Origin of the sequence: Paraburkholderia sp. CNPSo 3281, from assembly GCF_024206515.1 — a bacterium.
GTDB classification, from domain to species: Bacteria; Pseudomonadota; Gammaproteobacteria; order Burkholderiales; family Burkholderiaceae; genus Paraburkholderia; species Paraburkholderia nodosa.
Genome location: NZ_JAMBPS010000015.1, coordinates 1 through 115,343, shown reverse-complemented (window position 1 = coordinate 115,343; position 115,343 = coordinate 1). Strand labels below are relative to the sequence as shown.

Sequence of the window (115,343 nt, the reverse complement as noted above, 5' to 3'; positions counted from 1 at the left end):
CAGCCGCGAAGAGTACGCGGGCAAACCGGTGATCGCCATCCTCAATACGTGGAGCGAGATCAACCCTTGCCATACGCACTTCAAGCAGCGCGTGGAAGAGGTCAAGCGCGGCATCTGGCAGGCAGGGGGTTTCCCGATCGAGCTGCCGGTGCAAACGCTTTCCGAGCCGTTCCAGAAGCCCACCACGATGCTCTATCGCAACTTCCTCGCCATGGAAGCGGAGGAGACGATCCGTTCGTACCCGGCCGACGGCGTCGTGCTGATGGGCGGCTGCGACAAGACCACGCCCGCGCTGCTGATGGGCGCGATCTCGATGGATCTGCCGACGATCTTCCTGCCCGCGGGTCCGATGCTCAACGGCAACTGGAACGGCGTGACGCTCGGTTCGGGCTCGGACACCTGGAAGTACTGGGCCGACCTGCGCGCGGGCAAGATCACCGATGAGGACTGGAAGGGCGTGGAAGGCGGCATCGCGCGCTCGCCGGGCCACTGCATGACGATGGGCACGGCATCGACGATGACGAGCGCCGCGGAAGCACTGGGCTTCACGCTGCCGGGTTTCGCCTCGATTCCCGCGCCGGACTCGCGCCACGCGCAGATGTCGGCAAAGACGGGCATGCGCATCGTCGAGATGGTGTGGGAAGACCTGAAGCCTTCGGACATCATCACGCGCAAGTCGGTCGACAACGCGGTGACCACGTGTCTCGCGCTCTCGGGCTCGACCAACGCGATCGTTCACATGATCGCGCTGGCGCGCCGCGCCGGTGTCGATCTCACGCTCGCGCAGTACGATGAAATCGCGCGCCACACGCCGGTGCTCGCGAACATCCGCCCGACCGGCAAGTACCTCATGGAGGACTTCTACTACGCCGGCGGCCTGCGCGCGATGCTCAAGGAACTCGGCGACCTGATCGACGGCACGCAGATGACCGTGAACGGCAAGACGCTCGGCGAAAACATCGCCGACGCCGAGATCTACAGCGAAGAGGTGATCTATCGCCGTGCGAAGCCGCTCATGCCGGATACGGGCCTCGCCGTGCTGCGCGGCAATCTCGCGCCCGACGGCGCCGTGATCAAGCCGGGCGCGGCGGAAAAGCACTTGCACGTGCACACGGGCAAGGCCGTAGTGTTCAAGGATTACAACGACATGGCTGCGCGCATCGACAGCGAAGAGCTCGACTGCGACGAGAACAGCGTGATCGTGCTCCAGCACGCAGGTCCGGTCGGCGCGCCCGGCATGCCCGAGTGGGGCCAGCTGCCGATTCCGCAAAAGATTCTGCAGAAGGGCGTGCGCGACATGTTGCGTATTTCCGACGCGCGCATGAGCGGTACGAGCTATGGCGCGTGCGTTTTGCACGTGGCGCCGGAATCGTTCATCGGCGGTCCGCTCGCCCTCGTGCAGGACGGCGATCTGATCGAGCTGAGCGTGCCGGAGCGCCGCCTGAATGTGCTGATTTCGGACGAGGAAATGGCGCGCCGCAAGGCCGCATGGGTCGCACCGGAACCGCGCTTCAGGCGCGGCTACGGCGCGATGTACCAGATGCACGTCATGCAGGCCAACAACGGCTGCGAGTTCGACTTCATGCAGCGTGACGGCGTGGGCGGCTCGTGCGCCAGCGCGGGCGGCGAACCCGAGATTCACTAATGAGACACATTCGGCAAGGAGCGCTTCAGGGGTGATGCGCTCCTTGCCGGACAGGAGGCAAGGTAGCAACCAGGGTTTTAACGAGTATCAAACCACAACGACTAAAGATAGGACTACCGATGAAAAAAACTATCCTCGCTTCGGCGCTTGGACTCGCCGCGCTGGGCGCACATGCGCAAAGCAGCGTCACGCTGTACGGTATCGTCGATGCCGGTATTGGTTATCAGAGCAGCTCGGCCAAGCTCGGCAGCAATGCCGGCGGCGCCTCTGTCGTCAAGATGGTGCAGGGCGTGTGGGCCGGCTCGCGTTTCGGCTTGAAGGGCAGCGAAGATCTGGGCGGCGGCACGCGCGCAATTTTCCAGTTGGAAGAAGGCTATAACTCGGCAACCGGCGCGCAATCGACTCCGAACCTGATGTTCAGCCGTGCCGCATGGGTTGGCGTTGCGAACGCGAACTATGGCACGCTGACGGCTGGCCGACAGTACGCGCCGTACTACACGCTGCTCTCGCCGTTCAGCCCGACCACGTGGCTGACCGGCGCATACGGCGCGCACCCGGGCGACATCGACTCGATGGACACGATCTATCGCATCAACAACTCGCTGGTCTATACGTCGCCGAACATCGCAGGCCTGACCTTGAGCGGCATGTACGCACTGGGCGGCGTGGCGGGCAGCACTGGCGCTGGCCAGACGTGGAGCGTGGCCGCGCAGTATCTGCATGGTCCGGCAGGCATTGCGGTGGGCTTCGAGCGCCTGAGCAACGCGGCGAACGGTGGCGGCCCATGGGATGCGAACTCGACGGCGAACAGCGCCGGCGAGCCGGGCGTTTCGGCGCTCACCAACGGCTTCCAGTGGGCGCAGACGCAACAGCGTCTCGCCGTGACGGCTGGCTACCAGTTCAGCTCACAGTGGGACATCTCGGTGGCCTACTCGAATGTCCAGTACATTCCGGGTGTGAACTCGCGCTTCGTCGACACGCAGATCTGGAACACGGGCGGCGTCGTGCTGCACTACAAGCCGCTCACCGTGCTCGACCTCGCGGCTGGCTTCTCCTATACGCGGGCGACCAAGGCCAACGGCATCCAGAGCTCGGCTTCGTACGCACAGTACAACCTGTCGCAGTACTACACGCTGTCGAAGCGCACGGGTATCTACTTCGTCGAAGCGTACCAGCGCGCGGGCGGCCAGACGCTGGGCACGCCTGGCGCGACCGGCGCGAGCAGCATCATCAACGCAACGGCCGACATCGGCGACGGCCAGAACAGCGCGCCGTCCTCGTCGCGCAGCCAGGTTGCGGGCGCGATCGGTATCGTTCACCGCTTCTAAGTCCATATCGAAGTCTTCACGCTCCGAAAGCAGTATGTTCGGCGGTGCCGGGTTGATAACCGGCGCCGCCGTTTTTTTTGCGGGCAGAGGTAGTAGAACCTCTAATCTTTGAATATCCGGCCGAATCGATAAGATCCTGCGATGCTTCAAGGAGAATCGGCATGACATTCACGACTTCCGCACTTCATCTCTCCAACGTCAGGCTGGCCGACGGCCAGCACGTTGGCGTCGCGCTCGCGGGTGGCCGCATCGAGGCAATCGGACCCCATGTCGCCGCACAGCCGGGCGTGGCGGTCGTGGACGGCGGCGCAGGGTTGCTGCTGCCCGGTTTCGTCGAAGGCCACACGCACCTCGACAAGAGCAACTGGGGCCGCCCGTGGTATCGCAACGAGGTTGGGCCGCGGCTCACCGACCGCATCGCCAACGAGCGCGAATGGCGCAGGACCTCGGGCCACGATGCCGCCGCCCAGTCGCTCGCGCTGGCGCGCGCATTCGTGCAGGCCGGTACGACGCGCATGCGGACCCACGTCGACATCGACACCGACGCGCAATTGCGCTACCTCGAAGGCGTGCTCGCCACGCGGCAGACGCTGCGCGATGTCCTGGACCTGCAGATCGTCGCGTTTCCGCAATCGGGCATGCTGATCCGGCCGGGTACGGTGGAACGGCTCGACGGCGCACTGGCGGCCGGCGCCGACGTGCTCGGTGCGCTCGACCCGGCGCTGATCGACGGCGATCCCGTGGCCTCGCTCAATGCCACGTTCGAACTGGCGGATCGCCATCGCAAGCCGATCGATATTCATCTGCACGAACCCGGCGAGGTTGGGGCGTTTACGCTGAAACTGCTGCTCGATCGCGTGCAGGCGCTTGGCATGCAAGGTCAGGTGGTCGTGAGTCACGCGTTTTGTCTGGGCGCGTTGCCGGAGCGCGAGCGCGACGCATTGATCGACCGGATCGCGCAACTGCGCGTGGCGCTGCTGACGAGCGCGCCGCCTTCGTGCCCGGTTCCGCCGCTCAAGGTCTGCCGCGAGAGGGGCGTGACGGTGTTCGGCGGCAACGACGGCATTCGTGACACGTGGTCGCCGTATGGCGTGCCCGACATGCTCGAGCGCGCCATGTTGATCGGCTTGCGCTACGACTTGCGGCGCGACGACGATATCGCGATCGCATTCGACTGCGTGAGCGATGCCGCCGCGCGTGGCTGCGGTTTTTCCGACTATGGCCTGCGCGTCGGGGCGCGTGCGGACCTCGTGGTCGTGGACGCGGAGAGCGTCGCGCATGCCGTCGTCGCGCGGCCCAGGCGCAAGCTGGTCGTCGCGAACGGACGCGTCGTCGTGCGTGACGGCGAGTTGACCGTGTGAATGTTCAGTAGGACATGCAGCACGTCGACGTGCTGGATCCTCAAAAAAGGCGCTTCGCGGATTGCCGGGGTAGGGCTCTGTTCGACCCGCAAGGGACGGTCGCCCACACGCAAAGCGGCCGTTCCGGGCGCCTGGTTAACGAAATGCCTGCCGGATTCCCAGCGCAATCATGAGCCCTCCACATGTGAGGTCGATCCATGCCTTCGCGCGACGATACGCCGTCGCAATCGCCGCGTGCGATAGAACGAGCGCGACTGCTCCGTACCAGCACGTCGCTGATACACCGACAGTAGCAAGCATCGCGAAGAACGTCGGCATGGAAACGTGGGTGGGCACCGCCGAGGAAAACACCGCCGCATAAAAGGCGATGGACTTCGGGTTCGCGATATTTGTCGCGACACCTTGCAGGAACGCGGCACGAAACAGAGGCGCCTTCGTTGGGTGACGTGCTCCTGAGGGGGTTGCCCGTGCCGACACAACGAGCCGTAGCCCGAACCAGATCAGATAGGCCGCGCCAGCAAGCCTGACGCCGACAGCAAGCCACGGGAAAATAGCGAACACCATTCCGATACCAAGGATGGCGCAAGTCGCCCAGAACAGATTCACCGTCACGATTCCGGCGACAAGCGCGAGCGCATCGGAGCGTCTGCCGGCTACCGCCTTCTGAGTGATTGCGACGAAGTTCGGCCCGGGTATGACGACACTTGCCGCATAGACAGAAAAGACTGTCGCAATAGCAGACGAATTAACCATTTGTAGCCTCAGTGAATTGTGGTTGTACAAAACGTGGCGTTGCTTCATCGGCCAGTATTCTGAAGCCATTCACGACTGACCGCTGTCGGCCGCACGGCGTCCCACGAACGGGCACGAATCCACCATCGTCGTCAGCAAGAGTCGACTGACCGTTCCTGGCCGAACGCGGAAAACCAATGAGGCGATGACCTGCCTTCGCGTTCACCAAGCCTGGTTTAGTAGACGCGAAAACGGTGCCTTCAAAAGTCCCTCAGTTCTGGATGTTTTCCTCGCAATCTTCCCAGTACCGCAGCGGGTCGAGATGCTGTGGATAGCGTAAGTTGAGCCATTCTGACAGCCTGGTCCAATCGGGATGGTTGGTACCGGTTTGAGCAGACCAGATCGACGACCGTTCAAGAATTTGACCGTTCCCGCGATCACGGACCAGCAAACTGCCTAGTCCGCTTGAACTGTTCGTCTGTGACTCAACCAGATACCTTGGCAAAATCCTGAGCTCAGCATCCTCGGCCCATCCGTATACGGCGCGGACCGTTCCGGAGGGATCCCGCAGCTCTATGGGGCCGCTTGCCGGGCGAACGGCCGTCCATCCTTCAGGGAACTCGGTGACAACCTGGTTTTTACCTTCCCTCACCCACCTCACGCGCCATGCCCGCGCCATCGACTCGCGCATGCGAGACAGCGACTCGTAGCCAGCAGGCAACTCGATTGCCATCGGGAGGGTAATGAGGTTGTCTTTCCAAAGTCTGGTTTCGTCGTCGACGCGCTTAACCTCGTCGAACATCGCTGCTTCAAATGGGTTCTCGGGCCGGCTCGATACTCTCACTTGCCCTTCAGGCAATCCCTCAAAAAGGCGCTCAGCATCATGCCGGGTAAGTTTCGTCTTTCCTTTTTTCATTTTGTCTCTCTACAGCAAGGTTGCCATTGACACCCGGGCCCTGACGACCGCAATCAGGCGCTACTTTCTCTCACGCGCTTGAACATGCCCGCGATCTTATTCTGCGCCATTCGGCTGTTAGCGGCTTGCGCCGGCAGTGGCGCGGCAAGCCGCCATCGTCTGGACCCGCTATCTTTCAGCTACGGGTTCGCCCGGAAACACGGCAACTACGGCACCAGCTTCGCCGTGTCGCCCGTTGCATTGCCTTCGCCGGACGGCGAATGAACGGGGGGAGCAGGATGGGCATCCGGAGATAATCGGTTACGCCCCTGTTAGAATTGTGATCTTTTTCCTGGGAACGGCAAATGTCCTGGTTCATCTATGAAGTGCCCGAATACAACGAAGACGGTGCGCGCATCGAACCCTTCAGCGACCTGCGTAGCCGCGTCCTGAAAGTAAGTGGGCAGGCAATGGCTGACGAACTGGAAAGCGTCCGTCAGAACGCCGCGACGACGGCGGACACGCCCACGCGCCCGCTGCGTGCTGCGGAAAATCCTCACGTCTTCCCGATCCCCTATGCCGACTCCATGATCCTGGTCGGGTTCATCTTCGAACTGAAACGCGAATTCCGGCATCTGGTGGTGTCACCCGTCGAAATGCCCTGGCTAAAAGACGCGTGAGACGCAAACTCCACGGTCGGCGGCGTCACGTCGGAAGCCGTTTCCATGCACCCTGGACGCCTGATTCCGATGCTTCAATTGTGCCACCGCTTGGCGAAGCACATCGTTGACGATTTTAAGGGAGGGCCGAACGGCCGAATGTGGCCATACCCCGGAAATCTGCAACAGCTCGGCGGACGGCCAGCTACATCGCGACGGCGAACTTCGTTACCCGACCCGAAGCCGCCAGTTCACTGGCTTGCAGAGCGGAGATCCGCTTTCGGCGTGGAAGTGTCATTCGCAACCACCACCAGCAGAAACCCCCTTTGAGTTGTGGAACAGCGTCGTCGATGCTCGGCGATTACTCACGACCAGAATCTTTGGGGTAGGTCGCACCAAAGCCGCCCGTTACAATCGGTAACTTCGCGAGTCGTCCACGTAACCCAATGATTGCGCCTGGACTGTATGGTCCACGGTTGATATCTTGAGCGAAAACATTCGCCATGAAGCAGTGACGAGCCGAAAGGTCGCGTGCCTGGCGTTTGACTTCGCTTTCCAAACTTCACCACCCATAGGGCACAATCTTTGAAACGCCTCGGCTTTGCGCTCATCGTGGCGTTGCTACGCACGCTTTCCATACTTCCTTACAAATTCGTCGCAAGGCTCGGGATGGTTGTCGGCACTGCGTTGTATGCGCTTCCGAGCCGCCGCAAGCATATCGTCCAGGTGAACTTGCGTCTTTGCTTCCCCGAGAAGACTAGCCGCGAACGTCAGAAGCTCGCAAGAGCTCACTTCCGCCATGTTGTTCGCAGCTATCTCGAGCGAGGCATCCAGTGGTTTGGCAGTGCGCAATCGATCCGGGATATCGTCCAGATCGAAAGCAAAATTAATCTCCATGACGATACAGCCCCGCCCACCATCTTTATGGGTTTTCACTTTGTGGGCATAGAGGTCGGCTGCATGCTCTACTCGACGCACCTCCCGGTCGCCTCACTGTACACACGTATGTCAAGCACAGCCCTATGCGACCTTGCCAGGCGGCAACGCGGCAGATTCGGCGCAGAGATGATCGAGCGCGCGACAAGTGCCAGAAAGATCGTGCAATTGTTGCGTTCCGGCAAACCGGTCATGCTCGCGGCGGATATGGACCAAGGCGTTGAAAACTCTGCCTTTGTCCCTTTCTTTGGCGTTCCCGCCTGCACGCTCACAGCCGTTTCGCGTCTCGCGAGACTGGGGCGCGCGCGGGTTGTTCCCTTCGTGACTGAGGTGCTTCCGAATTGTCAAGGGTATAAGTTGACGATTTTCGATCCGCTCACGGATTTCCCATCAGGGAGTGATGTAGCCGACGCGCGCCGCATGAATGCGTTCCTTGAGGAACAGGTCGTGAAATTTCCCGAGCAGTATTACTGGGTGCACCGACGTTTTAAGCACCGACCACCGGGTATGGAATCGGTATATTGAACGGTTCGCCTGGTCATGGTGCCTGCAGGCAACGTTTGCCGGAAGCAACGCGTTGTGTGTTTTCAAAGTTTCCGTAGCCAGACCTTTTCTTGCTCGCCAATTGCCCAGAGACCCCCACTACACCCGCGAAGAACCAAAAAAAAGCGCCCCAGGGGGCGCTAAAACGCAAACACCGGAAAAGCGGCGAACTAGGACCGCTTGCCGCGCTGCTCCACCGGCGTGAAATCGAAGCTGGCGAAACTGCCGCCCTGATACCGCTGCGCCGTCGCGTCGAGCGGGTTCTGCTGCGCCAGAATCTCGGCCGCCCAGTCTTCCGAATTCTGCTTCGGCTCATAGCCAAGCCGCTTCGCGTCGTCGTGCGCGCCTTCCTGAATCCAGTAGCTGCGCGTGTTGTTCGACACGCCCCACACCACGGCAAAGCCGATCTCATCGACATTGATCACGCGGTCGACGAGATGGAACAGGTCCTCGTGGCCGAACCACGTGCTCAATTGACGGAACTCGGTGGGCCTCGGCAGGCAACTGCCGATGCGCACGTTCACGGTTTCGATGCCGTGCTTGTCCCAGTACAGGCGCGCGAGCGATTCGCCCCATGCCTTGGAAAGGCCGTAGAAACCGTCTGGGCGAAACGCGCAGTCGAGCGTGAGCTTCTCTTCCACGGGGTACATGCCGATCGTGTGATTCGAGCTCGCGAACAGCATGCGCTTCGTGCCGTGGCGGCGCATGCCTTCGTAGACTTCGACGAGACCGCGCAGGTTGTTCTCGATGATCTCGGGCAAGGGGCGCTCGACGCTCGTGCCGGCCATGTGGATCAGCACGTCCACGCCGTCGAGCAGGCGGTCGACCACGGCGGGGTCGCGCAGGTCGCCGTGCATCACGTCTTCGCCCGCGACGAGCGGTTCGAGCGGCTTCGAGCCGGCCGCAGAACGCAGGTTCACGCCGCGTTCGAGCAGGCCCTTGCGCAACACGGTGCCGAGCTGGCCGGCCGCGCCGGTCAATGCAACTTTCTTCACTGTGATTGTCCTCACGTAGAAATGCCGAAAGCCGGCGCCCTCGCGGGCGCCGGCCGGTGAACAGGGCGATCAGGCCTTCACTTTATGCGAGGACTGAAGCGCGAGGTTCTCCGCGTTGTCCTGCTGCTCGTTCGAGATCAGTCGCCATGCCACGCAGGCGCCGATGATGTCGAACAGCATGAGGCATACGAACAACGGGTTATAACCGATGGTGCTGGCCACTACGCCGACGATGAGCGAGAACACCGTCGCGCCGAGGTAGCCGAACATGCCCGAGAGGCCGGTGGCCGTGGCGACTTCGTGCTGGCCGAACACGTCCGAAGCCAGCGTGAACAGCGCGCCCGAAATCGTCTGGTGTGCGAATGTGCCGACGCAGAAGAGGGCAATCGCGGCGTAGGGGCTCGCAACGAGGCCCACGCAGGCCGGACCGACCATCAGCAGCGCGCCGGTCGTGATGACGAGCTTGCGCGAGGTGATGAGCGAGCAGCCGAACCAGCGGATGAAAAGCGGCGCGAGGTAACCGCCCACCAGGCAGCCGAGGTCGGCGGCGAGGAACGGCATCCACGCGAACAGCGCGATTTCCTTCAGGTTCATGTGACGCACGGTGACCATGTACAGCGGAATCCACGCGCCGAAGGTTTGCCATGCGGGTTCCGCGAGCATGCGCGGAATGCCGATGCCCCAGAAGCGGCGCGTCTTGAGCAATGCCTTGAACGAGGCGTGGCGGCCGCGGGTTGACTTCTGCGCTTCGGTCTGGCCTTCGCGGATGTAGTCGGCCTCTTCCTGCGAGAGCCTCGGGTGTTCCGCGGGCATCTTGAAGAACACGAGCCACAGCGCCACCCAGATCAGCGCGCCCCCGCCGGTGATGACGAACGCGAACTGCCAGTTGAACTTGAGAATGCACCACACGACGAGCGGCGGAGCGAGCATCGCGCCAATCGAGGTGCCGGTGTTGAGCCAGCCGGTCGCGACCGAGCGCTCTTTGGCCGGGAACCATGCGCTGATGGACTTCATGCCGGCCGGGAAGATCGCGGCTTCGGTCAGGCCCAGCATGCCGCGGAAGGCCGCGAGCGCGGGCCAGCTGCCGGCGAGGCCGTGCAGCATGTTGGCGATGGCCCAGCCAAACGCAAAGATCGCGAAGCCGATCTTGATGCCTACGGAGTCGAGCACGAAACCGGCGACAGGCTGCGCGAGGGCATAGCAGGCCTGGAAGGCCGTGACCACGTACGAGTACTGCTGCGTGGTCATGTGAAGCGTTTCAGTCAGCGTGGGGGCGGCCACTGCGAGCGAGCTGCGCGCGAGGTAGTTGAAGATGGTGCCGATCATGATGAGGCCGATGATCCACCACCGCACCCCCTTGATTGTCTTGCGTTGCACTGCTCGTCTCCTGCTGTTGGCGGGCTGTGGCACGGAGCTGTGCCTGGCCGGGACGAAGGGTGGTGCCGGTGCGCGTCGGGCCCTTCATGTAAGACATCATTCTATTTGGACCAAAGTTGTAAAGCAAATCTTGAGGCGCTGGGGATTTCCCTGGTCCAGATCGGGGTCGGACGCCCGGCGCGGCTTCTGGGCGGGCATTTGTTGGACTTGCGTCGTATCTTTACCTGCGGCGCCAACCGAATTTTACGAGGCATCTCGCGCCCGTCCGAAGACTAGTCGTCATACATCCTGGGGTAGCCCGCCACGCAATGGCGGGTTGACAATTTTCGTGTTGTATTACAACAATGCAACCCATCCGCTCGACAGTTTTTCGAGCCGCCGCCCGCGCCACGCGCACCACGACACACGACAACGGACGAGACACGATGACTTCCCCAGCCATCCCTGTGAGCGATGCCGCGCTCGAACAACTGCGCCACGTTTCGAACGCCACGCTCACCACGCAACTTTTCAAGCGCGGCCTGCGCAACGTCTTCCTGCAGGGCGTGAAGCCGCTCGCCGCACCGGCGCCGGGCGCCCCCAACCTCGTCGGTCCGGCCTTCACGATGCGCAACATCCCGGCGCGCGAGGACCTCGACCAGCTGAGCGCGTTCCAGAATCCCGAGCATCCGCAGCGCAAGGGCGTCGAGACCGTGCCCGCGGGTGCGGTGCTCGTGCAGGACTGCCGTGGCGTGACCGACGCCGCCTCGATGGGTTCGATCCTCGCCACGCGCATGAAGGTGCGCGGCGTGGCGGGCATGGTCTCGGACGGCCCGGTGCGCGACAGCGCGACCATCGCGGCGCTCGGCATTCCGGTGTTCTGCGCGGGTGCTTCGGCGCCGCTCAATCTCTGCAAGCACCATACGGTCGACCTGAACGTGCCGATCGGCTGCGGCGGCGTGGCCGTGTTTCCGGGCGACATCATCGTCGGCGATGCGGACGGCGTGGTCGTGATTCCACGTCATCTGGCCGAGGAAGTCGCGCGCGACGCCACGGAGCAGGAAACGCTCGAGCGCTTCATCACCGAACGTATCGAGGCGGGCGCGGCGCTGCCGGGCACCTATCCGCCGAACGAGGCCACGCTTGCCGCGTACGAAGCCTGGAAGAAGGAGCAGCGTTGAGCACGCAGCACGAAGTGACGCTCGATGCTGTGTCGATGCCGCCGGTGAGGCCGCTCGAAACGCACGATGCGCGCCGCTCGTCGGTCGGCGAGTGCCCCGTGTGGCGCGCCGAGGAAAGCGCGCTGTACTGGGTCGATATTCCCGCTCAAACGCTCGTTCGCTATGCGGTCGATACCGCGCGCCGCACCGAGTGGGCGTTGCCGGAGCGCATCGGCTGCTTCGCGTTCGCGCGCGATGGCGGCGTGCTCGCGGCGCTGGAGACGGGCCTTTTCGCCGTGACGCTGCACGAACCGGCCGAGAACGCGCGGGCGGGCGAGGCGAGTGTGCGGCCGCTCGCGAGCGTGGCGCACGAGGCCGCGCGCATGCGTTTCAATGACGGCCGCTGCGATCGTCAGGGCCGTTTCTGGTCCGGCACGATGGTGCAGGACGCGGCGGCGCCCGACCCGGCGGGCAAGCTCTATCGCTATACGGCGCAAGACGGCTTGTCGGCGCCCGTGGTCGAGGGGTTGTGCACGCAGAACGGGCTCGCATGGTCGCCGGACGGCCGCACGATGTATCTCTCCGATTCGCACGCGTCGAGCCGCCTGATCTGGGCCTTCGACTACGACATCGACGACGGCGTGCCCACGAATCGCCGCGTGTTCGCCGATCTGCACGACTACGCGGGGCGCCCCGACGGCGCGGCCGTGGACGCCGACGGCTGCTACTGGATCTGCGCGAACGACGCGGGCCGCTTGCTGCGCTTCACGCCCGCAGGGCGGCTCGAACGCAGCGTCGCGGTGCCGGTGGCGAAGCCTTCGATGTGCGCGTTCGGCGGTGCGAACCTCAACGTGCTTTACCTCACGACGATCTGCCCGCCGCAACCCGGCGAGCAGGACGGCCTGGTGTTCGCTATCGACGCCGGTGTGCGTGGCCTGCCCGAGCCCGCTTTCGCGGGTTCGCTGCGCGCGCCTGACTGACCTTTGCCCTTTACGTGTTGCCGATATGCCGGAGTTTCAGAACCAGGACATCATCGAACTCGCGCGCGGCGCGTCGCGGCTGCTCGTCGCGCCGCAGGCCGGCGGGCGTCTGCTTTCATGGACGATCGGCGGCGCGCCCATCATCCATTGGCCCGACGCGCCGGACTGGAGCAAGCCGGGGCTGATCCGCGGCGGCAATCCGCTGCTGTTTCCGTTCATCGCGCGGCAGTGGGTGGATGGCCGCGCGGGCCGGTGGCGTGACGCACAGGGCGTGGTGCGGGACATTCCGCTGCACGGCTTCGCACGCGATCTGCCGTTCGCGGCGCAGATCGCGCCGCAAGGCGACGGCGTGCGCATGACGCTCACCGACAGCGCGTCGACGCGCGAGATGTACCCGTTCGGGTTTCGCTTCGAGGCGGCCTACCGCCTCGCCGACGAAACGACGCTCGACGTGGAACTGACCACGACGAACACGGGCGACGCGCGCCTGCCGTACTACGCGGGCCATCACTTCTATTTCGCGCTGCCGCACGCGCAGCGCGGCGAGGCGACGATCGCGCTGCCGCGCAGTGGCCATCGCCGGCAGTTGCCGGACGGCACGACGGCCGAGGCCGCGCCGGGCGAGACGCACTACCGCTTCGACGACGCGCAGATCATCGACCGCTTTCATTGCCTCGACGGCGAACCGGATGTGCCCGTGCGCATCGAAATGCCGTCGCAGCAGCGCGCGATCGAAATCGATCTGTGCCGGCCCGGTTCGGCGTCGTGGTATGCGGTCACGACCTGGACGCTCGCGCCCGATTCGGACTTCTACTGCGTCGAGCCGTGGCTAGGGCTGCCCGATGCGATTCACACCGGCCTCGGCCTGCGCTGGCTGGAGCCGGGAGAGACGCAGAAAGCGGAACTGCGCATCCGCGTGAGTGCGCTGCGGTAAGGCTGGCCAGCGCAAAAGCGCAAGCGGCTGTAAATTGGCCGCAAATTGGTAAAGCGGGACGGAAAGAGCGGAAACACCCGCAAAATGGGGGCTGGCCGGGGGCGGGTGGACGCTATCGGCCCGCCATATGACTTACAATTGACGACACTCCTGACAACCCAAGTGCACCGTCCGATCATGTCTGAGCAGAAAGCGCCGAATATGCCGGCGCGGATTTACAGCGACATCCTCAATCGCATCATCGAGGGCGAATACAAGGAAGGGGAGCGCCTGCCGACCGAGCACATGCTCGCGGAGCGCTTCGCGACCTCGCGCCCCACGGTGCGCGAGGCGCTTGCCCAGCTGCGCGCGGACGGCATCATCGCCACGCGCCACGGCTCGGGCACGACGGTCATGCGGCGTCCCGACCCGGACGTGCGCCGCTTCGCGCCGCTCGAGACGCTGTCGGACATTCGCCGCTGCTACGAATACCGCGTGGTGGTGGAAGCCGGGGCGGCCTCGCTGGCCGCGCAAAAGGCCGAAGACGAAGACATCGCGGCGATCCAGCGCGAGTGGGACAACCTGCAGACCATCGTCGAGACCTCGGGCATCGGCGCGAAAGACGACTTCGCGTTCCATATGGCCGTGGCGCGTGCCTCGAAGAACCAGTTCTTCATCACGGCGCTCTCGGGCATCCAGGAGCAGATGGTGTTCAGCATGAACCTGTCGCGCAACCTCTCGCTCGTGAAGTCGATCGAGCGGCAGCGGCTCGTGCAGCAGGAACACCTCGAAGTGCTCGAAGCGATCCAGGCGCGCGACGCCGAACGCGCATCGACCGCCATGCGCGCGCACCTCGAGCGCGCGGTGAACCGGATGTTCGGCTCGTGAGCAGGCGTTCGCGGCGCGTGCCTTCATGGGTTCAAACGCTCTGCGCCGGCTGGCTGTTGCGATCGGCCGCGTAACGCCGATATCTGCTTTCGCACCGCGCCAGACCGGCCAAAAGCAAACGGGCGTGGAACTCGCATTGCACGAGGTCCACGCCCGTCTTCAGTCCGGCTGGCGGCAGCGGTTGCTCCCGCCAGCGGAAAGTGACGCGTAACGCTTACGCAGCTTGCTTGGCGGCGCGCGCCGAAGCTTGCGCGACGGCCTTCGTCGCGGCCTTGCCGGCGGCGTCGAAGTTGCTTTCCGCGAATTCCACAGCCTGCTTCGCAGCCTTGTTCACCGACGCATACGCGTTGTTGGCGGCGTTCAGCGCCGACTTGATCGCGGCGACAGCGGCTTCCGAGCCGGCCGGGGCGTTCTTCACGGCGTTGTCGACGAGCGTTTCGAGCGCGCGCTGCTGCGTTTCGTACTGCGACTGGGCGGCCGTGACGAATTCGGCTTGCGTGGCCGAAACGATGCCGTAGACGCTGTGGCCATAGGCCAGTGCCTTTTCAGCGGCGGGCTGGGCGAAGCCGGCCTGCACGGCGAAGAAACCTTGCGGGTCCTTGGCCGAGAGTGCGCGCTGGGCTTGTTCCTGACCTTCGGCGAACGCCGAGCGAGCCGTTTCGATATTGAGTTCGGCGAGCTTGACCGCGCCTTCGAATGCCTTGCTCGTCAGGCCGAAGAGGGCCTCGAGAGCGGCTTTCTGGTTGGCGGCGAACTGTTCGGGGGTCGGCAGGTTCATGTCTCTTTCCTTTTGGGGGGACGCTACGCGTCGGTTTCGGTTGCGAAAATAAACTTTCGGGTCGATCACCGGTTCGCGCAGAGAAGGTTTTGTGCGATGCAGCAATCGAGTTCATGGTAACCGATCCATAAATCGTGTCAAGAAGTTTTTGTGCGTCGCAACAATTATGTAAACGCCTGATTTTGGGTGGAAATTTCCAACACGGGGACAGACGTCCCAATCGGCTGCGCAGCACGTGAACCGCTTGAGCGCAGCGCTTCGCGTCTGCGAGCAAAATGGCCGTTCCCTCGGGCGAGCGCTGGTGTCGAAGGTTGGCACCGCGCAGCCCGGGTTGGTCCCCCAAATCTAGCGGTGGCGGCCCCGGCTGCGGCGCGAACCTGCTTTCGCAGTCGAGCGGGCGCGGTGCGCGCAGCCGCCATGCGCGAATCCATCAGGAGAGCGGTAATGGGTGCATCGAACGACAAGTCTGCCGGTCATTCCACGACGAGCACGGGCGCGCCGGCTGTCAGCGACCGTAACTCGCTCACGATCGGCCCCGACGGTCCGATCGTGCTGCACGACGTGCACTTCCTCGAGCAGATGGCGCATTTCAACCGCGAGAAGGTGCCCGAGCGCCAGCCGCACGCGAAGGGCGCCGGTGCATTCGGCGAATTCAAGACCACCGAGGATGTGTCGCGCTACACGAAGGCCGCCTTGTTCCAGAAGGGCGCGGCCACGGAAATGCTGGCGCGCTTTTCGACCGTCGCGGGCGAAATGGGCAGCCCCGACACCTGGCGTGACGTGCGCGGCTTTTCGCTGAAGTTCTACACGACCGAGGGCAACTACGACCTCGTCGGCAACAACACGCCGGTTTTCTTCGTGCGCGACCCGATGAAGTTCCCGCACTTCATCCGCAGCCAGAAGCGTCTGCCCGACTCGGGCCTGCGCAATGGCCAGATGCAGTGGGACTTCTGGACCAACAATCCCGAGTCGGCGCATCAGGTCGCCTATCTGATGGGCGAGCGCGGCCTGCCGAAAACGTGGCGCCACATGAACGGCTACGGCTCGCACACCTATATGTGGGTGAACGCGAAGGGCGAGAAGTTCTGGGTCAAGTATCACTTCCACACGAACCAGGGCATGCAGTTCTTCACCAACGCCGAAGCCGCGGCGATGGCGGGCGAGGACGCCGACTTCCACCGGCGCGATCTGTTCGATGCGATCAAGCGCGGCGAATTTCCGTCGTGGACGCTTTCCGTGCAGATCATGCCGTATGCCCAGGCGAAGCAGTACCGCTTCAATCCGTTCGATCTCACGAAGACGTGGTCACACAAGGACTATCCGCTCATCAAGGTCGGCACGATGACGCTCAACCGCAACCCGGAGAACTTCTTCGCGCAGATCGAGCAGGCCGCGTTCTCGCCGGGCAACACGGTGCCGGGCATCGGCCTCTCGCCGGACAAGATGCTGCTGGGCCGCGCGTTCGCCTATAACGACGCGCAGCGCGCGCGTATCGGCACGAACTTCAACCAGCTGCCGGTGAATCGTCCGAAGGTGCCCGTGCAGACCTACATGTTCGACGGCAACATGACGTACGAACATAGCGGCAACGCGCCGACTTACGTGCCGAACAGCTTCGGCCGTCCGTGGGCGGATACGACGGGCGCGGCGGACGACGGCTGGGAAGCCGACGGCGACATGGTGCGCAGCGCCTACTCGCTGCATGCGGAAGACGACGATTTCGGCCAGGCGCACGATCTCGTTCGCAACGTCTACAACGACAAGCAGCGCGAGGCGCTGATCCAGCAGGTGGTGGCGAGCCTGAGCGGCGTGGGCAGCCCCGTGCGCGAGCGCGTGTTCGACTACTGGAAGCAGATCGACGCCGAAGTAGGCGCGCAGATCGAAAAGCAGGCGGGCAGCGGCAAGTAAGCCGTCGAAGCCGCCACAGAACCGGAACGGGTTGCACGACCCGTTCCGGTTTTTTCTTTTACGCGCGGCAGTTCGAGGGGCGCCGCATGACGGCCGGCCGCCGCCAAACTGGCAGAACCGCCATCTAGCGGATTCTGCAGCGTCAGGGACGAGGGGGCATAATGCGCGAGTCGCTGTGTGGGCAGCATTGCGCAATCCCGCCGGCGGACCACGCGCGGCGGGAATAAAAATGCCGCGCCGGGCGTTTTCCCTACTGATCCGCAACGGCCAAGCCCACGTGAAAACTTCCCTTTCCGCCGAAACCCCGTTTGTCGATGCCGCCGCCGGCGCGCAGAAGTACACGCGCGTTGCCGTGCTATTGCACTGGTTGATCGCGCTACTGATCCTCACGAACGTCGCGCTGGGCCTGACTGCCGCGCTGCTGCCCGACGGCGCGCTTTCGGACACCGCCATCCGCCTCGTAATCGATACGCACAAGTCGATCGGCATTACCGTGCTCGGGCTGGCGATCCTGCGCGTGCTGTGGCGTCTCACGCATCGCCCGCCGGCGCTGCCCGCCGAATTCCCGGGCTGGGAGCGCGCGTCGGCCCACGCCGCGCACGTCGCGCTCTACGTACTGATCTTCGCGATGCCGCTTTCCGGCTGGCTGCACGACTCCGCATGGGTCGCCGCCGCCTCGCATCCCATGTATCTCTTCGGCCTCGTGCAATGGCCGCGCATCGGCTTCATCATGAACCTCGATGCGGCCACGAAGGAACAGTTGCACAACCAGTTCGGCGCGCTGCACACGGCGTGCAGCTATGCGCTTTATGGCGTGCTCGCACTGCACATTGCGGGCGCGCTCAAGCATCAATGGATTGATCGTCATTCGGTGCTGCGCCGGATGATGCCGTGAGCAACACGTAAGGGTACGACTTGAAAAATACGCTTGAAGAGGCGCTCGCCCGCACGTCGCCGCGCTTCGTGCCGCCTCCCACGCCGTTCGCGAGCATCGCGATCCACCTGGGCGTCATGGCGCTCTGGTTCGTGCTGTTCGCGCGCGCGTTCTTCCTGCAAGGCGTGGTCGCGTGGTCCACGGGCATTGCCTATGTCGTCTACGACACGTTGCTGCTGCTGTTCGTCGCCTGGAAGGCGCGCGTGCTGCTTGCGCCTGCGGCAGCGCCCGCGGCTGCAGGCGCGGCGAAGCTGCCGACGCTCGGCGTGATCGTCGCCGCGCACAACGAAGCGGCCGTGCTGCCGATCACGCTCGACGCGCTGTTCGCGCAAAGCCGCGCGCCGCAGCAGATCGTCATTGCCGACGACGGCTCGACCGACGGCACGGCTGCCTTGCTCGCGCAGCGTTATGGCCTGGTCGATCCAGGCGTTGGGCAACTGAGCGCGCCTTCGACGCAGTATCCGAATCTGCGCTGGCTGAAGCTCGCGCATGGCGGCAAGGCGCGCGCGCTCAACGCGGCGTTGCTTGCGATCGCAACGGAAACGGTCATGACCGTGGACGCCGACACGCTGCTCGAACCCGACGCATGCGCCGCGATGGCGAGCGCGTTTGGCCGCGAGCCAGCACTGGTCGCGGCGGCGGGCCTGCTCACGCCGGTTTGCGACCATACGCTCAGTGGACGCTTTTTCCAGTGGTTCCAGACCTACGAGTACATCCGCAATTTCATCTCGCGCTTCGCGTGGATGCGCGCCGACAGCCTGCTGCTGATCTCGGGCGCGTTTGCGGGCTTTCGCCGCGACGCCGTGATGGCCGTGGGTGGCTTCGATGCGGATTGCCTCGTCGAGGACTACGAACTGATTCACCGGTTGCGACGTTATTCGGCGCGCAAGGGCTTAAGCTGGGACGTGCGCGTGCTCGGCACCGCCCGCGCGCGCACCGACGCGCCCGGCACGCTCACGACCTTCCTGCGTCAGCGCCGCCGCTGGTTCGCGGGCTTCCTGCAAACGCAGTATTGGTATCGCGACATGACGGGCAACCGCAAGTACGGCAAGCTCGGCCTCATGATGCTGCCCGTGAAGGCGTTCGACACCGTTCAGCCCATTTATGGACTGACGGCGTTCGCGTTGTTGATCGGCTTCTTGTTCGACGGCCGCTTTACGATCGTGCTGCCGGTGCTGGGCGTGATCGTCGGCAAGATCGCGATCGACCTCGCGTTTCATTTGTACTCCGTACATTTATACCGGCGCTGGAGCGGCGACCGCACGCACTCGAGTTTCGGCATGGCGTTCCTTGCCGCCGTCTTCGAGCCGTTTTCGTTCCAGTTGATGCGCCACAGCGGCGCGGCGCTCGGCTGGCTGCATTTCCTGCTCGGGCGGCGCAAGTGGGGCGTGCAAAGCCGCACCGGGCTGGCGGCGGCGCGCAGCCGCGAGAGCGCGGCGTCTCAATGATCTGATTGGGCCGTTGTCGTGCCGCAGTAGCCGAAGAGGCGCGGTGGCGCGGCAGCCACATCGGTTTCCAGCGAAGCGCGCAGATAGCGCTGAACGCCGGCAAGTCCGGCGACGTCCACCGGCACCTCCACGCTTGGCCACGCAGCGATTCCCGTAGAACGCTCGTTCACGCAGGTCGCATCCGTCATTGGATCTCAGGCCCATTCAGTTGCCTGCTGTTCCTGCCTTTACCGTGCCGCGCGAGCGCATTGCACCAGCTTGAAGCGCAAATGCGGCGCCGCATTGGCATGCCCCGATTCGATACCGCCGATCCTGCCTGAATTGCACCAATCCAGCGCATGAAACAAGGCTGAAGGCCGATGGCATACGCCTTGCTTTTTAGCCTGTACTGCAGTTGCACTCACGCGCGAGAACGAACCGATGCAAGTCCATGACGAAATGCGCGACGAGGGCGCGGTGCGCCCGCACTACGACCGCTTCCAGCAGTGGCTGGAGAGGCAGAGTGGCGAGACGATGGCGCGCAAGCGCGCCGAGGCGGACCTGTTGTTCAGACGGGTCGGCATCACGTTCGCGGTGAACGGCGACCTCTCCGGCACCGAGCGGCTCATTCCCTTCGACCTCATTCCACGCATCATTCCCGCAGACGAATGGGCGCTGCTCGAGCGCGGACTGCGCCAGCGCGTGCAGGCGCTCAATCTGTTCCTGCACGACGTCTATCACGAGCGCAACATCGTGCGCGCCGGCGTGATACCGGCCGAACAGGTCTACACCAATGCGCAGTACCGGCCGGAGATGCAGGGTATCGACCTGCCGCTGGGCGTGTATGCGCATATCGCGGGCATCGACATCGTGCGCGATGGGCGCGACGGCGCGTTCTACGTGCTCGAAGACAATCTGCGCGTGCCCTCCGGGGTCTCGTATATGCTCGAAAACCGCAAGATGATGATGCGGCTCTTTCCCGAGTTGTTCGTACAGCACAAGGTGGCGCCGGTCGCGCATTATCCCGACCTGCTGCTCGATACGCTGCGCTCGGTGGCGCCTGAAGGCGTGGACGATCCGACCGTCGTGCTGCTCACGCCCGGTATGTACAACTCCGCGTATTTCGAGCATACGTTCCTCGCGCAGCAAATGGGCATCGAGCTGGTGGAGGGCAAGGATCTCTTCGTAGAGGATAACTACGTATTCATGCGCACGACGCAGGGGCCGCGTCGCGTGGACGTGATCTATCGGCGTGTGGACGACGATTTTCTCGATCCCCTGGCGTTTCGCCCCGACTCCGCGCTCGGCGTGCCGGGGCTGCTCACGGCGTACCGCGCGGGCCGCGTCGTACTCGCCAATGCGATGGGCACGGGCGTGGCCGACGACAAGTCGATCTATCCGTATGTGCCCGACATGATCGAGTTCTATCTCGGCGAAAAGCCGATCCTGAAGAACGTGCCGACGTGGCAATGCCGCCGGCCTGACGATCTCGCCTGGACGCTCGAACATCTGCCGGATCTCGTCGTGAAAGAGGTGCACGGCGCGGGCGGCTACGGCATGCTCGTCGGTCCCGCTTCCACGCGCGAGGAAATCGAGGCGTTTCGCGCCCGGCTGCTCGCACGGCCAGGCAATTACATCGCGCAGCCCACGCTGTCGCTGTCGGCTTGCCCGACCTTCGTCGAAGCGGGCATCGCGCCGCGCCATATCGATTTGCGGCCCTTCGTGCTCTCCGGCAAGACGATCCAGATGGCGGCCGGCGGCCTCACGCGCGTGGCGCTGAAGGAAGGCTCGCTCGTCGTCAACTCGTCGCAGGGCGGCGGGACCAAGGATACGTGGGTGCTCGAATGATTTCACTGGCCTTACCAAACGCACACGAAGAGGTTCGACCATGCTGAGCCGCACCGCCGATCATCTGTTCTGGATGGCCCGCTACATGGAGCGCGCGGAAAATACCGCGCGCATGCTGGACATCAATCTGAAGGCGCTCCTGCTGCCCGGCAGCGCGGACGCCGAGGCGCGCACGCATCGTGCGATGCTGCGGATCTCGGAACTGGAGCCCGCCTTCGATGCGCGCCACGAGGAAACAACGAGCAGCAACGTGCTCAAGTTTCTCGTTGCGGACCCAACGAACCCGTCGAGCATCTACTCGTGCCTGCAGGCGACCCGCGAGAATGCACGCGCGGTGCGCGGCACGCTCACTACGGAATGGTGGGAAACGATCAACGACACGTGGCTGCAATTCGTCGAGCTGTTGCGCGGCAGTGAGCTGGAAGCGCGTCCCGATGCGCTGTTCGAGTGGGTGAAGTTCCGCTCGCATCTGTCGCGCGGCGTGCGCCTGGGCACGGCGTTGCAGGACGATGCGCTCTTCTTCACGCAACTCGGCACGTTCCTCGAACGCGCGGACAACACGGCGCGCATTCTCGACGTGCGTTTCGTCGACGTGGAAAACGCCGACTCGCGCTCGGCCGCGCGTCAGCTCGAGGACTTCTATTACTGGACCTCGATTCTCGGCTCGGTTTCCGCGCTCGAAATCTATCGCAAGGTTTATCGCGACGTGGTGACGCCCGCGCGCGTGGTTGAACTGCTCATACTCAACCAGCAAATGCCGCGCTCGCTGCTAGCGTCGCTGGACGGCGTCTGCACGAATCTCGCGATGCTGCGCACCGATAGCTCGCGAGAAGTCGAGCGCACGGCGGGCAAGCTGCGCGCCGAGCTGCTTTATGCGGACCTGCGGCAGATCTTTTCCATGGGCGTGCATACGTTCCTCACGCAGTTTCTCGCGCGCGTGTACGAGTTGGGCAACCAGGTTGCGCGCACCTATCTGATGTTGCCGGTTGGTTAGCGCGATCCCGCGCTCATCGATATCCCAATCGTCTCGACGGAGGATTAACCTCATGCAACTCGCGATCCGGCACGACACGGTTTACCGCTACGAAGCGCCCGTGCATTATTCGATTCAGCAGTTGCGGCTTTCGCCGCTCACCACGCCCACACAGATCGTCAAGCAATGGCACGTCGAGACGCCGGGCAAGCTCGACGCGTGCCGCGACGCCTACGGCAACGCGCTGATGACGCTGGTGCTCACGCGGCCGCATAGGGAAATTCGCCTGCGCGTGCGCGGTGAAGTCGAGACCGTGGCGCTGCCCGACGGCCGGCTGCCCGAAGGCGAAGGCATGGTGCCGATGCACCATTTCACTTCGCCGACGCGCCTCACCGAAGCCGACGAGGCACTCACGGAATTCGCGTTCAGCCTGCCGTCGCTGGACGACACCGCCGCCGTACTCGACGCGGCCTCGCGCATCACGGAGCGCGTGCGCTACGAGCCCGGTGTCACCGATGTGACGCACACCGCGGCGGACGCGCTGGCGCTAGGCCGTGGCGTGTGTCAGGATCACGCGCATGTGATGCTGGCGGTGTGCCGCGCGCGCGGCGTGCCGGCGCGCTACGTGAGCGGCTACCTCGACCCCGGCGACGTGCCGGAAATGGCGAGCCACGCATGGGTCGACGTGTGGCTCGACAACGGCTGGGTGACGGTGGACGTCACGCACGCGTGTTTCGCGAGCGAAAAATACTGCCGGATCGCGGTGGGGCGCGACTACGACGCGGCCGCGCCGGTTCGCGGCCGCCGCGTGGGCGGGGCCGGCGAAACGCTCGATGTCAGCGTGCACGTGAGCGCGCAGCAGTCGCAGCAATAGTTTTCCCGCTATAACAAAAAGAGCGGCAAGTCAGGGACGGGGAGGGAGGCGCATGACGTACTGTGTGGCAATGGCAGTGGACGAGGGGCTCGTGTTTCTCGCGGACACGCGCACGAATGCGGGTGTCGATCACATCAGCACGTCGCGCAAGATGGCCGTGTTCGAAGCGCCCGGCGAGCGCGTGCTCGTGCTGCTCGTCGCGGGCAATCTGGCCATCACGCAGGCCACGCTGCAGGTGCTGACCGAGCCGCAGGACGCGGGGCGCGCCACGCTCTGGAGCGCGCCGACGATGGTCGAGGCCGCGCGCGTGGTGGGCGAAGCCGTGCGCGAGGTGCACCGGCGCGACGCGCAAGCGCTCAAGACCTTCAACGTCGACTTCAACTGCAGTTTCATTCTCGGCGGCCAGATCGGCGGCCATGCCATGCGGCTGTTCCAGATCTACGCGGCCGGCAATTTCATCGAGACGTCGAGCGTCAATCCGTATTTCCAGATCGGCGAGTCGAAGTACGGCAAGCCGATCATCGACCGCGTGCTGACGCCGGGCACGCCGCTCGACGAGGCCGCGAAATGCGCGCTCATCTCCATGGACTCGACGCTGCGCTCGAACCTTTCGGTCGGTCTGCCACTCGACCTGCTCGTGTACGAGCGAGACGCGCTGCGTGTGACGCGATACGCATCGCTCGACCAGTCGAATGCCTATTTCCAGATGATCCATTCGACGTGGGGCGAGCGGCTGCGCCAGGTCTTCGGCGAGATTCCCGATCCGCTCTGGACCGACGAAGGCGATGTGCCGCGCCACGAGCGCACGACGTTGCCCGGTGCCCCGCGCGCCGCGCATGAGGGGCACGCGAGCGAACCGCGTCCCGCGCAAACGCTCGCGCAAGCCCAGCCGCACGGCGCTGCAAGCGCGCCGCGTATGCCGCGCGACGGCTAAAAGGGCTGCTTCAGTGCAGCGCTTGCGAGCTTCCTTTTTGCTTTGCCAACTGCGGAACCGGTATCCTGCTGCGTAATATTCGCGGTACGCCGCGCGCACTGCGCGTCCCCTCGACTCGCCCTTAGGGGCATGGCACCGGAGGCAGGCTGATGAAGCGGAACGACGAACCAAACAACGGGCGTCCCGAAGAACCTTCCATTCCCGTCGGTCCGGACGACCCCGCGCGCCGCCGCGTGCTCGGCGGGCTGGCGGCGGTTGGCGTGGGCCTCGCGCTCGGCGGCTGCGAGACGCCGGCGCAGAGCGCGGCGGGCGCGCCGCGCAGCGCAGCCGACGCGCGCGTCGATGCCGCGTTGCGCGACCAGGTGCGCCAGATCGTCGTGATCTACGCGGAGAATCGCAGCTTCGTCAATCTGTACGGCAACTATCCCGGCGTGCAAACCCCGCTCGCGAATGTGAGCGCGGAGCGCTACGCGCAGCTCGATCGCGACGGCAAGACGCCGTTGCCGCAGCTGCCGAAGATCTGGGGCGGCCTCGTGCCCCAGGCGCAGGAGCTGGATGGCAAGCGCTACATGATTGCGGAGCATCAGATCACGGGACTCTCCAACCGGCCGTTTCGTATCGTGGACGCGCACGGCCATCCGTTGCCGAACGGCATCATCACGCGCGACCTGATCCATCGCTTCTATCAGAACCAGATGCAGATCAACGCGGGGCGCAACAACCAGTTCGCCGCGTGGGGCGACTCGGGCGGCCTCGTCATGGGCTTCTACGAGAACTCCGCGCAGACGCTGCGGCTCTGGAATATCGCGCAGCAGTACACGCTCTGCGACAACTTCTTCATGGCCGCGTTTGGCGGCTCATGGCTCAACCACATCTTCCTGATCTCGGCGCAGGTGCCGCAATACGCCGACATCCAGACGAGCGCCGCCAAGCATCTCGCCTCCGTCGTGGAGGGCGACGATCCCACCGGCACGCGCCTGAAGGTTGCGCCGAACTCGCCGGCCTCGGCGCTCGACGGACCGCCGAAGTTCGTGAACGACGGCCTCTTCACGCCCGACGGCTACGCCGTCAACACGATGGCGCCGCCATATCAGCCGAGCAACGTGCGCCCGTCGGAAGACGGCAACCCGGCGCTCGCCGATCCGTCCAATCCACGCGTGCTGCGCCCGCAGACCTACGCGACGATCGGTGACCGGCTCTCTGCGAAGGGCGTCGACTGGGCCTGGTATAGCGGCGCCTGGCAGTTCGCGCTGGACCATCAGGACACGCGCGCAGTGCCCGACTTCCAGTATCACCACCAGCCGTTCAACTACTTTGCCAACTTCGCGCCGGGCACGGCCGCGCGTGCGCGTCACCTGCGCGATGCGGGTCTCGGCGACGATCCGTCGACCAACCGTCTGCTCGCGGACATCGACGCAGGGCGCTTGCCTGCCGTGACGTTTTACAAGCCGCAGGGCAACCTGAACATGCACGCCGGCTATGCGGACGTCGAGTCGGGCGACCGCCACATCGCGACCGTGATCGAGCGCATCCAGCGCGGCCCGCAATGGGCGAACACGATGATCGTGGTGACGCACGACGAGAACGGCGGCTGGTGGGACCCGGTCGCGCCGCCCTTGGGCGACCGCTGGGGTCCGGGTTCGCGCGTCCCCGCGCTCGTGATCGCGCCGTTCGCGAAGAAGGGCTACGTCGATCACACGTTCTACGACACGGTTTCGATCCTGCGCTTCATCAGCCGCGTGCATGGGCTCGCGCCGCTCGACGGCGTGGCTTCGCGTGATCAGACGTTCCTCTCGCGAGAGCAGACGCCACCGGGCGATCTCACGGCGGCACTCGATCTGGCCTGAGCGCTGCGCATGGAGGCATCGAAGGGCAGAGGGCGGTGGCCGTCGCGAAACGTTTGCGCCGCCGCCCCGGGTTGCCCATCCGGAACGCAAATTGATGCAAGCGCGACACAAGCGACGAACTCTCCATCCGATCAATGAGTTGGCGCGCTCGCCAGGCGGTTATCAACAGGTTTGTCACCAAAAACTGTGGACAACTTTGCTGCGCAAAAAACATGCATTTTCTATGTCGTTTGCGAGCTTCCCGTTTCCATTCAAGGACTTGATGCGGATGTCCAGAAGTTGCTAACAGGGCTCTCAACAAAATCTGTGGAAAACCCCCCGCACCTTTCCCGCGAGACGCCGTCGCTGCCACAATCGGCAACGCCGCCCACAATCCGAATCGCATCAAACACTTGGTGCAGTCGTCCCAGGGTTACGCACAAGGCTGTCCACCAAAGTTGTGGATAGCGCACCCAGATGTTGATCGCGGCCGGTTCAACCTTGCACAGTGTGGGAGTTCGGCCCGATAATCGCCGTCGATATGGCCGTCGCGTGAACGCGCGTGCACGGGCAACTCTCTTCTCGCCACTACCCGCCGCGCCGTGCTCAACAACTCGCGCTTTGCCGGTCTTCTGCGTATTCCTGGTTTCCTGCCACTCGCCGGCGCCACCCTGATGCTCGGCGTGGCGATGTCCTTCACCGCGCCTTACCTCTCGCTTTTCGGCGTCGAGCGCACCGGCATGACGCCGTTCCGGCTCGGCGTGTTCATGACCGCCATCGCCACCAGCGGCGTGATCGCGAGCACCGCAGCGGGTCGCTGGAGCGACGCCACCGGCAAGCACCGAACCCTGCTGCTCGTCTCGCTGTGCGCGGCCACGCTCGGCTATCTCTGCCTGTGCGTCGTGCGCGATTACCGGCTTCTGCTGCTCGTGGGCGTTGCGTTCATCGGCGCGGGCGGTTGCGCGCTCTCGCTCGTGTTCTCGTTCAGCCGCGCGGCGCTGCCCGCGAGCGACGACGCCGAGCGGACCTTTGCGAGCGCGACGCTGCGCACGATTCTCTCCGCCGCGTGGGTGTTCGGGCCCGCGGTTGGCGCGCTCGTGCTGGCCGCCACGAACTTCTACGGGCTGTTCCTGTTTGCGGCGGCGAGCTTCGCGGCTTGCGGCACGATCGTCTGGCGCATGCGCGAGCCGCGCCACGACGAACACACCACGCAGCATCTGATGGCGCGCCCCACCGCCGGCGAAGTCGCGCAGGAGATCGGTGCGGAAAGCGCGGCGCAGTACGAGGGCCAGCCGCTCACGCAGGCCGAAGTGCAGCCGGGTGCGCCTCGCGACCCCGCAACGCTTCCGCCGGCGGCAACGGCAAAAGCGAAGGCCAGGGCAGCGCGCGCGCCGGTGCCCGCCGCGGAGGGTTCGCAAAAAGACATCATGCGCGCGATCGTTGCGCTCACACTCATTGGACTGGCCGGCAACGCGACGATGATCGTGCTGCCGCTCTACATCGTGCATGGCCTGCAGGGCACGCGCATCGACGTGTCGATCATGCTCGGCCTCGGCGCGCTCATGGAGATACCGATGATGCTCGCGCTTGGCGCACGCGCCTCGGTGCTGAACAAGCCGTGGTGGCTGGCCGCCTGCGCCGCGGTGCATGCCGTCTACTTCGTCGCGATGTCGCTGGCGCCGGGCGTGCACGCGTTGATCCCGATGCAGATTCTCAACGCCTTCGTGGTGGCCGTTACGTCGTGTCTGGGCATGACCTTCGTGCAGGATCTGATGCCGTCGTCGCCGGGGCGGGCAACGGCGCTGTTCTTCAACGCGGCTCGGCTCGGCTCGATACTGTCGGGCGTGCTTTCCGGCCTGCTCGTGCAGGCGTTCGGTTATCGCGGCACGTTCCTTTTCTGCGGCGCGCTCGCGCTGTGCGCGCTCGTGTTGTTCGCCGTACCCGGAGAGCAGTATCCGAAGATGGCACGTGCTGTGCGGCGTTATCTGCGTGAGCGTTCAAGCAAGCGGGATTGATTCCCGGCATGACTTTGGATTGCCAGGCAATTTCATTCGAAGAAAAGGGCGATGCTGCTGCAAACGCACCGCCCTTCATCGACATTTACTGCACCGTTTCTGCGTCCCGCGCGGCGAGCGCTTGCGCGGGCGTTGCGGCGTCGAAGTCTTCCGCATCGACGTCATAGCCCGAAGGCTCCCAGCGAATCGAGAGCAACGCCGCGAGCCCCGCGAGCGGCGCGACCGCGATGATCCAGAACACGCGCGTGCTGAGCGCGGCGGCGAGCACCGGGAACAGGAACAGCGAGACTGTCGAGCTGGTGCGCATGAGCGTCTGGTTGAAGCCGACACCCACGCCGCGCAGCGAGGTCGGGTAGCCGAGCGAGGCGAACGTCATGCTGTGCGAACCGGGGCCGACGCCCTGGCCGAAGAGGAACGCGGCAAGCAGGGCGACCGCGCTGACGACTTCGGGTGCCGTCGCCGGCTTGCCGACGATCGCGAGGCCGACGAGCGCCACGAACTGGATCGCATAGCCCCACACGGTGAGCTTCCACGCACCGAAGCGCGGCACGATACGCACGGCGATCAGCCCGCCCACGAAGGCGAAGCCGAGATTGAGCACGAGCGAGGCGAGGATCGTCGTGAGCATGGACTGCGCGAGGAAGCTCGAGATGATCACGGGCAGGCCGAACGCGACCGCGTTGTACGCGAACGAAGAAGCCACGCCGATGACCGTGGCGAGCACCGTGCGCCGCGTGTAGACGCCGCGCAGCTGCGCCGTCGTTCTTCCACGACGCTACGCGCGCCGGCCTGGCCGCGGCGCTGGTCCGCGCGGCGCGCGCCCAAATCGTTTTTGGTTATGAGCTCATGCCGTGCGGGCCAGTCAGTGCCTGTGTCAGTGCATGTAGGTAACGCGGCGCGAGCGGTCGCTCAATCGCAATCCCGCGTCGAGCAGCGCGATGGCGAACCAGCGCGCGGTCTTGAGCATGCCGCTCACGCTCGGCATCGGCAGCCAGTCGTTGAGGAGCTGCACGGCGGCCTCGCTGCGAGTGGACTGCAGGAGCGCGATCACCTGCAGCAGCGAGCCTTCGTCCTTCGCGAGCTCGGAGGCGCAGCGGCAGCGCGTGTCGAGCGGGCGGCACGAGGCGCGGCACAGGGTGCCCATCAGCAGATCGAAATAGCCGCAGCCTTCCGCGCCGAGCCCCGCGTCGGTGAGCACGCCGCGCCAGCTTTCGGCTTTGGCGTAGGCGTCGCAGTGCGGGCGCAGCCAGGTGCGCACCGCGCGCAGGACGGTCTGCTCGGCGGTGTCGGGGTGATGGACGAAGATGTCGTCGATCAGCGTGTCATTTCTCGCGAAAGGGGCGGTGTAGTTCATGGAGCCTCCGGTCCCGCACAAATCATTCGGGTGGCGCCGGGTCGTCCGGCATGGGCGCTATTCTGGGACAAATTTTGCGCAAATGCAAATGATTCTCATTTGTAAAAGAGGCTGGCGGAGGGAGATGACCTGGCGCAACCGGGAAGGGACTGTTCCAGCCAACGCCCTTAATTACGGGGACACAAGTCGCTAAAGTGCCCGTCATGCGTGTTCCAGTGTTCTGGCGCAACGTGAGAGTTGGCCCCGCCCCCATGAAGGCCGGGGCTTTTTTTTGCACCGCGCAAGGGCGCGCGGGGCGGCCCTGGCACACGTTTTGGTGGCTGTCGGGGGCCATACTCCGCTGCATAAGTCATTGAACCGAAAGAAACAAGTAAGGTATTATTCGGGCCGCGCAGCGTGACAGCCTGCCGCGCGTCATGGCGCCCAGGAGGTCGAAAGCGTTGCTTTCGCGATCAAAAATGGGCTGAAACAGCCTGTTTGTTGTTTTTTCTCTTAGTACGTTTCTGAATAAAAACAATGACTTGTGTCAACCATCGATCCGGCCCGTGTTGTTGCGCTGCAAAACTTCCGTATTCCGTTTACCCTCGTTAACCCTTGAACGTGTGTTGCATTTCGCCTCGTCGCTGACAAATACATTACAGCCAGCCTGGTTCGATTTTCACCCCGCGTCAATCTTTCAAGTTGCTTGCGCACCTGATCGTGCGCCGTGGAAGCTATTTGCTCCGCATTTTTGAGGTCCCGTTGAAATGCAATCCGTTCCATTCCTGAGTCTGGCGATCTGGATTCCCATCCTCTTCGGCGTGGCCGTGCTGCGCCTCGGGTCGGATCGTCATCCGCAGCGTGCCCGCTGGCTGTCGCTCGTTGGCGCCGTCGTTGGTCTGCTGCTGACCCTCCCGCTCATCTCCGGCTTCGATAACCACGCGGCCGGCATGCAGTTCGTCGAATTCCGCGAATGGCTGCCTGAGTTCGGTGTGGCGTGGCGACTCGGGATCGATGGCATTTCGATGTGGCTCGTGGTGCTCACCGCGTTCACGACGCTCGTGATCGTGATCGCCTCGTGGGAATCGATCACGGTGCGCGTGGCCCAGTACTTCGGCGCGTTTCTGATTCTCTCGGGCCTGATGGTCGGCACCTTCGCCGCGACCGACGGGATGCTGTTCTTCGTGTTCTTCGAAGCCACGCTGATCCCGCTGTACCTGCTGATCGGCTCGTGGGGCAATGCCCGCCGCACCTACGCCGCGGTCAAGTTCTTCTTCTTCTCGCTCGCCGGCTCGCTGCTGATGCTGGTGTCGATGCTGTACCTCTACAGCCAGTCGCACACCTTCGACATGTCGGCGTGGCACAACCTCACGCTCGGCTTCATCCCGCAGATCCTGGTGTTCATCGGCTTCTTCGCGGCCTTCGCGGTGAAGGTCCCGATGTGGCCGTTCCACACCTGGCTGCCCGACGTCCACCTCGAAGCGCCGACCGGCGCGACCGTGATGCTGGCCATGCTCAAGCTTGGCGGCTACGGCTTCCTGCGCTTCACGCTGCCGATCACACCTGACGCCGCGCACTTCTTCGCGCCGGCGATCATCACGCTCTCGCTCGTGGCCGTGGTCTACTCGAGCCTGCTCGCGCTCGCGCAGACCGACATGACCAAGCTGCTCGCGTACTCGACGGTCGCCCACATGGGGCTCGTCACACTCGGCCTGTTCCTCTTCAACCAGATCGGCACCGAAGGCGCGATCGTGCAGATGATCTCGTACGGTTTCGTCTCGGGCGCCATGCTGCTCTCGATCGGCGTGCTGTTCGACCGCACGAAGACGCGCACGATCTCGGCTTACGGCGGCGTCGTCAACGTGATGCCGCGTTACGCCACCTTCATGATGCTGTTCTGCATGGCCAACCTCGGCCTGCCGGGCACGTCGGGCTTCGTGGGCGAGTTCATGGTCATCATGGGCGCGATCCGCGTGAACTTCTGGGTCGGCGCGATCGCCGCGACGACCGTCATCCTGAGCGCTGCGTACACCCTGTGGATGTACAAGCGCGTGATCTTTGGCGCTGTAGCGAACAAGGGCGTTGCGAAGCTGGCCGACATCGGCCGCCGCGAAACGCTGATCTTCGCTTCGCTTGCAGCGTTCGTGCTCGCAATCGGCCTCTACCCGAAGCCGATGACCGACGCGATCGAGCTCTCGGCGGCGAACCTCGTCACCCAGGCCGGTCGCAGCAAGCAACCCGTCGACGATGCAGCGCCTGCTGACGCAGTGCGTGCGGGCACGGACGTTCGTGCTGCGCACTCGCCGACGTGATCACTGAAGATTGACGGCGCAACCAACGCGCCGCATCGCCTCCAGGCGGTGCGGCGCGTTGCTGCGTCCAGGAGTTTTCGAATCTTGAGATTCGAAACATAGCCGCGGCGGCCCGCTGTCAAGGGCAGAGCAGGGCGCGACGTGCGTGTGTTTCCGAGGCGCGACAAACCTCGCGAACACATGCGACAAAGTGTCTCAATCTTCTTTTGACAAAGGTCATTTTCCACATTCATTGATTGCGAAATATCAAAGCGGCTGTATGATGCGGGCGCGCTTCCTTTGTCGGATGTCAGGGGACGCGTCCGGAACAATTCAATGAATGAAATTCAGGCAAACGTGATGAAAAGAACGACCTTTCAAAGGTTACTGCTTCCCGTAAGCGCCGGATTGGCCTTGTGTCTTTCCGGATGCAACATGGAGCTCCTTGACCCCAAGGGAAGTGTGGGCGTGGCGGAAAAGCAGCTGATCGCTACCTCCACATGGGCCATGCTGATCGTGGTGATCCCCGTGATCATCCTGACGCTCTGGTTCGCGTACCGCTACCGCGCGTCGAACCGTAGCGCCACCTACGCGCCGAAGTGGTCGCACTCGACGGCGATCGAAATCGTCGTCTGGACCATCCCGACGCTGATCATTCTTTTCCTCGGCGTGCTCACGTGGAACACCACGCACGAGCTCGACCCCTACAAGCCGCTCGAATCGAACGTCAAGCCGATCAACGTCGAAGTTGTGGCGCTCGACTGGAAGTGGTTGTTCATCTACCCGGATCTCGGTATCGCGACGGTGAACCAGCTGGCCGTGCCCGTCGGCACGCCGGTGAACTTCAGCATCACGTCGGATTCGGTGATGAACTCGTTCTTCATCCCGCAGCTTGGCACCCAGGTTTATGCGATGGCTGGCATGCAGACGCGTCTGCACCTGATCGCCGACCACGCTGGCGACTACGCCGGCCTCTCGGCGAATTTCAGCGGCAAGGGCTTCTCGGACATGAAGTTCCGCACGCTCGCGACGAGCCAGCAAGACTTCGACGCGTGGGTCCAGAAGGTGAAGGCGTCGCAGACGCAGCTTTCCATGGATCAATACGCAACGGTCGCACAGCCGAGCGAGAAGGCTCCGGTTGAGTACTTCTCGACGGTCGACCCGAAGCTCTTCAACAACATCATCGCGAAGTACAACAACGGCCACGTCACGAATTTCAGTGACCCGTCGTGCGTGACCAAGGGGTAAGCCAAGCATGTTCGGAAAACTTACACTGGATGCCATTCCGTATCACGAGCCGATTATCGTCGGCACGATGATCGGCATGGCGCTCATCGGCGCATTGGTGCTCGGCACCGTCACTTACTTCGGTAAGTGGAAATATCTGTGGACGGAGTGGCTGACGAGCGTCGACCACAAGCGTCTGGGCGTGATGTACATCGTCCTCGCCCTCATCATGCTGCTGCGCGGCTTCGCCGACGCAATCATGATGCGTACCCAGCTCGCGCTCGCGTACAACGCGCCGGGCTACCTGCCGCCGCACCACTACGACCAGATCTTCACGGCGCACGGCGTGATCATGATCTTCTTCATGGCGATGGCCTTCATGGTCGGCCTGATGAACATCATCGTGCCGCTGCAGATCGGCGCACGCGACGTCGCGTTCCCGTTCCTGAACTCGCTGTCGTTCTGGATGACCGCAGTCGGCGCCATCCTGCTGATGATCTCGCTCGTCGTGGGTGAGTTCGCGCAGACCGGCTGGCTCGCGTATCCGCCGCTTTCGGAGCTTGCGTACAGTCCTGGGGTAGGGGTCGATTACTACCTGTGGGCGCTGCAGATCTCGGGTGTCGGCACGCTGCTGACCGGCGTGAACTTCTTCGTCACCATCATCAAGATGCGTGCCCCCGGCATGACGATGATGAAGATGCCGGTGTTCACGTGGACGGCGCTGTGCACGAACGTGCTGATCATGGCCGCGTTCCCGATCCTGACCGTGACGCTCGCGCTGCTCGGCCTCGACCGCTACATCGGCACGCACTTCTTCACGAATGACGGCGGCGGCAACGCCATGCTGTACCTGAACCTGATCTGGGCCTGGGGTCACCCCGAGGTGTACATCCTGATCCTGCCGGCGTTCGGTATTTTCTCGGAAGTCGTTGCGACCTACGCGAAGAAGCCGCTGTTCGGCTACAAGACCATGGTCTACGCGACCTGCTCGATCATGGTGCTCTCGTTCCTCGTGTGGCTGCACCACTTCTTCACGATGGGTTCGGGCGCGAACGTCAATGCGTTCTTCGGCATCATGACGATGATCATCGCGATCCCGACGGGCGTGAAGATCTTCAACTGGCTGTTTACGATCTACCGCGGCCGCCTCGAGTTCACCTCGCCGGTGCTCTGGACGATCGGCTTCATGGTCACCTTCACCATCGGCGGCATGACCGGCGTGATGATGGCGATCCCGGGCGCGGACTTCGTGCTGCACAACTCGCTGTTCCTGATTGCTCACTTCCACAACGTGATCATCGGCGGCGTGCTGTTCGGCTACCTCGCCGGCTTCAACTACTGGTTCCCGAAGGCGTTCGGCTTCAAGCTCAACGAAAAGCTCGGCAAGCGCGCGTTCTGGTTCTGGCTCTCGGGCTTCTACGTTGCCTTTACGCCGCTGTACGTGCTGGGCTTCATGGGCGCAACCCGCCGTCTGAATCACTACGACAATCCGGCATGGCAGCCGTGGATGATCATCGCGTGGGTTGGCGCCGTGCTCGTGGCAATCGGCATCGCGCACCAGCTGCTGCAGCTGTACGTGTCGATCCGCGACCGCAACCTGCCGGAAAACCGCGACCTGACGGGCGATCCGTGGGGTGGCCGTACGCTGGAGTGGGCGATGTCGTCGCCGCCGCCGTCGTATAACTTCGCGATCATTCCGCACGTGAGCGAACTCGACGAGTTTGCGCACCTGAAGGAAACCGGCCGCGAAACCGTGGATGTCGCGAACACGAAGTACACCGACATCCACATGCCCTCGAACACGAGCGCGGGTGTGTTCATCGGTTTCTTCAGCCTGGTGCTCGGCTTTGCTGGCATCTGGCACATCTGGTGGCTCATGATCGTTGGCTTCGTCGGCATTGTCGGCACGGCCATCGCGTACAGCTTCCAGAAGAACGAAGGCTATTACATCCCGGCCGCCAAGGTCCGGGCAGACGAAGAAATGCGCAGCCGCGCACTGGTCAAGGCGTTCGAAGACAAGCAACGCCGTGGCAAGGTTGAAGCAGCACTGGAGGCCAACTGATGTTGACGAAAACTAGTGCGGCCGCACTCGCGGAGCACGATCACCACGATCACCCGCCGTCACACTCGGTGTTCGGCTTCTGGCTGTACCTGATGACGGACTGTATTCTGTTCGGCTCGCTGTTCGCAGTGTTCGCCGTGATGCAGAACCAGTTCGCAGGCGGCCCGACGGGCAAGGACCTGTTCGACATTCCGGGCGTGGCCATGGAAACGGCAGTGCTGCTGCTGTCGTCCATCACGTACGGTTTCGCGATGATTGCGGCGTACAAGAAGCGCACCGGCCAGGTTCTGTTGTGGCTGGCCATCACGTTCGCGCTGGGCGCGACCTTCCTGTACTTCGAACTGCATGAATTCGCGCACCTGATCGAAGAAGGCGCGGGCCCGAGCCGCAGCGCGTTCCTCTCGTCGTTCTTCACGCTGGTCGCCACGCACGGTATCCACGTGACGATGGGCATGATCTGGATGATCGTCCTGATGGTTCAGGTCGCGAAGGCCCCGACGCTGGGCGAGCGCGAACTGCGCCGCCTCACGTGCCTGAGCCTCTTCTGGCACTTTCTGGACATCGTCTGGATCTGCGTGTTCTCCTTTGTTTATCTTGCGAGCGTGATCTAAATGAGTGCTCATTCCATCCATGAAGAAGAAAGCCATGGCAGCGTAGGCAGCTACCTGGCAGGTTTCGTCCTGGCGGTGGTGCTCACGGCCGCTTCGTTCTGGCTCGTGCTGCATGGCGGCTTCCCGCGCGAGACGGCGCTGCTCGGCCTCGCCGCGCTGGCTGCGGTGCAGATCGTGGTTCACCTCGTGTTCTTCCTGCATATGAACACGTCGTCGGGCCAGCGCTGGAACGTGACGGCATTCGGCTTCACGGTGTTGACGGTCCTGATTGTGGTCGTCGGTACGCTGTGGGTCATGCACAACGTCAGCATGAACATGATGTCGCGTTAAGCGCTCATCGTTGCTTGATTTGCGCTTCGCTCGCTTCGGGTGAAGCGCAAATGGAAACGCCGCCGGGCCTTCAGTCCGGCGGCGTTTTTCTTTTTGCGGCCTGCCAGGCGCTTATGCGCCGAAGCGCTGACGCACGACTTCCGCGACGGCCTTGCCGAGCCGGTGGTGTTGCGAGGCTTCGTAGTGAATGCCATCAGTAGGGCTGACGGTGGCGAATTCGCCGGCGTCGAGAAACGCCGAGCCGTACTTCACGGCGACGCGCTCGTAAAGCGGCGCAAGCAGGCGCGACCTGGCTGCGCCGCCTGTGAAGATATCGCCGAGGAAGCCAATCTCTTCGATCGGTGCCGGCGACATGAGCAGCACGTGCGGCGTCGAGCCGCCCGGACCCGCGCGACACGCGACGAGCGTTTCGAGCAGCACGTCCACCGAGTTCGCAATGTCGGTGGGCGTGACGGAAAAGCGTGTCTTGAGGTCGTTGGTGCCGAGCATCAGCGCGACCACGTCGATCGGCAACTGGCTTTCGAGGCATGGGCGCAGGTAGGCGTGCCCGTTCTTGTGTCGCCCTTCGATCGGATCGTCGTGAACCGTGGTGCGCGCGGGCAGGCCTTCCTCGATGATCGTCCAGCCTGGCCCGAGCGCCTCACGCAGTACGCCGGGCCAGCGGTCGGCGGGGCCGAATCGCTCGGAGACGCCGGGCACGGTCAGCGGCTTCGTGCCGTGCGTATTGGAATCGCCGTAACAGAGCAGGGTGCGTGACGTCATGGGTTGCCTCTTCCTGGTTACCTGGTTGCGGGGCGCGATGCAATGCCACTACTCATCATGGGAGATTACTAGACGACTGGTCTAATCGCTCTGTAACATGTCGCCTCATGAATGCAGCGGCAGCCGTTGAAGTGCGGCAACACATCCTCGATACCGCCATGCCCATACTGCTGGGCAAGGGCTTTTCCGCAGTCGGACTCAATGAGATCCTCGCGGCCGCCGGTGTGCCTAAAGGGTCGTTCTATCACTATTTCGGCTCGAAGGAAGCGTTCGGCGAAGCGTTGCTCACGTCATATTTCGCCGAGTATGCGGAGCGTCTCGACGATCTGCTCGTGCGCGCGCCGGGCACGGCAGCCGAGAAGCTGATGCGCTACTGGGACGACTGGCGGCTGATCCAATGCGCCGACGATCCGGTGGGCAAATGTCTCGCGGTGAAACTGGGTGCGGAGGTCAGCGACCTGTCCGAGGCGATGCGCGAGGCGCTGCGTCTCGGCACCGACGCGACGATCTCGCGCATTGCCGCATGTCTCGAGGCAGGCCGCGCGGATGGCTCGCTCGTGGGCGTGAACGACGCCGCGACCATGGCGGTGACGCTCTACGAACTGTGGCTCGGCGCGACTCTGCTCGAGAAGATCCACCGCGACCGCAAGCCGCTCGACGCCGCCATGGCGACCACGCGCATCCTGTTGAACCTGCCTCCGAGCGACTAATCGAACGCGAAGCCGCGGCAGCGCGTGAGGTGCGCGCGATTGTCGCGCATTGTGCGCAATATCTAGACGACCGGTCTAATAGTGTATGAAGAGACCGGTTTCCGAAGGGCGTGCGAGCGCCCGAACCCAACCCAGAAAGGAAGGCCGATGAAGGTACTGATCGTTTTGACCTCGCACGAGGACCTCGGCAACACGGGCAAGAAGACGGGCTTCTGGCTCGAGGAATTCGCCGCGCCGTACTACGCGCTGCGCGACGCTGGCGCTGCACTCACGCTCGCATCGCCCAAGGGCGGCCAGCCGCCGCTCGATCCGAAGAGCAGCGATCCCTCCGCGCAGACCGATGCGACGCGGCGTTTCGCGTCCGATACCGAGGCGCAAGCGGCGCTTGCCAATACGAAACGTCTCGCCGATATCGACGCAAGCGCGTTCGACGCCGTGTTCTACCCTGGCGGCCACGGCCCGCTCTGGGACCTGGCCGAAGATCCCGTTTCGATCGCGCTGATCGAAAAGACGATCGCCGCGGGCAAGCCTGTCGCCGCTGTCTGCCATGCGCCGGGCGTGCTGCGTCACGTAAAGGGGGCGGACGGCCGGCCGCTCGTGGCCGGCAAGTCGGTCACCGGTTTTTCGAATGACGAAGAGGCCGCCGTGCAATTGACGGACGTCGTGCCGTTCCTCGTCGAGGACATGCTCAAGGCCAACGGCGGCCAGTACTCGAAGGCCGCCGACTGGCAAGCGCACGTCGCAACCGACGGCCTGCTCATCACGGGCCAGAATCCGGCTTCGTCGGAGCCGGTTGCCGAAGCCTTGCTCGCGGCGCTGCGCCGCGCTTGATGTTGCGCGAACGCGCTCGTCTTTGGCGAGCGCGTTCGCTTCCCTCGATTTCCTTTCGGCAACGCTGCGAGGCGCGCTCGCAGCGCGTGTCCGACTGCGCGTTGCCGCAAGGAAATCCCGTTTTTGCCAACCGGCGCAGGTGCCGCGCGACGCGCGACCGGTGCCAAGAAAGGAGCTGTAGATGTCCGCATTGTTCGAACCGTTCAAGCTCAAGGGCGTGTCCCTGCGCAACCGCATCGCCGTGCCGCCGATGTGCCAGTACATGGCTGTCGATGGCGTGATCAACGACTGGCACCACGTCCACTACGCGCAGATCGCGCGCGGCGGCGCGGGCCTCGTGATCGTCGAGGCGACGGCGGTTTCGCCCGAAGGCCGCATCACGCCGGCTTGCACGGGCCTGTGGAACGACGCGCAGATGGAGGCGTTCAAGCCTACCGTCGCGGCGATCAAGGCGGCGGGCGCGGTGCCCGGCATCCAGATTGCGCACGCGGGCCGCAAGGCGAGCGCGAACCGCCCGTGGGAAGGCGACGACCACATCGCCGAAGGCGACGCACGCGGCTGGCAGACCATCGCGCCCTCGGCAACAGCGTTTGGCGCGCATCTGCCGAAGGTGCCGAAGGCGATGACGATCGACGACATCGCGCGCGTGCGCGAGGATTTCGTGGCCGCGGCGAAGCGTGCGCTCGAAGCCGGCTTCGAATGGCTCGAACTGCACTTTGCGCACGGCTACCTCGGCCAGAGCTTTTTCTCGACGCATTCGAACCAGCGCGACGATATCTATGGCGGCAGCCTCGAAAACCGCAGCCGTTTCCTGCTGGAAACGCTGGCCGCCGTGCGCAAGGTCTGGCCGGAGCATCTGCCGCTGACGGCGCGCTTTGGCGTGATCGAGTACGATGGCCGCGACGAGGAAACGCTGGCCGAATCGATCGAACTGGCCAAGGGCTTCAAGCACGAAGGCCTCGACATGCTGGGCGTGAGCGTCGGTTTCTCGACGCCCGCCGCGCAGATTCCGTGGGCGCCCGCGTTCCTCGCGCCGATCGCACAAAAGGTGCGTCGCGCAGCCGGTCTGCCGGTGTCGTCGGCATGGGGTATCGGGACGCCGGAACTGGCCGAGCGCTCGGTGGCGAAGGAGCAACTCGACGTCGTGATGGTCGGGCGCGCGCATCTTGCGAATCCGCACTGGCCGTATTTCGCGGCCCTGGAACTGGGCGTCGAACGCGCCGCGTGGACCTTGCCCGCGCCGTACGCGCACTGGCTCGAGCGCTACAAGGTTGGCTGAATGTTGCCGACCGGTACAACCGTTGACGATGAGGGAATGCCGATGACCGTCTATCTATTCGCGAGCATCACGCCGAAGTCCGAGCACGTCGCCGACGTGGAGGCGCTGATGCGTGACATGGTTTCGCACACGCGCAAGGAACCGGGCAACTTGCGCTACGATCTGCTGCGCCGCGCCGATGGCGCGCCGGGTTTTTACCTTTACGAGACCTATGTCGACGAAGTCGCAGTGCAGGCGCATCGCGAAAGCGCGCACTTCGTGGCGTACCGCGCGAAGATCGGTGCGTGGGTGACAGAACCGCCTGAGGTGAAGCTATTGAAGGGTGTGGACGTCGCGGACTGAGGCCGCGCATCTTGCCGCAATCGTTGCGGCGATCCATTCACGCGCCGGACATCGCTTTGCAGCGGTGTCCGGCGCGTTTTTCATCGAGCGGCCGTGCGCTGCCTAGCCCGCCATATCGAGCACGACGCGGCCTTCGATCGCGCCGCGCTCCATGCGCGCGAACACGTCGTTGATGTTCTCCAGCTTGTCGGTGGAGACGGTCGCTCTGACCTTGCCTTCCTGCGCGAACATCAGCGACTCTTCGAGATCGAGACGCGTGCCGACGATCGAGCCGCGCACTGTCACGCCGCCCAGCACCATGTCGAAGATCGGCAGCGGAAAGTCGCCGGGCGGCAGGCCGTTCAGCGACACCGTGCCGCCCCGGCGCACCATGCCGAGCGCCTGCGAAAACGCGATGGGCGAGACCGCGGTAACGAGCACGCCGTGCGCGCCGCCAATTTCCTTCTTTAGATACGCAGCGGGATCGGTGGTTTTCGCGTTGACCGTCACGGTTGCGCCGAGGCGTTTCGCCAGTTCGAGCTTGGTATCGTCGACATCGACGGCGGCGACGTTGAGCCCCATCGCGCGCGCGTATTGCACGGCCATGTGGCCGAGGCCGCCCACGCCGGAAATCACGACCCAGTTGCCGGGGCGCGTGTCGGTGACTTTCAGGCCCTTGTAGACCGTCACGCCGGCGCAGAGCACGGGTGCGATTTCGATGAAGTCGATATTTTTCGGCAGCAGGCCAACGTAATTCGCGTCGGCCTTGGCGTACTGCGCGAAGCCGCCATTGACCGAATAGCCGGTGTTCTGCTGCTGCTCGCAAAGCGTTTCCCAACCGCCGAGGCAATGTTCGCAATGGCCGCATGCCGAATAGAGCCACGGAATGCCGACGCGATCGCCTTCCTTCACGTGCGTGACGCCCGCGCCCACACCCACGACATAGCCCACGCCCTCGTGACCGGGAATGAACGGCGGCTGCGGCTTCACGGGCCAGTCGCCGTGCGCGGCGTGCAGGTCCGTATGGCACACGCCGCACGCCTCGATTTTCACGAGCAGCTCGCCGGGTCCTGGGGTGGGGACGGCCACTTCTTCCAGCACGAGGGGTTTGCCAAATGCGCGGACTACCGCGGCTTGCATCGTCTTGCTCATCGTCGGGCTCCTGTCGAAGCTAAGTGGCGGGCGCGGCCGGATGCGTTGCGCATCGCGGTGCCGCCGCACGTCCGCCTGCCTTTCAAGTTTGAAGGAAAGGTATTTCGTCTGCGATGAACATGCTCAATAGTTAGTAATAAAGCGGGGTGAGAAGTTTTTGAAAGAAACTGCCGTTAATATTGGGAAAGGTTTGGTAACGACTCCGTTGCACGAATTCAGTGGGCCCGATGCAGAACGACTCCCTTTTCGAACGCGCCAGTGAGAGCCATTTCGCCGGCGACCTGCCGCGCGCGCGTCAGTTGTACACGCAACTGCTCGAAGCCGATGCAGCGCACGCGGGCGCGATGTTTCGCCTCGGCGTGATCGGCTTGCAGGAAGGCGCGCCGGCCGATGCGATCGGCTGGCTGCAGCGCGCGCTCGCCGTCGAGCCCGGTCAGCGGCGCTACTGCGAAGCGTTGGGGCAGGCCTATGCCATGGCCGCGCGCCATGCCGAAGCGGCGCAGATCTATCGCGCTCTGCTGGCGGACGACGCGTCGTCCGCCGATCTCTGGTGCGGGCTCGGCGCGGCACTGCAGGCGCAGGGTGCGCTGGCGGAAGCGGTGGCGGCGTGGCGGGCCGCGCTCGAGCGCGAGGCGAACCGGGCCGACGCCTGGAACAACCTCGGCAATGGCCTGCGTCTGCTGGGCGATTCCGGCGAGGCCCAGACCGCGTATCGCCGCGCACTCGCCTTGCAACCGGGCGATGCCAACGCATTGACGAACCTCGGCACGCTGCTGCAGGAAGCGGGGCAGGACGAGGAGGCGCTCGAAAGCTTGCGCGCTGCGCTGGCGGCCGCGCCGGACACGGCCGTCGCGATGATCAACCTCGGCGTGCTGCTGACGCGCCTCGAGCGTCTGGACGAGGCGTTGCCCCTGCTCGAACGCGCGCTGGCCATCGAACCTCCTATCGCGCATGCGGCCTACAACTACGGCGTCGCGCTGCAGGCGCGCGGCCGTCTGCGCGACGCCGAAGCGCAGTATCGCCGCGCGCTCGCGCTCGACCCGGCGCATGCGGAAGCGGCCAACAACCTTGGGAATGTCTGCCGCGATCTCGGTGATTATCAGGCTGCACGCGTAGCGTACGAAACGGCCATCCGCGCCCGGCCGGATTTCGTCGACGCGTTCAACAACGCCGCCAACCTGATGCGCACGCTCGGCAGCCTCGACGAGGCGCAAGCGCTGTTGCGCCAGGCCCTCGACTTCGATCCATCCCGCTCGGCCACGCTCAACAATCTCGGCAACGTGCTCAAGGACTGCGGGGACCTGGACGGAGGCATCGAATGCTTTCGCCGGGCCGTGGCGAGCGAGCCCGGCAACCTCATCGCGCATAGCAACCTTCTGTACGCATTGTCGTTCCAGGCCGTAGATCCGCAGGTGATTCTCGACGAGGCGAGACGGTGGTCCGCGCAGCACGAAGCGCCGCTCGGCGTGCAACGCACGCACGCGCCTGTCGAAGCCGCGGCGGGAAGGCGCTTGCGCATCGGCTACGTATCGGGCGATTTTCGTGAGCATTGCCAGGCATTGTTCATGGCGCCGCTCTTCGCCCAACACGACCGCACGCGCTTCGAGATTCACGCGTATTCGATCGTGGTAAGGCCCGATGCGACGACCGCGCGTCTCGCCGCGCACGTCGACGAGTGGCACGACGTGCGCACATTGAGCGACGCGGCGCTGGCGGACCAGATCCGTGCGGACGGCATCGATATCCTCGTCGATCTTACGATGCACATGTCCAATGGCCGGCCTCTGCTGTTCGCGCGCAAACCGGCGCCGGTGCAGGTCGCGTGGCTTGCTTATCCCGGTACGACCGGAATCGGCGCGATGGACTGGCGGCTGACCGATCCGTGGCTCGATCCGCCTGCGCACGATAGCCACTACAGCGAAAAGTCGTGGCGTTTGCCGCACACGTTCTGGTGCTATGACCCACTTGCTTCGGAACCCAAAGTGAATGCGCCGCCGGCATCGAGCGTGGGATACGTCACGTTCGGCTCCCTGAACAACCCGTGCAAGCTCACCGATACGACGCTGAATCTGTGGGCCCGTGTATTCGCCCGCTTGCCTGCGGCGCGCCTCGTGCTCATGGCCGCCGAGGGCGAAGCGAGGCGCCGCCTCGCGCAGCGGCTCGCGCGGGCCGGCATTGACCCGGCGCGCGTGCGCTTTTTGCCGTTCCGGCCGCGCGCCGATTATCTGCGCAGCTATCACGAGGTCGATCTCGGGCTCGACACGTTGCCGTACAACGGCCATACCACCTCGCTCGACGCGCTGTGGATGGGGGTGCCCGTCGTCACGCGCATCGGGCCGACCGTGGCGGGGCGCGCGGGCTTGAGCCAACTCGCGAACCTCGGCCTTACCGAATTGGCCGCCGATTCCGACGATGCCTTCGTGGAGACGGCGGCGAGTCTCGCGAACGACCTGCCGCGCCTCGCGAATCTGCGCGCGACGCTGCGCGAACGCATGGCGAATTCGCCGCTGATGGACGGCGAACGCTTCGCGCGTGGCGTCGAGGCGGCGTACGAAGGCATGTGGCGCGCCGCGGCGCAATAGGACGATCTGGCGCGCAAATACGGGCAACCGGCGGCCGGGACTCAGCCGAACGGCCCTTCAGCGTGCTGTATAAATATACAGTAGAATCCTAGCCTGACAGCCAGGGCCGCGCGCCGATTTCCCGCGCGCGCCGCGCTGCAAGTTGCCGGGCCGCGCCGCGTATTCGCCCCATTTCGCGCGCCGTCCGGCCCCACGCGTGTGATCCAGCCGGAATGCCAGCGCAAGTGAGCGAAAACCGATCCATCCGAATCCGTGGTGCCCGCCAGCACAATCTCAAGAACCTCGACCTCGACCTGCACACCGGCGAAATGACGGTCGTCACCGGGCCTTCGGGCTCGGGTAAGTCGAGCCTCGTCTTCGACACGCTTTACGCAGAAGGCCAGCGCCGTTACGTCGAAACGTTCAGCGCTTACGCGCGTCAGTTCCTCGACCGCATGGACCGGCCGCAGGTCGATCGCGTGGACGGCGTGCCGCCCGCCATCGCCATCGACCAGACCAACCCGGTGCGCAGTTCGCGCTCCACGGTCGGCACGATGACGGAACTGAACGACCACCTGAAGCTGCTGTACGCGCGCGCAGCGAATCTGTTCGACCGTGTCACGGCGCAGCCTGTGCGCCACGACACGCCGGAGACGATTTACGCCGAACTGATGGCGCGTACGGCCGCGGGCGACCCGCGTCTCGTGGTCACGTTTCCAGTCGAGTTGCCCGATACGACCACCGAGGAGGAAGTCGCGCAGTGGCTCTCCGCGAGCGGCTATACGCGCGTCCAGGCGCAGCGCGAGGTGAAGACCGCCGAAGGCACACGCAAGCTGCTCGACGTGGTCGCCGACCGCTTGCGCATGCAGAACGTGGAGAAGAGCCGCGCGATCGAGGCGATCGAAGCCTCCCTCAAGCGCGGCAGCGGGCGTGTCAACATTTACGTGCTCGAGAGCGGCGACGCCGAAGCCGCGGCCGAGCCGCAGATCTGGCGCTTCTCGACGGGGCTGCATTGCCCGGACAGCGATCTGCGCTACGCCGATCCGCAGCCCGCGTTGTTCTCGTTCAACTCGGCCTACGGCGCCTGCGACGCGTGCCGCGGGTTTGGCCGCGTGATCGGCGTGGATTGGGGCCTCGTGATCCCCGACGAGCGCAAGACGCTGCGCGGTGGCGCGATCAAGCCGCTGCAAACGCCGGCGTGGAAGGAATGCCAGGACGACCTGATGCGCTACGCCGCGAAGGCCGGCATTCCGCGCGATACCGCATGGTCGGAACTGACGCAGGCGCAGCGCGACTGGGTCATCAACGGCGCGCCGGACTGGAAGGGCAGCTGGCAAACGCAGTGGTACGGCGTGAAGCGCTTCTTCCAGTATCTGGAGTCGAAGGCGTACAAGATGCACATTCGCGTGCTGTTGTCGAAGTACCGCAGCTACACGCCGTGCGAAACCTGCGGCGGCGCACGCCTGAAAACCGAGGCTCTGCAATGGCGCCTCGGCACGCAGCAGAATGCGGACGACGTGCTCGCGCCTTCGGGGCGTTTCCTGCCGCACGGCGTGGACTGGACGCGCGCGCAACTCGAAGCGTTGCCGGGCCTCACCGTGCACGACGTGATGCTGCTGCCGATCGAGCGCATTCGCCGCTTCTTCGACAATCTTTCGCTTTCCTCAGCATTGCTGGATGATGCGCTGAAGCTGCTGCTCGAGGAAGTGCGCACGCGCCTGAAGTATCTCTGCGACGTGGGCCTCGGCTATCTCACGCTCGACCGCCAGAGCCGCACGCTCTCGGGCGGCGAAGTGCAGCGTATCAACCTGACCACGGCGCTCGGCACGTCGCTCACGAAAACCCTGTTCGTGCTCGACGAGCCGAGTATCGGGCTGCATCCGCGCGACCTCAATCGTATCGTCGAAGCGATGCATCGCCTGCGCGATGCGGGTAACACGCTCGTCGTGGTCGAGCACGATCCTTCCGTGATGCTCGCGGCCGACCGCCTCATCGACATGGGCCCCGGCCCTGGCGAGCGCGGCGGCACGATCGTCTACGACGGCACGCCGAACGATATCCGCTCCTCGGGCACCCTGACGGGCGAGTACCTGGGCGGCCACCGCGCCGTCGCCGACGCTTCGCACTGGGAGCGGCGCCCGGTTGACGCGTCCACGCCGAACCTTCTGCTCGAAGGCGCGAGCGAGCACAACCTGCGCGACGTGACCGTGCAGATTCCGCTGCAGCGCCTCGTTTGCGTGACGGGCGTTTCGGGTTCGGGTAAATCGACGTTGGTGCAGGACGTGCTCTATCCCGCGCTTGCGCGGCATCTGGGCAAAGCGACGGAAGCGCCGGGCACGTTCCGCAAGCTGAGCGGCGCGGAGCAGATCAGCGACGCCGTGTTCGTCGACCAGTCGCCGATCGGCAAGACGGCGCGCTCGAATCCGGCCAGCTATGTCGGCGCGTTCGACGAGATCCGCAAGCTGTTCGCCAAGGCGACGCTCGCGAAACAGCGCGGCTATACGGCGGGCATGTTCAGCTTCAACTCGGGCGAAGGCCGCTGCCCGACCTGTGGCGGCTCGGGCTTCGAGCACATCGAAATGCAGTTCCTGAGCGATGTGTACCTGCGTTGCCCCGATTGCGACGGCAGCCGCTATCGCGCGGAAGTGCTCGAAGTGAAGATCGAGCGCGCTGGCCGTACGCTTTCGGTGGCGGACGTGCTCGACCTCACGGTGAGCGAAGCGGTGCAATGCTTCGCTGAGGATGCCGAAGTGTTGCGCGTGCTCCAGCCTATCGTGGACGTGGGCCTCGAATACGTGAAGCTTGGCCAGCCGGTGCCGACGCTCTCGGGCGGCGAGGCGCAGCGCCTGAAGCTCGCGGGCTATCTCGCCGAAACTGCGCAGTCGCGCGGCAAGGAAGCGGGCGGCCGTCTCTTCATGTTCGACGAACCGACCACGGGTCTGCATTTCGACGACATCGCCAAGCTGATGCGCGCCTTTGGCAAGCTGCTCGCGGGCGGTCATTCGCTGCTGGTAATCGAACATAACCTCGACGTGATCCGCGCCGCCGACTGGCTGATCGATCTCGGTCCCGAAGGCGGCGACGCCGGCGGCGAAGTGGTGTGCGTCGGCACGCCCGAAGACGTGATCGCATGCCCGCGTTCGCATACGGGCGCGGCGCTCGAGCGCTATGAGGCCGCACTTGGCAGCAGCGTCGAACTGCTCGCCGAAGAAGAGGGCGTGGCGCTGCAAACCGCATTGCGTGCCGCGCAGGCGCGCCGCGAGGTGCAGGGCGAGGATGTGATGCGTATCGTGAATGCGCGCGAGCACAACCTCAAGGCGCTCGATGTCGATATTCCGCACGGCCGCTTCAACGTCATCACGGGCGTGTCGGGCTCGGGCAAGTCCACGCTCGCGTTCGACATCCTCTTTCACGAAGGCCAGCGGCGCTACCTCGAATCGCTCAATGCGTATGCGCGTTCGATCGTGCAGCCTGCGGGCCGTCCCGAAGTCGATGCCGTGTATGGCATTCCGCCGACCGTCGCGATCGAGCAGCGCCTTTCGCGCGGCGGACGCAAGAGCACGGTCGCCACGACCTCCGAGGTGTGGCACTTCCTGCGTCTGCTATACGTGAAGCTAGGCGTGCAGCACTGCGTGCATGACGGCACGCCTGTCACGTCGCAGAGCGTCGATGCGATCGTCGCGCAGCTGCTGCGCGAACATCGCGGCCAGCATGTCGGTTTGCTCGCGCCACTCGTCGTCAATCGCAAGGGTGTCTACACCGATCTCGCGAAGTGGGCGAAGGCGCGCGGCAACACACATCTGCGCGTGGATGGCGAATTCGTGTCCGTCGCGCCGTGGCCCAAGCTCGACCGCTTCCGCGAGCATACGATCGAGTTGCCCGTGGGCGACCTCGTGATCGAGCCTGAAAACGAGGCGCAATTGCGTACGATGCTCGGCGCGACTCTCGAAGCGGGCAAGGGCATCGTGCACTTGCTCGCGCCGCTCGACGGCCTCGATCATGTGCTTGGCAATGGCGGTTCGACGGTGAGCATCGGTGAGGTGAAGGTGCTTTCGACGCGGCGCGCCTGCCCGGTGTGCGGCACGAGCTATCCCGAACTCGATCCGCGCATGTTTTCGTACAACAGCAAGCACGGCTGGTGCACGACCTGCGTGGGCACGGGCCTCGCGCTCACGCGCGAACAGCGCGCCGCCTACGACGACACGATCGTCGCCGAAGACGGCCGTGGCCGCGAGCAAACCTTGCCTTCGGAAGAGCAGGAACCCGACGGCATGGTCGACGAGCCGTGCCACGATTGCGGCGGCACGCGCCTGAATCCGGTGGCGCGCGCCGTGACGTTCGACGCGCATCCGATCGTCGACGTCGCGCAGTGGACCGTGGCGGAGACGCGCGGCTGGATCGATACGCTGAAGCTCAATGGCCGCGACGCGCAGATCGCGCGCGACGTGGTCAGCGAAATCCGCAGCCGGCTGCAGTTCCTGGAAGAAGTGGGGCTCGGCTATCTGAGCCTCGATCGCGCCGCGCCGAGCCTTTCGGGTGGCGAGGCGCAGCGCATTCGTCTCGCCGCGCAACTGGGCAGTAACTTGCAGGGCGTGTGCTACGTGCTCGACGAACCGACCATCGGCCTGCATCCGCGCGACAACCAGATCCTGCTCGACGCGCTGCGCAGCCTCGGCGAGAAGGGCAACACGCTCGTCGTGGTCGAGCACGACGAGGACACGATCCGGCGCGCCGATCACATCATCGACATCGGTCCGAGCGCGGGCAAGCGCGGCGGCCGCGTGGTCGCGCAGGGCAGCGTGGCCGATCTCGCGGCGCAGCCCGATTCGCTCACGGGCCGCTATCTCGCGCAGCCGATCCAGCACCCGCTGCAGCCGCGCCGCGAAGTGCGTCCTGCGCGCGCGGGACGCGAGGCGGTGCCGGGCCAATGGCTCACCGTGCACGGCGGCAAGCTGCACAACCTGCGCAACGTGACCGCGCAGATCCCGCTCGGCCGTCTCGTGGCGATTACGGGCGTGAGCGGCTCCGGCAAGTCCACGCTCGCGCGCGACGTGCTGCTTTCCAATCTGCTCGACGCCGTGGGGCGTTCGGTGCTGTCTTCGCCTGCCGAGCGCCGCGCGCGCAAGGCGGTGAAGGAGAAAGCGCCGAGCGCGGCGGAACGACGTTCGAGCGTGCTCGCGCGCACGAGCACGAAGCCGAAGCTCGAGGTTTCGCATACGTGGCAGGGCTGCGATTCGATTAGCGGGTGGGAAAGCATCGACCGAGTGCTCGAAGTCGACCAGACGCCGATCGGCAAAACGCCGCGCTCGTGCCCCGCGACCTATATCGGCGTGTGGGACGCGATCCGCCGCCTTTTCGCCGATACGCTCGAGGCGCGCGCCCGCGGCTATAGCGCGTCGCGTTTCTCGTTCAATACCGGCGACGGACGCTGTCCCGCGTGCGAAGGCCAGGGCGTGCGCACCATCGGCATGAGCTTCCTGCCCGACGTGAAGGTGCCGTGCGACGTGTGCCACGGCCAGCGCTTCAATCCGGAAACGCTGGCCGTGACGTGGCGCGGCCGGAACATCGGCGAAGTGCTGACGATGGAAATCGATGAGGCGGTGGAGTTCTTCGGCTCGATCACGAGTATTTCGCACCCGTTGCAGCTCATGAAGGACGTGGGGCTCGGCTACCTCACGCTCGGCCAGCCTTCTCCCACGCTCTCGGGCGGCGAGGCGCAGCGCATCAAGCTCGTGACCGAGCTCTCGAAGGTGCGCGACGACATCACGCGCCGCGGCCAGAAGGCGCCGCACACGCTCTACGTGCTCGACGAGCCCACGGTGGGCCTGCATATGGCCGACGTGGCGCGCCTCATCAGCGTGCTGCACCGGCTCGCGGATGCGGGGCATAGCGTCGTCGTGATCGAGCATGACCTCGACGTGATCGCCGAAGCCGACTGGATCATCGATCTCGGGCCCGAAGGTGGCGTGGGCGGCGGCACGATCGTCGCCGCGGCCGATCCCGAAGCGCTCGCGAAGGTGCGGGCGAGCCATACCGGTGCGGCGCTCGCGCCCGTCCTGGCGCGCGGCCAGGGCGACGTGAACGTTGCCGAAAGGAAACCTGCACCAGAGCGGCGCGCGACCGGCGCAGCGGCTTCGCGCTAAAGGAACGGAGCGGGCCGCAAAGGCCCGCTCCGCCTTGAAACCGCTTGATCTGTGCCGCGAGCGCAAGGTATCATGGGTTCCGCTTGCAGCAAACGTTCGCTCACCTGTAGCGGCGTCAACTGAGAGCGGAGCAGCGGACTGCAGATCCCCTCCGAACCGGTCGCGGGCTCCACGCCCAGGCCACTTCATCAGTGCAGCAAGGCTTCGCAGTTCGTTCGCGAAGCCTTTGTCTTTTCAGGGAAGACGATTCTCTGCCGATCGTTGTATCGGTGCCTTGCCCTTGACGAAGCGAGAGGAATTAATCGATGTTCGACCTCGATGGAGAGGCGCGCGAACGGCTCATCGTGTGGATTCGACGCCGTATGGAAGAGTACGGCATTACGTTCGAAGAGCTTGAAGCGTCTATTGCCGAAAGCGAAAAACTACCCAAGTACCGCGACGCATACGGGAATACGTGGAATGGCGAGGGCGATATGCCGCCCTGGCTGTTGCGCTATAAGCACGCGGGACAGGATATCGAGCATTTTCGCTGCTAGGCATGACGGTGCGTGAAGGCGCGCCGGTGTTGCCCTTTCGACCGCCAGACCGTTCGCGGCGCATGCCGCAAAGCCCGCGCAATGGCGCGGCGCCCAGTATTATTCAGCATAATTTTAAAATGCCTTTCGGCGCGAGCCGGGATTTAATTGCGCCTCCTAATGTGCCGCGCCGGCTAAGGCGCGCAATGAATTACGCATTCTTTTTTGCTGGCATTTGCGTGCGTAATTAGTCAGCTTTTTTGAAAACTCCGGTTGGCTGCGCGATCAAGCTGCGCGACAATCTCGCCCATTGCGTTCTTGCTGCGGCAGGGAGGTAGTCATGGCGATACTCGTGCTGGGCCTCGTGATTTTCATTGGTGTCCATTCGATCCGCATCGTGGCAGGGCCCTGGCGCGCCGCGCAGATCGAGCGCCTGGGTCCGCGTGCCTGGCGAGGCGCGTTCGCGTTGCTTTCCATTCTGGGCTTCGTCCTGATCGTCTATGGTTACGGTCTATCACGCCGCTATCCCGTGCCGATCTGGCTGCCGCCGTTCTGGATGGCGCATGTCACGGCACTCCTCACCGCCATTGCCTTCATCTTGCTCGTCGCGGCCTATGTGCCGGGTAATCACTTCAAGCGCGCGGTCGGCCAGCCGTTCGTGAGCGGTGTCGCGCTTTGGGCGTTCGCGCATCTGCTCGCAAACGGCACGCTCAACGACATCATTCTCTTCGGGGTTTTCCTCGTCTGGGCGTTGTTCGAGCTGCGGGGCGAGAACCGGCGCGACCGCGAAGCCGGGGTGGTCTATCCGCCGGGACGAGTTTCGCGCGATGCGATCGTCGTCGTGGTCGGACTCGTGGTCTGGGCCGTGTTCGCCTTCTGGCTGCATGGCGTGCTGATCGGTGTGCGGCCGCTCGGCTGAGCGCGCGGCGGGCCGCAGGCGCACGGCAAAAAAAGAAGCCTGCGCATGGCAGGCTTCACAAGGTACAGCTCGGAGTTCCGCGATCAGATCGCAGCGGCACGATCATAGGGCCGGTTCATGAAAGCCACGTGAAAGTCCGCACGATCTGGCTCGCGTATCCGTCGATGCATTAAAGATCGAAGAACACCGTCTCCTGTTCGCCCTGCATGCGGATGTCGAACGTGTAGACGATGCTGCCGGCCTGCTCGCTGCGGCGCGCGATGAGCGTGTCGCGGCGCGCGGCGGGCACGCCTGAGAGCACCGGGTCCGCGGCGTTGGCGGCGGCTTCGTCTTCGAAATAGATGCGCGTGAAGGTGTGCGTGAGCATCCCGCGCATCATCACGATCACGTTCAGATGCGGCGCTTCGCCGGCGTTCTCGACGCCCGGCTTCACGGTATGCACGATGAAGCGGTGCTGCGCATCCGTGCCCGTGCCCACGCGTGCAAAACCGCGGAAGCCGTCTCTGGCGATTGCCTCGCGCGAAGCCGGATAACGGCCGTTTGCATCGACCTGCGAAAACTCGAGCATTGCGTCGAACACGGCCTTGCCGTCGCCGTCGATCACGCGGCCGATCAGCGTGATGTGCTCGCCCGGCGTTTCAGGCCCGACCACGTTGGCCGTGAAGAGACTCTTGAAATCGAAGTCGTATTGCTGCGGACACAGGCCGTAAGCGAAGTACGGGCCGACCGTTTGCGAAGGCGTTTCCTTGAGTGCCATGGTTCAACGCTCCGTGGGGGTTTGGTTCGGGCCGCGCAGCACGATGTCGAATTCGTAGCCGAGCGCGTAGCCTTCTTCGGTGGTGTCGAGCGAGAAGCGCGAAATCATGCGCTCGCGTGCGTCTTCGGGCGTGCCCTGGTAGATCGGGTCGAACGCGAGCAGCGGGTCGCCGGGGAAATACATCTGCGTGACGAGACGCGAGCCGAAATAATCGCCGAACAGCGAGAAGTGGATGTGATTCGGACGCCAGGCGTTCGGGTGATTGCCCCAGGGATACGCGCCCGGCTTGATCGTGAGGAAGCGATAGCGGCCGTCGTTATCGGTGATCGCGCGGCCAGCGCCGAGGAAGTTGGGATCGAGCGGCGCGTCGTGCTGGTCCTGCTTGTGGACATAGCGGCCGGCGGCGTTGGCCTGCCAGATTTCGACGAGCGTGTTGCGCACCGGCTTGCCGCCTTCGTCGAGCACGCGGCCAGCGACGATGATGCGCTCGCCGAGCGGCGCGCCGTTCCTGGCCGCGTTGCGCGTGAGGTCGTGATCGAGCGCGCCGAGGTCGTCGGTGCCGTACACGGGCGCGTGCTGGTTGCGCAGCTTTTCCTTCAGAGGGATGAGCGGGAGCGTGGGGCCGCGTTTGACCGACGAACGGTACGGCGGATAAACGTACGCGGGGTGCGAGTCGAAGTCGCGCGGCGACAGGATGGACTCGGCCATGGGGTGTCTCCTGAGTGGATTATTGGGGGAATGGCCTGGCGCCGGCAGCGGTTGGCGGTGCGAGCCGATGCAGCCACTTTATCCAAAGCGAAAAGTTATGCAAAATGATGTTTTTTCGCACCTCGTATAACGAATCGTTATGCAAAACCGGCTCGCGGACGGACGCGTCAAATTCCGCCATCTTCAGTGTTTCCTTGCCGTGGCGCAGATGGGCAGCGTGCAGCAGGCCGCCGAGAGCCTTTCGGTCACCCAGCCTGCCGTGTCGAAGACGATTGCCGAGCTGGAGCTGGTGCTGGGCGTGAAGCTGTTCGAGCGCGGGCGGCACGGCGCGGTGCCCACGCGCGAAGGGCAGCTTTTCATGCCGCACGCGAGCGCCTGCGTGAGCGCGCTGCGCCAGGGCGTGGCCTTGCTAGCGCGCGACGAAGGCGCGGTGACCGCGACGCTCGATATCGGCGTGCTGCCTACTGTGGCGACGGCGTTGCTGCCCGGCGCGTTGCGTCACTTCGGCGAGGCATGGCCGCGCGTGAGCGTGCGGCTGATGACGGGGGCCAACACCGAGCTGCTCGATCGGCTGAAGACAGGGGCGATCAGCTTGGCGGTGGGCCGTCTGGCCGACCCTGAGCGCATGGTGGGCCTGAGCTTCGAGCAGTTGTACAACGAGCCGCTCGCCGTGGTGGTCCGCGCGGGGCATCCGCTCGCGCAGGGGGCGGGGTTGCCTGCGCAACTCGCATCGTTTCCGCTTGTGCTGCCGCCGTTCGGCACGTTGATCCGCCAGGCGGCGGACAGTCTGCTCGCCGCCTGGGGCGCGGCGCCGCTGTCGGCGTTCGTCGAGTTGCTGTCGGTTTCGGTGGGGCGCGCGCTGGCGCTCCAGAATGACGCGGTGTGGTTCGTGCCCGCCGGTGCCGTTGAGTACGACCTTCGGCGAGGGACGCTAGTGCGGTTGCCACTGCCTTCCGCGGGCGGCGAAGAGCCGGTGGGGGTGATTCAGCGTACCGATACGCAGCCCACGCTGGCCGGTCGCGCGCTGATCGAGGCCGTGAGGCGTGCGGCGCGCGAGCGCGAAGTGCGACCGGATGGCTCCGCCGCGCCCCGGACGCGGCGCGCGCGTGCTGCAAACACTTCCGCTGGCAAGCGTTCGCCCGGCGCCAAGGGTTGAGGCTTCACGGTCCTGCAGACCCAAAGCCGCGCGCTATATTCAGCCGGCCGTGAGCTTCGCCTTGGCGCGCGACTTCGACGTTGCCGGCGCTTCCGGCGCGACGCCGGGCAGGCGCGCGCTCGTGGCCATCCACAGCACTTCGGCGTCTTCCTCGCTCGTCGAAATGGCTGCGTGGCCGGTGCGGCTGTCGAAGTAGAGGCTGTCGCCGGTTTCCAGACAGGTGGGCGCGTAAAGCTCCGAATACAGGCACACGCTGCCGCTGATCACGTAGAGAAACTCTTCGCCTTCGTGACGGCCCCAGTCGTCGAACGCGTCGAGCGAATGCGCGGTGATGCGGATGCGAAACGGGAGCATGGCCTTGTGCGCGAGATCGGTGGCGAGCAACTCCATCTGATAGCCGTGATAGGCGTGGCGCTGACCCGCGCCGTTGCGCGTGAGCGCGCGGCGGCCGCCGGCATTGAGCCTGGGCGGGGTGCCGAACAGCTCGGCCAGGTCTATTCTGAGCCCGCCGACGATCTTTTGGAGCACGTCGAAGGTTGGCGACATGAGGCCGTTTTCAACTTTCGACAGGGTCGAGCGGGAGACGCCGCACAGGCGGCTGGCCGTATCGAGCGTCAGGTCCTGGGCGACGCGCGCGGCGCGCACGCGGCGGCCGAGTTCGGTGGTCGCCGTGCTGGCGGATGGGGTGAGCGTGGAGTCCATGGGCTACGTTCGAATGCTGACAAAAAGCCCTGGTTGGGCCCCGCGATGTCTTACCGATCATATCAAACGGTTGCCCGCGCGAAACCCTGACCTCGCCTGGCCGGGTAGGGCCGCGACGTCCGCTCGGCGGCATGGGGCAGGCCGCTATGCATTGACGCCCCGTTTAATTGCGAATTAAAACGATTCGATTTAATGATTTTTAAAGATTGATCGGCTGCTGATTTAACAAACTTTAAAGGTTTTTTGGGGTTGATATTAGAGTGACGCTTCAATATGCGTCCATGCGTCGCGGCTCACACGGATTTTGATATTTATCATTGTAATCAGATGATGTGGATCAAGTGGAGAGCGCAAAATGCATGACGAACGACTCGAATTATTGCTGGCAATCTCGCGAAGAACGCTCGGGATCGAGAGCTTCGAACTGACCGGGAAGCCGACCGCCGACGCGCACCTCGTGAGCGCGGAGGATATTGGCCGCGCGCTGGAGTCGGCGTATGACGCCGGGTTGATCGTGGGCTACCGCATGGGCCGCGCCGAGTGCGAGCAGAACGCCTGAATACCGCATGACGCGATTTAGGAGCGGCGTCCTTTAAAGGGGCGCCGTTTTTATTTTGGCTTTTATTAACACGATAATAAACATTACCCATGATTAATGGGCGGTGCGGTGCCCGATCCAGCCCAGACGATTGTTATTCAACGCTTCATCAGCTGCACGACGCCCGGTGCGCCTGCACCGGCGCCCGTACCAGGAAACCTGATCAGTCAGACGAGCCGACGCAACGGCGCGAGCGACCAGTCGTGCGGGACGCCATGCACGGCGAAAAACCACGCGGCCACCCATGACGCGGCGACGACGATCAGGTCGCAACGTCCGCTGCGCCACCAGTTCAGCGAGTGCCGTTGAAAGATCCACGGCACACCGAGTGGATTGGGCCAGTCGGCGAACAGGTGGATCACGCCTCCGCAAGCGAAGCCGAACGCGGGCGCCGCGAGCGGCAGGTGCCCGAGTTTGTGATACGACCACACGAGCAACGCGATCCAGCCGATGCCCCAGTGCGTGAACGTGCGATGCGTGATCCAGAGGCGCCGCTTCTTGCGCCACCATGCGACCTCCAGCCAGTCGGGCGCCGATCCGCCCGCGACACCCGCCGCGAACGCGAGCGCGGCGTAGAGATGCCAGGCGCTATCGGCGCCCTGATGCGTGACGATTGCGGCGGCGATGACGCCGGCGGCCCAACCCGTGGCGTGATGTGCGGTGCCTGATGCCATGAAGCGGTGTGTTGCGAAGTCGAAGGGGGCGCAATCTTCGCAGATGTGTCGCCGTTATGACAGGGGTGACAGGCCGGCGACATGCGGCACGTCGTGTGGCGCGCGCGGTGCCCGCGCCAGTCGTTCGCGCGTCAGGTCGTGCAGCGCGCCACGTCGAAGCGCAGTTCTTCTTCAGGCGGATCGTTCGACGCCGAAGCGCCGTGCGTGACGCGAATGACCGAGCCGTGGCCGTTCGGTGTGAGCGTGACGAAGTACGACGCGTCCGAACGCGAGCCCACGCTCAGCTCGGTCGTATTGCCGTCACGCGAAGTGTGCACGCGCGGCAGGCGGTCTTCGAGGCAACTCGCGACCGACGATGCCGACCGCGCCGACGAAGCGTAGATCATCGGTTCGCCGTTCGAAGCGGTGCCGGACGGCGGTGTCGATCCACAAGCGGCGATGAGCGCGAGCGGAGTCGCAGCGAGGATTCGTTGCGTGAGCGTTTTCATAGGCGGCGTGACAGTATCGAAGCAGCGGATTATGCCAATGAGTATACGCACCCTGATCTGGATCAAGGCCCACGCAGACGTAAAAAGATGCAACAGGTAACACGAAAAAACGCACATGCGCTTGTGGCGCATGTGCGTTTCGCAAAGGCAAGGCAGCGTGGCGGGTCGCGCCGGGTTTGCCCAACCCCGAGCGATCAGAAGCGGTGACGCAGACCGACTGTCGCGGCCACCTGATTGTTCGTTGAAGAAGGCGAGAGCGTATTGATCGCAGCGACGTTCGCGATGCCCGAGCCGTCGGCGTTATAGCCGAGCGAGCCCGAAGCGTGCTGGTAGACGCCGGCGAGATAGACGTCCGTGCGCTTGCTCAGCGAGTAGTCGGTGCCGACCACCACGGTATGCCACTTCGGGCTGTTGTTGCTGCCGTTGCCCGTGACCGTGCCGTCGGTGAACGTGTAGGAGCCGACGAACGCGAGGGCAGGCGTCAGATGGTAAGCGCCGTTGATCTCATAGTTGTCGACGTGCAGGTTCAGGCCCGAGAGGCCCGGCAGCGGCGCGCTGCCGCCACTTGAGAGACCCTGCATGCCGTCGATCTGCGAGTGAGTCCATACGAAGCCGACCTGTGCCGGGCCGAAGGTGTAGTTCACGCCCGCGCCGAACGAGCGCTGCAGCCGTGCCGAGATGTTCTGGTCGGCCGAAGCCGCGCTGTTCGCGGCGCCGAGGCTGCCGGAGTTGTTCTGTTGCGAGTAGGCGGCGGCGAAGTTCAGCGGGCCGTTGCCGTACGATGCGCCCACGCTCCACGCGCGGCCATTGGCGAAGCCACTCGCGTCGTTGCTGAAGCCGTACAGGCCGCCGAACTGGAAGCCTGCGTAGTTCGCGCTGGCGTACTTGACCGAGTTCTTGATCGAATAGCTTTGCGCGAGGTTGTCGTTGTCGAACGGGTGGCCCGCGAGATTGTTGCCGAAGCCCGCGCCGGCTTCCGAGAGCGGCGAGAGGTAATCGACCATCGAGTCATACTGCCGGCCGAGCGTGAGCGTGCCGAACCGATCGCTCTGCAGGCCGACCCAGGCCTGGCGGTTGAAACCGCTGTCGCCGTTCTTGTAGCCGCCGTTGTTGAGATTGAAGCCGCTCTCGAGGGTGAAGATCGCCTTCAGGCCGCCGCCCAGGTCTTCGGCGCCGCGAAAGCCGAAGTAGTTGTTCGAGAGAGCGCCGCTACCCTGAGCCCACAGGCTGTGGCCGCCGACGTTGTTCGCGTAGACGATGCCGGCGTCGAGCGAGCCGTAAAGGGTGACGCTGCTTTGCGCATGGGCGCTTATGGCAAATGCACTGAGGACGCCTGCAGCAATGACTGCTTTTTTCATGTTTTCTCCGGTCAGAACTTGGGGAATCCCGGGTCGAATATTCTGAAAATCGATTTCGTGCCCGGCTGATTCGCAACGAAGTGTAGGCCCGGGATTCAGTGTATTTACACGGATTGACGCAATAATGCGTTCATCTCATTTTGTGATCCGCATTAATCATCGTAAGTGCGTGCATATAAAGAGTTTTTTTATTTTATTATCTGGTGCGGCAAAATGATCCATATGGATAATCTGTTGTGCATCCGCGACGATGCGGCAAAGCCGCGCGGGGGCTGGCTTAGCGCGAATTCAACGTTTTTGCAAGCGTGATTCTTGTCGTTTGGTGAAAGGTACTGTTCCAGATCATGGACTGAACACATGGTCAGTGCGGCGCTACAATTTCTCCAGCCCTCGACCAAGGGTGGTCTTTTTTCATCTGTTTTTACGCGGCTCTCGGGCCGCGTTTTTTTTTGCCTGCGGAAAGTCATTTTAAATTAATGCGCGAGGCGGAATGGTGCATTGCGGAAAACGCAATGATTAAAGCCGCTGTCAGATATTCCGGTTTGGTGGCGGGATAATCCGAATCAACCGGATAGCAAGACGACGCGCCCGACGCGCGACGCGATCCGGGTAGAATCTTGCCCTTGCCCCGCGACGGGCAAGTCCCGCGCAGAACCCGATGAAAACCCCGCCATGACCGATTCCTCACCCGCAACCGATCCCGATTTCCCCGCCGATGACCCCGCAGCCGAAGCCGAGGTGATCCAGGAAGCGCGCCTGTGGCGCAAGGACGGCTGGACCGCGCGCGTGATCAAGAACGAGGACGACGACGGCTGGGCCGTCCAAATGATCAAGGACGGCGAGCCGGAGCCTGCACTCGTCGGCCCGTGGACCATGGGCCGTGACAAGAAGAATCCCAAGCCGCTCGATACGTCGGCGTTCAACACGCTCGTAAAAACCGCTTCGGAGGTGCTGCGCCGGCACGAGCAGCAATTGCGCGCGCTGCTGCACAAGCGCGTGAGCGTGCAGACCGCAGAGGGCGATGTGGACGTGACGCTCGACATCGTTCCCGACGAGTACGAGCCCTACGCGCTCGTCAGCGCGATCGATGCGTTTGGCGAGCAACTCGCTCAAGCGCGCGTCGGGCCGAACTTCAAGCTCACGAAAGCGCGCGCCGAGGCCTGGGCCGAAGGCGGTTTCGGGCGTATCGAGTAAATATCAGAACCCGCCCGCTGACTCCTGCTTGCAGAAGATCGCAGTCAATAGCGGTCCGGCATGGTGGACGATGGCGTTATTGCCTGCCGCCGTGAGTGCCGCCTGCACCCTGGCCTGGGTGCCGACCACGACGGCCCCGTAGGCGGAAGGGGCGATGGGCGTGCCGTCGCCGGTCTTGAAGAGCGGGTCGTCCTTCTGGAAACCCACGATGGCGAACACGCTGAAGCCATAGGCGGTCATGCGCTGGCCGCGCGCGGGCCAGAACGCGTTGATCGAATTGCTTTCGACCTTCATGGGCTTCGGATCGATCAGGTTTTGCATGATCAGCCCCGAGATGAAGTCGTGCGCGGACTCGCTGCAGGTCAGCGAGTCGTCGATGGCGGCGGCGCGGGCATTGCCGGCGAGAAGCGTCAGGAAAGCGAGAAAAAGGGCGACAAAGGTAAAGCGTTTCATTAAATGAGTGGCGAAAGTGCGTACGCCCAGGCCGGAATGCGGTGGGCGCACAACGCCCAGGCTGGCGCGAAGGGTTGCACTCTACGCGTGTTCGGGCGATTTCGCTTGCGGCGCTGCGGGAGCCGATCTGGCGCTTTGCCTTACAAAACCACAAGCTGAAGTAGTGCGAACGTCGGAACACCTGCAAGTTTTCTGGAAGGCGTATATATTTCGCGGTTATGACCGAAAAAAACAAACCTGTAAAAACGGCTCCACGGACGGTGCCGCAGCCACGCACCTGGGACGCTCGCGCGGCGCGCTGGCTTGTCACCCCGCTTGTACCCACGCGCGTTACCCCGAATCATCTGACCACGCTGCGACTCCTGATTGGCGTTGCCGGCGGCTTTTATCTGGCGCGCGGAGATTTTCTGCACGTCAATATCGGCGCATTTCTGATCGTACTGTCGAATTTTGTTGACCATACCGACGGTGAGCTGGCGCGCATCAGCGGCAAAACCAGCCGAATCGGGCATTTGTACGATCTCGCGGCAGACGCTCTCGTTACCGTTCTGCTGTTCTTTGGCATGGGCTACGGCCTCGGCGTCGTGGCCGCCCACGCCGGCGCCGAATGGCGTGTGCCGCCTGCCGTGCTCGGCGGCATCGCGGGCGTCGCGGTCGCCGTGATTTTTTTCCTGCGCATGCGCGTCGAGGAAATGGCTGGCAAGGCGGGCACCCAACAGGCGTTCGCCGGCGGCTTTGAGACTGAGGACGTGTTGTATCTGCTACCCCTTGTCACGCTGACAGGCGTCGTGTCGCCGTTCATTATCGCGGCCTCGATCGGGGCGCCGTTGTTCGCCATCTGGGTGGTGCTCGACTATGTGCGCGTGACGCGCCGCTTGCGCCCCGCCAAGGAAACCAGTCAGGCGTGGAGCAGCAGATGAGCGTGCAAGCAGAACAAGAACAGGTCGTAGCGCCTCCCGTCCCCGCACCGGCCCGCGCCGCGCGCGCGGCGGCCGGCGAGCCGGACGGCGCGATCGGCCGCACGCTTCAACCGTTGAACATCGCGCGCCTGCGCGACGACTACCAGAGCCAGGGCTCGTTCCTGTATCTCTCCGATTTTCTGCCCGCCGACGCCACGCAACAGTTGATCGACGCGGCCAACGCGCTGCTTCCCGAAGTCAACCGCAACTATCTGCCGGGCCACAAGGCGGGCGGCAGCGTGAGCCGTCACACCATCGACCGCCTCGCGCCGTACATCGCCGAGCTTTACCGCTCGCCGCAACTGATTGCGTGGCTCGAAAAGATCACGGGCGACCGCCTGCAGTTGTCGCCCGAAGACGACCCGCACGCTTACGCGCTCTATTACTACACACGCGCCGGCGATCATATCGGCTGGCATTACGACACGTCGTATTACGACGGCCGCCGCTATACGGTGCTGCTCGGCGTGATCGACGAGTCGTCGTGCAAGCTCGACTACGAGCTGCACACGAAAGACCCGAACAAGACGGATGAACCGGGCTCGGTGCAGTACCCGCCGGGCGCGCTCATCGTGTTCGACGGCGACAAGCTTCGCCATCGCGTCACGCCGAGCCTCGAGGGCGAAGTGCGCGTTTCGCTGACGCTCGAATACGTGACGAACCCGAACATGCGCCCGTGGCGGCGTTTCATTTCGAACATGAAGGACGCCATTGCGTACTTCGGTTTCCGTCAGGTGTTCCGCAAGGCGTTTGGAGGCAAGGTGTGAGCCGTGCTGCCATCCTGCTGCTGTCGATCGGCACGGCACTCTTCATTGCGCTGCTCGCCTGGCAGGGACTCGGGTCGGTAACGGGCGCGCTCGCGGCCGCCGGCTGGGGGCTGGTGCTCGTCGCGGCGTTCCACGTCGTGCCGCTCGCACTGGACGCGGGTGCGATCGCCGTGCTCTTTGGCAAAGGCGAGCGTGTCGATCAACGTGATGCACTGCTCGCGCGGTGGAGCGGCGAGTCGGTCAACAGCCTGTTGCCCGCGGGCCAGATCGGCGGCCCCGTGGCGATGGTGCGCCAGCTCGCGCAACGCGGCATGTCGATGCGCAACGCGGCTGCGGCCATCACCGTGAGCACGACGCTGCAAGCCGTCGCGCAGATCGTCTTCGCCGTATTCGGCATCGCGCTTTTTTCGGCCTACGCCGCCAATGGCGCGCCGCGCGATCTCGGCGTCGCCGCGCTGATCGCGACCGCCGTGCTCGGCGGCCTGATCGCGCTGTTCTATGTCGCGCAGCGCCGCGGTCTGTTCGGGCGCCTGCTGCGTCTCGCTTCGAAAGTGTTCGGCAAGCGCGACTGGTCAACGCTTGCCACGCGCGCTGACGCCATCGACGAGGCCGTGAAGTCACTTTATGCCCGCCGTGGCCGCGTGGCGGCCAGCTTCGCGCTGAGCCTCGCGGGCTGGCTCGTGGGCACGGTGGAAGTGTGGCTCGCGCTGCGCTTTCTCGGCCATCCCGTAGGCTGGATCGATGCGCTGCTGCTCGAAAGCATCGGCCAGGCGATTCGCGGCGCGGCCTTTGCCATTCCTGGCTCGCTGGGCGTGCAAGAGGGCGGTTATCTGCTGCTCGCGCCGCTCGTCGGCCTGCCGCCCGAGGCGGCACTCGCGCTCTCGCTTGCCAAGCGTGCGCGAGAAATCCTGCTCGGCTTGCCGGGCCTTCTGTATCTGCATTTCAGCGAACGTAGCTGGCTACGCCGCCGCGCCTCGCGCGTCTGCGCTGTCGAAGTCGCCGATTGACCCTTTTTTCTCCCAAGGAACGTTTGCGCATGCGCGCCATCATTCTCGCGGCAGGCCTCGGCCTGCGCCTTCAGCAACACGCTGGAGAACAGTTTCCGAAATGTCTGCTGCAGTTCGAGGGCGTGACGCTGCTCGAACGCCATCTGCAATTGCTGGAAGAGGCGGGCGTGACGGAAGTCGTGCTCGCGCTCGGCTTCCAGCCTGAGCTGGTCGAGGCCGAACTCAAGCGCATCAGCTGGCCGCACAAGGTCGAGGTCGTGATGAATCCGCGCTTCGACCTGGGCAGCGTGCTCACGGTGCATCGCACGGCAGAAGCGCTCACGCGCGGCGGCGACGTGCTGCTCATGGACGCCGACGTGCTCTACGACGAGCGCGTGTTCGCGCCGCTCGTGGCGGGTGCGGGGCCGGCCAACCGTCTCTTGATCGACCGCGACTTCGAAGCCGGTGACGAGCCCGTGAAGCTGTGCCTGCGCAATGGCGTGCCCGTCGAACTGCGCAAGCAGCTGGCGGTCGGTCTGCAATACGACACGATCGGCGAGTCGGTGGGCTTCTTTCGCCTGAACGAAGCGACGGCGCGCCGTTTTGCGCAGATCGTCGAAGGCTACGTCGATACGGGCCGCGCGAACCTGCCGCACGAAGAAGCGCTGCGCGACCTGCTGCTCGAACGCGGCAGCGAATTCGAAACCGCGGACGTGACCGGCGCGCCGTGGATCGAGATCGACTTCCCCAATGACGTCAGGCGCGCCGCAGAGCAGGTGCTGCCGCAACTGCGTCCCGTGCTGAGCCGCGTGAAGCAGACGGCTCTGTGAAGCGCATCTGCGCGGATTGCCCAACGCTGATTGCTTGAATCTGGCCGCGAGGTCTGCCTCCGCTTGAAAGCGGAGGCGGGCTTCGCGGCTTTTGCTTTTGCGGGCGCTTTCGCTTCATGCCGCACACACGAGGCGCGCCGCTTCATCTGTTGCCGGGTTCCCGTTTTCCGCAACAAGGGCCATAATGGCAGCTTTACGCCATCAGCCACGCTGATCGTCGTTCCTGCCCATGCCATTAGCCCTCGGCACATTCATCGTTCCGCTCATTGTCGCGTGCTCGATGTTCATGGAGAACGTGGACGGGACGGTCATCGTCACCGCGCTCCCCGCGCTGGCCCGCGATCTCGGGCAGGACCCCATCACACTCAAGCTGGCCGTCACGAGCTACGTGATCGGCCTTGGCGTGTTCATCCCGATCTGCGGCTGGGTGGCCGATCGCTTCGGCTCGCGCAATGTGTTTCGCACGGCCATCGGCATCTTCATGGCGGGGTCGCTGTTGTGCGCGGCTTCGAGGTCGCTCGAGATGTTCGTGGCCGCGCGCTTCGTGCAGGGCATCGGCGGCGCTATGATGGTGCCGGTGGGCCGGATCATCATCTTCCGCTCGCTGCCCAAATCGGACTTCATTCGCGCGGTCAACTATCTCACGGTGCCCGCGTTGCTCGGGCCGGTCGTGGGGCCGCCGCTCGGCGGGTTCATCACCACGTATCTGCACTGGCGGCTGATTTTCTTCATCAACATTCCGATTGGCGTGCTCGGCATCTGGCTCGCGAACCGGCATATCGAGAACATGCATGAGGAGCATCCGGGGCGGCTCGACTGGGCCGGCTTCGTGCTTTCGGCGGGTGGGGCGTCGCTGTTCATGCTCGGCCTCTCGCTCGTGGGCGGCGAGCTCGTCGCCACTGGCACTGCGGTGACGATGTGCGTGATCGGCGCGTTGCTGCTGGTGGCCTATTGGTTGTATGCGCAACGTATCGAGCGGCCCGTGCTCGATCTGAAATTTCTGCGCATACCGACGTTCAATGCGAGCGTAGCGGGCGGGTCGCTGTTTCGCATCGGGCTTGGTGCGGTGCCTTTCTTGTTACCGCTCACGCTGCAGGAAGGGCTCGGCATGACGGCGTTCGCTTCAGGCGCCATCACTTGCGCTTCGGCGTTCGGCTCGATCTTCATGAAGGCGATCGTCTCGCGCGTGCTCGGGCGCTTTGGCTTTCGCCGCACGCTGATGGTCAACGCGGTGCTCGCGGGTACGGCCATCGCGATATGCGGCTCGTTTTCGCCTGGCATGCCCGTGTGGCTCATCTGGCTCATCGTGCTCGCGGGCGGGATCTTTCCTTCGCTGCAGTTCACCGGCCTCAATTCGCTCGCCTACGCCGATATTCCGACGCGCGACATCGGCCGCGCCACGAGCGTAGCAAGCGTGATCCAGCAGGTGTCGCTCGGTCTCGGCGTGACGATCGCGGGCCTCGTGCTGCAGATCTCGCATCGCGTGCAAGGGCATTCTGCCATCGTCTGGTCCGATTTCTGGCCGGCGTTTCTCGTGGTCGGGCTCTTTTCGGTGGCGTCGATTCCGGTGACGATGCGTTTGCCCGCGAATGCGGGCGAAGAAATTGCGCGCGGCCGGCGCGGCAACGCCTGATCCAGTCCAGGACGGGACGTCGTCTTGCACGGCGGCGGAATCAGCGGATCGCCGGATCGCAATCGTTTTCCCGGCATGCTATAAGGCCAAGGCAGGTTTCCGGTAGGCCAACAAACCGAATCATGGGGTGAACTCAATGAAGCTGGTTGAAAAAACGAAAATTTCCGCTGCCGCTCTCGCACTGCTTTCGCTATCCGCCTTGTCCACGGGCTTCCTCGAAGCCACGCCGGCCTTTGCTAAGGATACGCAGCAACGCCCCGCGGTCCTGAATGCATCGGCGGTGGCCGTTGCCGACAAGTATGCGGCCGACGCCGCCGAGCAGATCCTCAAGGAGGGCGGCAACGCCGTCGATGCGGCGGTCGCCATCGCCTTCTCGCTCGCCGTGACGTACCCCGAAGCCGGCAACATCGGCGGCGGTGGGTTCATGACGCTCTACGTGAACGGCAAGCCGTACTTCCTCGACTATCGCGAGCGCGCGCCGCTCGCCGCCACGCGCACGATGTACCTCGACGACAAGGGCAACGTGATCCCGGGCAAGAGCCTGTTCGGCTATGACGCCGTGGGCGTGCCGGGGACGGTCGAGGGCATGTGGGAAGCGCAGAAGCGCTTCGGCAGGCTGCAATGGAAGCAGGTGCTCGCGCCGGCGATCAAATACGCGCGCGACGGCTTCGTCGTGGACGAGCAACTCGCAAAGCGCCGTGAGGCCGCAGAAAAGGACTTCGCCGGCAAGACCAATTTCGACGACTACTTCGGCAACCTGAAGGAGGGCGTGACGTTCAAGCAGCCCGATCTCGCCAACGTGCTCACGCGCATTGCGAACCAGGGCGCGAAGGACTTCTACGACGGCAAGACCGCGGACCTGATCGCCGCCTCGATGAAGGGCCACGGCCTCATCACGAAGCGCGACCTGCAGGAGTACAAGGCAGTGTGGCGCCAGCCGGTGGAGGCGAAGTGGAACGGCTACGAGATCATCACCGCGCCGCCCCCGAGTTCGGGTGGCGTGGGCCTCGTGCAGCTGCTCAAGATGAAGGCAATGCTGGCGCCGCAATTCAAGGACGTGCCGCTCAATTCGCCGCAGTACATCCATCTGATCGCGGAGATCGAGAAACGCGTGTTCGCGGATCGTGCGCAATATCTCGGCGACCCCGACTTCTACAAGGTGCCGGTCGCGCAGCTCACCGACGACGCCTACCTCGCGAAGCGCGCCGCCGAAGTCGATCCCGACAAGCCTTCCGACACCAAGAGCGTGCAGCCGGGCCTCGGCACCTCGATGCCTGAGAAGGCGGAAACGACGCACTTCTCGGTGGTCGACAAGTGGGGCAACGCCGTTTCGAACACGTACACGGTCAATGGCTATTTCGGATCGGGCGTGGTCGTGCCGGGCGCCGGCATCGTGCTCAACGACGAGATGGACGATTTCGCGTCCAAGCCCGGCGTGCCGAACATGTTCGGCGTGGTGGGCAGCGATGCGAACGCGATTGCGCCGAAGAAGCGTCCGCTTTCGTCGATGACGCCGACCATCCTCACGAAGGACGGCAAGGTGGCGCTCGTGATCGGTACGCCGGGCGGGTCGCGCATCTTCACGTCGGTGTTCCAGGTCATCAACAACAACTACGACTTCGACATGCCGTTGAAGGACTCGGTGGCGGCGATGCGCTTCCACCACCAGTTGCTGCCGCCCAACACGATTTTCTGGGAGCCGTACCAGCCGATCGACGGCGAACTCGCCAAGCAGGTCGAGGCGAAGGGCTACGTGCTGAAAGGGCAGGACTTCAACGGTGACATTCAGGCGATCCGTATCAACGGCGATACGCCCGACGCGGTTTCCGATCCGCGCGGCCGTGGCGTGTCGCGCCTGATCCAGTAAAACCACGACGCCGATGCGAAACGATGCGCCCCGCATGAAAGCAAACCATCTCGCATCGGCAAGCTGGCATTAGGCGGCAAAAGTTTGCATGACATGAGCGTTTGTCCTCAAATTTGGGGATGCCGCTCCGTTATTCATCGCGTACTATGCAACCTCCGGCGGAAGACAGCCCTTTGCCGGCGTGTGTTTTTCTTGGGGCGGCATTTGCCGCCCCATTTTCTTTTCGGCATGTCCGCTGCACGCTTCACAGTCGCACTGCATATTGAATCCGTCAGGCGAGGTCACTAAGCTCTGACGTTTGCGCCGCCACGTAAGTGAGGCGCGCGCCCACTTCTCATCGCACCCGAGCATGGACCTGACGAGCCGCGAACTCGCGTTGATCGCCGACGTCTTCAAGCTGCTGGCCGACCATATCTTGCCCGAGGGCGCCTTGCGTCTCGAGGTGGGGCGCCGCCTGCTCGAACTGCTGCACGCCGACGGCCTGCATGCGGGCGCCGACCTGTTCGTCTGGTCGGGCGAAGAGAATCTCGATCATCTGCGCATTCGGCGCGGCAAGCGGCGCGAGCATTTTTCCGAACGGGAACGGGTGCTGTTCGATCTGGTGCGCCCGGCTTTCATCGCTGCGCTGGCGCGCTCGCACGCGCAGACGGGGCACGTTCAGCCGCCAACCGACATCTCCATTGCGGATAACGCAGCGATCAGCCGCCTGACGCGGCGCGAGCGCGACGTGGTCGCGCTCGTGGTGGAAGGGCTGCTCGACAAGGAGATTGCCGAGCGGCTAGGCATTTCCTACACGACCGTGCGCACCCACCTCGATCGTTCGTTTCAGAAACTCGGCGTCAGCAACCGCTCGCGCCTCGCGCGGCTCGTTCAGGCGACGCCGCGCTGAGGCGCGCCGCGTCTCCCCTTATTCCGGCACGGCTGCCGAAACGTTCTTGCCTGCGGCGTCGATCAAGCCGAGGCAGGTTTGTGCGTTGCCGATCCGCTCGATCGCGAGCAGCGCGAAGCGCGCGAGAAAGAGCGGGCCGTTGGCTTCGCCCAGATTGGTCATGGTCTTGCACAACTGCGTGTAGACGGTGTCGAGTTCGCTGTCGGTCATGGCTTTCTCCATCTGTCGTTGTTTTCGCCCATGCTCAGGCGCACAGCGCGTGGTCGAGGGCGGCGAGCGCCTGCGCGGCGACGGTGCCGGCTTCGCCGTGCCAGCGGCCGAGCACGTGGCCGTCCGGGCGCACGAGGTAGAGCGCGCCGGGCTGGGCGCCATACATCGGGAACAGGCGTCCCGTTCGATCCCAGCCGCTGCGGCGCGATGCGTCGGCGGGCTGGCGCTGCGCCAGCGGCACCAGCGCGAACGGCAGTGCGCGCGCGGCCAGCGTCGTGTCTAGCGCGGCCAGCGGGGCGGGCGTTGCGCCATCCTCGCTGAAGTAGAACGCCGTGAAGCCTGGCGCGAGCAGGTCGGTCACGTGGCCTTCGCGCGAGCCTGCCTGATCGACGATCGTGAGCGGGCATTCGGGCAGCACCGTGCCCGGCGCCGGGCCGTTCGCGAATGCGTCGCTGGCCGCGTTGAGCGGCGAGGCCGTGTAGGCGATGGCCGAAGTCTGGCGCGGATTGATCAGCGAGCGCACGGCGGCGTGCTCGCGCGCGAGGCTCAGCACGGCGGTGCGCATCAGATCGAAGGCGAACGACGGCGGCGCCATGAACTCCGTGCTCTTGGTCCCGTAGCTCAAGTTTTCGTGTGCCGCGTAGACGCGCTCGTCGGAGTAGCTGTCGAGCAGCGCGTCGCTCGCGAGACCCTTCACGACATACGCGAGTTTCCACGCGAGGTTGTCGGCGTCGTCGATGCCCGAGTTCGCGCCGCGCACGCCGAAGATCGGCACGAGGTGCGCCGCGTCGCCCGCGAACAGCACACGGCCGTGGCGATAGCGCTCGAGTGTGAGCGCGTTGGCCTTGTAGATCGTGATCCAGACCGGCGACCACGATGCTGTCTCGCCCATCATGTCGAGCAGGCTCTGCACGCGCGGCATGACGTTTTCGGGTTTGATCGCTTCGTCGGCGTCCTCGCCGTCGCGCAGCTGATAGTCGATGCGCCACACGTTGTCGGGCTGCTTGTGGACGAGTACGGTCGAGCCGGGATTCGACGCCGGGTCGAAATACGCGAGCCGCTCCGTGGGCCGCGCACTGTCGAGCAGGATGTCGACGATCACATAACGGCCCTCATAGCTCGTGCCCTGAAGCTTCAGGCCGAGCGACTCGCGTACCGTGCTGCGGCCGCCGTCGGCGGCGATGAGCCAGTCGGTCTGCGCGATGTAGTCGCCTGCGGGCGTGGAGAGCGAGAGCGTGGCGCCATACGCGTCGTGCTGCAGAGCCGTCACTTTCGTGCGCCAGCGAATGTCGATGAGATCGGCGTGCCGCTCCGCGGCGTCGAGCAGGAACTGCTCGATGTGGTACTGCGCGAGGTTGACCATCGGCGGTAGCTTCTGGTTCTCGTCCTGCGGCATCGTGAAGTGCAGCACTTCGTCGTTGCGATAGAAACTGCGCCCGCCGGTCCACGGCAGGCCTTTGGCGAGGAAGCCGTCGAGCGCGCTGAGGCGCTCGACGATTTCAAGGCTGCGGCGCGAGATGCAGATCGCGCGGCTGCCGTAGCAGACCGATTCGTCGGCTTCGATCAGCACCGAGCGCACGCCGTGCTTCGCGAGGCCGAGCGCGATGGCGAGGCCCACTGGACCGCCGCCGACGATCGTCACGGCGTGGCGTTGGGCTTCACGGCCGTCGTCTAGTTCGGGCAGGCGGGCGGCGTACTGCTTCGCCTCGAACGGATAGGGTTTGAATTCGGCGCTCATGGGGAATGCGTCTCCGATACGTAAGTCTTCTTGCCGGCTTGCCCCGAGGGGGCGCTGGCGATAAAGGCAGTATGGAGTGCGAGGCGCGGCCCGCTGTCCTCAATTTGGGTACAGGGGGCTTACGGGGGGAGATGAGCGGGTGTTGCGCACGCCTACTTCTTCGCGCGCTTGCAGCGGGTGTTTAGCCCTGATCCGTCGCCAGACAAAGCGCAAAAAGCTGCCGCTGGCTCGAAATGCCCAGCCGCTGATACGCCCGTTTCTGATACGTCACCACACTGCTGGGCTTCACGCCCATGCACTCGGCGATTTCAACCGCGCTGCGTCCTTCGAGCACGCCGCGCAGGGCGTCGAGTTCGCGTTTGGAAAGCGTGGGGCAGAGTCCGCGCAGGCGCGCGAGCATCATCTGAGGAATGCCGAGCTGGCTCTGGCCGCGAATCGTGTAGTGATGCCGCGCCGACTCGCCGATCAACGGCGCGAGCGATTCGACCAGCTCCACTTCGCCCGGCTGAAAATTGCCGGCGTCGCTTTCGCGGTACAGGTTCACGGAGAGCCAGATATCGGCGGCCGGTTGCAGCAGCAGCGAGAGCCGGTCGGACACGTTGGGCGTGGCGTAACACGCGGTGCGGTAACCGTCGTGCGCGATGTCCGCGCTGCTTTGCCAGTGCAGCACGAGCGACGAGCCGGGCTTGTCGGCCGAGCCGCCGCTGACGATCTGCTGGTTGCCGTCGAGCGCGTAGAAAAGGCGCGCGTAGGTATCGGCGACGTCGCGCAGAAAGCGCCCGCCGCGATGATCGGCCACGGAAACCGTGCGTGGCCGGTTGCCGAATTCGTAGGCGAACACGGTGCACTGCGTGACCGAAGTCGCCGGGCCGAGCATGTTCAGCACTTCGGCGGCGAGCGCATTGGCGTCGTCGCGGCCGATGGCCGAAACGAGGCTGGTGACGCGCGAGAGGTCGAATTGACCTCCCTGCCTCGGTCGATCGAGATGCCAGTAACGCATGTTTCTTAACGGAAAACGGCTGGAAAAAGCAACTTTTACGAGATTAGCACCGTTTCGCACCAGCGCGAAAGCGCCAGCAGCGGGGCCGGATCGCCGCGCGATGCCGCCGCGAAGGCTGCGTCAACGAGAGCAAGGAATGGCACGTTGGGGTAATCTCCACCCTCGGCCGGCGCGGTATTCGCGCCATGTTTCCTTACCTGAACATCCCCGCGCGCAGGTTATCTCGAAATGTTGACGCTCCCCACCGCGATTCCACCCGATTTCGGCGCCGGAGCGGTCTTTCTCAGCGTACTCGTCACGCAACTGGGCGTGCCCCTGCCGGCCGCGCCGGTGTTGATTCTCGCGGGCACGATGGCGGCCAGCGGCGAGACATCCTACGGGAGCCTACTGGCGGCGGCCGTGATCGCCACGCTGCTCGCGGATTCGCTGTGGTTCGCCGCGGGCCGCAAGCGCGGGCGGCGTCTGCTCAACGGGCTCGTGCGCTTTTCGCTGTCGCTGGACACGACGATCCGCATCGCGCGCAACGTATTCGAGCGCTACGGCGCGCCGATTCTCGCGGTGGCGAAGTTCGTGCCGGGGCTCGGCCTGATTTCCGCGCCCCTGCTCGGCACGACGACGGTGGCGGTGCACGTCTTCCTGCTGTGGGACACGGTTGGCGCAGCGTTGTGGGCGGGCACCTGGCTGCTCGGCGGCGCGGCGCTGCATGCGGAAATCGTGCGGTTCGCGGCGTTCGTGCGCGCGAACGGCATGACGATCTTCGACGTGCTTGCCGTGGCGGGCGTGCTGTTCCTCGCCTGGCGCTGGCTGCGGCGCATGCAGTTCCGCCACTGGCTGGCGACGCACCGCATTTCGCCCGATCAACTCGACGAGATGATGAGGTCGAGCGCGCCGCCCATCGTGCTCGACGCGCGTCCGCAAACCGTGCGCGAGAAGGAGGCCTACCGGATTCCCGGCGCGCGGCCGCTGAATCTCGAATCGAGCGAAGAACTCTCGCCCGAACTGATTGGGCGTCCAATCGTCGTGTACTGCGTGTGCCCGAACGAGGCGACGGCCAAGCGCATCGTCGATCAACTGCGCAACAAGCACATCTATCACGCGCACGCGCTCAAGGGCGGGCTCGACGCCTGGGAGCGCCACGGTTATCCGGTCGAGCCGCTGTCCAATGAGTTCCACGCGGCGCATGCCCATGCCGATGAACTCGAAGCGGGCGAGGAAGCGGAATACACCGTGCGGGCAAGCCTTTCCAAATAACGGTAGTTTTGCCGCGCGTCGCCAGGCGCGCGGCGTTGCCTACGCGCGCTGCCGGCGCGAGCCGCCGCCCACGTTCTGTCCCGCGTCGCGCGCCATCTGCGCATAACCCCACACCGAAATCAGCGTGAGCACGCCGGCCCCGAGAAAGGCGAGCCGGAAGTCGTCGAGCGTGAACACATGGCCCGTGGTTTCGCCGTTCACGTTCGCGGCCACGCGCAGTGCGAGCGCGCCGAATGCAATGCCAAGGCCAATGGTCATCTGCGCCGCGGCGCTCCAGAGCGTGCTGGCCGCGCTCATCTGCGGCTGCGCGACGTCGGCGTAGGCCAGCGTGGCGAGGGTGGAAAACTGCATCGAGCGCGCCATGCCGTAGACGAACACGACGATCAACACGATGGCGAGTGGCGTGCCGGGCGTGAGCAGGCCACACGCGATCAACGACACACCCGCGACGCTGACGTCGACGACGGAAACGAGCCGGAAGCCCCAGCGTTCGAGAATGCGCGTCGTGAGCGCCTTCATGCCGAGATTGCCGAGCGCGCTCACGAGCAGCAGCAGGCCGGACTTGAACGCCGAGAGACCGAAGCCGATCTGGAACATCAGCGGCATCAGATACGGCGCCGCGCCGATGCCGATGCGCGTGATCGAGCCGGTCACGATCGTGACGGAAAACGTCGGAATTTTCAGCGTGGAAACATCGACGAGCGGGTGCGGATGCCGTTTCGCATGGACGAACGCGACGACCCCGATCGCGACGCCCGCCGCCACGAGCGCCACCGCGCGCCACGGATTCTGGCCGGCCTGGCTCGCGAGTTCCGCGCCGTAAAGGATGGCGGTGAGCGCGGCGCCGCTCAGCACGAGGCCCGCCACGTCGAGCGGCCGGCGCTGTTCGCCGCGCAGGTTCGGCACGATGGCGGCGATGGCCGCGAGCACGGCAATGCCGAACGGCACGTTCAGCAGAAAGATCCAGCGCCACGACGCATACGTCGTGATGAAACCGCCGATGGGCGGTCCCACCACGGGCGCGGCGATGGCGGGCCAGGTGATCGTCGAGATTGCCTGCATGAGCTTGCTTTTCTCGGTGCTGCGCACGACGACCATGCGCCCGACCGGCACCATCATCGCGCCGCCAATGCCTTGCAGAATGCGCGCGGCCACGAACTCGTCGACGTTCTGCGAGATGCCGCACAGCACCGACGCCACCGTGAACGTGACCACGGCGCTGAAGAACACGGTGCGCGCGCCGCAGCGGTCCGCCACCCAGCCGCTGGCCGGAATGAAGATGGCGAGCGCGAGCATATAGGCGGTCACGCCAAGACTCAGGCTATTCGGGCCGATGCCGAACGAGCGCGCCATTTGCGGCAGCGCTGTGGCGATCACGGTCGTGTCGAGGTACTCCATGAAGAATGTGGCGGCGACGAGGTACGGCAGCCAGCCGACGCCGGAGGAGCGTTGCGCAGGAGCGGTCATTGCGCCTCCACGCGGTAGAGAGGAATCAATGTGATCTTGGTATGGAGCATGGGCGGGCAGCGGAGTTATTGCCGATCGGAGCATTGCGGACCGGATAGTGAAGCAGAAAGCCCGCGGCGAAAGGCGACAGTTTCCAATACGCAAAAGCATCTGTACAGCCGCGCGGCGGTCGGCGGCGCCGTGAGACCTTCGCGGCAAGCCCGAATCGAAGCGCGTAGACTCGTCCGCTGTCGGCATCTCATCGTCAACCCCTTGATTAGTGGAGGATCGGAAATGGAATACCGTTTTCTGGGTGCGTCCGGAATGAAGGTGCCGGTGCTGAGCTTCGGCACCGGCACGTTCGGCGGCAAAGGCGAGTTCTTCGAGGCCTGGGGCGCAACCGATGTCGCCGAAGCGCGCAAGCTCATCGACATTTGCCTCGACGCCGGTGTGACGATGTTCGACACGGCCGACATCTATTCGAGCGGCGCGTCGGAGTCGGTGCTCGGCGAAGCGCTCAAGGGGCGCCGCGACAAGGCGATCATCTCGACCAAGGCGACCTTCCGCTTCGACGACGAACCCAATAACGTGGGCTCGTCGCGCTTCCACCTGAAGCGCGCGGTGGACGCGGCGCTCAAGCGTCTGCAGACCGACCATATCGACCTGTTCCAGTTGCATGGTTTCGATGCGCACACACCGGCCGAAGAGGTGCTGTCCACGCTCGACGAACTCGTGCGCGCAGGCAAGATTCTCTACACGGGCGTGTCGAACTTCTCGGGCTGGCACCTGATGAAATCGCTGGCCGTGGCCGATCGCTACGGCTATCCGCGTTACGTCGCGAACCAGACGTACTACTCGCTGATCGGCCGCGACTACGAGTGGGAGCTGATGCCGCTCGGGCTCGACCAGGGCGTGGGCGCGGTGGTGTGGAGTCCGCTCGGCTGGGGGCGTTTGACGGGCAAGATCCGGCGCGGCCAGCCGCTGCCGGAGAAGAGCCGTCTGCACAAGACGGCAGAGCAGGGTCCGCCGGTGCCGGACGAGTCCCTCTTTCGCGTGCTCGACGCTATCGATGAGATCGCGAAGGAAACCGGCAAGACCGTGCCGCAGATCGCGCTGAACTGGCTGCTGCAACGGCCGACGGTCGCGACGGTGCTGATCGGCGCGCGCGACGAGGCGCAGTTGCGCCAGAACCTGGGCGCGGTCGGCTGGAACCTCACGCCCGGGCAGGTGGCGAAACTCGACGCCGCGAGCGCGGTGCGGCCTGTGTACCCCTACTGGCATCAGGAGGGGTTCGCCGAGCTCAACCCGTCGCCGGTGTGACAGGTTTCGTCGCTCGGTGATGCTCGATCAAGCCGCTTCGGTCTGGCGCAGGATCTGGGTCGCGCCCAGATGCAGCGCCAGCGCGAAGAACTCGCGCTCCGCGAGATTGAGGGTCTTCGCGGCGGCCATTGCGCGGTAATGATCTTCCGGGTGCAGGAACAACTTCACTTCGACTTTCGACTGACGGTTCTGCGCGGACTCCATGGATGCTTCTCCTTCGGTAACCGGGCGCTCGGCCCGTGACGGGTGCGAAGCCCATTACCGGGCGTCCATACGCGCAAGGGCGCGCGCCGTTTGCCGCGATGCGAGCGGCGGCATGAAAACGGCGATGACGCGGAGTGGGCCTTTCAAGTTCGCCTGCAGCGGCGCGTGCGCGGCGGCAGGACACGCGCGCTGAACTAGCGAAGCGTGGGACGACGCAATGCGCCGGTAGTGCGGTTGAAGCCGGAATGAGACAGGTGATGCGACGGCGGGGCAACTTGCTGCATAGCGACCAACCTCCGGATTTTTCCTTCTTGTGCGGCAGGGCGCCGCATGTAGTACGGGCCAGAGTGTAGTCGGGTTTTGGTCTAGGGTAAACCCCTAATTCGAGAAGAATTATTGCATAGATTGAGAAAATCGCGCGGCAAGGCCCGAAATGCGGCGTGGACGCACTTCAAATTATGCGGAATGAATGGGAAATGGGGCGGCGTGAATCGCCGCCCCGGCGCTGGCCTGCAAGCCAGCGTGAAGGCGTGAGCGCGTCAGCGCCCGGCCATTATTCCTCGACGCGCTTGCGCAGGCGCGCGCGCGCTTCGCCGAGCGAGAGGAACTTGCCGTGTGCTTCGTCCAGCACGGTGACTTTGCCGTGGCCGATGTCATAGACCCAGCCCTGCAGTTCGAGCTGGCCCTGGGCCACGCGCGCCGCCACGGCGGGGTGCGTGCGCAGGTGCGTGAGTTGCAGGCGGACGTTTTCTTCCACGAGCGCCTGAACGACCTGGTCGTCGTCCAGACCGCGGGTCTTGACCACGCTGCGCGCGGCTTCCGCGTTGCGCAGCCATGCCTGCACGGTGGGCATGTCGGCAGTGGCTTCCGCGCCCGAGGCGAGCCCCTTCATCGCGCCGCAATCGGTGTGGCCGCACAGCACGATCTGCTTCACATTGAGCGCGAGCACCGCGAATTCCACGACGGCTGAAACGCCGCCGAGCATTTCGCCATACGCCGGCACGATATTGCCGATGTTGCGGCAAACGAACAGATCACCGGGTTTGGCCTGCGTGATCATTTCCGGCGAAACGCGCGAGTCGGCGCAGGTGATGAAGAGCGTGTGCGGCGCCTGGCTGTGGGCGAGGCTGTGGAACAGCTCCTTGTTGCCCGGGAAAACGTGATGAGTGAATTCGTCCACGCCGTCGAGCAGGTGTAACAGGTCGCAGCCGCACGAATCGGAGTGACCGTCGTGCGAGTGGGTGTTGTCTGGCATGGATGTTTCTCTCTTTATCATGAATCGACACTATCGAATGGCAACAGCGGGAGTTTACGCTGAGCCGACCCCTTGCGGCTCGGAAAACTTCGCGCCACCTTGCGAAGGACAGCTGTTTTCCCGGTACTCAATCGTCCAACCGGCGGGATATGTCGATAAACCGGCCGAAAAGACAGCTAAGTACGGGAAAGCGGGCTGCGGCGAGGGCGCTGACGTGTCGCGCGTTTTCGTTCGAAAACAGATTTTCTCACGCCGAGCGTCGTTGGCCCATCCGGGGTGTCGCCGGTGGTGTCGGGATCATGAGGAGGGATGAGACGCGACTGACCAGTCGGTCGATGCGCTTACCACGCCATGCGCCATTGACCTGAAGGTTGGGCGAGGGTGTCGGTATCGGGTAACAGCGTGTCGCCGGGCGGTGTCGCTGCGTCTGAGAAGTCGGAGAGAATCTCGTCGCGCAGTCGCACGAAGCGCGGATCCGTGCGTTCGCGCGGGCGCGGCGATGCCACGTCGACGATGCGACGGATGCGGCCGGGTCGCGGGGCCATCGTCACGACGCGGTCGCCCAGGTAGATCGCCTCGTCGACATCGTGCGTGACGAGGATCATCGTGATGCGTTCGCGTTCCCAGATGCGCAGCAATTCGTCTTGCAGACGGCCGCGCGTGAGGGCGTCGAGCGCGCCAAAGGGTTCGTCCAGCAGCAGCACGCGCGGGCGATTGACGAGGCCGCGCGCGATCGCCACGCGCTGCGCCATGCCGCCCGAGAGCTGATGCGGATACGCTCGCTCGAAGCCCGCTAGGCCCACGAGTGCGATGTGCTCAGCCACCGCCGCGTGCTTGTCGCGTGCCGACAGCGGGGCGTTGCGCAGTGCCGCCAGGATGTTCTGTTCGGTGGTGAGCCAGGGAAACAGCCGATGATCCTGGAACACGATGCCGCGCTCGAGCGAAGTGTCGCCAATACGTTCGCCGCGCATCATGATTGCGCCGTTGTAGCCCGCGTCGAGGCCGGCGATCAGACGCAACAGCGTGGATTTGCCGCATCCGCTCGCGCCGAGCACGCTCACGAATTCGCCGGGGCGTACATGCAGCGTCACGTCGTCGAGCACGACGAGCGCGGACTCGCCCGCGCCGTAACGCTTGCTCACGTGCAGAATGTCGAGTCCCGCGGGTTCAGTGACGCTCATCGGCTTTTCTCCCAGGTTCTGTTGATTGGTAGTCCGGATCATTGGATGTTGATGTGCAACCGCGCCAGCACCGTTCGCTCCACTCGCCGTGCGAGCGCATTGAGCGCCCAGCCGATCGCGCCCACGACGATGATGCCGAACAGCACGAGGTCCATGCGGAACTGCTCGCTGCCGTCGATCAGAAGATTGCCGATGCCGCTGCCCGCAACGAGCAGATACTCCGCACCGAGCGTGGCGAGCCATGAATAGATGAGCGCGAGATAAAGGCCCGTAAAAATGGAGGGCAGCGCGGCCGGCAACAGGACATGGCGGATAAGCTGCAGGCGCGAATAGCGCAACGCCTGCGCGAGTTCGACGTATTTACGCGGCACGGCGTGAATGCCGTCACACGTATGGGCGGCAACCGGGAGCAGCGCCGCGAGCGAAAGGAAGACGACCTTGGCGGCGTCGCCGAGACCGAACCACACGGAGATAAGCGGAATCCACGCGAACAGCGAGATCTGCTTGAACGTGTCGAAGCTCGGCCCCACGACGCGTGCCGCGATGCGCGAGAGGCCCAGCGCGCCGCCCAGCAGGAACCCCGCCGTTGCGCCAATGGCGAAACCACAGGCTTCGCGTACCAGCGACGCCGAAAGCGCGCGGACCAACGCACCGCTCTCGATCTGTTCGTAAGCGGCGCGCATCACATCGCCGGGACTCACGAGCAGGCCGCTCTTCACGAGATGCGAGGCGCTCAAGGCCCACCACAGCGCGATGGCCACGAGGGGCAGGGCGGCGCCACGTAAATCGACACTTCGTCGCGGCCTGGCTTTGGTGGCCGCTTCACAGGCGCAATCGGAACGCGCGGACTCTCGTGCAAGCGATATTTTCATGGCGAATTGTCCTCTGTCGTGAATGGCGGCAATCAAGCATCATCAGCCGCGAAACGCCGAAGGCGTGCCGCGGCGCAAACGCCGCTCCAACACATCGAGCAGACGATTGATGACGAGGCCGACCGCACCCACCACGACCACTGACGCCATCACGAGATCGAGCTGAAAGAGCTGGCGGCCATACACGATCAGATAGCCGAGCCCTTCCGACGACGCCACGAGCTCGACTACGACGAGCGCGAGCCACGCCTTCGTGAAGGCGAGGCGCACGCCGGTTGCGAGCGTCGGAACCGCGGCGGGCAGCACGAGCCACACGATACGTTGCCAGCGGGTATAGGCGAATACGCGCGCGACTTCGTCGAGCGCGGCGGGTGTTTGCCGAAAGCCCTGCATGGTGCTGAGCGTGACGGGCACGAGCGCCGCGTGAGCGATGAGCAAATATTTGAGCGGCTCGCCCACCCCGACGAGCAACAGCAGAAACGGTAGCCAGCCAAGCACGGGGATCTGCACGATCGCGTTGAAGCTGGGCAGCACCCACGCTTCGAGCGTGCGAGAGAGCCCGAGCGCGCCGCCGGTCAGCAGGCCGAGCACGGTGCCGCCTGCAAAACCCAGCAGCACGCGTTGCAGGCTGATCAGCGTATTGCGCGCCAGCTCGCCGCTTTGGGCGAGATCGACGAAGGTTTCATAAACGCGCTGCGGCGCAGGCAGGATTTGCGGGGCGATCCAGCCACGCGCGCAGCCCACGCTCCACAGCAGAAAAAGCACGGCAGGCAGCAGCCAGGGCGCGAGATGCCACGCCCAGCTGCGCAGTACGCTGCGCCAGCGCACGCGCGCGCTTGTCGCGTCGATACGTGGTGCTGTTGCACGCGGCGTGTCCGAAGCAATCGTGATCGCGGTTTCCGTCATGATGCGGCTCCTCTCGCGTGCTCAGCCAAGCGGCTTGCCGGCAGCGTCGTAGCGGGTCCAGTAGTGTTCGAGCTTTTGCTCGCGCAGCGCGTTGTCGAGATAGCGCGGCTCGAACCACGATTCGACCTCCACGGGCTGGCGAATCAGCTTCAGGCGCAGCGCGTCCTGCGCGACGGCTTTGTAGCGCGCCACGATGAACGGATCGATCAGCGGCGAATTGCGGTACTTGAGCGGCTGCTCGCCGAATTCGGCTTGCCAGGACGAATAGCTCACACCGCTCTTCGCCCAAAGCTTGAAGAGCGCGTCGCGGTTCGCTTCGTCGGACGACCATTGCGCCGCTTGCACGAAGACATTGACCACGCGCTGCACGATGTCGGGGTGCGCCTTCTCGAAGCCGTCGAGCACGAGCAGATGCGCCTGGCGCGTCAATTGCGGGCCATCATGCTGCGATTCGTAGACGATGCGAACGAGCCCCTGATCGCGCAGCCGGTATAGGTGATAGTCGTTTACCGAGGCGTCGATGCCTTTCGATGCGAGGGCCGCGAGCGAGCTTGCGGTGTCGAGGTTGATCACCCGTAGCGCGTGCTCGTCGAGCTGGTTCTCGGCGAGCGCATTGTCGGCCACGAGTTGCAGGTTCGTGCCGCGAAAAATGGCGACGCGCCGGTCCTTGAGATCCTTGATCGATTTGATGTCCGAATCGGAAGGTACACCCACCTTCACACCGGAACGCACGCCCGACTCCAGCAGGATGCGGGTCTTGAGACCGTTGGCGCGCGCGAGCACCGAGGGCAAGTCGCCTTGATACGCGAAGTCGAGTGCATTGTTGGCAATGGCCTCGTTCACCGCCGGGCCCGCGCCCTTGAAGAAGAGCCACTCGACCTTGATGCCGTCGGCGGCGAATTCCTTTTCGAGCAACTGCTGGCCGCGCACCGTGGCAGCGGTCGAACCGCCGAAAGTGGGCGGGTCGCCCGCGCCTTGCTGGGCGACGCCGATGCGGATCACGGCGGGCTTTTCCGCTGCGGCATGCAGGGAGATGAATGAAAGCGCTGCATAAATCAGAAACTGCGGCAGGCACTGCAGAACGCGATGTGAACGCATGGGCAGGTCGGATTTGGGTGACGAAACGGGGTGCGCGGACTGGCGAGCTTGCGTCGCTGTCGTTGCCGTTGGGTCATTCTTTTCCGGGTACGCCGATCAGGACAACCAATGATTCGAGATTTGCATTTCTCGACAAAGGCGCTGCGTTTTATGGGGAAAGTGAACGGCAGGGCGCATTCATGATAGTGGAGCTGCGCCCGTGCCGAAGGAAGAATTCGTGCTATCGATGTGAGCAGACGCGCAAAGCCGCACCGTGCGCCGGGCACGGTGCGCGAATGCGGGCCTTATTGTGTTTCGACCGCGTGGCGCGGCGCAACGGCACGCCGCGACGGCATGAAGTACCACACGGCGCAGAGCACTTGCAGCCCGACGAGAACAGCCCAGACGGTCTGATGCGCGACCGCTGGATAGTGGCCGTCGAGTGCCGGCCAGTGCGCGAGCGCGGCGCCGATCGCGATCTGCAGCAAGAAGATGCCGATGAAGATGACGAGCGTGAAAGTGGTGTTCACGCGGCCGATCAGGCGCGGGGGGAAATATTCGGCGAGCACGGCATATGTGAGGATGCCGGTGCCGCCGAACGCCCCGTAAGCGGCCCAAAGCAAGGACGCGGGAAGCGGCACGCGCGCGGCGAGCAAGGCTTGCACGAGCACGAAAACAAGCATCGTGACGCCGGAAAAGAGCTGGACGCCCACGCCGCGCCGCTCGAAGCTGCGTGCAAGCGCGCCAAAGCCGATGTTGCCGACAATGAATGCGCCGCCCAGCACGGAAACGAGCGAGGCCGCACGCGCACCGACGTCGGTGGTGCCGGCCGGCACGACGTCGCGCAGGAACGCCCCGACCCACAGCGACTGCATGGCGTAGAACACGGCCTGGGTGAGGCCCGAGAACGTCGCGGTCTTCCAGAACGCGTGGCTGCACAGGATGTGCGCGGTGCCCTTGAACTGCTCGAGGACGTTCGCCTGGTGGTGGGTGTCGCGCGTGCGCGGCCCGCCGATCCAGATGATGGCGGCCACGAGCACCGTGAGCGCCGCGAGCCCGAGGCTCACCGCACGCCAGGGCGCGATCGAGAGCAGCCACGAGAGCGGGGCGCCCACGGTCACGCCGCCCAGGCCGCCCACGGCCATCACGAGGCCATTCACGAGCGTGAGCTGCGCGACGGGAAAGTGCTGCGCCGTGGCCTTGAACGCGCCGCCCAGGCAAACCGATACGCCCACGCCGATCAGCAGCCGGCCCACCATCATCGCGGCGATGTTCTGCGAGACGCCGAAGACAAACGCGCCCGCTGCTGCCACGAGCATCACGCACGCGGTGACGCGGCGCGGGCCGTAATGGTCGAGCAGCACGCCGCCCGGAATTTGCGCGCCGGCGAAGCCGAGGAAATAGAGGCTCGTGAGCGTGCCGAGATCGGTCGCGGTGAAGCCCATTTCATGCGAGAGAAACGGCGCGAAGCCGAGATTGACCCCGCGAAACAGGTACGAAATGAAGTAGCCGAGCGCGAATACGGCGAATACGCGCAGTCTGAGTGAGGTCATGTTGAGGAGAAAGCGGATTGAATGCCTGGCTGTCGATTATTGGGGATTGCCGTGTGTGAGGCCAGAGAGAGATTTCAAACGGCATTGTGAGTAGAATTTGACGTCATGGCCCGATCTCTCCCCCCTTTGCAGGCGCTGCGCGCCCTTGAAGCCGCTGCGCGGCGGCGCAGTTTCAGCCGCGCGGCGGAAGAATTGCATTTGACGCACAGTGCGGTGAGCCATCACCTGCGCGCGCTCGAAACTGAATTGGGCGTCGAGCTGTTCCGCCGCGCGGGCAGCCGCATGATCCCCACGGCGGCGGGCGCACAGTTGGCCGAGCGCGTGCGCCGCAGTCTCGACGACCTGCGCGACGCGCTCGACGCCACGCGCCCCGGCGTGATCGGCGTCACGCGTCTGGAACTGAGCGTGATGTCCGATTTCGCGTCGGTCTGGCTGATTCCGCGCCTGGGCGACTTCTACGACCGCCATCCCATGGTCGACCTCTCGCTGCGCATGCACGCCGACGTGACGCCGCCCGACCCCTATCCCTTCGACATCGGCATCTGGCATCGGCGGGTCGACGAGCCCGGCTTCCAGATCCGCAAGCTGCTGGACGACCAGGTCGTTGCGGTATGCAGTCCGGCCTTGCTCGCACGCCATCCCGACTTTCGCATGGAAGATCTCGCGAGCATGCCGCTGCTGCGTTTTTCGCGCCGTTCCTGGCGCGACTTCTTCGAAGCCGCGGGCGTGGCCGGCGACGAACCGGAGCGCGGACCGGTGTTCGACGACGCAGGCCTGCTGCTGCAGGCGACAGTGGCCGGGCAAGGGGCGGCGACGGCACGCCTGCAGCTCGCGCGCGGATTCATCGAGCGCGGCGAGCTGGTGCAGTTGGGGCAGGTCCGCATTCCGGCCTCGCTCGACTATTACTTCACGTGGCGCGAGGGGCATCCGCGCGAGGCGGCGATCCAGCAGTTCTATCGATGGATAAAGGCGCAATTGGCCAATTGATGCCGGCCGGCCTCTCGTATTGCGCAATGGGTATTCGGGTTAACCGCTGTCCGTATTGTCAACGCTACTTGTGTGATGCGCGTTGCTGTTTGAATAAAGCGGCTCAATCCCGCTCTGGATTACGCGATTAGTCATTGTATTCATATCGCATGCACCAGGGCGGATCATGGCTGAAGGCATCGCGCCGGGCGTTTAAAAGCGGCAATGAAACGCCGGTAAATGGGCCGCAGAGTGGGCGCGTGAAGCGATTTAATTGCGTTCTTGCGCGATGGCTTCACTATTTGGACAATCAACTGTATTCGTCTGCGGAAAGCGGCAGGAAGTGTGGCGTGGAATCACATGTTGGGTACGCTTCGTGTCAAGAATGAAATAGTTGCGGTATTGTTACTCCCCATCGCCGTTAGGCGCGTGAATGTTTTGTAGTCAATGGTGTAGTTAACGGCCCATTCCTGGGCCAGCAATAAGACTGACAACAGGAGAAACTGCATGAAGGCTATTCAGATGTTCAAGCTTGCCGCAGCCACGGCACTCGTTGCGGCCTCGTTCCAGGTCTACGCGCAGGACGCTTCGGCACCGGCAGCCGCAGAAGCCCCTACCAGCGGTCCGACGGCCTCAGCCCAGCACAACGTCAATCAATCGAAGGCAGCATTGCGCCAGGCACGCGCTGCGAACCGTGCGCTCGGCCGTAAGGTCCGTGCGGCGCTCGCACGCGACCGGAACATCAGTGTGTCCAACATCACCGTGCGTGCGAAAGACGGCGCCGTCATCCTGCAAGGCTCCGTGCCCGAGCAGGCGCAGATCCAGCGCGCTGGCGATGTTGCCAAGGGCGTCGAAGGCGTGACGTCGGTGCGCAACGCGCTGACCATCCGCCCGGTTGGGACCTGAGCATCGGCTAGCCGGCGCGCGCCCATCGCCCTTCGAGGTGCGGGCGGCGATGCCGGAGCGGGTGTCTTTCTTCCTGAAGGCCGCACATGCAGTCCCATTCATGGACTGCATGTGCGGCTTTTTTATGGCTTGGCGAAACTGTGAAGCGCCATGCGGTAAAGCGCGTTGCGCTCACGGCTCGACGTAATGCATTTCCGGCGATTCGCCCATCATCAGCGGGCGATTGGCGTCGGCGGCCGCGCGCAGATAATCCCAGAGCGACGTGATGCGCCGCAGCTTGCGCAGGTCCTCGCGGCTGCACAGCCAGAAGCGTCGCGTCACCACGACTTCGTCGGGCAGGATCGGCACGAGGCGCGGGTCGGGCTCGGCCATGAAGCAAGGCAGGATAGCGAGCGCGCTGCCTTGCAGCGCAGCATGGTATTGCGCGATCACGCTGGTGCTGCACAGGTTCGCGGCCACGTTCGGCGCCGTGCGTTCGAGGTAGAGCAGTTCGTGGCTGAACGCCAGATCGGCGACATAGCTGATGAAGGCGTGATTGCGCAGGTCGGCGGGCGTGCGAATGCGTGGGTGGCGCTCGAGATAGGCCGGCGTGCCGTACAGGCGCAACCGGTAGTCGCATAGCTTCGTGTAGACATACTGTCCGCGCTCGGGGCGCTCAAGCATGATCGCGAGGTCGGCCTCGCGCTTTGAAAGGCTCACGAAATGCGGCACCGGCAACAGGTCGATCGACATGTCGGGATGCTGGCCCGTGAAGCGCGCCAACTGCGGTGCAAGAAAGAAGCAGCCGAAGCCCTCCGTCGAACCGACGCGCACATGGCCCGAGAGCGACTGCGCGCCGATCGCGAACTGCTCGCTGGCCGATTGCACCGTGGTTTCCACGGCATCCGCGTAGGCCAGCAGGCGCTGGCCTTCGGTCGTCAGCACGAAGCCGCCCGAGCGCGATTTGTCGAACAGGACAGTGCCTAGCGCTGCCTCCAGCTCGCGCACGCGGCGCGCAACCGTGGTGTGGTCGACGCCCAGGCGCTTCGCGGCGCCGCTCGCACGCTGCGTGCGCGCGACTTCCAGGAAGTAGCGCAGATCGTCCCAGTTCAGTGTCTCCATGCTGCTCGTTGTGTTTTTTTGCATATCGGATGGGCTTTTTCATCTCTATGCCGTGGATATTCGAATAACTATACTCGTTGAGGAACGCGACTGAAACAGACACGGTCGCACGACAACAAGGATGGAGACAGACGATGCCAATGCAGTCGTTCCCCGCGCGGGCGCCGCAGGTATGCACGCCGGCGCGCCGGTGTTCAGCGGGCCTCTCCTTTACCTCGCCCAGCTCCATTCCCCGCACGCTCGCCATGACTGTACGCGTTCGCACAGCGTGCTTGCGCGCGTGCTGCGATTGAGGATGTCGCTGGTTCCGCACCTTTTGCTATATCCGGCCACGGCCGGCCCGTTCGAATCCATCAGGGAGAGTTCACGATGAACGCAGTGACCCAGGCATCCAACGCGCAAGTTTCGACCGTCAAGCTGCTCATCGACGGCGAGTTCGTCGAATCGCAAACGAAGGAATGGCGCGACGTCGTCAATCCGGCCACGCAGGAAGTGCTCGCGCGCGTGCCGTTCGCGACCGTCGAGGAAGTGGACCAGGCCGTGAAGGCCGCACACGCCGCATTCGCCACGTGGAAGAACACGCCGCTCGGCGCGCGTTTGCGCATCATGCTCAAACTACAGGCGTTGATTCGCGAGCATATGCCGCGCATCGCGCAGACGCTCACCGCCGAGCAGGGCAAGACGCTGCCCGACGCCGAGGGCGACATTTTCCGCGGCCTCGAAGTGGTCGAGCATGCCTGCTCGATCGGCACGCTGCAGCAAGGCGGTTTCGCCGAGAACGTGGCGGGCGGCGTGGACACCTATACGCTGCAGCAGCCGCTAGGCGTGTGCGCCGGCATTACGCCGTTCAACTTCCCCGCGATGATTCCGCTGTGGATGTTCCCGATGGCGATCGTTTGCGGCAATACGTTCGTGCTCAAGCCTTCGGAGCTGGACCCGCTCTCGACCATGCAACTCGTCGAACTCGCCATCGAGGCGGGCATTCCGAAAGGCGTGCTCAACGTCGTGCACGGCGGCAAGGAAGTCGTCGATGCGATCTGCACGCACGAACTCGTGAAGGCGATTTCGTTCGTCGGCTCGACCGCCGTGGGTACGCACGTTTATCGTCTGGGCAGCGAGCACGGCAAGCGCGTGCAGTCGATGATGGGCGCGAAGAATCACGCTGTCGTGCTGCCCGATGCGAATCGCGAGCAGGCGCTCAATGCGCTGGTCGGCGCGGCGTTCGGCGCGGCCGGCCAGCGCTGCATGGCGACTTCGGTGGCCGTGTTCGTGGGCGCGGCGCAGCAATGGGTGGATGAACTGGTGGAAAAGGCGAAGACGCTCAAGGTCAATGCGGGCCATGAGGCCCGGACCGACGTTGGGCCGGTCGTTTCGCGTGTCGCGAAAACGCGTATCCTCGGCCTGATCGACTCGGGCGTGAAGCAGGGTGCAACGCTCGCACTGGATGGCCGCGACGTGAAGGTGCCGGGCTATGAGAACGGCAACTTCGTCGGCCCCACGGTGTTCACGAACGTAAAGACCGACATGGACATCTACACGAACGAGATCTTCGGGCCGGTGCTCGTGGTGCTCACGGCGAAGACGCTCGATGAAGCGATCGCCATTGTCAACGCGAATCCGTTCGGCAACGGCGTGGGCCTCTTCACGCAGAGCGGCGCGGCGGCGCGCAAGTTCCAGAGCGAGATCGACATTGGCCAGGTCGGCATCAACATTCCGATTCCGGTGCCGGTGCCGTATTTCAGCTTCACGGGTTCGCGCGGTTCGAAGCTCGGCGACCTGGGCCCGTACGGCAAGCAGGTCGTGCAGTTCTACACGCAGACCAAGACGGTCACCGCGCGCTGGTTCGACGATGCGACCGTGAGCGACGGCGTGAACACGACGATCAGCCTGCGCTGATGCGCGGCCCGGAATCAACATGGAGTCCTGAACAATAACGGAGAACGGCTCATGAAAATCGGATTTGTCGGGCTGGGCCACATGGGCGCGCCGATGGCGCTCAACCTGCTCAAGGCGGGACATACGGTGGCGGTGTTCGACTTGAGCGCGAGCGCGATGCAAACGCTCGCCGAGGCCGGCGCGCAGAAGGCCGCATCGGCGAAGGCGGCGGCAAGCGGCGCGGAGTGTGTCATCACGATGCTGCCCGCCGCTGCGCACGTGCGCAGCGTGCTCACTGCCGAAGACGGCGTGCTGGCGGGCATCGCGAAGGGCGTGACGATCATCGATTCGAGCACGATCGATCCCGCGAGCGTCAGGGAGTTCGCGAAGCTGGCCGAGGCGCAGGGGAATGCGTTCGTCGATGCGCCGGTGTCGGGCGGCACGGGCGGCGCGGCGGCGGGCACGCTCACCTTCATGGTGGGCGGCAGCGCCGCGCACTACGAGAGCGTGAAGCCGGTGCTCTCGGGCATGGGCAAGAATATCGTCCATTGCGGCGAGACGGGCACGGGGCAGGTGGCGAAGATCTGCAACAACCTCGTACTGGGCATCACGATGGCCGGCGTGGCCGAAGCGATGTCGCTGGGCGAGGCGCTCGGCATCGACCCGAAAGTGCTGGGCGGCATCATGAACACGTCCACGGGCCGCTGCTGGAGTTCGGATACCTACAACCCGTATCCTGGCGTGATCGAGGCGGCGCCTTCTTCACGCGGCTACACGGGCGGCTTCGGCACGGACCTCATGCTCAAGGACCTGGGTCTCGCCACCGACGCTGCCAAAGGCGCGCATCAGCCCGCGTACATGGGGGCGCTTGCGCAGCAGCTCTATCAGGCTATGAGCAGCCAGGGCGACGGCAAGCTCGACTTCTCGGCGATCATCAAGCTGTATCGCGCCGGGAAAGGTTGAGGCGCCTGGTTTCGAGTCGCGAAAGGCGCGCTGCGAAGCGCGCTTTTTTTCGACCGTATTTTTTAGCCCTTGATGCGAGCCTCGACGCGTACGAAGAGCCGCTTGAACCAGACGCCGAGTAGCGCATTCGAAGGCGCGAGCGCGGTGGAGCAGGCAAGAATGCGATAGACATCGTTGCGCGTGACCTTCGAGGTCTTCGCGGGATCGAGCCAGTCGTCGTTGTCGACGAGGCGTTCGAGCGTTTCGAGGCCGATGAGAATGGGCCACAGGCAGGCGAGCCGCAGGCGCACCGAAAGGCGCGGCAGCGCGAACGTATAGTCGATGGCCGCGCGGAAATGATCGAGCGCGATGCGCACGAGTTCGAGCATGATCGGCCGTGCGCGCGCCGAGGCGCCGGGCTGCAGCAGGTCCTGCGCGGTGAGCCCCGCCTGGGCCAGCATCGAAGCGGGCAGATAGCAGCGGCCAATGCGCAGATCCTTGCCGCAGTCCCGCAGCACGTTCACCATCTGCAAGGCCTTGCCGAAGCGGATGCCGCGCACGTACATGGTTTGTTCCAGCGAGGGCGCGAGCGTGCCGGGCGAGTGCATGTAGGTCATCTTCGTCCAGAACTCGCCGACGCAGCCCGCCACGAGATACGTGTAGCGGTCGAGTTCGTCCCATGTGTTGAGCGCGGCCACCTGGCCCGAACGCTCGTCGGGGAACGTGCGTAGATCGAACTCCATGCCTTCGGTGAGCGTCGTGACGATCTCGCGCACGGCCTGGCGGTCGGCCTCTTCGAGTTGCGCGAGCACGTCGAGCGCGCCGCCCAGCGATTCGAGCAGCAGCTTCTCGTCCGATTGCGTCTGCTGGCCCGCGACCTCGCCCGCGAGATCGGCGAGCAGCGTGTCATGGTTCGTCGCGCCGTTCACGCGCTCGCGCAGCGCGAGCAGCAGGGCGAGGCGCCGCTCGGGCGGAATCAGCGCGGTGTCGGCAATGGTGTCGGCGGCGCGCGCGAGCAGATAGGCTTCGCCCACGGGGTCGCGCATGCCGGCGGGCAGCACGCGCATCGTGAGGTAGAACGAACGGGAAACGCCTTTGAGCAACGGGCCCAACAGGTGGGCCCGGGTAGAATTCTGCATGTCGGATAGGGGCAGCGGGGGGGACGGATCGGACGCAGCCGCATTGTATCGTGGACGAGGGAGACGAGGCCCGTTGAGACCCGAACGCGCGTTTTACGACCTCCAGGTGCGTTTCGCGCGCACGGCGGCGCGGCTGGCGGACATGCCGCTCGCGGCGGCGTTGCTCGACTGCACGAATCTGTATGTGCGCTTCGGCGCGGGGCGCACCTTCGATCGCACGAACCCACTCTGGGCCGCCTATGTAGAGGGTTTCGATGAGCGCGCAAGCGTTGCGGAGCAGTGCGAGTGGACGTGGCGTTACATGCAGCGCTGCCCGACCCATCAGGCGGCGCCTGCGGTTGCCGTCACGGTTGGCTGCTTCTCGTACGCGCAGGAACCGCATGGCGGCGTGCGTCTGCATTTCAATGCTCAAACCGACAACGGCATGTCTCCGCTCGATACCCGGCAACTTGCCGAGCGGCAAGGCGAGTTGCGGACGTTAATCGACCAGTTGCGCTGGCAACTGCGCGAAAGCGGTCGTGCGGCGAGCGACGTGCTCGTCCACGGCACGTCCTGGCTCTACAACGTGCCCGCTTACCGGCGGATCTTTCCAGCGGCCTATATTGCGAGCGCGCAGCCGGTCGCCCGCCTGCGTGCGCTCTCGCTTTGGGGCCAATTTCTCGACCGAAACGGCTGCGTGCGCAACGAGGCGGCCGCGATGCTGCTCGCGCGCATCGAACGCGCAAGTGCCTTCACCGATCTTTTGTCTTGCTTTCCCTTACAGGCGCTAGCGGTACAGGCGAGCGTCGAGGTGTTTGCCGATAGAAAGCGAACGTAACCGATACGGTTACCAAAAATTCTTTCAAGGTAACCGTGACAGCGTGCAAGAGAGAGGAGATTGAAAGCCGCTGCATGCACGCGGGGCATTGGCCTGGCGCGCAAATGGATGCGCGCGAAACGACCGAACCCGGCCCTTGCGCAATATTGATGAAAGTAATCCCTGTAATGCAGGGGTAACGCGCACATCGCGCCCAGCGCACTAGACTCCGCCGATGCTTTTGTCACGGAGCGCCGCTCATGCCCTCGTCCCCGGCTCTTGCCATTCATTCCCTGCGCGATTTCGAACTGACTGCGGACGGCCAGTACCTGATGGTGAACGGCAATCAGCCGGACAGCGTCGCGCTGCATTGCTCGGTGATGCATGAACTGCTCGCTGCGCTTTCCAACGCGATTGGCCGCTCCGAGCGCATCCGCCACAAGACCGCGAGCGTGAAGTTCACCATGCCCTGCGAGGCCTGGGAGGTCGGCCGCGAGTCGGGCGACGTGCAGCATCTCGTGATGAGTTTTCGTCTGCCCGGCGGCGCTGAATTGTCGTTCCGTCTGCAGCCTGCGCAAGCCGTGCACATGACCGAGGTGCTCTCGCTCGCAACGGGGCTCGCCAGGATGCGCCTGCCTGGCTGCGCGAGCATGCAATAGGCGTGGCGCGCCGGCTTCGCCTGGCGCATCCGTTGTACACCCCGCATCCGTGGATGCCGGCCGCGCGCGTCTCGCGCCGGTCATGGCGCATTCGGCACTTTCACGGCTCTTTCGTTGGTTTCACATTCGACCTCCCGCATGACGGCATCAACTACCACGGCGCGCTATGCACGCGCACTGACTCTCGCCGGCTTCGGCATCGGCGTGACCGCTGCGGCGCACGCCACCGAGCCCTTCGTGGTCCAGGACATCCGCATCGACGGGCTGACGCGCATCGAGCCGGGCACCGTGTTCGCCTATCTGCCGATCAAGCAGGGCGAGACCTTCACGGACGACAAGGCTTCCGATGCCATTCGCGCGCTCTACGCGACGAGCCTGTTCAGCGACGTGCGCATTTCCACGCAAGGCCGCACGGTGGTCGTGCAGGTGCAGGAGCGGCCCGCCATCGGCGCGATCGACTTCGCGGGCATCAAGGAATTTGATAAGGATAACTTGACGAAGGCGCTCAAGTCGGTCGGTCTCTCGCCGGGCCAGAGCTACGACAAGGCGCTCGTCGACAAGGCGGAGCAGGAACTCAAGCGACAGTACCTCACGCGAGGCTACTACGCGGCAGAAGTCACGACCACGGTCACGCCGATCGACCGCAATCGTGTCGGGCTGCTGTTCTCCGTGGTGGAAGGGCCGAGCGCGAAGATTCGCCAGATCAATTTCATCGGCAACAACACGTTCAGCGACGGCACGCTGCTCGATGAAATGCAGCTCTCCACGCCGAACTGGTTCTCGTGGTACACGAAGAACGATCTGTACTCGAAGGAAAAGCTCACGGGCGACCTTGACAACGTGCGCTCGTATTATCTCGACCGCGGCTATCTGGAGTTCAATATCGATTCGACGCAGGTTTCGCTGTCGCCCGACAAGAAGGACATGTATCTGACGATCGGGATTCACGAAGGCGAGCCCTATACGATCTCGAGCGTGAAGATGGCCGGTAATCTGCTCGACCGCGAGGCGGAGTTGAAGAAACTCGTGGGCATCAAGCCGGGGCAGCGTTTTTCGGCGCAAAAGCTCAAGGACACGACCAAGGCGATCGTGGACAAGCTCGGCGAATACGGCTACGCATTCGCGACCGTGAACGCGCTGCCGGAAATCGACCAGAACGACCACACGGTTGCGCTTACGCTACAGGTCGATCCGAGCCGACGCGTGTATGTGCGGCGCGTGAATGTCACCGGCAATACACGCACGCGCGACGAAGTCGTGCGCCGCGAAATGCGCCAGCTCGAAAGCTCGTGGTTCGATTCGAACCGTCTCGCGCTTTCGAAGGACCGCATCAACCGCCTTGGCTACTTCACCGACGTGGACGTGACCACGGTGCCGGTGGAAGGCACGCCGGACGAGGTGGACGTGAACGTGAAAGTGACCGAGAAGCCCACCGGCACGCTTTCGCTGGGCCTCGGCTACGGTTCGGGCGAAGGGCCGATCATCTCGGCGGGCATTTCGCAGGACAACGTGTTCGGCTCCGGCAACAGCCTCTCGCTGAACGTGAATACGGCCACGACGTACCGCACGCTCTCGGTCACGCAGGTTGATCCGTATTTCACGGTGGACGGCATCAAGCGCATTACCGACGTCTACTACCGCACGACCGAGCCGCTTTACTACTCGAGCACGAACGACACGAGCTTTCGCATCATTTCGTATGGCGCTGACATGAAGTTCGGCATTCCGTTTTCCGAGACCGACATGGTGTATTTCGGCCTCGGCATCGAGCAGGACCGCCTCGACGTCGATTCCAGCACGCCGCAGACCTATATTGACTACGTGAACGAGTTCGGGCGCGTCTCGAACACGGTGCCGCTCACCGTGGGCTGGTCGCGCGACAACCGCGACAGCGCGCTGGTGCCGAGCCGCGGCTACTATGCGCAGGCCAACGCCGAATACGGCACGCCGGCTGGCACGCAGTACTACAAGGGCGATGCGCAAATGCAGTATTACTACTCATTCGCGCGTGGCTTCGTGCTGGGGCTGAACTTCCAGGGCGGCTACGGCAACGGTCTGGGCGGCAAGCCGTATCCGATCTTCAAGAACTACTATGCGGGCGGTATTGGGTCGGTGCGGGGCTATGAGTCGGGCTCGCTCGGGCCACGCGACACCACGACGAACGACCCGATCGGCGGCTCGAAGATGGTGGTCGGCAATATCGAGTTGACGTTCCCGCTGCCCGGCACGGGTTATGACCGCACGCTGCGCGTTTTCACGTTTGTGGATGGCGGTAATGTGTGGGGCACGGAAGGCAGCAGCACTGGGGCGAATGGCTTGCGTTACAGCTATGGCGCGGGCCTCGAATGGATCTCGCCGATCGGGCCGCTCAAGCTTGATCTGGGCTTCCCGATCGTCAAGCACGCGGGTGATCAGTATCAGAAGTTCCAGTTTCAGATTGGGACTTCGTTTTGAGCTTTTTTTGCGGTTCTTTTGTGGGGTTGTCCTTTTCTTTTATTCGCGTCGGTATGCAGGCGTTGCCCCTGTGCGGGGCGGCACCTACTTTTCTTTGCCAGCGGCAAAGAAAAGTAGGCAAAAGAAAGCCGCTTAAACCGCTAGCGCCTGCCACGGTTCACCTCGCACCATTAATGGTGAATGGCTCCGGAGCGTCTGTCACCTCGCACCTTCAAGGTTAGTGACAAGGCAGTCATTCATCCCGCTGCTCGCTACGCGCGCTGTGGTCGGGTCTGCATGGGAAACCAAGGGGCGTTGCCAGGCTTCGCGAGAATGCACGCGCACCAATGGTTTTTGGTTATGCCCTTCGGCGCGCGGAGCGCCGCCGGAAGGATGAGCGCCTTGTCACTCCGTTTGAGGGCGAGTGGCGACAGACGCTCCGGAGCCATTCACTATCTACGGCGAGATGTGAACGGTGGCAGGCGCTAGCGGTTTGAGCGGCTTTCTTTTGCCTACTTTTCTTTGCCGCTGGCAAAGAAAAGTAGGTGCCGCCCCGCACAGGGGCAACGCCTGCATACCAACACGAATACAAGGAAAGGCCAAAACAGCCAGAACAACAAAAAAAAGCAACCAATCAAATCAGCAACTCAAGCGAGTGATAAAGCCGCCTGCGCTCAGGATTAGCAGAAGCCTCACCAGCATGAATCGCCTCCTTGAGGCATTCCAGAAAGCATTCGGCCGCAGCGGAAAGCGGCACACCGCGCCGGGCAACCACGCTCACCACCGTGCGATCCACTTCCTCCTGAAGCGCGAGCGCACGCAAATTGTCGCGCGCAAACCGCGTTTCCACCAGCGGCCACGGGAAGATACTCACCATATCCGTGTTCATGATGAGCCCCATCGCCACCACGAACGAGTGCGCCAGATGCACGTTATTCGGCATCGGCAGGCCGTGACGCAGGAAGACGTCGTCGGCGATCATCTCCTTGCTGGCCGGGTCCCAGTTGAGCAACCATTCGCAATCCTGAAGTTCTTTCAGCGATTGCGCGTGCGAGAGCGGATGGTCCTTGCGCACCACCACGGCCGACTCCGTGGCGAAGATCGGCGTCTGCGTGAATTCTGCATGCAGCGAAGCGGGCCCGGGCTTGCCTAGCGAGAAGTCGAGCGAGCCGTCGCGCAGCCGCGGCATCACGATATTGAGCAGGCCTTCGTAGAACTCCAGCTGCATGCCGGGCATGCGCTCCCGAAACAGTGTGACGGCGTCGGGCAGAAAGGAGAGGGCGAGCCACGGCGTCACGCCGATCGCGAGCTTGCCGCCACCTCGCCCGCGCCGCGCATCGAGTTCGTCCTGGGCGCGCGACATCTGGTGCACGACCAGCCGCGCATGAACGAGCAGCGCCTGGCCCGCCTCCGTGAACGCGATGCCGTTTGCGTTGCGCGTGACGAGTGCGATTTGCTGCTCGGCTTCGAGCTCGCGCACCGCTTTCGTTGCCGCCGCTGGCGAGATGCCGAGCGCACGCGCGGCCGCGCGGATGCTGCCGGTATCGGCCATGGCGACGAGCGCGCGGAACTGGTGGAACTTCATAAGGGATAACCCGAGTGCGCACTTCTGGTTGGCGGGCCAACTATTTTAGGGCTGTCGGTGCCGAACAGACGTCATTATTCTCAAGCGAATTCGTCGTCCCCTCTGGAGAGAATTCGTATGAACACGATGGCTATCCCGGCCGCAATCGCCGCGATCGAAGGAGAGATGATCGCACTGCGCCACGAGATCCACGCGCATCCCGAACTGGGCTTCGAAGAATTCGTCACGAGCGACCTCGTCGCGCAGCGCCTTACCGAGTGGGGCTACGAGGTGCACCGCGGGCTAGGCGGCACGGGTGTCGTGGGCACGCTCAAGGTGGGCGATGGCAAGCAACGCCTCGGTCTGCGCGCCGACATGGACGCGCTCCCCATCCACGAAAACACCGGCCTCGACTACGCGAGCCGCATTCCCGGCAAGATGCACGCGTGCGGCCACGATGGCCACACGGCCATGCTGCTCGCAGCGGCGAAGCATCTCGCGCAGTCGCGCAACTTCAGCGGCACGCTGCACCTCATTTTCCAGCCCGCAGAAGAAGGCCTGGGCGGCGCGAAGCGCATGCTCGACGAGGGCCTTTTCGAGCGCTTTCCCTGCGACGCCGTGTTCGCCATGCACAACATGCCGGGCTTCCCCACGGGCAAGCTCGGCTTTCGCGCGGGGCCGTTCATGGCTTCGTCGGACACGGTCATCATCGACATCGACGGGCGCGGCGGCCATGGCGCGGTGCCGCATAAGGCGATCGACCCGGTGGTGGTGTGCGCCAACGTCGTCCTCGCGCTGCAGACCATCGTGTCGCGCAACGTGCCGCCGCTCGACATGGCGATCGTTACCGTGGGCGCGATCCATTCGGGCGACGCCCCCAACGTGATTCCACAAACCGCGCAAATGCGCCTCTCGGTGCGCGCGCTGCGCCCCGAAGTGCGCGACTTGCTGCAGGAGCGCATCACGGCGCTCGTGCACGCGCAGGCGAGCGCGTATGGCGCGACGGCGCGCATCGACTACCAGCGCCGCTACCCGGTGCTCGTGAACGACGTGGCGATGACGGAGTTCGCGCAGGACGTGGCGCGCGACTGGCTCGGCGAAGGTGGGCTCATTCACGACATGGCGCCGCTCACCGGCAGCGAGGACTTCTCGTTCCTGCTCGAACGCTGCGCGGGCAGCTACCTCATCATTGGCAACGGCGACGGGGAAGGCGGCTGCATGGTCCACAACCCCGGATACGACTTCAACGACGACTGCCTCGCCACCGGCGCGGCATACTGGGTGCAGCTCGCCGAGCGCTTCCTGCGCGGCTGAAGCCCGCAGCCAGCGGGCAATCGCACCACGATACAAGACACGAGACACACGAGGAGACACCCGATGAACGCCACGTCGATTCAGGCGCCGGCCGCTGCCGCCCAGGCTTGCACGCGCCGCTCGCGCGCGAAGGCCATCTTCGCGATCACGCTCGGCAACGGGCTCGAGTTCTTCGACTTCACGGTCTACAGCTTCTTTGCCTCGATCATCGGCTCGCTGTACTTCCCGGTGCATGGCTCGCTGAACCAGTTGATGCTCGCCGTGGGCAGCTTCGGCGTGGGTTTCGTCGTGCGTCCGATCGGCGGCATCGTGATCGGTGCGTTTGCGGACCGCGTGGGGCGCAAGGCCGCCATGACGCTCACGCTGTGGCTCATGGCGCTCGGCTCGGCGCTGATCGCCTTCGCGCCCACCTATGCGCAGATCGGGCTCGCGGCGCCCGCGCTGATCCTGCTCGCGCGTCTCGTGCAAGGCTTCGCGGTGGGCGGCGAAGTGGGCGCCTCGACATCGCTCCTGCTCGAATACGCCGACGACCGTTCGCGCGGCTTTTACGGCAGCTGGCAGTTCGTGAGCCAAGGCCTGAACACGGTGTGCGGCGCGCTCATCGGCGTGGCGCTTTCCACCACGCTCTCGCAGGCCGCGCTCGAAAGCTGGGGCTGGCGCGTGCCGTTCGTGATCGGCATGCTGGTCGTGCCGGTAGGCGTGTACATCCGCCGCCATCTCGACGAAACGCTCGTGAACGCCGTCGAAGTCGAAGACGCCGAACCCGTGGCCGACATGGCGCGGCCGCTGCGCGAGATTTTCGGGCGTCATCGCACGGCGCTCGTGGCCGGCATCGTCACGACTATCGGCGGCACGGCGGCGAACTATATCGTGCTGTTCTACATGTCGACCTATGCGATCAAGATTCTCGGTCTGCCGATGTCGGTCGGCATGAGCGCGGCGCTCGTCGCGGCGCTCGTCACGGCCATCTGCTCGCCGTTCGCCGGCTCGCTTTCCGACCGCCTGGGCCGCAAGTGGGTGATGGGTGTCTCGCGCGTGCTGCTGATCGCAGTGATCTATCCGGCCTTCATGATCATTCACGCCATGCCGACCATCGCGACCGTGCTCGCGGTCGTGGCCGTGCTGGGCGCGATCGTTGCGTTTACGGCGGTCCCCAACATCGTGATGCTGCCCGAACTCTTTCCTCAGTCGATTCGCGTGACGGGCATGTCCGTGGTCTATTGCGTGGGCGTGTCGATCTTCGGCGGCTTCGCGCAGTTCTTCGCGACCTGGCTCATCAAGCTGCTCGACAATCCGCTCGCGCCCGCGTGGTATCTGATCGGCTGCGGGGCCGTCTCGCTGCTCGCACTGCCGCTCATTCGCGAGCCGGCGGGCCGTCCGCTCGATTAAGGCTTCTCTTCGGCCGCTACGCACTTTTAGCGGCCGTGCAGTGTTTATTTACCAGACGTTTACGCGGCGCTGCCTAGAATCGGTTCGTGTTCAACTCAAGCGCGCCGCCCCAAACGGCGGCGTGCGCACAACACGTATGCCGTCCATCGTCTCGCAGGGCCCGATTTCCCGAGGTGCCCGCTCCGCCGCCACGCCGCGGCCCGTTCTCTCGCTGCGCGACTCGCGCAAGCCCCTTCACCCGGCAACCCATCGCACAACGGTGCAACTGGTCGTGCGCGTGCCCACGAGCGAAGCGCAACTCGCGCGATGCACGCTGCATGGTCTGGTTGGCAGCGCACTCGGCGTGCATACGATCGATATCGATCGCCGCAGCGATCTCGCTTGCCTGCACGTCGAACTCGATCGCCGCCGCGTGGTCGAGGCCATGGCGCTGCTGATGCGCACGCTTTCGTGTGCGGAATTCGGCGCGGTGCGCGGGCTCGATCGCGCCGCCTGATTCGCAACGCGTGGCGCAACCGCCGCTGCGAGGGTTGTGCTACGCCTGAATGTTCTCCCGCCCGCCCTTCACGCGACGCACGTTCCGTGCGTCCGCAATCTCCGCTTCCCGCGCTCTCCCTTTGTCCCTACGCAAGCGTTGCGCATATTCATGTGAACGTTAGCGAACGGTTCAAGTATCTTCATTTCGGATTTCGAAACGAACTCGGTCACTATTGCTCCGTGAGTGCCGGTCTCGTCATCGCGTGCGACTTTTTGGCCGTCCTGATTCTGCGTTCTCCCGAAAAACAGTAGTATTCGCTCGAGCACCAAAGTCAGTTTGGCGATTTGATTCGACTCGATCGCCCGCGCGCGCCTGATTTGGGGTTCGTCGGTCCAGCGCAGATCGTCGATAACAACGGAGAACAGCATGACTCACGGATTTCGGGTGGCCAGCTTGTGCCTGTCGCTGGGATTGCTGGTAAGCGTCGTTGCATGTCATGACAACAAACCTGCTGCTGAAACACGACCTGCCGCAAACGTCGACGTGATCAATGTTGCGCTGCGCGACGTGCCGGTGGTCTTCGAATACGTAGGGCAGACAGAAAGCTCACAGCAGGTCGAAATTCGCGCGCGCGTGAACGGCTTCCTTGAAAAGCGCGTGTATACCGAAGGCTCGCTGGTCCATGCGGGCGACGTGATGTTCGTCATGGACCGCAAACCCTTCGAGGCCGCGCTCGATGCTGCGCAGGCCGAGCTTGCGCAGCAGAAGGCGCGGCTCGTCACCGCGCAGGCCAACCTCAACCGCGTACGTCCGCTCGCCGCGAAGAACGCGTTGAGCCAGAAGGATCTCGACGACTCAGTCGGCCAGGAGCAGGCGGCCGCCGCCGCGGTCGAAGGTGCGCGGGCGAATGTCATTAGCGCGACGCTCAATCTCGGCTATACGACGATCGTTGCGCCCGTGACCGGTCTTTCGAGCTTTGCGAAGAAGCAGGACGGTTCGTATATCGATGCGACCAACAGCCTGCTCACCTACGTGGCGAAGCTCGATCCCATGTGGATCAACTTCTCGCTCTCCGAGAACGAGATGCTCAATCTGCGCACGCAAACGCAGAACGGTACGCTCAAGCTGCCGCCCGTCGGCAAGCTCGAAGCGGTGATCGTGCTCGCGGACGGCAGCATCTATCCGGAACGCGGCCACATCGCGTTTACCGACGCCTCGCTCAGCTCGGAAACCGGCACCTACCTGATTCGCGCCGCCATGCCGAATCCCACGGGGTCGCTGCGGCCCGGTCAGTTCGTGCGCATCAAGCTGCTGGGCGCGCTGCGTAGTTCTGCGGTGGCCGTGCCGCAGTCGGCGGTGCAGCAGGGGCCGCGCGGCGCGTATGTATGGACCGTCGACAAGGACGGCAAGGCGCAGCAGCGCGTGGTGGAAACGGGCGAATGGAATGGCAACGACTGGGTGATCAAGTCGGGTTTGCATCCGGGCGATCATGTCGTGATCGACAATACGCTGCGGCTCATGCCAGGTGCGCCGGTCAAGGCGAATCTCGTGGCCACGCCGCCCGCGACCGTCAATATTGGCGGGCCCGACGCCGGTGCAGGCGGCGGGGCGCAGGCGGGTGCGGCCGGGGCTTCCGGCCCGGCGGCTGAGAACGCGAACGCCAACGCCAAAGCTCAGGCCAGCGCGGGCACGAGCGCCGCTCAACCGGGCGCTGCCTCCAGCGCCGCCGACGTGCTGGGCGAACACACCGCGCTCTACTTCGCGTCGGGCAGTTCGAGCCTCGACGCCCAGTCGGCCGACGCGCTCGCGGGCGTGGCGCGCCGTCTCGTCGCGGAACCGGGCATGCGCGTGGTGATTTCCGGCTACACCGATGCGAGCGGCTCGCAAGCCGCGAACCAGCGTCTCGCGGCTGCCCGCGCAGGCACGGTGCGCGCGGCGCTGGTCGTGGCCGGCGTGAAAACGGAGCGCATCGAGATGCGCAAACCGGCGCAGATCGTCGCCAACGATCCGCCGGACAAATCCCGCCGCGTGGACGTCACGTTCTCGCCCGCCGCGGGAGGCTGAACGATGAAGTTCTCCCACTTTTTTATTGACCGGCCAATTTTCGCGTCGGTCCTCTCGATCGTGCTCGTCGTCGCGGGTCTGGTGTCGATGTTCAACCTGCCGATCGCGCAGTTTCCGGACATCGCGCCGCCTACCATCACGGTGAGCGCCACGTATCCGGGCGCGAGCGCCGATATCGTCGCGCAGAACGTGGCCGCGCCGATCGAACAGCAGGTGAACGGCGCGGACAACATGATGTACATGAACTCGTCGAGTTCCTCGACGGGCAACATGACGCTCACGGTGTACTTCAATATCGGCACCGATCCGTCGCTCGCCCAGGTGGACGTGCAGAACCGCGTGAACCTCGCGCTGCCTTTCCTGCCCGATTCGGTGACGGCCCAGGGCGTGTCGGTGCAGAAGCGCTCGTCGGCGTTCATGATGGTGATCGCGATCTATTCGCCCGATAACGCCTACGATGCGTCCTATGTGGCGAACTACGCGAACGTCTACGTGCTCGACGCGCTCAAGCGCATTCCGGGCGCGAACCAGGCGTCGATCTTCGGTTCTGCTGACTATGCGATGCGCGTGTGGCTCAAGCCCGACCGCATGGCAAAGCTCGGCATTACCGTGTCGGACGTGCAGAATGCGATTGCGCAACAGAACCAGCAGTTCTCCGCGGGCCGACTCGGCCAGGCGCCGACCGACAAGCCCGTGAACCAGACCTTCCCGGTGACGACGAAAGGCCGCCTCACTGAGCCCGCCGATTTCGACAACATCATCCTGCGCGCGGCGTCGGGCGATGCGGCGATCGTGCGCCTCAAGGACATCGGCCACGCGGATCTGGGCGCCAAGGACTATTCGCTGCGCGGCCGCTACAACGGCAAGACGGCCACGCTGCTCGCCGTCTATCAGCAGCCGGGCGCGAATGCACTGCAAGTGGCCAAGCAGGTGCGCCAGACACTCGAGCAGTTGAACAAGAGCTTTCCGCCTGGCCTCAAGTATGAAGTCGCGCTCGATACGACCGAGTTCGTGCACGAGTCGATCAACGAGGTGGTTCATACGCTGCGTGATGCGGTGATTCTCGTGATCATCGTGGTGTACATCTTCCTGCAAAGTTTCCGGGCGACGCTCGTGCCGCTGCTCGCAGTGCCCGTGTCGATCATCGGCGCGTTCATCGGCATGGAGGCGTTCGGCTTCTCGATCAACATGCTCACGTTGTTCGGCATGGTGCTAGCCATCGGTATCGTGGTGGACGACGCGATTGTGGTGATCGAAAACGTCGAGCGCAACATGACCGAATTCAAGCTGCCACCAAAGGAAGCGGCCAAACGCGCGATGGACGAAGTGAGCGGACCGGTGGTGGCGATCGTGCTGGTGCTGCTCGCGGTGTTTATCCCGGTGGCGTTTCTCTCGGGCATCACGGGGCAGCTCTACAAGCAGTTCGCGGTGACGATCGCGGTCTCGGTGGTGCTTTCGGGTATCGTCGCGCTCACGCTTTCGCCCGCGCTTGCAGCCATCCTGCTCAAACCGGGCGAGCACAAGAAGAACCGCTTTTTCCGCTGGTTCAACGAGAAGTTCGATCGCCTGACCGAGGGCTATGGCAGCTGGGTGCAGACCGCGATACGCCGCGTGATCCTCTCCATCGGCCTGATCGTCGTGATGCTGATCGCAACCGTCGGCCTGTTCAAACATATTCCATCGTCGTTCCTGCCCGTGGAGGATCAGGGCTATCTGTTCGGCGCGGTCGTGATGCCCGACGCGGCGAGTCTGGACCGCACCGGCGACCTCTCGAAGAAAGCGGAGGACTGGTTCGCGAAACAGCCTGCCGTGAGTTCGGTGGCGGCGCCGATCGGCTACAGCCTGATCGACTCGCAGTACAAGTCGAATGCGGGCACGCTGTTCGTGACGCTCAAGGGCTTCAAGGATCGCGGCGAAAACGGCTCCGCGCAGGACTTGATCCGCGATGCCACCAAGGCGTTCTCCACGTTCAAGGACGGCGTGGTCGTGCCGCTCAATCCACCGTCGATTCCAGGCCTCGGCACAACGGGCGGCTTCGAGTTCTGGCTGCAGAGCACCGGCGACGGCAGCTATCAGCAGCTCGAGGAAAAGGTGCGCCAGGTGATTGCGAAGGCGCGCCAGAACCCGGCGCTGCGTGGCGTGAATTCGACCATCAACACGAATTCGCGTCAGTTGCTCGTGGAAGTGGATCGGGAGCGGGCGGAAACGCTCGGCGTTCCGGTTCAGGACATCTATTCTGCACTCCAGACGATGTTCGGTTCCTTGTACGTGAGCCAGTTCCCGAAGGGCAGCCGTCTCTTCCAGGTCATCATTCAGGCCGAGCCGCAATACCGCTTGAGCCCGGACGATATCCAGCAGCTTTATGTGCGCAACCGCAACAACGACATGGTGCCGATCAAGGCCGTGACGACTTCGCGTTTCGTGCCTGGACCCGACATCGTCAACCGCTTCAACAATTTTCCGGCGGCGAAGATCACCGGCGACGCGGCGCCGGGCCACAGCTCGGGCGAGGCGATCGCGGCGATGGAGCAGATCGCCAACGAAGTGCTGGGCGACGGCTACAGCTACGAATGGAGCGGCCAGGCGTACGAAGAGAAGAAGGCCGGTTCGACGGCGGCGCTCGTGTTCGGCTTCGCACTGCTGATGGTGTTCCTCATTCTGGCGGCGCAGTACGAGAAGTGGTCGCTGCCAGTTGGCGTGCTGCTGGCCGTGCCGTTCGCGATTTTCGGGGCGCTGGTGGGCATCCTGTTGCGCGGCATGGAAAACGACGTGTACTTCCAGATCGGCTTGACCGTGCTGATCGCGCTCGCGGCGAAGAACGCCATTCTGATCTTCGAGTTCGCCGTTGAAATGCGCGAGAAGGAGAACATGTCGCCGTACGAGGCCGCGCTGCACGCCGCCAAGCTGCGTCTGCGGCCGATCATCATGACCTCGCTCGCGTTCATCCTTGGCTGCGTGCCGCTCGCCATCGCCAGCGGCGCGTCGGCTGCGAGCCGGCGCTCGCTCGGCACCGGCGTCATCGCGGGCATGCTCGGCGCCACGGTGATCGCGCTGTTCTTCATTCCGATGTTCTTCTGGGGACTGGAAACGCTCTCGTCGCGCAAGAAAGCGGACGCCACGCCGCATGCCGGCACGCCCCCTGTGGCGCCGCCTTCGCAGGAGGGCTGAGCGATGAAGACACGTTCGAATCTGACGAATCGCGCGCTGTGTCCTCTCGCACTGGTCGTCGCGACGGTTTGGCTTGGCGCCTGCGCGGTCGGGCCCGACTATCACCGTCCGGCGGTCGAGACGCCGTCGACGTTTCGCTACGCCGCGCCGCAGGCGGAAGCCGTCGACACCTCGCTCGACTGGTGGACGCAGTTCAACGACCCGGTGCTCAACGACCTCGTCGCGAAGGCGCTTGCGCAGAACAAGGACCTCCTGATTGCGGCGGCGCGCGTCGAGGAGTTCTACGGGCGCTACGTCGTGACGCGCGCGGGCCTGTTCCCGCAGGTTTCGGCGAACTTCGGCGCGTCGCGCAGCCGTGGCGTTCCGGCGCCGGGCTTCCCGCCCGTGGTCGGCAACCAGGTGGAGCTGAACGGCGCGGTGTCCTGGGAGCTCGATTTGTTCGGCCACTTGCGCAGGCTCACTGAAGCCGCGCGCGCCGATTATCTGAGCACGCAGTCCGCCCAGCAGGCCACGCGCATCGCCATCATCGCGAACGTGGCCACGTCGTATCTGCAACTGCGCGACTTCGACAATCAACTCGTCATCGCGCAGGACACGCTCGAAAGCCGCAAGGGCGCGCTCGATCTCTTCAACGAGCGCTATTCGGGCGGTGTCGTTTCGAGGCTGCAGGTGAGCCAGGCGCAGTCGGAGTACCAATCGGCGCAGACCTCCGTGTACTCGATCCAGCAGCAGATCGCGACGCAGGAAGACGCCATTTCGCTGCTCCTGGGCCAGAACCCAGGGCCGATTCCGCGCGGCAAGTCGATCACCGAGCTCACCGCGCCCGCCATTCCCGCCGGTCTGCCGTCGACGCTACTCGAGCGCCGGCCCGATATTCTGCAGGCCGAACAAACGCTCATTTCGGCGAATGCGTCGATCGGCGCGGCGCGCGCGCTGTATTTCCCGCAGATTTCGCTCACGGGACTGTTCGGTGCCGCGAGTACGGCGCTTTCGGGTCTCTGGACCGGCCCCGCGCGCGTATGGTCGTTCGCGGGCGCGGTCACGCAGCCGATTTTCGAGGGCGGTGCGATCGCGGGTGGCGTGCATCAGGCCGAAGCCGTGCAGCAGGAAGCGCTGTTCAGCTACGAGCAGACGATCCAGCAGGCGTTCGCCGATGTCGAGAATGCGCTCGTGGGCGTGGCGCGCACGCGCGATCAGCTGGATTCGACGACGCGCCAGGTGGCGGCGCTCACGGAATACACGTCAGTCGCGCGCGATCTGTACGAAGGCGGCTACACGAGCTATCTGGAAGTGCTCGACGCCGAGCGCAGTCTCTTCAATGCGCAGTTGCAGCAGTCGTCGCTGCAGGACCAGGAACTCGCGCAGATCGTGAGCCTGTACAAGGCGCTCGGTTATGGCTGGACGCCGGCAGCGCCGCCGCCGGCGGCAGACAGCGCGAAGCCGTCGCAGTCTTAAGCCGCGACGGCTGCGCTTCGAGGCGGGGTGGCGAAAGGCGAACCTGGCGCGGGCGCGCCGGTTCGTTTCATGGAGTTTCCGACATCAGCCAGCGCAGCGATTGCGGCGCGGGCCTGGTGGCTTTCGCGGTTGGCTGGGCTTTGGGCGCCGGCTTCGCGACTTTTTGCAGCTGGATGGGCCGGGCGGCGTTGAGGGCGGTTGCATGGCCGCCGGTTTGCGCGAGCGCAGCGGGGCTCGCCGATGCCAACGCGAGCAGCGCGGCGGCGAACGTCAGGGCGAGGGGGCGAGTCATCTGGGTTCTCCCGCGTGGGCGAGCGGCCGGCGATGGGGAAAAGGGGCCGGCGCTGCAAGCGGAAGTATGTTCTGAGGATAACCGCCACGCGTCCATCATTTGATGGAGAAACGCGTGGCCTGTGTGGGGAACCCCGCTTATCGGGTTCCGGTTTAGTCGGCGGGGCGGCGGTCGGCGAGCGCGCGTTCGCAGTCCTTGAGCACCTGCAGGACGAGCTTGGCCTGGTAGTTCAGGTCGTCGGTGTCGAGAATTTCCTCGACGGCGTCGCGCGCCCAGACCGCGTCCACGAACCACGCGTGCTGCTGCGCGATGTCCTGTGCCATGGCCGCGAGGCGCGCGATCGCGAGCCAGTCGGCCTCGCGCGCGTGACGGTCGAGCCACTTGTGCGCCGCCTGGACGTGAAAGGCCGCGTTGGGCCAGGATTCGTTGAGATAGTAGGCCCCGAGGCTCCCGCAGGTGAGCCAGCAGAGCAGCTCCACGCGATCGCGCGGACTCAGATGGTGGCGTACATCACTCATGGCGACGCTCGCGAAAGTAACAGAGTTCGATTGACGGGTGCGTGCAGACTTCGAATCCGATGACAAAACGATATCACGGCTCGTGGAAAATCGCCTGCCCCGCACTGGCGCTGCACGCACGGGTGTTACATGGATAGCGTCGCCTGGCGGCGCGTTGTATGCAAACCAGGAGTGACACCAGGAAGGGGCGTACAGCTATGCGGTTTGCAGCGTTTCGCGTGCCTGCCCATCGAACCCTTGATCTACGCGCTTTTGCCGCCTGCTTTCCCGGCGAGCTGGGCGGCCGTGTCCACCGCGCCCATCGCGTTCGCCACGTCGAGTGCGGTGTTGCCCGCGGCGTCGTGCGCCGCCGGGTTCGCGCCGCGAGCCAGCAGCAGGTCGACGATATCGGAGCGGTTGAACATCGCGGCGATCATCAGCGCCGTGCGGCCGTCGGGAGAGGCGCCTTCCACGTCGGCACCGTTTTCCAGCAGGGCGCTGACCACGTCGGCGTAGCCCTTGAAGGCCGCGCCCGCGATCGGCGTTTGGCCGTTGTCGTTACGCAGGTTGGGGTCGGCGCCGCGCTGCACGAGCGCGCGCACGGCGGCGGCGTGGCCGTGATAGCTCGCGAGCATCACGAGGCTGTCGCCTTTTTCGTTGCGCAGGTTCGGCGGCAGGCCCTGGTCGATAAGTGTGGCGAGCGTGGCCGCCGCGCCGCGGCGCGCGGTGTCGAACACCTGGCGCGCGAACTCGACGAAACGCGGATCGAGCTCGCCGCCGTCTTCGCCGGAGCCCGACGAAGACGATGAGGGTGGGGAGGGCGGCGGGCTGGCGGTCATGGCGGTCTCCTGGTTCGGATCGCATTTCGATTCGGGGCGGTGTGCCGCCGTCGAGGCTTGCCCATTGTCGCCGATCTTCGCGAGGCGCGAGGCCAGCGCGGCTTGCGCGCGCCCTAATGAAAAAGGCGCTGCCCGAACCGCTGAACAGCGGCCGGCGCAGCGCCTTCCTTCGCGGCGGAACCGCTTGACGCTCAGGGCACGAGCCAGAGCGCGACGGCGTAGATCACGAGCGACACGGCGAACGTCACGGCGGTATAGCCCATCACGCGCTGGATGCGGATGCCCGCGATAGCGACGATCGGCACGGCCCAGAACGGCTGCAGCATGTTCGAGACGTTCTCGGCCATCGCCACGCCCATGGCGGTGCGCGGCACCGAGGCGTGCAGGCTCAGCGCGGCGGGCAGCACGAACGGCCCTTGCACGGCCCAGTGGCCGCCCGCACTCGGCACGAGCAGCGTGATGATGAGCGAGCTGAGATAGCTCCAGAGCGGCAGCGAAAGCGGCGTGGCGATCGTGACGAAGGCCTTGGCGATCATCGAGGCGAGGCCCGTGCCCTTCATCACGCCCATGATGCCGCCGTACACGGGGTACTGAAGCAGCATGGAGCCGGTCTGGCGCGCGGCGCGGCGAATGGCGTTCGCGTAGGCGATAGGCGTGCGCTGCAGTGCCAGGCCGATCAGCAGGAAGATCAGGATCGTCGTGTTGATGTCGAGATCGAAACCCTTTTCGCTCCATTCCATCGCAAGATAGCCTGCGCCGAGCACGATCAGCAGCAGCGTGCCGAGCATCGACTGCTCGAGGCGCGATGCGAACGAAGGCGTGCCGTTGTCGACGCGCGCGTGCGGGTCGTCGCTGGCGCCGGTATCGTTCGCTTCGGTTTCGGCGGCCTGGCTGAACGGCGCCACGTGCTCCGGCTTCGGGTGCATGCGGATGAAGATGAACGTCATCACGACCACCACGAGCACGGTGGGGATGAAGACGAACGGCGCGAATACGGTCTGGCTCAGCGGAATCACGTGGCCGGTCGCCTTTTCCACGAGATTGAGCGCGTTGCCCGGCGAGGCCTGTGAAAGGGCGATCGAACTGGAGAGCCCGCTATTGCAGATCGACCATGCCGAATAGCTGCCCGCCACGAGCCACGCGAAATCCACGTTCACGCGCTTGGCGATTTCACGCGAGAGCAGCGCGCCCACGATCAGGCCGAGGCCCCAGTTCAGCCATGCGGCGATGGCGACCACCGGAAACACCAGCAGCGCGGCGCGCGCCGGCGTTTGCGCCTTGGCCGCGAGCGCGCGCAGCACGCGCTGGATCACGGGCGCTTCGGCAATGGCATAGCCCGTGGCGAGGATCAGGATCATCTGCAGCGCGAAGCCGAGAATGCCGAACGTGCCTTCGTACCAGGAGCTGAGCAGTGTGGGGATATCGCCGTGCGGCGCCAGGACAAACGCGAGCACCGCGACGAAGAAGGTGAGGCAGATGGACAGAACGAAGGGGTCGGGCATGACCCGCTCGAAAACATACACGAGGGCGGGGACGACACCCTGGCGGGAATCGCGCGTTTCAGTCTGGAGGTCTCTTTTCATGCTCTTTGCGCTATAGCGTGTGGCTACTGGCTGGCCGGAGCGGACAGGAGGCGTTGCTTGCAGGCGGTCCCGGCACCGTGCGGCTGGCGGGCCAGGCGTGTGGTGGGCGGGGAGGCAGGTGCGGCTCCTCCATCAGCGAGAGGCGATGCCGCCCCGGCTCAGCGGGTTCATATCACGCCTTGCACGCGCGAATTCGCACGGCAAGACGGCCAGCCCGTTCTCGTTGTTCTTGTGTTCGCAATTCGAACACGGTTTCGATTATCGAACGACGCATTATTCGCTTCATGCTGAGTGGCTGTCAAGGTTGCGATAGCGTGTCGATGCAGGTTGTTAGCGCCTAAATGAGGGCTGAATGTATGGTAGTTGTAATAATAATGAAATCAGAAAGAAATTTCATAAGCGTCAGGCGAACTACCTAAAATGCAGAAGCGGGAACCGCTTTCGTGCGCACGCAGACCCCCTCATGAGCTGTAAATCACTGCATTCAGGAGACAGAAGATGACGATTCGTCTTGGAGAAGATGCACCCGATTTCACCGCGGAGACCACCGAAGGCAAGATTCATTTCCACGAATGGATCGGCGACCAATGGGCCATTCTGTTTTCGCATCCGAAAGATTTCACGCCCGTTTGCACGACGGAACTCGGCTATATGGCAAAGCTCAAGCCGGAGTTCGACAAGCGCAACACGAAGATCATCGGTCTGAGCATCGACCCGGTGGACGACCATGCGAGGTGGGCCAAGGACATCGAGGAAACGCAGGGGAGCGCCGTCAATTATCCGATGATCGGCGACCCGGATCTGCACGTCGCGAAGCTCTACGACATGATCCACCCGAACGCGAGCGGCGCCAGCCCGCGCACGGCGGCCGACAACGCCACGATACGCGCAGTGTTTCTCATCGGGCCGGACAAGAAAGTGAAGGCGATGTTCGTCTATCCGATGAGTTCGGGCCGCAATTTCGACGAGGTGCTGCGCCTGCTCGATTCGCTGCAGCTCACGGCGAAACACTCGGTGGCGACACCGGTGAACTGGAAGCCGGGCGACGACGTCATCATCCCGACTTCGGTTTCCGACGATGCGGCGAAGCAGAAATATCCGCAGGGCTTCAAGACGCTCAAGCCGTATCTGCGTACGGTCGCACAGCCTAAGTAGTTTTTGGCGCGCCAAAAAAAACGCGGCGCACTTGGCAGTGCGCCGCGGACCACGGGCCAGGTAAGCTCGCGCCTCACGCAGCCCGGACAGGGGAAAGCGGTCGAATCAGTTCGAAGGCGTAGGCCGCCACTTGAGCAAACGATGCTCGAGCGCGGTGAGCACATAGTCGGCGGCCAGCGCGACCACGGCGAGCACGATCATCGCGGCGAACACGCCGCTCGCGTTGAACGCGCCCTGCGCCGTCGAGATCAGCAAACCGATGCCTTGCTTCGAGCCGAGGAATTCGCCCACCACGGCGCCGACCAGCGCGAAGCCGAAGCTCACGTGCAGGCTCGCGAGAATCCACGAAAGCGCTGAGGGAATCACGACCGAGGTCGTCACCTGGCGTCGCGACGCGCCGAGAATCTGCGCATTGGCGATCATGTAGCGGTCGGCCTCGCGCACGCCCTGGAACGCATTGGCGAACACGACGAAGAACACCATCACCACGGCGAGCGCCACTTTCGACGCCATGCCGAGCCCCAGCGCGATCACGAACACCGAACCGAGCACCACGCGCGGAATCGAGTTGGCGATCTTGATGTAGAGGCTGAACACGTCGGAAAGCAGCTTGTTGCGGCCAAGCACGATGCCGCAGAACACGCCGGCCACCGAGCCGATGATGAAGCCGAGGCCCGTTTCCTCGAGCGTGACCCAGACCTGCGTGAGCAGCGGCCCCTGCGAGGTGCCGTTTACGAACCAGTCGACGATCTGGTCGAAGATGGCCGTGGGCATCGAGAAGAAGAACGGATCGATCCATTTGAGGCGCGCGGCGAGTTCCCAGCCGCCGAGCACGACGACGAGCACGAGGATACGCAGCGAAATGACGAGCAAATTGCGCTGACGAATGCGTTTTTGCGCGGCGCGCTCGACGGCGTCGAGCGAGGCGGGATCGAGGCCTTGCGGCAGGGTTTGTTGCGGGGTGGACATAGTGAAGGCTCCGGTGTTAGGCGATCTGCACTTCTTCGCGCAGGTCGTGCCAGATCTGGCGCGACAGTTCGACGAAGTGCGGCGCGTAGCGGATTTCGGACGTCACGCGCGGGCGCGGAAGGTCGATCTCGTAGACCTTCTTGAGCGTGGCCGGGCGCGCGGTCAGCACGAACACGCGGTCGGCGAGCGCAATGGCTTCTTCGAGGTCGTGCGTGACGAATACGACGGAGCCCGTGCCGCCCCACAGCTGCAGCAGCTCGTCCTGCATGAGCGTGCGCGTTTGCATGTCGAGCGCCGAGAACGGCTCGTCCATCAGCAGGATTTCGGGCTTGTTGATGAACGTCTGCGCAAGCGCGACGCGCTTGCGCATGCCGCCAGAAAGCTGATGCGGATAGTGCTTGCCGAAATTGGCGAGGCCCACGCGGCGCAGCCATTCGTTGGCTTCGTCGTAGGCCGCCGACTTCGAGCGGCCGCGATAGAGCGGACCGGCCGCCACGTTGTCGAGCACCGAGCGCCACGGGAACACGGCGTCGGCCTGGAACACGAAGCCGATGCGCGGATCGATGCCGTCCACGGGCGCGCCCATCACGCGCACTTCGCCCGTGGTGGGTTTGAGCAGGCCCGTGATCATGCTGAGCGTGGTGGACTTGCCGCAGCCCGTGGGCCCGACGATCGCGACGAACTCGCCGCGCGCGACCGACATGCTGAAGTCGCGCAGGGCGACGGTCGCCTTGCCGTCCGGTGAAATGAAGCGGCACGAAACGTGGCGCAGCTCGATGGCCGGCGTGCCTTGGGAATGGGAGGAAGTCATTGTCTCAGTGGGCTGAACGTGGGACCGGTTGCGTTGCTTACTTCGACGCCGTGGCGGTCGTAGCCGGCAGATAGTCGTTCGAGTACGTCTTCGCGAGGTCGATGTGCTTGCCCTTCACCGAAGGATTGAACGCCGAGAGCACCTTGAGCACCGTATCGGGGCCGTCGGCGGGCATGCGGCCGTCTTTCGTGAACATCGGCAGCGAGGACTTCAGCGCGGCCACGTAGAGATCCTTGTTGTTGCCGTAGTAGTCCTTCGGCATCTTCGCGGCGATTTCGTCGGCACTATGCGTGGCGATGAAGTTGAGCGTGCGCGAGAACGCGTGCGCGAGCTTCGTCGCTTCGTCCTTGTGCGACTGCGCCCAGGCGCGCTGCACGTAGAAGCTCGAAGCGGGGTAGGTGCCGCCGAGCGCCGCGCGCGTGCCTTCGAGCGTGCGCATGTCGACGAGCACCTTGGCGTCGCCGGTTTGCAGCAGACGCGAGATGGTGGGCTCCGTGGTCATGCCCGCGTCGATGCGGTTCTGCTTGATCGCCGCGATAAAGGTGTTGTCCGCGCCCACCGGCAGCAGCGTGTACTGGTTGGAGGGCACGCCCGAGCGCTGCGCGAGGTACTGCGTGAGGAAGCTCGTGGAGGAGCCAAGGCCCGTTACGCCGAGCGTCTTGCCCTTCACGTCGGCCATGCTCTTGAGTGTGCCGGCTGCCGCGTTCGACACCATTTCCACTTCGCCCGGCACCTGGCCGAACACCACGAGCGTCTGCACTTCCTTGCCCTTGCTCTGCAGGTCGATGGTGTGATCGTAGAAGCCCACCACGCCTTGCACCGCACCCGCGAGCAGCTCGTTCTCGGCGTCCACGCCGGCCGGCTGTGACTGCAGCTCGACGTCGAGGCCTTCGTCCTTGAAGTAGCCGAGCTGCTCGGTCAGTTTGGCGGGCAGATAGATGATCTTGGTTGCGCCGCCAACCATGATCGTGATCTTTTCCGCGTGGGCAGCCGTGGAGCCGGCGGCGAGGGCGAACGCGACACTCGATACAGCGGCAATCTGGCGCAAAGTAGGCATCGTGGAGTCTCCTGAAGGTGGTGCGCCGTGCATGCGGGCGCTTTTTTGGGTGGATGGAGCCGATTATAAAAACCGTAAGCCTTCTGCCAGCCTTCGGGCGCCGTGCAAAATCGTCCGTGTTAACCCGCAGGGCGGCGGCGCGCCGGCAACGGCACAATCGATTCCCCCGAAACGGCCTTTCGCCCTTGCCCGCACCTGCCCATGAAGTTGCTGCTGATCGAAGACAATCCCACGCTGGCGCACTGGCTCGTCAAAACGCTGGAGGAGCAGGCGTTCGCCTTTGACGCCGTGCAGGACGGCGAAGCCGCCGACCAGTTGCTGCGGTCCAATCGCTACGAAGTGGTCCTGCTCGACCTCAATTTGCCGAAGCTCTCGGGCAAGAACGTGCTGCGGCGGCTGCGCCAGCGCGGCGACGCGACGCCCGTGATGGTGCTCACGGCAAGCGGCTCGATCGACGAAAAGGTGGAGCTGCTCGGCGCGGGCGCCGACGACTATCTCGTCAAGCCCTTCGAGGTGCGCGAACTGGTGGCGCGCATCAAGGTGCTGATTCGCCGGCAAACGCCCGCGCGCGCGAACGAAATCGGCTGCGGGGACCTCGTGTTCGACCTCAATACACGCCAGTTCACGCTGAAGGGTGCGCCGCTGAACGTGACGCCGCGCGAGCGCACGGTGCTCGAAACGCTGGCGCTGCGCCTCGGTCAGACCGTTTCGAAGGCCGCGCTCGTCGATGCGATCTTCACGCTCGCCGACGAACCCAGCGAGGACGCCATCGAAATCTACGTCTCTCGGCTGCGCAAGAAGCTCGAAGGCAGCTCGGCCGTGATCGTGACATTGCGCGGTCTGGGCTATTTGCTGCGCCGGAAGGATGAAACGCTATGACGACTTGCGCGTGCCGTCATGACGGGTAGCCTGCGCGTTCGCCTGCTGTGGTGGATGCTCGTGCCGCTCGCGCTCTACGTGAGTTTTACGGCGACCTCCGAGTATCGCGCTGCCCGCCAAACCGCCGATCTGGTGCAGGACGGCCGGCTGCTGTCGTCCGCACGCATGATCGCCGGTTCCGTGCAATGGGCCGACGGCGCGCTGCGCGCCGACGTGCCGCCCGCGGCGCTCGAACTTTTCGCTTCGCCGCAGCAGGATCAGGTGTTCTACAACGTGCACGTGGAGGGCGGCTCGCTGCTCGCGGGCATGCCCGATTTTCCGCATGCGGCCTCGTCGCCCGCCGTCGATTCACCCGTGGCGTACGACGCGGATCTGCGCGGCCAGGCCGTGCGCGCCGTGAGCGTGGTGCGCTCCATGTACGACAATGGTCACATCTGGCGCGTGCGCGTCTCGGTTGGCAAGACCGGGCGCTCGCGCGACGCGATGGTGGAGGCGCTATGGCGTCCCCAGCTCTATCGCCAGATCGGCATGGTCATGCTGGCCGTGGCGCTCGCCTGCATCGGTCTGACGTTCGAACTGCGTCCGCTGATGAAGCTCAAGAACGACGTCGCGGACCGCGATCCTTCGCACCTCGAACCCATACGCGCCGAAGGGCTGCATGCCGAACTGCGGCCCGTCGTAGACGCCATCAATCAATGCATTGCGCGCCTTTCGGCGCAGACGGCGGCGCAGCGCCGCTTCATCGCCGATGCAGCGCACCAGCTGCGCACGCCGCTCACGCTGCTCGGCACGCAATTGCAGTACGCGCGCCAGCAAAAGGCCGTCGATCCCGGGCTCGACGAAGTGCTGGCGGCCATGCACGTGAGCAACCGCTCGATGGTCGCGCTCACGAACCAGTTGCTGCTGCTCGCGCAGGCCGAGGCGCTCGATCCCGCGCAGTTGCCGGGCGCACCCGTCGACATGGCGCAACTCGCGCGCGAAGTGATCGAGGCGCTCGCGCTGCTCGCGCAGACGCGCGGCATCGATCTCGGTGCGGAGCTGCCTCGCGAGGCGGGCGAGGCGGTGGTGCAGGGGCATCGCGAACTGTTGCGCGCGATGGTCAGCAATCTCGTGGATAACGCGCTGCGCTACACGCCGGCTGGCGGGCACGTCACGGTGTCGGTGCGGGCGAGCGGCGAGACGGTCGCGCTCGAAGTGCTCGACGACGGACGCGGCATTCCCGCGGAAGCGCGTGCGCGCGTGTTCGAGCCTTTCTTCCGCGCCGCCGCCGGGACGGAAGGCACCGGCCTTGGTCTCGCGATCGTGCGCGAGATCGCGCAGTCGCATCGCGGCGCGGTGAGCCTGAGTCCGGGCGCGGACGGGCGGGGCGTGCGCGCCTGTGTGGTGCTCGCGCGCCGACAGCCCGCGCTTGTGGCCGAGCCTGCATAGGAGCCGGCGCGGCGATTTGAGGCCATGGCGTGCTGCCTCGCAGCCCGTGCGCGGAGCCACTTTAAGGGGCGGTACAATGTGGCCGCCTGAAGCCGCAAGCCCACGCCGCGCCTGGCGGCCATCGCTGCGGCGACCACCCGTTCATTCGAAGATCGAGACCATGCAAAAGAAGACGGTCCGCGGTGCCCCTTTGCCCGCCTATGAGCAGATCAAGCGTCATGTGCTCGCGCAGATCGAAAGTGGCGCCTTGCGGCCCGGCGACGTGGTGCCTTCCGAAACGGAACTGGTGAAAGAATTCGGCGTGGCGCGCATGACGGTGTCGCGCGCGCTGCGCGAGCTGATGGCCGAAGGCGTGCTGAACCGCGTGCGCGGCTCGGGCACGTATGTGGCGCCGCGCCAGTACGAATCGACGGTGCTGCAGATCCGCAATATCGCCGACGAAATCGCGGCGCGCGGCCATCGGCATGCGGCACGCGTGCTGGAACTGGAGTCGAGCGACGATCCGAATGCGATCGCCGCGCTCGAACTCGACGCCGGGCCGGTATTCCACTCGCGCATCGTGCACAGCGAAGAGGGCGAGCCGATCCAGTACGAGGACCGCTACGTGAACCCCGAGGTGTTCCCCGATTACCTCGCTCAGGACTTCACCGTCGAAACGCCGAATCACTACATGGTGCGACTCGCGCCGATCCAGCGCGCCGAGTTCCGCATCTACGCCCAGAAGCCCGACGCGCGCGTGCGGCAGTACCTGGAAATGGAAATCGGCGAGCCTTGTTTGTTGTTGCTGCGGCGCACGTGGGTGGGGCGTCATGTGGCGACTTCCGTGCGCCTGTGGCATCCGGCTTCGCGGTTTCATCTGGCGGGCACTGTTTGAACAGGGCGGCGAGGCCGCATACGGTCTATATTGAAATGCCGTAGCAAACGACGGACTCACGCGATCCGACCCAGGGGCCTTCTGTGACATCTATCGCCGACACGATTGACGAAAGTCTTTCCAGCATACGGTTCTTTGTTCAGAGGGAATTGGTCGATACGCTGTCCGGACAGGACGGAACGTTTGAGCCTAATCGTGAATGGGCCGTCATCATCAAACACACCTCGAGGATTCGGTCACTCGAGCATGCGATTCCGAACCAGGAGCGTGCTGTCCTTGAGGAAGCAATCCAGTTGCTCGAGAGTCGGTTGAACAATGTTGTTGCCGTCCTGAGAGGCGTCGTCGAACGTCGCGCAGACGGGGAGGTTGAGGAACGCACTGCGCTCGCTGCGATCAACGAAGCAATCGCCGATGTGGACCGGTCTTTTGGTAAAGAACTCGTCAGATATTATGAATTGCGAGCGCGGCGGATACCGGACCCGTCTGCCGGGCAGCGCGCCGCTGCACAACCGGCAACCGCCGCAGCAAACCCGTCTCACACTCACCACTACTATGGGGCGGTGCACATGGGCGATAAGTTCGTCGCAAAGCAGGCAGGAGCGATGGGCCCAAATGCACGTGCCGACCACAATGTCTTCCAGCAAGTCAACGCCGACCACGCGGACATCGACTTGAATGCACTCGCTGCCGATCTGGCCCGTCTTCGCACGGCCATGAAGAGTGAAGACACGTCGGCGGATAACGACGAGGCCATCGGGCAGGTTGCGTCAGCCGAGAAAGCGGCCAAAAACGGCGATAAGCAAGGGGCGATCGAACACCTGAAAGAGGCCGGAGCATGGGCATTCGAGGTGGCGAAAAAAATAGGCGTCGAGGTTGCCGTGAGCGCCTTGAAGCGGGCGCTCGGCATGGGCGCTTAGCTCCGCTAGCGGATTACCGCGCCCGCTCGTTTCCGGCCGCCTTGCTGAACCGCACTCCACCGGACGCTCAAGCGCGCCTTGCCGCCTGGTTCCCAGCGCTCCGTCCCTCCTGATCCCTACCTCCTTCAAGCCAGCTTCTTTCGCTTGCGCGAGTGGTCTGGTCGCCTCCGCGTGCCATTCACCGTGTCAGTCTGTTTGCAGACGTCTTGTCTAGACAAAGCTTTCACCGATCTCCCGCCGCTCTTCGCTCATGTAGCCTGATTCCCGCTATTTACGTCAGGGTAACTACTAACCCACGTTTGATCAAAACGAGTTGTATATACAACTTGGCGGCGTTAGACTTAGCCCACGTTGCAGCGCTCATTGCACCTCCGCGGGCGCGGCCCTTCAGCTTGCTACCCAGACTCGACGGACCCGAACAAATGAACCACCCGAACTTCACCGACCCGCGCCTCGACCCGACCCGCACGATCCGCGCGCCGCGCGGCAGCGAGAAGGTCTGCAAGACCTGGCTGGCGGAAGCCGCCTACCGGATGATCCAGAACAATCTGGACCCGGAAGTCGCCGAGCATCCGCATGCGCTCGTGGTGTACGGCGGCATTGGCCGCGCCGCGCGCAACTGGGAGTGCTTCGACCAGATCCTCGCGTCGCTGAAGGACCTGAACGAGGACGAGACGCTGCTGATCCAGTCGGGCAAGCCCGTGGGCGTGTTCCGCACGCATGCGGACGCCCCGCGCGTGCTGCTCGCGAACTCGAACCTCGTGCCGCACTGGGCCACGTGGGAACACTTCCACGAACTGGACCGC

At 64.3% G+C, this 115,343-nt stretch carries 100 protein-coding genes and 2 pseudogenes (1 of these 102 running past the window's edge); 62 read left to right on the top strand and 40 right to left on the bottom strand.

Going from position 1 to position 115,343, the window contains the following annotated elements; all coding sequences use genetic code 11:
• On the top strand, positions 1-1,645 hold the 3' portion of the coding sequence (araD, locus tag M3I56_RS17495) for an L-arabinonate dehydratase (RefSeq protein WP_254355059.1). Its footprint begins 107 nt before the window's first position; 1,645 of the gene's 1,752 nt are visible here — the last part of the coding sequence; its start codon lies beyond the left edge, outside the window; it ends in the stop codon at positions 1,643-1,645.
• 119 nt (positions 1,646-1,764) lie between these two features.
• Entirely contained in the window at positions 1,765-2,973 is a 1,209-nt protein-coding gene (locus tag M3I56_RS17490) for a porin (protein WP_254355058.1), read from the top strand.
• Between the two features lie 16 nt (positions 2,974-2,989).
• On the opposite strand, the gene M3I56_RS17485 is transcribed toward M3I56_RS17490, so the two are convergent.
• The gene (locus tag M3I56_RS17485) at positions 2,990-3,136 is read right to left on the bottom strand and encodes a hypothetical protein (RefSeq protein ID WP_254355057.1); all 147 of its coding nucleotides are present in this window, start codon (positions 3,134-3,136) and stop codon (positions 2,990-2,992) included.
• Between M3I56_RS17485 and M3I56_RS17480 the strand changes: the two genes are divergently transcribed.
• A complete protein-coding gene (locus M3I56_RS17480; protein ID WP_254355056.1) occupies positions 3,135-4,334 on the top strand; it encodes an amidohydrolase family protein in 1,200 nt (399 codons plus the stop codon). The genes M3I56_RS17485 and M3I56_RS17480 overlap by 2 nt on opposite strands.
• 135 nt (positions 4,335-4,469) lie before the next feature.
• Here the strand turns inward: M3I56_RS17480 and M3I56_RS17475 are convergent, their stop codons facing one another.
• The gene (locus tag M3I56_RS17475; RefSeq protein WP_254355087.1) at positions 4,470-5,087 is read right to left on the bottom strand and encodes a LysE family translocator; all 618 of its coding nucleotides are present in this window, start codon (positions 5,085-5,087) and stop codon (positions 4,470-4,472) included.
• Between the two features lie 250 nt (positions 5,088-5,337).
• Positions 5,338-5,982 (bottom strand): hypothetical protein, encoded by a 645-nt coding sequence (locus M3I56_RS17470; protein ID WP_254355055.1) that lies wholly within the window; start codon positions 5,980-5,982, stop codon positions 5,338-5,340.
• A 344-nt stretch (positions 5,983-6,326) separates the two neighbouring features.
• Between M3I56_RS17470 and M3I56_RS17465 the strand changes: the two genes are divergently transcribed.
• Positions 6,327-6,641 carry a hypothetical protein gene (locus M3I56_RS17465; protein ID WP_028207597.1) on the top strand — a complete coding sequence of 105 codons (315 nt, stop codon included), beginning with the start codon at positions 6,327-6,329 and terminating at the stop codon, positions 6,639-6,641.
• 564 nt (positions 6,642-7,205) lie between these two features.
• Positions 7,206-8,081, top strand: coding sequence for a lipid A biosynthesis lauroyl acyltransferase (locus M3I56_RS17460; protein ID WP_254355054.1), 876 nt, complete (start codon positions 7,206-7,208; stop codon positions 8,079-8,081).
• 188 nt (positions 8,082-8,269) lie between these two features.
• Here M3I56_RS17460 and M3I56_RS17455 read toward each other — a convergent pair whose 3' ends face one another.
• Both M3I56_RS17455 and M3I56_RS17450 read right to left on the bottom strand, forming a co-directional pair.
• Positions 8,270-9,094: an NAD(P)-dependent oxidoreductase gene (locus M3I56_RS17455; protein WP_254355053.1), complete on the bottom strand. Its 825-nt coding sequence runs from the start codon at positions 9,092-9,094 to the stop codon at positions 8,270-8,272.
• A 69-nt stretch (positions 9,095-9,163) separates the two neighbouring features.
• Positions 9,164-10,420: an MFS transporter gene (locus M3I56_RS17450; RefSeq protein WP_254355086.1), complete on the bottom strand. Its 1,257-nt coding sequence runs from the start codon at positions 10,418-10,420 to the stop codon at positions 9,164-9,166.
• A gap of 476 nt (positions 10,421-10,896) precedes the next feature.
• On the opposite strand from M3I56_RS17450, the gene M3I56_RS17445 reads away from it, so the two are divergent.
• From M3I56_RS17445 to M3I56_RS17430, 4 genes are all read left to right on the top strand, one after another.
• Positions 10,897-11,631 carry a ribonuclease activity regulator RraA gene (locus tag M3I56_RS17445; RefSeq protein ID WP_254355052.1) on the top strand — a complete coding sequence of 245 codons (735 nt, stop codon included), beginning with the start codon at positions 10,897-10,899 and terminating at the stop codon, positions 11,629-11,631.
• Between the two features lie 35 nt (positions 11,632-11,666).
• The gene (locus tag M3I56_RS17440) at positions 11,667-12,590 is read left to right on the top strand and encodes an SMP-30/gluconolactonase/LRE family protein (RefSeq protein ID WP_254355085.1); all 924 of its coding nucleotides are present in this window, start codon (positions 11,667-11,669) and stop codon (positions 12,588-12,590) included.
• A 25-nt stretch (positions 12,591-12,615) separates the two neighbouring features.
• Positions 12,616-13,524 (top strand): aldose epimerase, encoded by a 909-nt coding sequence (locus tag M3I56_RS17435; RefSeq protein WP_254355051.1) that lies wholly within the window; start codon positions 12,616-12,618, stop codon positions 13,522-13,524.
• Positions 13,525-13,701: 177 nt separating this feature from the next.
• Positions 13,702-14,391, top strand: a complete 690-nt coding sequence (locus M3I56_RS17430) for a FadR/GntR family transcriptional regulator (RefSeq protein WP_254355050.1) — start codon at positions 13,702-13,704, stop codon at positions 14,389-14,391.
• 214 nt (positions 14,392-14,605) lie between these two features.
• Here the strand turns inward: M3I56_RS17430 and phaP are convergent, their stop codons facing one another.
• Entirely contained in the window at positions 14,606-15,169 is a 564-nt protein-coding gene (gene phaP, locus M3I56_RS17425; RefSeq protein WP_254355049.1) for a phasin family protein, read from the bottom strand.
• A 444-nt stretch (positions 15,170-15,613) separates the two neighbouring features.
• Here phaP and M3I56_RS17420 point away from each other — a divergent pair, with 444 nt between their 5' ends.
• The 3 genes from M3I56_RS17420 (at position 15,614) to M3I56_RS17410 (ending at position 19,459) form a co-directional block, all read left to right on the top strand.
• A complete protein-coding gene (locus tag M3I56_RS17420) occupies positions 15,614-17,077 on the top strand; it encodes a catalase (RefSeq protein WP_254355048.1) in 1,464 nt (487 codons plus the stop codon).
• 277 nt (positions 17,078-17,354) lie between these two features.
• The gene (locus M3I56_RS17415; protein ID WP_254355047.1) at positions 17,355-17,972 is read left to right on the top strand and encodes a cytochrome b; all 618 of its coding nucleotides are present in this window, start codon (positions 17,355-17,357) and stop codon (positions 17,970-17,972) included.
• 20 nt (positions 17,973-17,992) lie between these two features.
• Positions 17,993-19,459, top strand: coding sequence for a glycosyltransferase family 2 protein (locus M3I56_RS17410; protein WP_254355046.1), 1,467 nt, complete (start codon positions 17,993-17,995; stop codon positions 19,457-19,459).
• Here the strand turns inward: M3I56_RS17410 and M3I56_RS17405 are convergent.
• A complete protein-coding gene (locus M3I56_RS17405) occupies positions 19,453-19,647 on the bottom strand; it encodes a hypothetical protein (protein WP_254355045.1) in 195 nt (64 codons plus the stop codon). The genes M3I56_RS17410 and M3I56_RS17405 overlap by 7 nt on opposite strands.
• Positions 19,648-19,879: 232 nt before the next feature.
• On the opposite strand from M3I56_RS17405, the gene M3I56_RS17400 reads away from it, so the two are divergent.
• The 6 genes from M3I56_RS17400 (at position 19,880) to M3I56_RS17375 (ending at position 27,908) form a co-directional block, all read left to right on the top strand.
• A complete protein-coding gene (locus M3I56_RS17400) occupies positions 19,880-21,286 on the top strand; it encodes a circularly permuted type 2 ATP-grasp protein (RefSeq protein WP_254355044.1) in 1,407 nt (468 codons plus the stop codon).
• A gap of 40 nt (positions 21,287-21,326) precedes the next feature.
• On the top strand, positions 21,327-22,280 hold the full coding sequence (locus M3I56_RS17395) for an alpha-E domain-containing protein (protein WP_254340472.1): 954 nt from the start codon (positions 21,327-21,329) through the stop codon (positions 22,278-22,280).
• Positions 22,281-22,332: 52 nt separating this feature from the next.
• Complete coding sequence (locus M3I56_RS17390; protein ID WP_254355043.1) at positions 22,333-23,133, top strand: transglutaminase family protein; 801 nt, start codon at positions 22,333-22,335, stop codon at positions 23,131-23,133.
• Positions 23,134-23,185: 52 nt separating this feature from the next.
• On the top strand, positions 23,186-24,067 hold the full coding sequence (locus tag M3I56_RS17385) for a proteasome-type protease (RefSeq protein WP_254355042.1): 882 nt from the start codon (positions 23,186-23,188) through the stop codon (positions 24,065-24,067).
• 149 nt (positions 24,068-24,216) lie between these two features.
• Positions 24,217-25,914, top strand: coding sequence for an acid phosphatase (locus M3I56_RS17380; protein WP_254355041.1), 1,698 nt, complete (start codon positions 24,217-24,219; stop codon positions 25,912-25,914).
• 581 nt (positions 25,915-26,495) lie between these two features.
• Entirely contained in the window at positions 26,496-27,908 is a 1,413-nt protein-coding gene (locus tag M3I56_RS17375) for a sugar efflux transporter (RefSeq protein WP_254355040.1), read from the top strand.
• An 85-nt stretch (positions 27,909-27,993) separates the two neighbouring features.
• Here the strand turns inward: M3I56_RS17375 and M3I56_RS17370 are convergent.
• Both M3I56_RS17370 and M3I56_RS17365 read right to left on the bottom strand, forming a co-directional pair.
• Positions 27,994-28,702: pseudogene (locus M3I56_RS17370) on the bottom strand (MFS transporter); the annotation flags it as partial.
• 80 nt (positions 28,703-28,782) lie between these two features.
• Positions 28,783-29,262 carry a hypothetical protein gene (locus M3I56_RS17365; protein ID WP_254355039.1) on the bottom strand — a complete coding sequence of 160 codons (480 nt, stop codon included), beginning with the start codon at positions 29,260-29,262 and terminating at the stop codon, positions 28,783-28,785.
• Positions 29,263-30,008: 746 nt separating this feature from the next.
• Here M3I56_RS17365 and M3I56_RS17360 point away from each other — a divergent pair.
• From M3I56_RS17360 to cyoD, 5 genes are all read left to right on the top strand, one after another.
• Positions 30,009-31,553: an NADH-quinone oxidoreductase subunit M gene (locus M3I56_RS17360; RefSeq protein WP_254355038.1), complete on the top strand. Its 1,545-nt coding sequence runs from the start codon at positions 30,009-30,011 to the stop codon at positions 31,551-31,553.
• A 339-nt stretch (positions 31,554-31,892) separates the two neighbouring features.
• On the top strand, positions 31,893-32,780 hold the full coding sequence (gene cyoA / locus M3I56_RS17355; RefSeq protein ID WP_028204958.1) for a ubiquinol oxidase subunit II: 888 nt from the start codon (positions 31,893-31,895) through the stop codon (positions 32,778-32,780).
• Between the two features lie 7 nt (positions 32,781-32,787).
• Positions 32,788-34,821 carry a cytochrome o ubiquinol oxidase subunit I gene (gene cyoB / locus M3I56_RS17350; RefSeq protein WP_254355037.1) on the top strand — a complete coding sequence of 678 codons (2,034 nt, stop codon included), beginning with the start codon at positions 32,788-32,790 and terminating at the stop codon, positions 34,819-34,821.
• The gene (cyoC, locus tag M3I56_RS17345) at positions 34,821-35,432 is read left to right on the top strand and encodes a cytochrome o ubiquinol oxidase subunit III (protein WP_254355036.1); all 612 of its coding nucleotides are present in this window, start codon (positions 34,821-34,823) and stop codon (positions 35,430-35,432) included. The genes cyoB and cyoC overlap by 1 nt, the downstream gene beginning before the upstream one ends.
• Positions 35,433-35,762 carry a cytochrome o ubiquinol oxidase subunit IV gene (gene cyoD / locus M3I56_RS17340; protein ID WP_233885195.1) on the top strand — a complete coding sequence of 110 codons (330 nt, stop codon included), beginning with the start codon at positions 35,433-35,435 and terminating at the stop codon, positions 35,760-35,762.
• A gap of 111 nt (positions 35,763-35,873) precedes the next feature.
• On the opposite strand, the gene M3I56_RS17335 is transcribed toward cyoD, so the two are convergent.
• Positions 35,874-36,524: an SGNH/GDSL hydrolase family protein gene (locus M3I56_RS17335; protein ID WP_254355035.1), complete on the bottom strand. Its 651-nt coding sequence runs from the start codon at positions 36,522-36,524 to the stop codon at positions 35,874-35,876.
• 107 nt (positions 36,525-36,631) lie between these two features.
• Between M3I56_RS17335 and M3I56_RS17330 the strand changes: the two genes are divergently transcribed.
• From M3I56_RS17330 to M3I56_RS17315, 4 genes are all read left to right on the top strand, one after another.
• The gene (locus M3I56_RS17330; protein WP_254355034.1) at positions 36,632-37,234 is read left to right on the top strand and encodes a TetR/AcrR family transcriptional regulator; all 603 of its coding nucleotides are present in this window, start codon (positions 36,632-36,634) and stop codon (positions 37,232-37,234) included.
• Positions 37,235-37,381: 147 nt separating this feature from the next.
• The gene (locus M3I56_RS17325; RefSeq protein WP_254355033.1) at positions 37,382-38,065 is read left to right on the top strand and encodes a type 1 glutamine amidotransferase domain-containing protein; all 684 of its coding nucleotides are present in this window, start codon (positions 37,382-37,384) and stop codon (positions 38,063-38,065) included.
• Between the two features lie 181 nt (positions 38,066-38,246).
• On the top strand, positions 38,247-39,344 hold the full coding sequence (locus M3I56_RS17320; RefSeq protein ID WP_254355032.1) for an NADH:flavin oxidoreductase/NADH oxidase: 1,098 nt from the start codon (positions 38,247-38,249) through the stop codon (positions 39,342-39,344).
• A gap of 42 nt (positions 39,345-39,386) precedes the next feature.
• On the top strand, positions 39,387-39,686 hold the full coding sequence (locus M3I56_RS17315) for a putative quinol monooxygenase (RefSeq protein ID WP_254355031.1): 300 nt from the start codon (positions 39,387-39,389) through the stop codon (positions 39,684-39,686).
• Positions 39,687-39,788: 102 nt separating this feature from the next.
• Here the strand turns inward: M3I56_RS17315 and adhP are convergent, their stop codons facing one another.
• Positions 39,789-40,817 (bottom strand): alcohol dehydrogenase AdhP, encoded by a 1,029-nt coding sequence (gene adhP, locus M3I56_RS17310; RefSeq protein WP_254355030.1) that lies wholly within the window; start codon positions 40,815-40,817, stop codon positions 39,789-39,791.
• A gap of 227 nt (positions 40,818-41,044) precedes the next feature.
• Here adhP and M3I56_RS17305 point away from each other — a divergent pair, with 227 nt between their 5' ends.
• From M3I56_RS17305 to M3I56_RS17290, 4 genes are all read left to right on the top strand, one after another.
• Entirely contained in the window at positions 41,045-43,399 is a 2,355-nt protein-coding gene (locus M3I56_RS17305; protein WP_254355029.1) for a tetratricopeptide repeat protein, read from the top strand.
• Positions 43,400-43,623: 224 nt separating this feature from the next.
• The gene (uvrA, locus tag M3I56_RS17300; RefSeq protein WP_254355028.1) at positions 43,624-49,521 is read left to right on the top strand and encodes an excinuclease ABC subunit UvrA; all 5,898 of its coding nucleotides are present in this window, start codon (positions 43,624-43,626) and stop codon (positions 49,519-49,521) included.
• 305 nt (positions 49,522-49,826) lie between these two features.
• Positions 49,827-50,057 (top strand): H-NS family nucleoid-associated regulatory protein, encoded by a 231-nt coding sequence (locus tag M3I56_RS17295; protein ID WP_028205031.1) that lies wholly within the window; start codon positions 49,827-49,829, stop codon positions 50,055-50,057.
• Between the two features lie 319 nt (positions 50,058-50,376).
• On the top strand, positions 50,377-50,955 hold the full coding sequence (locus M3I56_RS17290) for an NnrU family protein (protein WP_254355027.1): 579 nt from the start codon (positions 50,377-50,379) through the stop codon (positions 50,953-50,955).
• 169 nt (positions 50,956-51,124) lie between these two features.
• On the opposite strand, the gene pcaG is transcribed toward M3I56_RS17290, so the two are convergent.
• Both pcaG and pcaH read right to left on the bottom strand, forming a co-directional pair.
• Positions 51,125-51,712: a protocatechuate 3,4-dioxygenase subunit alpha gene (gene pcaG, locus M3I56_RS17285; protein WP_254355026.1), complete on the bottom strand. Its 588-nt coding sequence runs from the start codon at positions 51,710-51,712 to the stop codon at positions 51,125-51,127.
• A gap of 3 nt (positions 51,713-51,715) precedes the next feature.
• Complete coding sequence (gene pcaH / locus M3I56_RS17280) at positions 51,716-52,420, bottom strand: protocatechuate 3,4-dioxygenase subunit beta (protein ID WP_254355025.1); 705 nt, start codon at positions 52,418-52,420, stop codon at positions 51,716-51,718.
• Between the two features lie 139 nt (positions 52,421-52,559).
• Between pcaH and pcaQ the strand changes: the two genes are divergently transcribed.
• Positions 52,560-53,576 carry a pca operon transcription factor PcaQ gene (pcaQ, locus tag M3I56_RS17275; RefSeq protein ID WP_254355024.1) on the top strand — a complete coding sequence of 339 codons (1,017 nt, stop codon included), beginning with the start codon at positions 52,560-52,562 and terminating at the stop codon, positions 53,574-53,576.
• A 39-nt stretch (positions 53,577-53,615) separates the two neighbouring features.
• On the opposite strand, the gene M3I56_RS17270 is transcribed toward pcaQ, so the two are convergent.
• Entirely contained in the window at positions 53,616-54,278 is a 663-nt protein-coding gene (locus tag M3I56_RS17270) for a helix-turn-helix domain-containing protein (protein ID WP_254355023.1), read from the bottom strand.
• 355 nt (positions 54,279-54,633) lie between these two features.
• Between M3I56_RS17270 and M3I56_RS17265 the strand changes: the two genes are divergently transcribed.
• Entirely contained in the window at positions 54,634-54,837 is a 204-nt protein-coding gene (locus tag M3I56_RS17265; RefSeq protein ID WP_028205037.1) for a DUF6900 domain-containing protein, read from the top strand.
• Between the two features lie 206 nt (positions 54,838-55,043).
• Here M3I56_RS17265 and M3I56_RS17260 read toward each other — a convergent pair whose 3' ends face one another.
• The 3 genes from M3I56_RS17260 to M3I56_RS17250 all read right to left on the bottom strand — a co-directional run bounded on the left by M3I56_RS17260 (position 55,044) and on the right by M3I56_RS17250 (position 57,396).
• Positions 55,044-55,550: a metal-dependent hydrolase gene (locus M3I56_RS17260; protein WP_028205038.1), complete on the bottom strand. Its 507-nt coding sequence runs from the start codon at positions 55,548-55,550 to the stop codon at positions 55,044-55,046.
• Positions 55,551-55,681: 131 nt separating this feature from the next.
• On the bottom strand, positions 55,682-56,038 hold the full coding sequence (locus tag M3I56_RS17255; protein WP_254355022.1) for a sugar ABC transporter ATPase: 357 nt from the start codon (positions 56,036-56,038) through the stop codon (positions 55,682-55,684).
• A gap of 194 nt (positions 56,039-56,232) precedes the next feature.
• Positions 56,233-57,396 carry a porin gene (locus tag M3I56_RS17250; RefSeq protein WP_254355021.1) on the bottom strand — a complete coding sequence of 388 codons (1,164 nt, stop codon included), beginning with the start codon at positions 57,394-57,396 and terminating at the stop codon, positions 56,233-56,235.
• A gap of 672 nt (positions 57,397-58,068) precedes the next feature.
• Between M3I56_RS17250 and M3I56_RS17245 the strand changes: the two genes are divergently transcribed.
• A complete protein-coding gene (locus M3I56_RS17245) occupies positions 58,069-58,590 on the top strand; it encodes a hypothetical protein (RefSeq protein ID WP_254355020.1) in 522 nt (173 codons plus the stop codon).
• A 3-nt stretch (positions 58,591-58,593) separates the two neighbouring features.
• Here the strand turns inward: M3I56_RS17245 and M3I56_RS17240 are convergent, their stop codons facing one another.
• Positions 58,594-59,043 carry a hypothetical protein gene (locus M3I56_RS17240; protein WP_254355019.1) on the bottom strand — a complete coding sequence of 150 codons (450 nt, stop codon included), beginning with the start codon at positions 59,041-59,043 and terminating at the stop codon, positions 58,594-58,596.
• 218 nt (positions 59,044-59,261) lie between these two features.
• Here M3I56_RS17240 and M3I56_RS17235 point away from each other — a divergent pair, with 218 nt between their 5' ends.
• The 7 genes from M3I56_RS17235 (at position 59,262) to M3I56_RS41080 (ending at position 66,974) form a co-directional block, all read left to right on the top strand.
• The gene (locus tag M3I56_RS17235) at positions 59,262-59,963 is read left to right on the top strand and encodes a CDP-alcohol phosphatidyltransferase family protein (protein ID WP_254355018.1); all 702 of its coding nucleotides are present in this window, start codon (positions 59,262-59,264) and stop codon (positions 59,961-59,963) included.
• Positions 59,960-60,769: a 2OG-Fe(II) oxygenase gene (locus tag M3I56_RS17230; RefSeq protein WP_254355017.1), complete on the top strand. Its 810-nt coding sequence runs from the start codon at positions 59,960-59,962 to the stop codon at positions 60,767-60,769. Before M3I56_RS17235 ends, M3I56_RS17230 begins: the two co-directional genes overlap by 4 nt.
• Positions 60,766-61,776, top strand: coding sequence for a flippase-like domain-containing protein (locus M3I56_RS17225; protein WP_254355016.1), 1,011 nt, complete (start codon positions 60,766-60,768; stop codon positions 61,774-61,776). The genes M3I56_RS17230 and M3I56_RS17225 overlap by 4 nt, the downstream gene beginning before the upstream one ends.
• A gap of 29 nt (positions 61,777-61,805) precedes the next feature.
• Positions 61,806-62,585 carry an NTP transferase domain-containing protein gene (locus tag M3I56_RS17220; RefSeq protein WP_254355015.1) on the top strand — a complete coding sequence of 260 codons (780 nt, stop codon included), beginning with the start codon at positions 61,806-61,808 and terminating at the stop codon, positions 62,583-62,585.
• 229 nt (positions 62,586-62,814) lie between these two features.
• Positions 62,815-64,218, top strand: a complete 1,404-nt coding sequence (locus tag M3I56_RS17215; protein WP_254355014.1) for an MFS transporter — start codon at positions 62,815-62,817, stop codon at positions 64,216-64,218.
• A gap of 136 nt (positions 64,219-64,354) precedes the next feature.
• Positions 64,355-66,085: a gamma-glutamyltransferase gene (ggt, locus tag M3I56_RS17210; protein WP_254355013.1), complete on the top strand. Its 1,731-nt coding sequence runs from the start codon at positions 64,355-64,357 to the stop codon at positions 66,083-66,085.
• Between the two features lie 349 nt (positions 66,086-66,434).
• The gene (locus tag M3I56_RS41080; RefSeq protein WP_302056876.1) at positions 66,435-66,974 is read left to right on the top strand and encodes a LuxR family transcriptional regulator; all 540 of its coding nucleotides are present in this window, start codon (positions 66,435-66,437) and stop codon (positions 66,972-66,974) included.
• Between the two features lie 18 nt (positions 66,975-66,992).
• Here the strand turns inward: M3I56_RS41080 and M3I56_RS17200 are convergent, their stop codons facing one another.
• From M3I56_RS17200 to M3I56_RS17190, 3 genes are all read right to left on the bottom strand, one after another.
• A complete protein-coding gene (locus M3I56_RS17200) occupies positions 66,993-67,184 on the bottom strand; it encodes a hypothetical protein (protein WP_028205049.1) in 192 nt (63 codons plus the stop codon).
• A gap of 34 nt (positions 67,185-67,218) precedes the next feature.
• Positions 67,219-68,922: an FAD-dependent oxidoreductase gene (locus tag M3I56_RS17195; protein ID WP_254355012.1), complete on the bottom strand. Its 1,704-nt coding sequence runs from the start codon at positions 68,920-68,922 to the stop codon at positions 67,219-67,221.
• Between the two features lie 181 nt (positions 68,923-69,103).
• Entirely contained in the window at positions 69,104-69,922 is an 819-nt protein-coding gene (locus M3I56_RS17190) for a LuxR C-terminal-related transcriptional regulator (protein WP_254355011.1), read from the bottom strand.
• Between the two features lie 228 nt (positions 69,923-70,150).
• Between M3I56_RS17190 and M3I56_RS17185 the strand changes: the two genes are divergently transcribed.
• Positions 70,151-71,173, top strand: a complete 1,023-nt coding sequence (locus tag M3I56_RS17185) for a VTT domain-containing protein (RefSeq protein WP_254355010.1) — start codon at positions 70,151-70,153, stop codon at positions 71,171-71,173.
• Between the two features lie 39 nt (positions 71,174-71,212).
• On the opposite strand, the gene M3I56_RS17180 is transcribed toward M3I56_RS17185, so the two are convergent.
• Complete coding sequence (locus M3I56_RS17180; RefSeq protein ID WP_254355009.1) at positions 71,213-72,640, bottom strand: DHA2 family efflux MFS transporter permease subunit; 1,428 nt, start codon at positions 72,638-72,640, stop codon at positions 71,213-71,215.
• Between the two features lie 273 nt (positions 72,641-72,913).
• Between M3I56_RS17180 and M3I56_RS17175 the strand changes: the two genes are divergently transcribed.
• The gene (locus tag M3I56_RS17175) at positions 72,914-73,939 is read left to right on the top strand and encodes an aldo/keto reductase (RefSeq protein ID WP_254355008.1); all 1,026 of its coding nucleotides are present in this window, start codon (positions 72,914-72,916) and stop codon (positions 73,937-73,939) included.
• Positions 73,940-73,966: 27 nt separating this feature from the next.
• On the opposite strand, the gene M3I56_RS17170 is transcribed toward M3I56_RS17175, so the two are convergent.
• The 7 genes from M3I56_RS17170 to M3I56_RS17140 form a co-directional block, all read right to left on the bottom strand.
• The gene (locus M3I56_RS17170) at positions 73,967-74,143 is read right to left on the bottom strand and encodes a hypothetical protein (RefSeq protein ID WP_154677984.1); all 177 of its coding nucleotides are present in this window, start codon (positions 74,141-74,143) and stop codon (positions 73,967-73,969) included.
• Positions 74,144-74,696: 553 nt separating this feature from the next.
• Positions 74,697-75,398 carry a carbonic anhydrase gene (locus tag M3I56_RS17165; RefSeq protein ID WP_254355007.1) on the bottom strand — a complete coding sequence of 234 codons (702 nt, stop codon included), beginning with the start codon at positions 75,396-75,398 and terminating at the stop codon, positions 74,697-74,699.
• Positions 75,399-75,739: 341 nt separating this feature from the next.
• Complete coding sequence (locus M3I56_RS17160) at positions 75,740-76,579, bottom strand: ABC transporter ATP-binding protein (protein ID WP_254355006.1); 840 nt, start codon at positions 76,577-76,579, stop codon at positions 75,740-75,742.
• 38 nt (positions 76,580-76,617) lie between these two features.
• Positions 76,618-77,451, bottom strand: a complete 834-nt coding sequence (locus M3I56_RS17155) for an ABC transporter permease (protein WP_254355005.1) — start codon at positions 77,449-77,451, stop codon at positions 76,618-76,620.
• Between the two features lie 42 nt (positions 77,452-77,493).
• The gene (locus M3I56_RS17150) at positions 77,494-78,357 is read right to left on the bottom strand and encodes an ABC transporter permease (protein WP_254355004.1); all 864 of its coding nucleotides are present in this window, start codon (positions 78,355-78,357) and stop codon (positions 77,494-77,496) included.
• A gap of 21 nt (positions 78,358-78,378) precedes the next feature.
• Positions 78,379-79,455: an ABC transporter substrate-binding protein gene (locus tag M3I56_RS17145; RefSeq protein WP_254355003.1), complete on the bottom strand. Its 1,077-nt coding sequence runs from the start codon at positions 79,453-79,455 to the stop codon at positions 78,379-78,381.
• Positions 79,456-79,739: 284 nt separating this feature from the next.
• Positions 79,740-80,987 (bottom strand): MFS transporter, encoded by a 1,248-nt coding sequence (locus tag M3I56_RS17140; RefSeq protein WP_254355002.1) that lies wholly within the window; start codon positions 80,985-80,987, stop codon positions 79,740-79,742.
• A gap of 105 nt (positions 80,988-81,092) precedes the next feature.
• On the opposite strand from M3I56_RS17140, the gene M3I56_RS17135 reads away from it, so the two are divergent.
• Positions 81,093-81,974: a LysR substrate-binding domain-containing protein gene (locus M3I56_RS17135; RefSeq protein WP_254355001.1), complete on the top strand. Its 882-nt coding sequence runs from the start codon at positions 81,093-81,095 to the stop codon at positions 81,972-81,974.
• 486 nt (positions 81,975-82,460) lie between these two features.
• Positions 82,461-82,859 carry a BON domain-containing protein gene (locus M3I56_RS17130; RefSeq protein ID WP_254355000.1) on the top strand — a complete coding sequence of 133 codons (399 nt, stop codon included), beginning with the start codon at positions 82,461-82,463 and terminating at the stop codon, positions 82,857-82,859.
• 171 nt (positions 82,860-83,030) lie between these two features.
• On the opposite strand, the gene M3I56_RS17125 is transcribed toward M3I56_RS17130, so the two are convergent.
• Positions 83,031-83,984: a LysR family transcriptional regulator gene (locus M3I56_RS17125; RefSeq protein WP_254354999.1), complete on the bottom strand. Its 954-nt coding sequence runs from the start codon at positions 83,982-83,984 to the stop codon at positions 83,031-83,033.
• Between the two features lie 345 nt (positions 83,985-84,329).
• Between M3I56_RS17125 and M3I56_RS17120 the strand changes: the two genes are divergently transcribed.
• Positions 84,330-85,856: a CoA-acylating methylmalonate-semialdehyde dehydrogenase gene (locus M3I56_RS17120; RefSeq protein ID WP_254354998.1), complete on the top strand. Its 1,527-nt coding sequence runs from the start codon at positions 84,330-84,332 to the stop codon at positions 85,854-85,856.
• A gap of 51 nt (positions 85,857-85,907) precedes the next feature.
• Positions 85,908-86,798: a 3-hydroxyisobutyrate dehydrogenase gene (gene mmsB, locus M3I56_RS17115; protein WP_254354997.1), complete on the top strand. Its 891-nt coding sequence runs from the start codon at positions 85,908-85,910 to the stop codon at positions 86,796-86,798.
• Positions 86,799-86,860: 62 nt separating this feature from the next.
• On the opposite strand, the gene M3I56_RS17110 is transcribed toward mmsB, so the two are convergent.
• Positions 86,861-87,916: a phytoene/squalene synthase family protein gene (locus M3I56_RS17110; RefSeq protein WP_254354996.1), complete on the bottom strand. Its 1,056-nt coding sequence runs from the start codon at positions 87,914-87,916 to the stop codon at positions 86,861-86,863.
• 73 nt (positions 87,917-87,989) lie between these two features.
• On the opposite strand from M3I56_RS17110, the gene M3I56_RS17105 reads away from it, so the two are divergent.
• The 3 genes from M3I56_RS17105 (at position 87,990) to bamA (ending at position 91,825) form a co-directional block, all read left to right on the top strand.
• Positions 87,990-88,733, top strand: a complete 744-nt coding sequence (locus M3I56_RS17105; RefSeq protein ID WP_254354995.1) for a hypothetical protein — start codon at positions 87,990-87,992, stop codon at positions 88,731-88,733.
• Positions 88,734-88,972: 239 nt separating this feature from the next.
• The gene (locus tag M3I56_RS17100; RefSeq protein ID WP_254354994.1) at positions 88,973-89,371 is read left to right on the top strand and encodes a hypothetical protein; all 399 of its coding nucleotides are present in this window, start codon (positions 88,973-88,975) and stop codon (positions 89,369-89,371) included.
• Between the two features lie 138 nt (positions 89,372-89,509).
• A complete protein-coding gene (gene bamA, locus M3I56_RS17095; RefSeq protein ID WP_254354993.1) occupies positions 89,510-91,825 on the top strand; it encodes an outer membrane protein assembly factor BamA in 2,316 nt (771 codons plus the stop codon).
• A 613-nt stretch (positions 91,826-92,438) separates the two neighbouring features.
• Here bamA and M3I56_RS17090 read toward each other — a convergent pair.
• Entirely contained in the window at positions 92,439-93,389 is a 951-nt protein-coding gene (locus M3I56_RS17090) for a LysR substrate-binding domain-containing protein (protein WP_028205070.1), read from the bottom strand.
• A gap of 117 nt (positions 93,390-93,506) precedes the next feature.
• Here M3I56_RS17090 and M3I56_RS17085 point away from each other — a divergent pair, with 117 nt between their 5' ends.
• The 3 genes from M3I56_RS17085 to M3I56_RS17075 all read left to right on the top strand — a co-directional run bounded on the left by M3I56_RS17085 (position 93,507) and on the right by M3I56_RS17075 (position 96,567).
• Positions 93,507-94,682, top strand: a complete 1,176-nt coding sequence (locus M3I56_RS17085) for a M20 aminoacylase family protein (protein ID WP_254354992.1) — start codon at positions 93,507-93,509, stop codon at positions 94,680-94,682.
• A gap of 63 nt (positions 94,683-94,745) precedes the next feature.
• Entirely contained in the window at positions 94,746-96,071 is a 1,326-nt protein-coding gene (locus tag M3I56_RS17080; protein ID WP_254354991.1) for an MFS transporter, read from the top strand.
• Between the two features lie 136 nt (positions 96,072-96,207).
• The gene (locus M3I56_RS17075; RefSeq protein ID WP_051481580.1) at positions 96,208-96,567 is read left to right on the top strand and encodes a hypothetical protein; all 360 of its coding nucleotides are present in this window, start codon (positions 96,208-96,210) and stop codon (positions 96,565-96,567) included.
• A gap of 68 nt (positions 96,568-96,635) precedes the next feature.
• Here M3I56_RS17075 and M3I56_RS17070 read toward each other — a convergent pair whose 3' ends face one another.
• A complete protein-coding gene (locus M3I56_RS17070; protein ID WP_254354990.1) occupies positions 96,636-96,977 on the bottom strand; it encodes a hypothetical protein in 342 nt (113 codons plus the stop codon).
• A 115-nt stretch (positions 96,978-97,092) separates the two neighbouring features.
• On the opposite strand from M3I56_RS17070, the gene M3I56_RS41385 reads away from it, so the two are divergent.
• From M3I56_RS41385 to M3I56_RS17050, 3 genes are read left to right on the top strand one after another with little or no spacing between them, the layout of a single operon-like run.
• A complete protein-coding gene (locus M3I56_RS41385) occupies positions 97,093-98,613 on the top strand; it encodes an efflux RND transporter periplasmic adaptor subunit (RefSeq protein ID WP_309249163.1) in 1,521 nt (506 codons plus the stop codon).
• Between the two features lie 3 nt (positions 98,614-98,616).
• On the top strand, positions 98,617-101,781 hold the full coding sequence (locus M3I56_RS17055) for an efflux RND transporter permease subunit (RefSeq protein ID WP_254354989.1): 3,165 nt from the start codon (positions 98,617-98,619) through the stop codon (positions 101,779-101,781).
• A 3-nt stretch (positions 101,782-101,784) separates the two neighbouring features.
• On the top strand, positions 101,785-103,236 hold the full coding sequence (locus M3I56_RS17050) for an efflux transporter outer membrane subunit (RefSeq protein ID WP_254354988.1): 1,452 nt from the start codon (positions 101,785-101,787) through the stop codon (positions 103,234-103,236).
• A gap of 67 nt (positions 103,237-103,303) precedes the next feature.
• Here the strand turns inward: M3I56_RS17050 and M3I56_RS17045 are convergent, their stop codons facing one another.
• The 4 genes from M3I56_RS17045 to M3I56_RS17030 form a co-directional block, all read right to left on the bottom strand.
• Positions 103,304-103,528, bottom strand: coding sequence for a hypothetical protein (locus M3I56_RS17045; protein ID WP_254354987.1), 225 nt, complete (start codon positions 103,526-103,528; stop codon positions 103,304-103,306).
• Positions 103,529-103,680: 152 nt separating this feature from the next.
• Complete coding sequence (locus tag M3I56_RS17040; protein ID WP_028205078.1) at positions 103,681-104,046, bottom strand: hypothetical protein; 366 nt, start codon at positions 104,044-104,046, stop codon at positions 103,681-103,683.
• 242 nt (positions 104,047-104,288) lie between these two features.
• On the bottom strand, positions 104,289-104,864 hold the full coding sequence (locus M3I56_RS17035; RefSeq protein ID WP_254354986.1) for an ankyrin repeat domain-containing protein: 576 nt from the start codon (positions 104,862-104,864) through the stop codon (positions 104,289-104,291).
• Positions 104,865-105,055: 191 nt separating this feature from the next.
• Positions 105,056-106,447, bottom strand: coding sequence for a short-chain fatty acid transporter (locus M3I56_RS17030; RefSeq protein ID WP_254354985.1), 1,392 nt, complete (start codon positions 106,445-106,447; stop codon positions 105,056-105,058).
• A 498-nt stretch (positions 106,448-106,945) separates the two neighbouring features.
• Here M3I56_RS17030 and M3I56_RS17025 point away from each other — a divergent pair, with 498 nt between their 5' ends.
• Entirely contained in the window at positions 106,946-107,602 is a 657-nt protein-coding gene (locus M3I56_RS17025; RefSeq protein ID WP_254354984.1) for a peroxiredoxin, read from the top strand.
• Between the two features lie 105 nt (positions 107,603-107,707).
• On the opposite strand, the gene M3I56_RS17020 is transcribed toward M3I56_RS17025, so the two are convergent.
• From M3I56_RS17020 to M3I56_RS17010, 3 genes are read right to left on the bottom strand one after another with little or no spacing between them, the layout of a single operon-like run.
• Positions 107,708-108,571, bottom strand: coding sequence for an ABC transporter permease (locus M3I56_RS17020; protein ID WP_254354983.1), 864 nt, complete (start codon positions 108,569-108,571; stop codon positions 107,708-107,710).
• A gap of 16 nt (positions 108,572-108,587) precedes the next feature.
• Positions 108,588-109,382 (bottom strand): ABC transporter ATP-binding protein, encoded by a 795-nt coding sequence (locus M3I56_RS17015; RefSeq protein ID WP_028205083.1) that lies wholly within the window; start codon positions 109,380-109,382, stop codon positions 108,588-108,590.
• Positions 109,383-109,419: 37 nt separating this feature from the next.
• On the bottom strand, positions 109,420-110,439 hold the full coding sequence (locus M3I56_RS17010; protein WP_254354982.1) for an ABC transporter substrate-binding protein: 1,020 nt from the start codon (positions 110,437-110,439) through the stop codon (positions 109,420-109,422).
• A 201-nt stretch (positions 110,440-110,640) separates the two neighbouring features.
• Here M3I56_RS17010 and M3I56_RS17005 point away from each other — a divergent pair, with 201 nt between their 5' ends.
• The 5 genes and pseudogenes from M3I56_RS17005 to M3I56_RS16985 form a co-directional block, all read left to right on the top strand.
• Entirely contained in the window at positions 110,641-111,318 is a 678-nt protein-coding gene (locus M3I56_RS17005) for a response regulator (protein WP_254342132.1), read from the top strand.
• An 18-nt stretch (positions 111,319-111,336) separates the two neighbouring features.
• Complete coding sequence (locus tag M3I56_RS17000; protein ID WP_254354981.1) at positions 111,337-112,746, top strand: sensor histidine kinase; 1,410 nt, start codon at positions 111,337-111,339, stop codon at positions 112,744-112,746.
• A gap of 160 nt (positions 112,747-112,906) precedes the next feature.
• Positions 112,907-113,620 (top strand): histidine utilization repressor, encoded by a 714-nt coding sequence (gene hutC, locus M3I56_RS16995; protein ID WP_254354980.1) that lies wholly within the window; start codon positions 112,907-112,909, stop codon positions 113,618-113,620.
• Positions 113,621-113,703: 83 nt separating this feature from the next.
• Complete coding sequence (locus M3I56_RS16990; protein ID WP_254354979.1) at positions 113,704-114,537, top strand: hypothetical protein; 834 nt, start codon at positions 113,704-113,706, stop codon at positions 114,535-114,537.
• Positions 114,538-114,959: 422 nt separating this feature from the next.
• Positions 114,960-115,343 (top strand): annotated as a pseudogene (locus M3I56_RS16985) (urocanate hydratase); the annotation flags it as partial.

Coding starts and splice junctions, on each gene's coding strand:
- M3I56_RS17165 (WP_254355007.1), bottom strand. CDS start 75,398: ATGCCAGACAACACCCACTCGCACGACGGTCACTCCGATTCGTGCGGC.
- pcaQ (WP_254355024.1), top strand. CDS start 52,560: ATGCAAAACCGGCTCGCGGACGGACGCGTCAAATTCCGCCATCTTCAG.
- M3I56_RS41080 (WP_302056876.1), top strand. CDS start 66,435: ATGGACCTGACGAGCCGCGAACTCGCGTTGATCGCCGACGTCTTCAAG.
- M3I56_RS17290 (WP_254355027.1), top strand. CDS start 50,377: ATGGCGATACTCGTGCTGGGCCTCGTGATTTTCATTGGTGTCCATTCG.
- M3I56_RS17100 (WP_254354994.1), top strand. CDS start 88,973: ATGCCCTCGTCCCCGGCTCTTGCCATTCATTCCCTGCGCGATTTCGAA.
- cyoB (WP_254355037.1), top strand. CDS start 32,788: ATGTTCGGAAAACTTACACTGGATGCCATTCCGTATCACGAGCCGATT.
- M3I56_RS17055 (WP_254354989.1), top strand. CDS start 98,617: ATGAAGTTCTCCCACTTTTTTATTGACCGGCCAATTTTCGCGTCGGTC.
- M3I56_RS17155 (WP_254355005.1), bottom strand. CDS start 77,451: ATGAAAATATCGCTTGCACGAGAGTCCGCGCGTTCCGATTGCGCCTGT.
- M3I56_RS17380 (WP_254355041.1), top strand. CDS start 24,217: ATGAAGCGGAACGACGAACCAAACAACGGGCGTCCCGAAGAACCTTCC.
- M3I56_RS17270 (WP_254355023.1), bottom strand. CDS start 54,278: ATGGACTCCACGCTCACCCCATCCGCCAGCACGGCGACCACCGAACTC.
- M3I56_RS17395 (WP_254340472.1), top strand. CDS start 21,327: ATGCTGAGCCGCACCGCCGATCATCTGTTCTGGATGGCCCGCTACATG.
- M3I56_RS17325 (WP_254355033.1), top strand. CDS start 37,382: ATGAAGGTACTGATCGTTTTGACCTCGCACGAGGACCTCGGCAACACG.
- M3I56_RS17480 (WP_254355056.1), top strand. CDS start 3,135: ATGACATTCACGACTTCCGCACTTCATCTCTCCAACGTCAGGCTGGCC.
- M3I56_RS17320 (WP_254355032.1), top strand. CDS start 38,247: ATGTCCGCATTGTTCGAACCGTTCAAGCTCAAGGGCGTGTCCCTGCGC.
- adhP (WP_254355030.1), bottom strand. CDS start 40,817: ATGAGCAAGACGATGCAAGCCGCGGTAGTCCGCGCATTTGGCAAACCC.
- M3I56_RS17140 (WP_254355002.1), bottom strand. CDS start 80,987: ATGACCTCACTCAGACTGCGCGTATTCGCCGTATTCGCGCTCGGCTAC.
- M3I56_RS17385 (WP_254355042.1), top strand. CDS start 23,186: ATGACGTACTGTGTGGCAATGGCAGTGGACGAGGGGCTCGTGTTTCTC.
- M3I56_RS17365 (WP_254355039.1), bottom strand. CDS start 29,262: ATGAACTACACCGCCCCTTTCGCGAGAAATGACACGCTGATCGACGAC.
- M3I56_RS17335 (WP_254355035.1), bottom strand. CDS start 36,524: ATGACGTCACGCACCCTGCTCTGTTACGGCGATTCCAATACGCACGGC.
- M3I56_RS17470 (WP_254355055.1), bottom strand. CDS start 5,982: ATGAAAAAAGGAAAGACGAAACTTACCCGGCATGATGCTGAGCGCCTT.
- M3I56_RS17215 (WP_254355014.1), top strand. CDS start 62,815: ATGCCATTAGCCCTCGGCACATTCATCGTTCCGCTCATTGTCGCGTGC.
- M3I56_RS17125 (WP_254354999.1), bottom strand. CDS start 83,984: ATGCAAAAAAACACAACGAGCAGCATGGAGACACTGAACTGGGACGAT.
- M3I56_RS17110 (WP_254354996.1), bottom strand. CDS start 87,916: ATGCAGAATTCTACCCGGGCCCACCTGTTGGGCCCGTTGCTCAAAGGC.
- M3I56_RS17390 (WP_254355043.1), top strand. CDS start 22,333: ATGCAACTCGCGATCCGGCACGACACGGTTTACCGCTACGAAGCGCCC.
- cyoA (WP_028204958.1), top strand. CDS start 31,893: ATGAAAAGAACGACCTTTCAAAGGTTACTGCTTCCCGTAAGCGCCGGA.
- M3I56_RS17005 (WP_254342132.1), top strand. CDS start 110,641: ATGAAGTTGCTGCTGATCGAAGACAATCCCACGCTGGCGCACTGGCTC.
- M3I56_RS17000 (WP_254354981.1), top strand. CDS start 111,337: ATGACGGGTAGCCTGCGCGTTCGCCTGCTGTGGTGGATGCTCGTGCCG.
- M3I56_RS17200 (WP_028205049.1), bottom strand. CDS start 67,184: ATGACCGACAGCGAACTCGACACCGTCTACACGCAGTTGTGCAAGACC.
- M3I56_RS17465 (WP_028207597.1), top strand. CDS start 6,327: ATGTCCTGGTTCATCTATGAAGTGCCCGAATACAACGAAGACGGTGCG.
- M3I56_RS17090 (WP_028205070.1), bottom strand. CDS start 93,389: ATGAAGTTCCACCAGTTCCGCGCGCTCGTCGCCATGGCCGATACCGGC.
- phaP (WP_254355049.1), bottom strand. CDS start 15,169: ATGAACCTGCCGACCCCCGAACAGTTCGCCGCCAACCAGAAAGCCGCT.
- M3I56_RS17220 (WP_254355015.1), top strand. CDS start 61,806: ATGCGCGCCATCATTCTCGCGGCAGGCCTCGGCCTGCGCCTTCAGCAA.
- M3I56_RS17180 (WP_254355009.1), bottom strand. CDS start 72,640: ATGACCGCTCCTGCGCAACGCTCCTCCGGCGTCGGCTGGCTGCCGTAC.
- M3I56_RS17490 (WP_254355058.1), top strand. CDS start 1,765: ATGAAAAAAACTATCCTCGCTTCGGCGCTTGGACTCGCCGCGCTGGGC.
- M3I56_RS17190 (WP_254355011.1), bottom strand. CDS start 69,922: ATGCGTTACTGGCATCTCGATCGACCGAGGCAGGGAGGTCAATTCGAC.
- M3I56_RS17400 (WP_254355044.1), top strand. CDS start 19,880: ATGCAAGTCCATGACGAAATGCGCGACGAGGGCGCGGTGCGCCCGCAC.
- M3I56_RS17040 (WP_028205078.1), bottom strand. CDS start 104,046: ATGAGTGATGTACGCCACCATCTGAGTCCGCGCGATCGCGTGGAGCTG.
- M3I56_RS17485 (WP_254355057.1), bottom strand. CDS start 3,136: ATGCCGATTCTCCTTGAAGCATCGCAGGATCTTATCGATTCGGCCGGA.
- M3I56_RS17010 (WP_254354982.1), bottom strand. CDS start 110,439: ATGCCTACTTTGCGCCAGATTGCCGCTGTATCGAGTGTCGCGTTCGCC.
- M3I56_RS17295 (WP_028205031.1), top strand. CDS start 49,827: ATGTTCGACCTCGATGGAGAGGCGCGCGAACGGCTCATCGTGTGGATT.
- M3I56_RS17330 (WP_254355034.1), top strand. CDS start 36,632: ATGAATGCAGCGGCAGCCGTTGAAGTGCGGCAACACATCCTCGATACC.
- M3I56_RS17435 (WP_254355051.1), top strand. CDS start 12,616: ATGCCGGAGTTTCAGAACCAGGACATCATCGAACTCGCGCGCGGCGCG.
- M3I56_RS17240 (WP_254355019.1), bottom strand. CDS start 59,043: ATGAAACGCTTTACCTTTGTCGCCCTTTTTCTCGCTTTCCTGACGCTT.
- M3I56_RS17420 (WP_254355048.1), top strand. CDS start 15,614: ATGGGTGCATCGAACGACAAGTCTGCCGGTCATTCCACGACGAGCACG.
- M3I56_RS17185 (WP_254355010.1), top strand. CDS start 70,151: ATGTTGACGCTCCCCACCGCGATTCCACCCGATTTCGGCGCCGGAGCG.
- M3I56_RS17025 (WP_254354984.1), top strand. CDS start 106,946: ATGACGATTCGTCTTGGAGAAGATGCACCCGATTTCACCGCGGAGACC.
- M3I56_RS17265 (WP_028205037.1), top strand. CDS start 54,634: ATGCATGACGAACGACTCGAATTATTGCTGGCAATCTCGCGAAGAACG.
- M3I56_RS17445 (WP_254355052.1), top strand. CDS start 10,897: ATGACTTCCCCAGCCATCCCTGTGAGCGATGCCGCGCTCGAACAACTG.
- M3I56_RS17475 (WP_254355087.1), bottom strand. CDS start 5,087: ATGGTTAATTCGTCTGCTATTGCGACAGTCTTTTCTGTCTATGCGGCA.
- M3I56_RS17020 (WP_254354983.1), bottom strand. CDS start 108,571: ATGTCCACCCCGCAACAAACCCTGCCGCAAGGCCTCGATCCCGCCTCG.
- M3I56_RS17255 (WP_254355022.1), bottom strand. CDS start 56,038: ATGAAAACGCTCACGCAACGAATCCTCGCTGCGACTCCGCTCGCGCTC.
- M3I56_RS17160 (WP_254355006.1), bottom strand. CDS start 76,579: ATGAGCGTCACTGAACCCGCGGGACTCGACATTCTGCACGTGAGCAAG.
- M3I56_RS17430 (WP_254355050.1), top strand. CDS start 13,702: ATGTCTGAGCAGAAAGCGCCGAATATGCCGGCGCGGATTTACAGCGAC.
- M3I56_RS17070 (WP_254354990.1), bottom strand. CDS start 96,977: ATGCTGTTCTCCGTTGTTATCGACGATCTGCGCTGGACCGACGAACCC.
- M3I56_RS17245 (WP_254355020.1), top strand. CDS start 58,069: ATGACCGATTCCTCACCCGCAACCGATCCCGATTTCCCCGCCGATGAC.
- M3I56_RS17170 (WP_154677984.1), bottom strand. CDS start 74,143: ATGGAGTCCGCGCAGAACCGTCAGTCGAAAGTCGAAGTGAAGTTGTTC.
- M3I56_RS17150 (WP_254355004.1), bottom strand. CDS start 78,357: ATGACGGAAACCGCGATCACGATTGCTTCGGACACGCCGCGTGCAACA.
- cyoC (WP_254355036.1), top strand. CDS start 34,821: ATGTTGACGAAAACTAGTGCGGCCGCACTCGCGGAGCACGATCACCAC.
- pcaG (WP_254355026.1), bottom strand. CDS start 51,712: ATGGCACTCAAGGAAACGCCTTCGCAAACGGTCGGCCCGTACTTCGCT.
- M3I56_RS17120 (WP_254354998.1), top strand. CDS start 84,330: ATGAACGCAGTGACCCAGGCATCCAACGCGCAAGTTTCGACCGTCAAG.
- M3I56_RS17405 (WP_254355045.1), bottom strand. CDS start 19,647: ATGACGGATGCGACCTGCGTGAACGAGCGTTCTACGGGAATCGCTGCG.
- hutC (WP_254354980.1), top strand. CDS start 112,907: ATGCAAAAGAAGACGGTCCGCGGTGCCCCTTTGCCCGCCTATGAGCAG.
- M3I56_RS17450 (WP_254355086.1), bottom strand. CDS start 10,420: ATGATCGGCACCATCTTCAACTACCTCGCGCGCAGCTCGCTCGCAGTG.
- M3I56_RS17175 (WP_254355008.1), top strand. CDS start 72,914: ATGGAATACCGTTTTCTGGGTGCGTCCGGAATGAAGGTGCCGGTGCTG.
- M3I56_RS17045 (WP_254354987.1), bottom strand. CDS start 103,528: ATGACTCGCCCCCTCGCCCTGACGTTCGCCGCCGCGCTGCTCGCGTTG.
- mmsB (WP_254354997.1), top strand. CDS start 85,908: ATGAAAATCGGATTTGTCGGGCTGGGCCACATGGGCGCGCCGATGGCG.
- ggt (WP_254355013.1), top strand. CDS start 64,355: ATGAAGCTGGTTGAAAAAACGAAAATTTCCGCTGCCGCTCTCGCACTG.
- cyoD (WP_233885195.1), top strand. CDS start 35,433: ATGAGTGCTCATTCCATCCATGAAGAAGAAAGCCATGGCAGCGTAGGC.
- M3I56_RS17440 (WP_254355085.1), top strand. CDS start 11,667: ATGCCGCCGGTGAGGCCGCTCGAAACGCACGATGCGCGCCGCTCGTCG.
- M3I56_RS17035 (WP_254354986.1), bottom strand. CDS start 104,864: ATGACCGCCAGCCCGCCGCCCTCCCCACCCTCATCGTCTTCGTCGGGC.
- M3I56_RS17260 (WP_028205038.1), bottom strand. CDS start 55,550: ATGGCATCAGGCACCGCACATCACGCCACGGGTTGGGCCGCCGGCGTC.
- M3I56_RS17315 (WP_254355031.1), top strand. CDS start 39,387: ATGACCGTCTATCTATTCGCGAGCATCACGCCGAAGTCCGAGCACGTC.
- M3I56_RS17145 (WP_254355003.1), bottom strand. CDS start 79,455: ATGCGTTCACATCGCGTTCTGCAGTGCCTGCCGCAGTTTCTGATTTAT.
- M3I56_RS17360 (WP_254355038.1), top strand. CDS start 30,009: ATGCAATCCGTTCCATTCCTGAGTCTGGCGATCTGGATTCCCATCCTC.
- bamA (WP_254354993.1), top strand. CDS start 89,510: ATGACGGCATCAACTACCACGGCGCGCTATGCACGCGCACTGACTCTC.
- M3I56_RS17235 (WP_254355018.1), top strand. CDS start 59,262: ATGACCGAAAAAAACAAACCTGTAAAAACGGCTCCACGGACGGTGCCG.
- M3I56_RS17015 (WP_028205083.1), bottom strand. CDS start 109,382: ATGACTTCCTCCCATTCCCAAGGCACGCCGGCCATCGAGCTGCGCCAC.
- M3I56_RS17075 (WP_051481580.1), top strand. CDS start 96,208: ATGCCGTCCATCGTCTCGCAGGGCCCGATTTCCCGAGGTGCCCGCTCC.
- M3I56_RS17080 (WP_254354991.1), top strand. CDS start 94,746: ATGAACGCCACGTCGATTCAGGCGCCGGCCGCTGCCGCCCAGGCTTGC.
- M3I56_RS17305 (WP_254355029.1), top strand. CDS start 41,045: ATGCAGAACGACTCCCTTTTCGAACGCGCCAGTGAGAGCCATTTCGCC.
- M3I56_RS17050 (WP_254354988.1), top strand. CDS start 101,785: ATGAAGACACGTTCGAATCTGACGAATCGCGCGCTGTGTCCTCTCGCA.
- M3I56_RS17085 (WP_254354992.1), top strand. CDS start 93,507: ATGAACACGATGGCTATCCCGGCCGCAATCGCCGCGATCGAAGGAGAG.
- M3I56_RS17230 (WP_254355017.1), top strand. CDS start 59,960: ATGAGCGTGCAAGCAGAACAAGAACAGGTCGTAGCGCCTCCCGTCCCC.
- M3I56_RS17135 (WP_254355001.1), top strand. CDS start 81,093: ATGGCCCGATCTCTCCCCCCTTTGCAGGCGCTGCGCGCCCTTGAAGCC.
- M3I56_RS17030 (WP_254354985.1), bottom strand. CDS start 106,447: ATGAAAAGAGACCTCCAGACTGAAACGCGCGATTCCCGCCAGGGTGTC.
- pcaH (WP_254355025.1), bottom strand. CDS start 52,420: ATGGCCGAGTCCATCCTGTCGCCGCGCGACTTCGACTCGCACCCCGCG.
- M3I56_RS17130 (WP_254355000.1), top strand. CDS start 82,461: ATGAAGGCTATTCAGATGTTCAAGCTTGCCGCAGCCACGGCACTCGTT.
- M3I56_RS17250 (WP_254355021.1), bottom strand. CDS start 57,396: ATGAAAAAAGCAGTCATTGCTGCAGGCGTCCTCAGTGCATTTGCCATA.
- M3I56_RS17195 (WP_254355012.1), bottom strand. CDS start 68,922: ATGAGCGCCGAATTCAAACCCTATCCGTTCGAGGCGAAGCAGTACGCC.